Here is a 113819-nt window from a genome sequence, read left to right as displayed (position 1 = left end):
AGGCCAGCTCGCGGCTGCGGTCGCGGGCTGCCTCCAGGGCGGCGATGAGAGCGGCCCGTACGCCGTGGTTCTCCAGTTCGCGGATCGCGTTGATGGTGGTCCCGGCGGGGCTGGTCACCGCCTCGCGGAGTTTCACCGGGTGTTCGCCGCTGTCCCTGAGCATCACGGCCGCGCCGATGGCCGCCTGGACGATCAGGTCGTGGGCCTGGGCGCGGGGAAGACCGAGGAGGATGCCGGCGTCGGTCATCGCCTCGACCAGATAGTAGAAGTACGCCGGGCCGGAGCCGGAGAGTGCGGTGGCCGCGTCCTGCTGGCTCTCCGGGACCCGGACGGTCTTGCCCACCCCGCCGAAGATCTCCTCGGCGTGGGCCAGGTGCGCTTCCGTCGCGTGGCTGCCGGGCGAGATGACGGACATGGCCTCGTCCACCAGGGCCGGGGTGTTCGTCATGACCCGGACCACCGGGGTGCCCGCCGCGAGACGTTCCTCGAAGAAGGAGGTGGGGATGCCCGCCGCGCCGCTGATGACCAGGCGGTCCGCGGGGACGTGGGGGGCGAGTTCACCGAGGAGCTTCCCCATGTCCTGGGGCTTCACGGTGAGGATGAGGATGTCGGCTCGCTCGGCCGCCTGCTGGTTGCTGACCGGTTCCACCCCGTAGCGGGTGCGGAGCTCATCGGCGCGGTCCTGGCGGCGGGTGGTGACCAGGAGGTCGGCGGGCGGCCACCCCGCGCGGAGCATCCCGCTGAGGAGGGCTTCGCCGATCTTGCCGGTGCCTAGGACTGCGACTGTCTGGGCCATGGCTCTGTTCACCTCGCCGGTCGGGGCGGTCTGTCGGGCGGTCTGTCCGTCTCGGGATCATCCTCGCACCGGGGTGGTGCGGCGCGGGTCCCTGTCCGACGGGTGGTACGGGGCGGGCGGCCAGGTGGACGGCGCGGGGCAGGGTGCCGGGGTGCTGGTTCCTCTCGTCACGTCGTGCGGCGGCGCAGGGTCGCCGCGCCCAGGGTCAGGACCAGCAGCGCGCAGCCGCCCACGATCACGGCATCGCGTACGAACACCGCCGTCATGTCGCCGTGGCGGAGCACCTGGTTCATCGCGTCCACGGCGTACGACATCGGCAGGACGTCGGAGAGGCCCTCCAGGAGCGGCTGCATCCGGGCGCGCGGGGTGAACAGTCCGCAGAGCAGCAGTTGGGGGAAGATCACGGCCGGCATGAACTGGACGGCCTGGAACTCCGAGGCCGCGAATGCCGAGACGAACAGGCCGAGTGCCGTGCCCAGCAGCGCGTCGAGGAGCGCCACCAGGAGGAGGAGCCAGGGCGAGCCGGTGACGTCGAGGTCCAGGAGCCAGAGCGAGAGGGCGGTGGCCAGGGCGGACTGGACGATGGCCAGGAGGCCGAAGGCCAGGGCGTAGCCCGCGATGATGTCGGCCTTGCCGATCGGCAGGGACAGCAGGCGCTCCAGGGTGCCCGATGTGCGTTCGCGCAGGGTGGCGATCGATGTCACCAGGAACATCGTGATCAGCGGGAAGACCCCCAGGAGTGACGCGCCGATCGAGTCGAAGGTCTGCGGCGACGCGTCGAACACGTACCGCAGCAGCGTGATCATGACGGCCGGGATCAGCAGCAGGAGCGCGATCGTGCGCGGGTCGTGGCGGAGCTGGCGCAGGACCCGGCTGGTGGTGGCGAGGGTGTGGGTGAGGTTCATCGGCTTGTCTCCCGTGCCGCGTCGACCAGGTGGAGGAAGGCGGCCTCGACGGTCGGGGCCTGGGTGCGGGTGCGCAGTTCGTCCGGGGTGCCCTCGGCCAGGAGCTCGCCTTCGCGCATCAGGAGCAGCCGGTGGCAGCGTTCCGCCTCGTCCATGACGTGGGAGGAGACCAGCAGGGTGGTGCCGCCGTCGGCCAGGGTGTGGAACAGGGCCCAGAGGTCTCTGCGGAGCACCGGGTCGAGGCCCACGGTCGGCTCGTCGAGGACGAGGAGTTCCGGGGCGCCGAGCAGCGCCACCGCCAGCGAGACGCGGCTGCGCTGGCCTCCGGAGAGGTTGCCCGCCAGGGCGGTCGCGTGCGCGGTCAGGTCGACCTGTTCGATGACGCGCGCGACGTTGTCGCGGGCGCCGAGTATCGACGCGAAGTACTCCAGGTTCTGGTGGACGGTGAGGTCGTCGTAGACGGACGGCGCCTGGGTCACGTAGCCGATGCGGTGGCGCAGCGGGGCGGCGCCCGCCGGGTGGTCGAGGACGGTGAGGGCCCCGGTGACCTTGGCCTGGGTGCCGACGACCGCCCGCATCAGGGTGGACTTGCCGCAGCCGGACGGACCGAGCAGTCCGGTGATCCGGCCGCGGGGGACGGTGAAGCCGAGGTCGCGCAGGACGGGGCGCCCGCCCCTGGTCACGGAGAGGCCATGGGCGCGGACTGCTGCCGGGAGGGGCCGGTCCGCGTCGGTGTTCGCGGGGGTGCGGGAGGCCGGTTCCGTGCCGGATCCGGTGGGCTCGGCCCTGGGCCGGTCCCGCGGGGGCGGCGTCGGGCCGGGTGTGGCCCGGTCTCTGGAATTCATCATGTGATGAATAATTCTCCCGGCGGGCGGTCACGTCAAGGAGTGCCGCCCGCCGGTGCGCGCCGCCGTCAGCGGACCGCCACGCAGAGCTCGACCACGTACGCCTCGCGGACCACACCCTGCGGGAAGACCTCCGTGAGGGCGGCGCGCTCCTCGTCGATGAACTTCCCGGTGGTCTCGTCCCCCGCGACCAGGAAGACGGAGTGGCTGGCCAGATTGGCGAGATGCGTGTCGAGCGGGACCTCACGGGTCCAGGGGACCGTGCGGCCGGCGAAATCGAGGTCGCCCGCGTCGCGCGTCCGCCCGGCGGTGCCGTGGGCGCCGAGCGCGATGTCGGCGTGGCCGAAGAAGCGCCGGATGCGGGACGTCTGGTCGGCGACCCACCCCACGTCGCGGTCCGCGACGTTCCACCAGAGGGCGAGCGCGCCGCCGGGCCGCAGGACACGCATCGCCTCGGGCACCGAACGGGCCGGATCCGTCCAGTGCCAGGCCTGGGCGTACGTCACGAAGTCCGCTGACGCGTCGGCGAGCGGCAAGTTGTTCCCGTCGCCGCGCACGACAGGTACGCCGGGCAGTGTGCGGCGGAACTGCTCCGTCATGCCGTCACCCGGCTCGACCGCGACGATCCGGGCGCCTCGCTCGTGGAGAAGGGCTGTGGCTATCCCGGTGCCCGCGCCGACGTCGGCGACCCGGGCGCCGGCCAGCGGCCGGCCCGCGAGCTCCTCCACCGCGTCCAGGAGGGCGGGCGGATAGGAGGGGCGGTTCGCGGCGTAGGCGGCTGCGGCGGCGTTGAAGGAGTGGGCGCGCGAGGTGGTCGTCATAGGGGCCATCCTGCCCACGTCCCGGGGGGTTCGCCCCCGTCCCCGGGGTACGTCGGGGGCGTCTCCGTGGGCGGTGCGGGTGGCGGCGCCCGGCAGGCGACGCGAGTGCGGCGCCCGGCGGGCAGGCGGCGCGGGTCACCAGCGGATCCGGCGGTGGTCCGCCGCACACCCTGGACCCTGGCGGGTCGCGGCCGTGCCCGCGGCGCTGATGGCCGTCTGCGCCCCGGTGGTACGGCAGGCACTCGGGGCGGAGCGCTCTGTCAGCAGTGCGGGGACGCGGAGTGGCGGGGCGCTGTCGTCAGCGCGGTGGCCGGGGTGGTGGCGGGGGCGGAGGACGGGGTGGTGGCGGGGGCGCTTCGGGTGTGGCGGGCGACGGAGGACGGGGCACGACGTTGCGGACACTCCCCGGGCATCGGGCCCGGCCGGTCTGTCCGGACCGCCCGCGCCGCCCCTCCCGCGCCTCCCGCGCCGCCTCCGCCCCCTGTCGTCCTCGACGGTCTTCAGCCGGCCGGGTTCCGTACTGCCGTGAGGTTGATGACGTACTCCTCCCGCACTCTTCCGTCCGGGAAGATCCGCAGCAGCTGCGCCCGCTCGTCGGCCAGGGCCCGGGCGGCCTTCTCCTCCGGCGCAGCCGCCACGTACGAACGGCTGGCCAGCTGGGAGATGTGCGTGCCGATGTCCACCTCGCGGGACCACTGCAGTCGGCGGAAGGCCGGGTTCAGGCCGTCGTACAGAGTCTTGATGATCACCGGCGCCCTGGGGGCGGTCCCGTAGCGGTAGTACTCGGGGAGCCGCTTCTCCAGCCGGGCCTCCTGGTCCGCGGCCCAGCGTACGGAGAGGTCCGGCACGTTCCACCAGAGGGCCAGCACCCCGCCCGGCTTCAGGACCCGCAGGGCTTCGGGGACGGAGCGGGTCGGTTCGGTCCAGTGCCAGGCCTGGGCGTACGTCACGAAGTCGGCGCAGCGGGAGGCGAGCGGGAGCGCGTCGCCCACCCCCTGCACCAGGGGGACGTCCGGAAGCGCGGAACGCAGCTGCGCTGCCATACCGGGACCCGGTTCGACGGCGACGACCTCGGCGCCGCGGTCCCGGAGCAGGCCGCTGGCGATGCCGGTGCCCGCACCGACGTCGACCACGCGTGCCCCTTTGAGCGAGCGGTGCGCCATGGCTTCCACGGCGTCGAAGAGCGCGGGCGGATATCCGGGGCGTGCGGCTGCGTACTGGGCTGCGACCGGGTCCGAGGACAGTGCGAGTTCCCTCATGTCCGACATCTTCGTGGTCGGCGGGCGCCGGGAACAGAGGCAGGGACGGGGGCTCCGCGGACGGGATGGCGGAGTTGGCGGAGATGAGGTGCTTCCGTGGCCCGGGGGCTACGGTCAGCCGCGCCGGGGCTTCGGCTTCCTGCGGGCCGCCGGGTTTCCTGTGCGGGCGCCCCTGCGCTTCTCGTACGCGGCGAGGGCCGTCGTGTACTCGGCACGCCGCAGCTGCTCGCCGGGGGCCTCCGTCAGGGACCGGACGAAGTACGCGAGGAGCGAGCCGGCGAAGCCGATCGCCTTCAGGCTGCGCAGGGATTCCTCGCGGGCCGGGTCGGCGGGTCGGCGGCGGAAGCCGTCCCAGGTGCGGGTGAAGGCGACGGCGCTGCAGACGGCGAAGACGGCCACGAAGAGGACGGTGGCGAAGCTGCCGATGTCGGCGGTCTCCACGCCCTGGTAGGCGAGCCGCAACACGAAGCACGCGGCGACCGTCGTGATCAGCGCGCCGCCCGCGACCGCGGCCCGCCGCAGCCCGTAGCCGCTGTCGTGGCCGACCCAGGTCGTACCGAAGAAGCGGATGGTCTCGGGCTGCGGGCCGCCGGGCGTACGGTCCTGGCCGGTCGTGCCGTTACGGACGGCGCTGCCGCCCGGGGCGGCGGTCTTCGCGGTGCCGTCGCCGTTCTCGCCGTTCTCGCCGTTCTCGCCGTTGTCGCTCACGGGCCCGATTATCCCCCGCCGCCGGTGCGCGGCCGGACGGTGGTGCGCCGGGGCGGCTGCCCTCTGACAGCGGAGTCCGTCGCTTCGCCATCCGATCGAGGCGTTCGACGGCGAACGCAGCCGTTCCGACTCCCCCGACGGGCGTTCTTCGAGTTGTGGGCCGTGCGAGGGGGATCGAAGCCCCCTCGCACGACGGGTCGTGCTGTCAGATACCGAAGGGGGTCGCGTAGCGGATGGTGCCGCTGGGCAGCGGGTGGGCCTCGTCCAGGGTGAGGGCCATCATGGCCTCGTCCGGGACGTCGATGGTCAGGCCGATGCCATGCGCTGAGGCGCGGGTGAAGCCGAAGCGCGGGTAGTACGCCGGGTGTCCGAGGACGGTGACGTGGTACTCGCCCATGTCCTGGGCAGCCTGGAGGGCTGCACGGATGGCGGCTGAGCCGGCGCCGCTCTTCTGATGCTCGGGCCGTACGGCGACGGGCGCCAGGCACAGGGCCGGGGTGTCGCCGATGTGGCAGCGGGTCAGCAGGGCGTGGCCGATGGGGGTGCCGTCCTCGTCGGTGGAGACAAGGGAGAGGCCGTCGATCCAGGAGGTGTCGGCGCGCAGGGAGTCGACGAGGTCGGCCTCCATCGCGGTCTCGAACGCAGCGAGGTCGATTGCGCGGATGGCGGGGATGTCGGCGCCGGTCTCGGCGCGGGTGATCCAGTTGCTGTGGGTACGCATGACGGGATGAATCCGTTTCATGGTGAGGTCCGTGCAGGGAATGCCGCGCGAGCTCACGCTCTCAGCGGGGCAGGGGTGACGGGTCAGACCGTCGCCCGGGACGTGAGGGCGGTCCGGGCGCTGCGCATCGCAGTGGCCTTGGGCGCGGTCATCAGCCCCACCTCCCCTTCATCCTCGACCTGGAGCAACACGAACTCGTCAAATGTACCCCGCCCCGGCACTCGCTCTTCGGACTTCGAATGGAAGGCGGTCCCAGCCCGGCCCCTGCGGCCGGTTCCCGTCGGGCCGGCGTCGTCATCAACCCTGCGTCCGACGACTCGTCGACATCCGATCCAGTCGCCGCAGGTCAGCGAGTTGCACACGGCTCTTCGCCGGCGAAGGACAGCGGCGGCGGGCGCAGAAGAGGCGGCGTAACGCACAGGCCCGGACCCACACACCGAGGAGAAGTGCGGGTCCGGGCCTGAGCGGTGCGTGCGGTGGTCAGCCGAGCTTCGAGACGTCCCTGACCGCGCCGCGGTCGGCGCTGGTCGCCATCGCCGCGTAGGCCTTCAGCGCCTGCGAGACCTTGCGCTCGCGGTTCTTCGGCGCGTACACGCCGTTCAGTGCGGCGCGGCGGGCCGCCAGCTCCTCGTCGGAGACCAGCAGCTCGATGGAGCGGTCCGGGATGGCGATGCGGATGCGGTCGCCGTCCTCGACGAGCGCGATCGTGCCGCCTGCCGCTGCCTCGGGCGAGGCATGGCCGATCGACAGGCCCGATGTGCCGCCGGAGAAGCGGCCGTCGGTGACCAGGGCGCAGACCTTGCCGAGGCCGCGGCCCTTGAGGAAGGACGTCGGGTACAGCATCTCCTGCATACCCGGGCCGCCCTTGGGGCCCTCGTAGCGGATGACGACGACGTCGCCCGCCGCGATCTCCTTGCGGAGGATCTTGTCGACGGCGTCCTCCTGCGACTCGCAGACCACGGCCGGGCCCTCGAAGGTCCAGATGGACTCGTCGACGCCGGCGGTCTTCACCACGCAGCCGTCCACCGCCAGGTTGCCCTTGAGGACAGCGAGGCCGCCGTCCTGGGAGTACGCGTGCTCGGCGTCGCGGATACAGCCGCCCGCCGCGTCCGTGTCGAGGGTGTCCCAGCGCTCGGACTGCGAGAACGCCTCGGCGGAGCGGACGCAGCCGGGGGCCGCGTGCCACAGCTCGACCGCTTCGGCCGACGGGGAGCCGCCGCGCACGTCCCAGGTCTTCAGCCAGTCGGCGAGCGACGGCGAGTGGACCGAGTGCACGTCCTCATTGAGCATGCCGCCCCGGTACAGCTCCCCGAGGATGGCGGGGATACCGCCGGCCCGGTGCACGTCCTCCATGTAGTACGTGCCGCCGGGTGCGACGTTGGGCGCGACCTTGGACAGGCACGGAACGCGGCGTGAGACCTCGTCCATATCCGCAAGACCGTAAGGCAGTTCGGCCTCCTGTGCGGCGGCCAGCAGGTGCAGGATCGTGTTGGTCGAGCCACCCATCGAGATGTCCAGCGCCATCGCGTTGTCGAAGGCGGCCCGGGTGGCGATGGCGCGCGGCAGGACGGTCGCGTCGTCCTGCTCGTAGTGGCGCTTGGTGATCTCGACGACGGTGCGGCCCGCGTTCTCGTACAGCGCCTTGCGGGCGGTGTGGGTGGCGAGCACCGAGCCGTTGCCGGGGAGTGCCAGGCCGAGGGCCTCGGTCAGGCAGTTCATCGAGTTGGCGGTGAACATGCCGGAACAGCTGCCGCACGTGGGGCAGGCGTTCTCCTCGATACGGAGGATGTCCTCGTCCGAGACGCTCTCGTCGACCGCGTCGCTGATGGCGTTGACCAGGTCGAGCTTGCGGACCGTGCCGTCGACCAGCGTCGCCTTGCCGGCCTCCATCGGCCCGCCGGAGACGAAGACCGTGGGGATGTTGAGGCGCAACGCGGCCATCAGCATGCCCGGGGTGATCTTGTCGCAGTTGGAGATGCAGATCAGGGCGTCCGCGCAGTGCGCCTCGACCATGTACTCGACGCTGTCCGCGATGAGGTCGCGCGAGGGGAGGCTGTAGAGCATCCCGCCGTGGCCCATGGCGATGCCGTCGTCCACGGCGATGGTGTTGAACTCCCGGGGCACCGCACCCGCGGCCTTGATCGCGTCGGAGACGATCCGGCCGACCGGCTGGAGGTGGGTGTGGCCCGGCACGAACTCGGTGAACGAGTTCGCGACCGCGATGATCGGCTTGCCGATGTCCCCGCTCGCTACGCCCGAGGCTCGCATGAGGGCACGGGCGCCCGCCATGTTGCGGCCGTGGGTGACTGTGCGGGACCTCAGCTCGGGCATCGTGGCTCGCTCCTTAGGCAGATGTGACTGCCGTCGAGCGTACGCCTGCCCTCCAAGATCCGGACACCGCGTCCGGATGACGGGACGAGCGCGGCCCGCCGCGGAAGGGCGGGGCCGCCGCCCGCAGCGGCCGGGCGGGCCCGCCGCCTCACTCCGTCAGATACCTCTGCAGGGTGGGGGCGACCATCGTCACGATGTCGTCCACCTCCGCCGACGCCATCGGCTCCACCTTGATCACGTACCGCATCATCGCGAGGCCGATCAGATGCGAGGCCGCCAGCTCCGCCCGGAACTGCGGATCGGATACGGACAGCTCCGCCGCCACCCGTTCGAGTACCCGCTGCCACACGAATCCGCGCAGCACCTTCGCCGCCGCCTCATGGGTCAGCGCCGAGCGGATGACCGCCAGCAGCGGGGTGCGGGTCGCCTGGTCCTCCCAGATGCCGAAGAAATAGCGGGCGAGCCGCTCGCCGATGCCCTCGGTCCCCGCGCCGAGCAGCGAGGTGACGAGCTGGACGGGCTCCATCGTGATCTCGACCGCCGCCGCGAAGACCTCGTCCTTCGTTCCGAAGTAGTGGTGGACGAGCGCCGCGTCGACCCCGGCTGCCTTCGCGATGCCGCGTACGGAGGTCTTGTCGTACCCGCGCTCGGAGAACTCCTCGCGGGCGGCCTCCAGGATGCGCTCGCGCGCGCCGCCGCCCTCGGCCGCCCGGTCCCGCGGGGGCCGGCCCCTGCGGCGCCCGGGAGCGGGCGCGGGGCCACCGCCGGGGGCAGTGCCCTCGCGGGTCACGGGCGGGGGGCCCGGGCGGCCAGGTGGAGGCGGGTGAAGGCGAGGGCCTCCGCCAGGTCGGCCTCGCGCTCGGCCGTGGACATCGCGCGGCGGGTGTTGACCTCGATGACGACATGGCCGTCGAAGCCGCTTCCCGCGAGCCCTTCGAGCAGTTCGGCGCAGGGCTGCGTACCGCGTCCGGGCACCAGGTGCTCGTCCTTGCCCGAGCCCCGGCCGTCGGCGAGGTGCACATGGGCCAGCCGCGGCCCCATCCGGCCGATCATCGCCATCGCGTCGGTGCGGGCGGTGGCGGTGTGCGAGAGATCAGCGGTGAAGTGGCGGTAGTCGCTGTTGGTGACGTCCCAGTCGGGGGCGTACGCCAGCATCTCCCGGTCCCGGTAGCGCCACGGGTACATGTTCTCCACGGCGAACCGCACATCGGTCTCGTCCGCCATCCGCCAGATCCCGTCGACGAAGTCACGGGCGTAGGTGCGCTGCCAGCGGAAGGGCGGGTGGACGACGACGGTGGAGGCGCCGAGCCGCTCGGCGGCCGACCTGGCGCGCTGGAGCTTGGTCCAGGGGTCGGTGGACCAGACCCGCTGGGTGATGAGGAGACAGGGCGCGTGCACGGCGAGTACCGGCATCCGGTGGTGATCGGAGAGTCTGCGCAGCGCCTCGATGTCCTGGCTGACGGGGTCAGTCCACACCATCACCTCGACGCCGTCGTAGCCGAGGCGCGCGGCGATCTCGAACGCCGTCGCCGTCGACTCCGGGTACACGGACGCCGTGGACAGCGCGACCTTCGCATCCGGGATGCGCACCACTGGATCTGCCACGGAAGACAGCGTACGGGCCCCGCTCACCTGACCGGGAGGTGGTCGAGGCGGCGCAGGATGACGCCCTCACGCAGCGCCCAGGGGCAGACCTCCAGTTCCTCGACCCCGAGGAGGTCCATCGCCCCCTCCGCGACCAGCGCACCCGCCAGCAGCTGGGGTGCGCGGCCGGCGGAGACCCCGGGCAGCCGGGCCCGCTCCGCCGATGTCATCGCGGCGAGCCTGGGGACCCATTCCTCAAGTGACGTACGGCTCAGCCCGCGGGGCACGTACGGGCCGTCGCCGGAGCGCGCGGCTCCTCCTATGCGGGAGAGCTGTTTGAAGGTCTTGGACGTCGCGACCACCCGGTCAGGTCTGCCGAAGCGGGTGAAGTCGCCGGCGATCCTGGCGATCTCCGCGCGGACATGGCGGCGCAGCGCCCTGACGTCCTGCGGGTCGGGCGGATCGCCCGGCAGCCACGCCTGTGTCAGCCGGCCGGCGCCGAGCGGCAGCGACACCGCGGCGTCGGGGTCCTCGTCGATGCCGTACGCGATCTCCAGCGAGCCGCCGCCGATGTCGAGCAGCAGCACCCGGCCGGCGGACCAGCCGAACCAGCGCCGGGCGGCGAGGAAGGTGAGCCGGGCCTCGTCGGGGCCGGTGAGGACCTGGAGGTCGACGCCGGTCTCGTCGCGCACCCTGGCGAGGACGTGGTCGGCGTTGGTGGCCTCGCGCACGGCGGAGGTGGCGAAGGGCAGGACGCTCTCGGCACCCTTGTCCTCGGCGGCCCGGAGGGCGTCGTTGACGGTGGCGACCAGCCGGTCGACGCCCTGGGAGCCGATCGCGCCGTCACCGTCGAGCAGTTCGGCCAGGCGCAGCCCCACCTTGTGCGAGTGCGCGGGCAGCGGGCGCGCGCCGGGGTGGGCGTCGACCACCAGCAGGTGAACGGTGTTCGAACCGACGTCGAGGACTCCGAGTCTCATGGACGGAACGCTACTGGGCGGGGGCAAGGGGGTGGCCGTTCGGGCTGATGGGGGCGGTGTCCCCGTACGCTGGGTGCGTGCCGAAGACGAAAAAGGCGAAGCCGGGCAAAACTGCCGGGCAGCCGAAGCCGAAGAGTGACGAGCAGGGCCTGGATTTCGCGCGTGCCTGGGTCGAGTTCCCGGACCCCGCCGACGACGAACAGATCTTCCGCTGCGACCTGACCTGGCTCACCTCCCGGTGGACCTGCATCTTCGGCAGCGGCTGCCAGGGCATCGAGGCGGGCCGCGCCGACGACGGCTGCTGCACGCTGGGGGCGCACTTCTCCGACGAGGAGGACGAGGAGCGGGTGGCCGGTCATGTGGAACGGCTCACGCCCGACCTCTGGCAGTTCCACGACGTCGGTACGGACTCGGGATGGGTCCAGCTCGACGAGGACGGGGAGCGCCAGACGCGGCGCTGGAAGGGCTCCTGCATCTTCCAGAACCGGCCCGGGTTCGCGGGCGGCGCGGGGTGTTCGCTGCACATCCTGGCGCTGCGCGAGGGCAAGGAGCCCCTGGAGACGAAGCCGGACGTCTGCTGGCAGCTGCCGGTCCGCCGGACGTACGACTGGATCGAGCGGCCCGACGAGTCGCGGGTGCTCCAGATCTCGATCGGTGAGTACGACCGCCGCGGCTGGGGACCCGGCGGCCATGACCTGCACTGGTGGTGCACGTCGGCGACGTCCGCGCACGGTGCGGGCGATCCCGTCTATGTGACGTACCGGCCGGAGCTGATCGAGTTGATGGGCGCGCCGGCGTACGAGCGCCTGGTGGAGCTGTGCGAGGAGCGCGTCGCCGCGCTGCTGCCGATGGCTCCGCACCCGGCCGACCCGCGGTAACGGCGGCCGGCCTCTCCGGGGCGGGTGCCCGCCCCGGAGAGGCGGCGGGGCGCCCGGAGCCGCCGCCCTGCCCGCTGTCCCTGATTCCCGCCGCCTCGCCTCCGGCTCCGGGCCCCTCCTGTCCGCCACGCCGGTGAGGCGTGCCCGTTCTCCGTCAAGCCGGTGAGGGCGTGCCCGGAGCCGACGGCGAGGGGCTCGCCGGAGGGTCCGATGCGGTCGGAGTAGGGGTCGGCGTCGGATCCGACGGGGTCGGGGTGGGTGTCGGACGGCCCGTCGGTGCCGGGCCCGTCGTCGGACCGCCCGACGGTGTCGGACGGCCGTGGCCGTGGTGACCGTGCCCATGGCCGTGCCCGTGGGTCCCGTCCCTCCACCCGTACCCCCGCATCACGACCACGGCACCCGACGGGTCGAAGGCGATCCGGGCCGACCAGGCGCCGGCCGGTTCGCTGCGGTGGTCGACGTAGACCCGGAGCGTGATCGAGCCGCCCGGCGACAGGACGCCCGACGCGCTGCTGAGGTAGAGCCACGGGGCGCTCCTGGCAGCCGACCAGCTGAGCGGGCGGTCCCCTTCGTTGGTCAGGGTGACCGAGGTACGGCCGCCGGACGCGCGGGCCGCGACGGTGAGGCCTCCCGGCGCCACCGAGCCGCCGCCCGTCTTCTTCTTCCCGGCGTCCGGGCTGATGACCTCGACGGACACATCGGGCGAGCTGCCGTCGTCGGCGAGCGGGGTGCGCGGGGTGCTGGCGCTGCCCGCGTTCTCGTAGTGGTCGTACGGGCTCGCGCCGTCCCTGCCCGGCCCCCCGGCCTCGCTCGCCGTCACCGAACCGCCGTGGCCCTCGCCGGTGGCGGGCGCGTGGCGGTAGGCCACCCACAGGGCCAGGACGGGGGCGGCGACGACCGTCGCGACGACGGTCGTCGTCACCGCGCGGGAGCGCATCCGGTCGCGCCGGGCCGCGCGGTCCTTCGGGTCCAGCGGGAAGCCGGTACGGCCGAAGCGCGGGGTGTGGCCGCGGGGCGCGTGCAGCATCGCCCCGTACGCGGCGGATCGTTCCGCCACGACGAGCGGCAGGGCCGCGGGGGTGGGCGGTGTGACGGTGGAGCCCGGCCAGGGGCCGGTGGCTCCGGCCCGCTCGGCGACCCGGCGGCAGCGCGGGCAGTCGTCCACGTGCCGGACGAGCTCGCGGCGGAGCGCCGTGGAGAGCAGGACCCGGTTGTCGCCCGTGAGCCGGGCGACGCTCGGGCAGTTGCCGGTCTCGACGACCGCCAGGGCGGCTCGCGTCCGCTCGACCTCGCAGGCCCCGGCTGCCAGCAGCTCGCGGGCCGCGGTGTGTTCGAGGCCGAGCACGGCGGCGACCTCGCGTGAGCCCAGGCCGTGGCGTACCGCGAGCTCCAGCGCCTCGCGCTGTTCCGGCGTGGTGCCTGCGGCCTCGGGCCAGGCGAGTGTGGCGAGATCGCGCCGCTGCCGCTCGGCGGTCTCGGCCGCCGCCGGCTGCTCGGGTCCGGGCGCGGGCTCGGGCTCCGGCGCGCGGCCGGCGTGCGCGCCGGGCCGCAGCCGCTTCTGCTCGGCGAGCTTGCGCAGACAGGCCCAGCGCGCGAGGGCGTACAGCCAGGCCCGGCGGCTCTGTTCCCCGGCGGGACAGCGGCTGAACTGCCGTTCCGAGACGGCCAGCACCTCGCCGAGTACGGCGGTGGCCCCCGTGTGGTCGCACAGGACGGAGAGGCAGTAGGTGAAAAGGCCGTCCAGATACGCCTCGTAACGGACCGGCGGCCGCTGTTCCGCCGGCTGAGGGGCGCGCCGGTGCGCCCGGTGTGCGCCGGTGGTGTGTGTGGGGTTCTCCAGCCTGCTGCTCGTCACCCGGCCGACGGTAGGCCGGTAATAGCCGCCTTCTAGCACCTCTTGAGGGCATTTAATCCTTACGGGTGAACGTATCCCTCAAAAGGGGACAGGAATTCCGTATTCCGTCCGGTTCCCGTTCGATCCCCGTCCGCTCGGCACCCTCCGTCCGCCGTCGGCCGTCCGCCGTCGGCCCGGCACCGTCCGCCCGGCCTCCGTCCACCGTCCGCCTCCGCAGGATCCGCTGTCGGTGCGGGCGGTTACGGTGGCGCCATGGCCACCCGCGCGAAGACCAGAGACCGGCCGTCCTACCGCTGCACCGAATGCGGGTACACGACGGCCAAGTGGCTGGGCCGCTGCCCCGAGTGCCAGACCTGGGGGACGGTCGAGGAGCAGGGCGGCGGGCCCGCCGTACGGACGACCGCGGCCGGCCCGGTCAGCAGCGCCGCCATTCCCATCGGCCAGGTCGACAGCCGGACGGCGACGGCGCGTTCGACCGGGGTAGCCGAGCTCGACCGGGTGCTCGGCGGCGGTCTGGTGCCCGGCGCCGTGGTCCTGCTCGCCGGGGAGCCGGGCGTCGGCAAGTCCACGCTGCTGCTCGATGTCGCGGCGAAGGCCGCCGACTCCGACCACCGCACGCTGTATGTGACGGCCGAGGAGTCCGCGAGCCAGGTCAGGCTGCGCGCCGACCGGATCCACGCGATCAACGACCACCTCTATCTGGCGGCGGAGACGGATCTCGCCGCGGTGCTCGGCCACCTCGACGCGGTGAAGCCGTCGCTGCTGGTCCTGGACTCGGTACAGACCGTGGCCTCGTCCGAACTCGACGGCGCGCCGGGCGGCATGGCCCAGGTGCGCGAGGTGGCCGGCGCGCTGATCCGCGCGTCCAAGGAGCGCGGGATGTCCACGCTGCTGGTCGGACACGTCACGAAGGACGGCGCCATCGCGGGGCCCCGGCTCCTCGAACACCTGGTGGACGTCGTGCTGTCCTTCGAGGGCGACCGGCATGCCAGGCTGCGGCTGGTCCGCGGCGTCAAGAACCGTTACGGGGCGACGGACGAGGTCGGCTGCTTCGAGCTGCACGACGAGGGCATCACCGGCCTCACCGACCCGAGCGGGCTGTTCCTGACGCGCCGTGACGAACCGGTGCCGGGGACCTGCCTGACCGTCACCCTGGAGGGCAAGCGCCCGCTGGTGGCGGAGGTCCAGGCGCTCACGGTCGACTCGCAGATCCCCTCGCCCCGGCGCACCACATCCGGTCTGGAGACCTCCCGGGTCTCGATGATGCTCGCCGTCCTGGAGCAGCGCGGCAGGATCAGCTCGCTGGGCAAGCGCGACATCTACACGGCGACGGTCGGCGGTGTGAAGCTCACCGAGCCGGCCGCCGACCTGGCCGTGGCGCTGGCACTGGCCTCCGCGGCCGGCGACATCCCGCTCCCGAAGAACCTGGTCGCGATCGGGGAAGTGGGGCTGGCCGGCGAGGTCAGAAGGGTCACCGGCGTCCAGCGCAGACTCGCCGAGGCCCACCGTCTCGGCTTCACCCACGCCCTCGTGCCGACCGATCCGGGGAAGGTCCCCGCCGGCATGAAGGTCATCGAAGTGGCGGACATGGGGGACGCGCTGCGAGCCCTCCCGCGCCGTCCAAGGGCCCGCGCGCCTCAGGACGAGTGAGCACGCCGGTAGACTTTGCCCTGGTCTCGCCTGTCCGTACGAGCCGGAGGAGCGCAGTGGCAGCCAATGACCGAGCAGCAGCCGGGAGGTCCGGCGGGAGCTCGTCCGGCAATGAAGCGCTGATGCGTGCCACGCTGAGCGCCGTGGCGCCCGGAACCGCACTCCGCGACGGCCTGGAGCGCATCCTCCGGGGGAACACCGGCGGCCTGATCGTCCTGGGCATGGACAAGAGCGTCGAAGCGATGTGCACGGGCGGCTTCGTCATGGACGTCGAGTTCGCCGCGACCCGCCTGCGGGAGCTGTGCAAACTCGACGGCGCGCTGATCCTCGACAAGGATCTGACCAAGATTCTCCGGGCCGGCGTCCAGCTCGTGCCCGACGCGTCGATCCCCACCGAGGAGACCGGCACCCGGCACCGCACAGCCGACCGGGTCTCCAAGCAGTGCGGCTTCCCGGTCGTCTCCGTATCGCAGTCGATGCATCTGATCGCGCTGTACGTGGACGGGGAACGCCGGGTCCTGGAGGAGTCGGCTGCGATCCTGTCCCGCGCCAACCAGGCTCTGGCCACGCTGGAGCGGTACAAGCTGCGTCTTGACGAGGTGGCGGGCACGCTCTCCGCGCTGGAGATCGAGGACCTGGTGACGGTCCGGGACGTGACGGCGGTCGCGCAGCGGCTGGAGATGGTCCGCCGGATCGCCACCGAGATCGCCGAGTACGTCGTGGAGCTGGGCACGGACGGCCGGCTGCTCTCCCTCCAGCTGGACGAGCTGATCGCCGGGGTCGAGCCGGAGCGCGAGCTGGTCGTCAGGGACTACGTGCCGGAGCCGACCTCCCCCAGGGCGGCCTCCGGGAGGGGCCCGCAGCGTCCCCGTACGGTCGCGGACGCACTGGTCGAGCTGAACACGCTCAGCCACACCGAGCTGCTCGAACTGCCTGTGGTGGCCAGGGCACTGGGGTACAGCGGCTCCCCCGAGACGCTCGACTCCGCGGTGTCGCCGCGCGGATACCGGCTGCTGGCGAAGGTGCCGAGGCTGCCCGGAGCGATCATCGAGCGGCTCGTCGAGCACTTCGGCGGCCTGCAGAAGCTGCTCGCGGCGAGCGTGGACGATCTCCAGACGGTGGACGGCGTCGGCGAGGCCCGGGCGCGGAGTGTGCGGGAGGGGCTCTCCCGGCTCGCGGAGTCCTCGATTCTGGAGCGTTACGTATAAGCGTCGGGCCACTGTCCGGTCCCGGACAGTGGCCTGCGGGCGACGGCGGGTCATTCTGGCCGCCGCCCCCGGACTCTCTTCCCGGGTGCCCTTCCCCGGCCGCCCCCCGGGAAGGCGGCCAGGTGCCGCGCCTCAGTCCTTCGTCAGGACCACGGACGCCTGCTTGACGGGCATCCCCGGCGCCTTCGCCTCGACCAGATAGGTCCCGGCCCCCGCCGTCCGCGGCCCCGGCTTCTTGCACTTCGGCGCCGACTTCTTGCGGTCCCACTCCACGGTGTGCGTGATGGTGCTGTGCGCCGGGACCTTGAGGAAGAGGGATCCGCCGTCCTTCGGGCAGTCCTTGGACGACCAGATCACGTCGTCGTCGGTGGCCGATGTGATCGTGAGCACAGTGGCCTTGGGCCCGAAGTCGGCCTTGCACGCGGTGCCCGACGTGTTCTTGGCGACCAGGTCGAACTTCGGCTTCTCACCGGGCGGGTAGCTGTTCTTGGGGTTGTGCAGCGTCAACTGGACAGCGCCCGCCTTGCAGTCGGGGAGCGCGGAGCTCGCGGAGACCTGCTCGCCGGCGCTGTCGGCACCGGCGCCCGCGGCCGAACCGCCGCTTCCGCCGGTCCCGTTGGCGCCGCCGACCGATGCCGCGCCACCCGAGCCGCTGTCCGCACCGCCCTGACCGGCCGAGCCGGAACCCGCCGAGCCCGAACCCGAACCGGAGGACGAGCCCGACCCGCCGGAATCGCCCGACCCGCCTGTCCCGCCCGGCGCTTGACTGATCGCCGGACCCGACCCGGAAGGACCGGGCGTGATGGAGGGCGCGGGATTGGGCCCCTTCGCGCCCGGACTGCCGTGCTTTCCGCCGCTGCCCGAGGTGACGATCCACACCACGAGAAGGGCGAGCAGCGCAACCAGGGTCGCCGCCACTGCCCTCCGTCGCCAGTAGATGGAGGAGGGAAGCGGCCCGACCGGATTGCGCATAGATCCCACGCGCAAACTGTACGAGAGATCAGACCCAACTCAGGCCCCACCCGCCGCCGTCCGTACAACTTTTACGGATCATCATTCCGCAGACCACGGCCGGTGCCCCTGTCCCGGGCCCTCCGGGACAGGCAAGATCGCTCGCGGTCACCGCTCCGGGATGATCCATACTGTCCGTCACCATGGACAGTTCTTCCGAGCTCTACCGAAATATCGTCGAATTCGCGCACTCCACCCCCTCCTGGGTGCAGCAACTCATGGAGTGGTGGACCGAGGGCGGACTGCTGCTCTTCGCTGTGCTCTTCGTCGTCGTCTGGTGGCGGGCGCGTACGGCGTCCGCACAGGCGATGGCGCTGGCGCTGGTCGCACCCCTGGGCACCGCCATCGCGTACGTCCTGAGCGAGGTGCTGAAGTCGGTGATCCACGAGGACCGCCCGTGCCGGGCGGTCGCCGGGGCGATGAGACCGCTGATCGACTGCCCGGCGCCAGGCGACTGGTCCTTCCCCAGCAACCACTCGATCATCGCGGCGGCCGCGGCGGTCGGTCTCTCCCTCGCGCTGGTGCGTCTGGTCTGGCTGACCGTGCCGGTCGCGGTGCTGATGGCCTTCTCACGGGTCTTCGTCGGTGTCCACTACCCGCACGATGTGCTCGTCGGCCTGATCCTCGGCGCGCTGATCGCGCTGCTCGTCTCCGAGGGGCTGACCCGGCCCGTACGGTCGCTGGTGGGGACGGCACGGTCGAGCGACATCAGCGTGGCGGCCTGGTTCATGGGGCCGGGTGCCCGGAGCTGAGAGGATTGGACGTGCCATGACTGCAACCACTGAGACTTCGACGTCCGCCGCCGTCCCCTCTGCCGCCTCCCCTGCCGAGTCCTCAACCGGCCTGCCGGACTCCGCCGCTGCCGCCGCCCTGCACTCCTCCGTCATCACCTGGTTCGGCGCGAACGCCCGTGATCTGCCCTGGCGCCGCCCCGAGGCGGGCGCCTGGGGGGTCATGGTCAGCGAGTTCATGCTCCAGCAGACCCCCGTCGCACGGGTGCTGCCGGTGTACGAGCAGTGGATGGCACGCTGGCCGAACCCGGCAGGCCTCGCGGCCGAGGCCCCCGGTGAGGCGGTCCGCGCCTGGGGCAGGCTGGGATATCCGCGCCGCGCCCTGCGCCTCCACGGAGCAGCCCAGGCCATCACCGAGCGGCACGGCGGCCAGGTGCCGTCCGAGCACGGCCAGTTGATCTCGCTGCCCGGTATCGGCGAGTACACGGCGGCGGCCGTCGCCTCCTTCGCGTACGGCAGGCGCCACGCGGTACTCGACACCAACGTGCGGCGGGTCTTCGCGCGCGCGGTCGCCGGGGTCGAGTACCCGCCGAACGCCACGACGGCCGCCGAGCGCAGGCTGGCCCGCGCGCTGCTCCCCGACGACGAGATCACGGCGGCGCGCTGGGCCGCGGCCTCCATGGAGCTGGGCGCGCTGGTCTGCACGGCAAAGAGCCCCGAGTGCGGGCGCTGCCCCATCGCCGGGAAGTGCGCCTGGCGGCTGGCCGGCAAACCGGCCCACGTGGGGGCGCCGCGGCGCGGACAGACGTACGCAGGTACGGACCGGCAGGTGCGCGGGAAGCTCCTCGCGGTGCTGCGCGACACGTCAGGTCCCGTACCGCAGTCACAGCTCGACGCGGTGTGGCACGAGCCGGTGCAGCGGGCCAGGGCGCTGGACGGCCTGGTCGCCGACGGGCTGGTCGAGCCGCTGGCGGACGGGGTCTACCGGCTCCCGCTCACCTGACCCGGCCGGCGCCGGATCAGGTGGTTCCCGTTTCAAACCTGATCTCCGTTACACAACCGATGGACAGCCGTGCGTCTGCCGACGGCTGGTACGCACGACTCCGTGACAACGCCTCCGTAGCTTCGTGGACAGACCACAGCACAGCATGAACACGGGGAACGACGGAGGCGGTTGGGTATGGCGCACGGTGAGGTGCTCGAATTCGAGGAGTACGTACGCACCAGGCAGGACGCCCTGCTGCGGAGCGCCCGCCGGCTGGTGCCCGACCCCGTCGACGCCCAGGACCTGCTGCAGACCGCCCTGGCACGCACCTACCGCCGCTGGGAGGGCATCGCCGACAAGTCGCTGGCCGACGCCTACCTGCGCCGCGTCATGATCAACACCCGCACCGAGTGGTGGCGCGCCCGCAGGCTCGAAGAGGTCCCCACCGAGCAGCTGCCCGACGCGAGCGTCGAGGACAGCACGGAGCAGCACGCGGACCGGGCCCTGCTGATGGACATCCTGAAGGTGCTGGCTCCCAAGCAGCGCAGTGTCGTCGTCCTGCGACACTGGGAGCAGATGAGCACCGAGGAGACGGCTGCCGCGCTCGGCATGTCGGCCGGTACGGTGAAGAGCACACTGCACCGGGCCCTTGCGCGGCTCCGGCAGGAGCTGGAGAGCCGCGACATCGACGCGCGTGCGCTGGTCCGTGGGGAACAAGAGATGGGGCGGGAGCGGTGCGCGGCCTGACTGAGGGACCGGAGGGCGGTCCGGGCGGCGGTCCCGGCGGCTCCGGGGACGACGACCGGGACAGAGTGGGCAGAACCAGAAGAGGCACGCAGGCGGCGGGTGTCACGGCGGTGGCCGGGCTCGCCGTCATCGGGCTGTTCGTGGCCGGCTGCGACTCGGGCGGTACGGGGACGCGCGACGAGGGGGCGGCCCATTCGGTCCCCGCTGTCGCGCCGACGAAGGACCCGGGATCGGCGGCTGCCACCCGGCCCGGCGAGCGGGTGGACGCGGTGGCCCTGCTGAAGCAGGACGCGGCGGTCAGTACCTCGGTCAAGCGGGATCTGAAGCCGTGTTCGGGCAGCGACTACCCCGTCGACGTCTCGTACGCGCGGCTGACCGGCGGCGATGTCGCCGATGTGGTGGTGAACGTGATGACGTGCCGCAGTGCGGTGGGGGTCGCCACGTACGTCTACCGCGCGCAGGGCGGCTCGTACAAGAACGTCTTCGGGTCGGAGGCCGCGCCCGTCTACTCCGAGATCGACCGGGGCGATCTCGTGGTGACGAAGCAGCAGTACGCGAAGGGCGACTCGATGTCGTACGCGTCGAGCGAGGACGTGATCACGTACCACTGGACGAACAACAAGTTCGCGCAGACCGACGCCGTGCACACCGACTTCAGCCGGGCGGTCGGCGACGGGGACGCCGACGGGGACCCCGCCACCACCAGCCCCACGGGCAACTGAGAGAGCAGCGGGATGGCAGAGACCCATGTCCTCTTCGTCGAGGACGACGATGTGATCCGCGAGGCGACGCAGCTCGCGCTGGAGCGGGACGGCTTCCGGGTCACGGCGATGCCCGACGGGCTCTCCGGGCTTGAGGCGTTCCGGACGAACCAGCCCGACATCGCGCTGCTCGACGTCATGGTGCCGGGGCTGGACGGGGTCTCCCTGTGCCGCCGGATCCGTGACCAGTCGACCGTCCCGGTGATCATGCTGTCGGCACGGGCCGACTCGATCGATGTGGTGCTCGGCCTGGAGGCCGGGGCCGACGACTACGTGACGAAGCCCTTCGACGGTGCGGTCCTGGTGGCCCGCATCCGCGCCGTCCTCCGCCGCTTCGGACACGCGGCGGGCACCGGTGCGGACCCCGGGGCCGAGCCTGACGAGCGCGGGGTCCTGGCCTTCGGCGACATCGAGATCGACACGGAGGGCATGGAGGTACGGAAGGGCGGCTCCCCTGTGGCGCTGACCCCGACCGAGATGCGGCTGCTGCTCGAATTCTCCTCGGCGCCCGGTGCGGTGCTCTCCCGCGACAAGCTGCTGGAGCGGGTCTGGGACTACGGCTGGGGCGGTGACACCCGGGTCGTGGACGTCCATGTGCAGCGGCTGCGGACAAAGATCGGACAGGACCGGATCGAAACGGTCCGCGGCTTCGGATACAAGCTGAAGGCATGAAGCACCTCGCTCCGCCGACCGGCGTCCGGCGGCTGTGTCTCCCGGGGGGCCGGCCCCGCACCCCAGGCCGGAGAAGCCCCGTGGCCGGCCCGCGTCGAACAGGAACGCCGACATGAAGCACCTCGCTCTGCGGACCGGCGTCCGGTGGAAGATCAGCATCGCCATCGCCGCGGTCGGTGCGCTGATCGCCGTCGCGCTCAGCCTCGTCGTGCACAACGCGGCCCGCGTCTCCATGCTCGACAACGCGCGGGACACCCAGGTCGTCCGGCTCCAGTTCGCCCTGCGGCTCTTCGAGTCGAAGAAACAACAGCAGCAGCAACCGCAGCTCGGCTCCAAGGTCAACGACCCCAGCCTGCCCAGGGAGCTGCGGCGCCGGGCCGCGGAGAACCGGATCTCGACGCTGGTCGTCGAGCACGCCAACGGGATCCCCGACGTCTGGGCGGCGGCCCCGCTCTCCGACGGTGATGTGCTCTCGCTGCACAGCCGCTACGGAAGCAGCGCGTCCGTGCTGCAGGACCTGGACCGTGCGCTGATCATCGGTTCGGTCTCGGTGGTGCTCGGGGGCAGTGCACTGGGCGTGCTGATCGGCGGCCAGCTCTCGCGGCGGCTGCGCAAGGCGGCCGCGGCTGCCACCAAGGTCGCTCAGGGCGGTACTGACGTCCGGGTCCAGGCGGCCATCGGCGGTCTGGTCCGGGACGAGACCGACGAGCTGGCCCGCGCCGTGGACGCGATGACCGACACCCTGCAGGAGCGGGTGGAGGCCGAGCGCCGGGTCACCGCGGACATCGCGCACGAGCTGCGTACGCCGGTGACCGGGCTGCTGACGGCCGCGGAGCTGCTGCCGCCCGGCCGGCCCACCGAGCTGGTCCGCAACCGGGCGCAGGCGCTGCGGACCCTGGTCGAGGACGTGCTGGAGGTGGCCAGGCTGGACAGCGCCTCCGAGCGGGCCGAGCTCCAGGAGATCGCACTGGGCGAGTTCGTCAGCCGCCGGGTGACGATCATGGCTCCGGACGCCCAGGTCCGGGTGGTGCACGAGTCCTGGGTCAACACCGATCCACGGCGGCTGGAGCGGATCCTCGGCAATCTGCTGGGGAACGCGGCCAAGCACGGCGGGACACCGGTGGAGGTGACCGTCGAGGGCCGGGTGGTACGGGTGCGCGACCACGGGCCCGGGTTCCCCGACACCCTGCTGCGTGAGGGGCCGAGCCGTTTCCGTACGGGCAGCTCGGACCGGGCGGGTGTCGGGCACGGGCTGGGACTGACCATCGCGTCCGGTCAGGCCAGGGTCCTGGGGGCGCGGCTGACCTTCCGCAACGCGGCACCGGAGGGCGCGAAGGAGACGGGCGGCGCCATCGCGGTGCTCTGGCTCCCGGAGCACGCACCGACCAACACCGGCAGCTTCCACACCCTGACCCGGCCCTCGTAACCGCGGCGCGCACCACGTACCGGAACGAGAGAGGTCCGGACGCGTCGCGCGTCCGGACCCCACTCACCTGCGTACCGCGGGAAGCGGTGCGGGAGTTACAGCTCCTGCACCGGTGCGGGGGCCTCCGCGCCACCGCGCAGCGCCACTTCCTTGACGAAGACCGCCGCCACGATGACCGCGAGACCGGCGAAGGCACCCAGCAGGAATCCGCCGTGGGTACCGGCGGCGACCGCGAACTGGTACGCGTCCCTGGCCTTCTCGGGCAGCTTGGCCAGGCTCGCCGCGTCCAGCTGCGCCGAAGGCAGCGAGGCTCCCTTGCCCATCCGCGCGGTCATCTCGTCCTGCACCTTGTTGGTGAAGAGCGCGCCCATGATCGAGACGCCGAAGGAGGAGCCGAGCGTACGGAAGAGGGTGGTCGAGGACGAGGCGACGCCCATGTCCTTCATCTCCACGCTGTTCTGCGCGACCAGCATGGTGATCTGCATCAGGAAGCCCATACCGGCACCGACCACGGCCATGTACACGCCGGTCGTGAGCCGCGTGGTGTGTACGTCCATCGTCGACAGCAGGTAGAGCCCGACCACCATCAGTGCGCCGCCCGCGATCGGGAAGGCCTTGTACTTGCCGGTGTTGGTGGTGACCCGGCCCGCGACGAGCGAGACGGCCATCATCGCCAGCAGCATGGGCATCAGGAGCAGGCCCGAGTTGGTCGCGGACGCGCCCTGGACCGACTGCTGGAACAGCGGCAGGAAGAGCATCGCGCCGAACATCACGAAGCCGGTCAGGAAGCCGATGACCGACATCAGCGAGAAGTTGCGGTTGCGGAAGATGTGCAGCGGCACGATCGGCTCGGCGGCCTTGGTCTCCCAGAAGACGAACCCGATCAGTGCGGCGACGCCGATGAAGATGAGCTCCATGATGACGGCCGAACCCCAGGCGTACTCCGAACCGCCCCAGGTCGTGACCAGCACGATCGAGACGATGCCGATGGTCAGCAGCACCGTGCCCAGATAGTCGATACGCCCCCTGGCCCGCTTCTTGGGCAGGTGCAGCACGGTCGTGACCATCGCGAGCGCGACGGCGCCCAGCGGGAGGTTGATGTAGAAGGTCCAGCGCCAGCCGAGGTGGTCGGTGATGGCGCCGCCGACGAGCGGTCCGCCGATCATCGCGACCGCCATGACGCCGGCCATCATGCCCTGGTACTTGCCGCGCTCACGCGGCGGAATCAGGTCGCCGATGATCGCCATGACGCCGACCATCAGACCACCGGCGCCGAGGCCCTGGATGGCCCGGAAACCGATCAGCTGGCTCATGTCCTGGGCCATACCGCTCAGCGCGGAGCCGATCAGGAAGATCACGATGGAGGCGAGGAAGGCGCCCTTGCGCCCGTACATGTCCCCGACCTTGCCCCAGATGGGCGTGGACGCCGCCGTTGCCAGCGTGTACGCGGTCACCACCCAGGACAGATGTGCCAGACCGCCCAGCTCCCCCACGATGGTCGGCATCGCCGTGTTCACGATCATGTTGTCGAGCATCGCGAGCAACATGGCGATCATCAGCGCGAACAGCACGACCCGGACGCTGCGAGGCTGTGGCTCGGCTTTGCCTCCTGCCTCTGCTCTCGACAGTTCTGCGGTTTCCGACACGTACCCCACCACTCCCCTGGAACTGCCGGGCCATCCGATACTTACTTGCCGCCCGGCTAGTTGACTACAGTGAGAGAAGGTAGTCTCGTAACTAGCCGGGCGTCAAGTAAGTATCGCGGGAGAGCACCATGAGCAGCAGAGGCAACACCCGCCAGCGCATCCAGGATGTCGCGCTGGAGCTCTTCGTCGAGCAGGGGTACGAGAAGACCTCGCTACGGGAGATCGCCGAGAAGCTGGACGTCACCAAGGCGGCTCTCTACTACCACTTCAAGACCAAGGAAGACATCCTCATCAGTCTCTTCCGGGATCTCTCGGCCCCCATCGACGAGGTGATCGCGTGGGGCCAGACCCAGCCCCGCAGCCTGGAGACGAAGAAAGAGGTCCTGCACCGCTACAGCGAAGCGCTCACCGGCGCGGCCCCGCTCTTCCGCTTCATGCAGGAGAACCAGGGGACAGTGCGCGAGCTGAGCGTCGGGGAGAACTTCAAGGACCGGATGCTGCTCCTGCTCGACCTGGTCAGAGCGCCTGACGCGTCACTGACCGATCAGGTCCGCTGCTTCAGCGCGCTCTTCACCATGCACGCGGGATCGTTCGCGCTGAAAGACGCCGAAGGCGACCCCGAGGACAAGCGCAAGGCTGTCCTGGAGGTCGCCACCGAACTCATGACCCAGGCCCATCTGGACGCGGGCTCGGGGCGGTAGGCCCGCCCCGGCCGGTCAGAACTTGATGCCGTGGGCCTTCAGGAACGGCATCGGGTTGTAGCCCGAGCCGTAGTCCGGACCCGTGCGGATCTCGAAGTGCAGGTGCGGGCCGGTCACATTGCCGGTCGCACCGGACTTCGCGATGACCTCACCGGTCTTCACGGTCTGGCCGATGTGGACGTCGATCTGCGACAGGTGCGCGTACTGCGAGTACGTGTTGTCGCTGTGCTTGATCACGACCGCGTTGCCGTACGCCGGGCCGTCACCGCCACCGTTGGGGCCGGCCTTCACGACGGTGCCGCCGTGCACGGCCATGACCGAGGTACCGGTCGGGACGACGAAGTCCTGGCCCGAGTGCTTGTGGGACCACATGTGGCCGGCCTCGCCGAAGGGCTCACCGATCACGGGGTGCGTGACGGGCGCGATCCACGCGTTGGCGCTCTTCTTCGCCTTGGCGATCTTGGCGGCCTCAGTGGCCTTGGCCGTCTTGGCGGTGTGCTCTGCGGCCTTCGCCTGGGCACCGGCCTGGTGGGCGAGCGCGGTCGCGACGTTGGTGTTCCCGTCGGCCACGGAGGCCGAGTGTGCGTCGGCAGCGCCCGCGACCCCTGCACCCAGCGCGACCGACACTCCGAGCCCGGCGGCTACGACCGCAGCGCGGGTGCGAAGCGGGGACCGGCGGGACACGAGGGACGTGGTGTGCTTCTGCATACGTGAGATCTCCGTACGTAAGGGGACCCAACCGAACAGGTCGGGCTGACCACTCATTGGTAACTCATCCGACGTAGCTCCCAAAACGCCCATCTACGACATCGCACCGTAGGGGCGGCGCCGCAGAAGTCACAGCGGATCGCACGGCCGAGACCCTCCCCGTGCCTCGCCACCGGCCCGCGCGAGGACACATATCCGCAGCTCGGCCCCGCAGGGACCGCTCCGGCGCGGGCCGCTCGCCGCGCGGGCCGAAAGTCCCGGCCACCCCGGCCCGGAAGGCCCGGCCGTCGCCATCGCCGCATCTCCTATTCCGGCTAGTAGGCCAAAACACCCCTGTGGCCCATGTCACCAGCGGGGGACCAACGCCTGTCCGTTTCGGGACCTTCGGCGGCCGGTCCGGGCGGTCACAGACCACGCGAAGCCAGCAGGAAGGAAGGCTGAAAACGGGCTATTACGTGACAGATAGATGCATGGAGGAGCGCATGGATGGGTGCACACCGATGGGTGCGCTGCTGGACGGGGACGGTGGGTCCGGCCGCTGCGGCCACACAGCGGGCGGGACGACCGGGGCCCGGGGCAGAACCAGGCAGAACCAGGCAGGACACACGGCGTGCCCGGGGCGCGGGGCGCGGGCACAGCGGCATGGCGCCACTTGCGGCACGGCGGTACGCGGACACACACCTGCGGCCCGCGGCGCCCAGGCACCCAGGCACCCAGGCACCCAGGCACCCAGGCGCCCAGGCACAGAAAAAGGGCGGCCCCGGAACCGATTCGGTTCCGGGGCCGCCCTCTTCTGCCTGGGCCGCTCAACGCATCAGCGTCAGACGTCCTTCGTCATGTTCGGGCCGGAGCCACCTGCCGCCTGCTCGATCGGAGGAGCGTCGGGCAGCGCCGACTTCTCCTCGCCGCGGAAGGTGAACTTCCTGTCGTCACCCTCGCCCTCGACGCCGACGACCACGATGTGACCGGGGCGCAGCTCACCGAAGAGGATCTTCTCGGAGAGGATGTCCTCGATCTCGCGCTGGATCGTGCGCCGCAGCGGACGCGCGCCCATCACCGGGTCGTAGCCGTGCTTGGCGAGCAGCGACTTGGCGTCCGGGCTGAGCTCAAGGCCCATGTCCCGGTCGCGCAGCCGCTCGTCGACCTTGTCGATCATGAGGTCGACGATCTGGATGATGTCTTCCTCGGTCAGCTGGTGGAAGACCACCGTGTCATCGACACGGTTCAGGAACTCGGGGCGGAAGTGCTGCTTCAGCTCCTCGTTGACCTTGGCCTTCATCCGGTCGTATCCGGTCTTGACGTCACCCTGGGCCGCGAAGCCGAGGTTGAAGCCCTTGGAGATGTCCCGGGTCCCGAGGTTGGTCGTCATGATGATGACCGTGTTCTTGAAGTCCACCACTCGGCCCTGGGAGTCGGTCAGACGACCGTCCTCCAGAATCTGGAGCAGGGAATTGAAGATATCGGGGTGGGCCTTCTCGACCTCGTCGAAGAGAACGACCGAGAACGGCTTCCTGCGCACCTTCTCGGTGAGCTGGCCGCCCTCTTCGTAACCCACGTAACCGGGGGGAGAACCGAAGAGACGGGAAACCGTGTGCTTCTCGCTGAACTCCGACATGTCGAGGGAGATCAGTGCGTCCTCGTCGCCGAAGAGGAATTCGGCGAGCGTCTTGGAGAGCTCGGTCTTACCGACACCGGACGGACCGGCGAAGATGAACGAGCCACCGGGGCGCTTCGGGTCCTTGAGGCCGGCCCGCGTACGGCGGATCGCCTGCGACAGGGCCTTGATGGCGTCCTTCTGCCCGATGACGCGCTTGTGGAGCTCGTCCTCCATGCGGAGCAGCCGCGAGGACTCCTCCTCGGTGAGCTTGAAGACCGGGATACCGGTGGCCGTGGCCAGGACTTCGGCGATCAGCTCGCCGTCGACCTCGGCGACGACGTCCATGTCGCCGGCCTTCCACTCCTTCTCGCGCTTGGTCTTCGCGGCCAGCAGCTGCTTCTCCTTGTCACGGAGTGAAGCTGCCTTCTCGAAGTCCTGGGAGTCGATGGCCGACTCCTTGTCGCGGCGGACGTTCGCGATCTTCTCGTCGAACTCGCGGAGGTCCGGCGGCGCGGTCATCCGGCGGATGCGCATCCGGGAGCCGGCCTCGTCGATCAGGTCGATCGCCTTGTCCGGCAGGAAGCGGTCCGAGATGTACCGGTCCGCCAGCGTGGCGGCCTGCACCAGGGCCTCGTCCGTGATGGAGACACGGTGGTGGGCCTCGTAGCGGTCCCGGAGACCCTTGAGGATCTCGATGGTGTGCGGGAGCGAGGGCTCCGCCACCTGGATCGGCTGGAAGCGGCGTTCGAGCGCCGCGTCCTTCTCCAGGTGCTTGCGGTACTCGTCCAGCGTGGTGGCACCGATGGTCTGGAGCTCTCCACGGGCGAGCATCGGCTTCAGGATCGAAGCCGCGTCGATCGCGCCCTCGGCGGCGCCCGCACCCACCAGGGTGTGGAGCTCGTCGATGAACAGGATGATGTCGCCGCGGGTGCGGATCTCCTTGAGGACCTTCTTCAGCCGCTCCTCGAAGTCACCGCGGTAGCGGGAACCGGCGACGAGCGCACCGAGGTCGAGGGTGTAGAGGTGCTTGTCCTTGAGGGTCTCGGGCACCTCGCCCTTGACGATGGCCTGCGCCAGTCCTTCGACGACCGCCGTCTTTCCGACGCCGGGCTCGCCGATGAGGACCGGGTTGTTCTTGGTGCGGCGCGACAGCACCTGCATGACCCGCTCGATCTCCTTCTCGCGCCCGATGACCGGGTCGAGCTTGGATTCGCGGGCAGCCTGGGTGAGGTTGCGGCCGAACTGGTCCAGGACGAGCGAGGTCGAGGGCGTGCCCTCGGCGGGACCGCCTGCGGCGGCGGTCTCCTTGCCCTGGTAACCGGAGAGCAGCTGGATGACCTGCTGCCTGACCCGGTTCAGATCGGCGCCCAGCTTCACGAGGACCTGGGCTGCGACGCCCTCGCCCTCGCGGATCAGGCCGAGCAGGATGTGCTCCGTACCGATGTAGTTGTGGCCGAGCTGAAGAGCCTCCCGGAGCGACAGCTCCAGGACCTTCTTGGCACGAGGGGTGAAGGGGATGTGGCCGGACGGGGCCTGCTGCCCCTGACCGATGATCTCCTCCACCTGCTGGCGGACCGCCTCGAGCGAAATCCCGAGGCTCTCCAGGGCCTTAGCGGCGACACCCTCACCCTCATGGATAAGGCCCAGGAGAATGTGCTCGGTGCCGATGTAGTTGTGGTTGAGCATCCGGGCTTCTTCCTGAGCCAGGACGACAACCCGCCGCGCGCGGTCGGTGAACCTCTCGAACATCGTTAATCGCTCCTCAGAGCGGTCGGGCAGCGAGGGGTCGGTCCCCTCCCAGTCCTTCCGCATGCTAGTCCCGCGGGGCGGGACAGCTCATTCCAACTGCCGACACCCGTCCTTGGCCTCCGGCCCGAACAGCCGACAACTGCCTCAACCCGATGGTGCGAGACGATGTTCCCGCAGGCCAGGCAGATACCCCTGTCTCCAGTACGCCGATGGCGAACGTGAGACCGCCCGAACCGCGTGTCGCCCCTCCCCACTAGGTATGTCTTACCCGCAGACACTGACAGTCCATGCGGCGTGCGACGGTCCCCATCAGCTACGGGCGAACATCTTCGCGCCGCCGAACACCTCCGCACGCCTCTTGTTCATCGACAGAACGCAATCAAGAGGAAGCTCTCCGTAACTCCGGCGCAGTGCGGGAGTTGCTCAGTCATGGCCTTCATCGTTCCGTCCCCCCGCGAACCGGCCGACCGTACGCACGCCATCACCGGAAGCGGCGACACCACGCTCCGCTGGTACGAATCCCGGCTGGGCTGGGCCGCGCTGGCAGGGCCGCCGGTCCGGCTGCTGACCGGGCTGCGTTTCGACGTACTCGACCTGCCGTCCGATGCCGGATTCGCACTGCTGCGCAGGATGCCCGGTACGGGGCCGGTGGCCCTGGACGGCTCCCGGGTGCGGCTGCTGGTGGCCGCGGGCAGCGCGGACGAGCTGCCGGGGCTGCTCGACTGGCTGGAGTGGGGCGGGATCGCTCTGGATCTGAGCGCCGTCGGTACGGGCGGCACGATCGCGGCCCCCGCGCTTCCCGGCCCGTGCGGCGTACAGGGGGCCGCCCGCTGGTTGCGACCCCCCGAGCCGGGGCGGGATGTGGAGCCGGCCCTGCCCGTGTTCAGCCGGTTCGGGGAGCGGGGCGGCGCTCCCGACCTGGTACGACTCGTGGAAGCGGCGGCGACGGAATGCCACCGGGCCCGGATGGCGCATATCGCTGCTTTCCGGGGGGCGCCCCCCGGGGCTCGCGGTGCGACTGTCCGGGGTGCGAACCCCGGACCTCCCGGGAATCAGCCGTTGGCCTTCTCGTAGGCCTCACGGATGTCCGCGGGCACACGGCCGCGGTCATTCACGTTGTAACCGTTCTCCTTGGCCCACTTGCGAATCTCGGCGGTGTCCTTGTTGCCGCCGACAGCGATACGGGCCTTGCCGCGGCCACTGGTGCCACGGCCGCCGGTGCGCCGGCCGCCCTTGGCGTACGGCTCCAGCAGCGTGCGGAGCTTGTCCGCGTTCGCGGTGGTGAGGTCGATCTCGTACGTCTTGCCATCCAGAGCGAACGTCACTGTCTCGTCCGCCTCGCCGCCGTCGAGGTCATCGACAAGAAGGACCTGAACCTTCTGTGCCACCGGGATTTCCTTTCATCGAAAAATTCAGTACGCGGAAAGGAAACCGCTTTTCCCTGGAAAACACAAACCCCCGGCAGAGGTTCAGGAGTGCAAGAAGACGGGAAACATGCGCGATTCGGACATAGGGTTCCGGCGCGAAGTGACCGTCACAGGTGCAGAAGCATCCGGCTGTTGCCCAAGGTGTTCGGCTTCACCCGTTCGAGACCGAGGAACTCTGCGACTCCCTCGTCATAGGAACGCAGCAGCTCGCTGTAGACATCTCCGTCGACGGGAGTCTCACCGATCTCGGTGAAGCCGTGCTTCGCGAAGAAGTCGACTTCGAAGGTCAGGCAGAATACCCGGCGCACACCGATCCAACGCGCGGTCTGCAAGAGCTTCGCCAGCACCTGGTGGCCCACTCCGGCGCCCTTGAACTCGCGGTCCACCGCGAGAGTGCGTACTTCCGCGAGGTCTTCCCACATCACGTGGAGTGCTCCGCAGCCGACCACCCTCGCGTCGTCGTCGCGTTCCGCGACCCAGAACTCCTGGATGGACTCGTAAAGCGTCACCGTGGCTTTGTCGAGCAGGATCCGTTCGCGCACGTACGCATCGAGGAGACCGCGCACCGCCGCCACATCGCTGGTCCTGGCTCTGCGGACGGTGAGGGCTTTTGCATGCGTACCTGACATGCGCAAGACGTTATCGCCCCGCGTCCCCGTCACGGTCATCGCGGTCCGCATCCCCCTGAACGATGCGCAAAGCATCACGGAGCGCATCGCGTTGCTCGGAGGACATCATGGCGAAGAAGGCGACAAGCGCGGCCGCGGAGTTGTCGTTCGTCGACCAGGCTTCGTTCATCAGTGCGGCCGAGTAGGCGGCGCGGGTGGAGACCGCCGTATATCTATAGGCACGGCCGTCCACTTCCCGGCGTACCCAGCCCTTCTGATGGAGATTGTCCAATACGGTCATCACGGTGGTGTAGGCGATGGTCCGGTCGCGTTCGAGGTCTTCCAGGACTTCCCGGACGGTGACCGGACGGTTCCACTCCCAGACGCGTGACATGACGGCGTCTTCCAGCTCTCCCAATTGACGGGGCACCTCTGCACCATAGTGCGAGATGTCACGAATAGCTGGTTATTCACGCAGAAAACACAGAAAAGGGCGTACGGCGCGAAATGGGCCGTACGCCCTCCGGGCACGTGCGCCGTCAGGCGGCGCTGCCGCCCGTCGGCTGAACCGCGGCCTCGGCGCGGGCGAGCACCTCGTCCACGGCCGCGTCTTCCTTGGCCTTGTTCGGGCCGCCCTGGGTCTTCACGATCGTCCTGACGACGAGGGTGAAGAACACGGCCATCACCACGGGGGGCACAAGCGCGGAAACGTAGTCCATACGGACAGAGTAGCCGGGGGTGTCCGGCGCTTCCCGGCGGGTCGCCGGGAAGCGCCGGACACCTCACTCATCCGGTCATCGAGTGTTCTGCGGGGGGCGCCGCGGGCTTGCGGCGCGGGGGGAAGACCTCGGACGGCTTGGGGGCCGGACGGGGCCGGACAGGCTCCTTGGCCGGCGCCGGGCGCTTCGGCTGCTCCCCTTCGTCCGGTGTGCGGCCGCCGGGCAGCGCGAGCAGCCGGGTGCGCGGGCCCGGTGCCACGGCACGGCCCGCCAGCCGGGCGCGTACCGACTGCTCGGCGAGCGCACGGCAGCGCCTCAGCAGGGCGTCGCCCGACGGCACACCGCGCAGGGTGCGCAGAGCGGCGAGGTCCTCGGGGCGGGGGTCGTATCCGGCCGCCAGGGCGTCCTGGAGCAGTTCCGTGTAGCTGCGGGCCGCGCCGGGCAGCGCGCCGCGGTACCGGGCGAGGTCCGCCAGGAGGAAGGCGCGCAGCCGGCCGGCCTCCGCGATGGTCTCGTCCACGGACTCGGCGAGACGCAGACAGTCCTGGACGTCCTCTTCTGCGACGGGGGTCGGGTTGAGGGCGATGGCAAGGGCGCGTCGGAGCACACGCAGCTCGTCCGCACTGAAAGCCATGCCGCCTCGGGATCCGTAGGGCGTGGGCATGGAACGACGATACGTACTAAAGGGGCAATATCTGCTTAATGGACCGGTGGCGGCGCGGCGGGGGACGGGTCGCTCCGCCGCGCCGCCCCCGGTCCCTGCGGCTGTACGGCTACCGGCTCACAGCCGGGCGATGTTGCGCTCGTACACCAGGCGAAGGCCGATCAGTGTCAGCCACGGCTCGTGCTCGTCGATGACGGTGGCCTCGCTGAGCACCATCGGCGCGAGACCGCCGGTGGCGATGACCGTGACGTCCGCCGGATCGTCGGCGAGCTCGCGGGCCATCCGGTTCACCACGCCGTCGACCTGCCCGGCGAAGCCGTAGATGATGCCGGACTGCATGGCCTCCACGGTGTTCTTGCCGATCACGCTGCGCGGGCGGGCCAGCTCGATCTTGCGGAGCTGGGCGCCCTTCACACCGAGCGCCTCGACCGAGATCTCGATGCCCGGGGCGATGACACCGCCGGTGTACTCGCCGCGCGCCGACACCGCGTCGAAGGTCGTCGCCGTACCGAAGTCGACGACGACGGCCGGGCCGCCGTAGAGCTCGACGGCGGCGACCGCGTTGATGATGCGGTCCGCGCCGACCTCCTTCGGGTTGTCGACCAGGATCGGGACGCCCGTCCTGATGCCGGGCTCGACCAGCACGGCCGGGACGTCGCCGTAGTAGCGGCGGGTCACCTCGCGCAGCTCGTGCAGGACGGAGGGGACGGTCGAGCAGACCGCGATCCCCTCGATGCCGTCGCCGAGCCCGCGGCCCAGCAGCGGATGCATCCCCATCAGACCCTGGAGGAGCACGGCGAGTTCGTCGGCGGTGCGGCGGGCGTCGGTGGAGATGCGCCAGTGCTCGACGATCTCGTCCCCGTCGAACAGGCCGAGGACGGTGTGGGTGTTGCCGACGTCGATGGTGAGCAGCATGGTTACTCCGCCTCGCGCAGGTCGAGACCGATGTCGAGGATCGGCGACGAGTGCGTGAGCCCGCCGACCGCCAGGTGGTCCACGCCCGTCTCGGCGTAGGCCCGGGCCGTCTCCAGGGTGAGCCGGCCCGAGGACTCCAGGAGCGCGCGCCCGGCGACGAGCGCGACGGCCTCCGCGGTCTGCGCCGGGGTGAAGTTGTCCAGCAGGATCAGGTCGGCGCCCGCGTCCAGCACCTCGGTGACCTGGGCGAGCGTGTCCACCTCGACCTCGATGGCCAGCTCGGGGAACTCGGCGCGGACGAGCTTGAACGCCTCGGCGACCCCGCCCGCCGCGACCACGTGGTTGTCCTTGACCAGGGCCGCGTCGGAGAGGGACATCCGGTGGTTGACGCCGCCGCCGCAGCGCACCGCGTACTTCTCCAGGGCGCGCAGCCCCGGAGTGGTCTTGCGGGTGTCACGCACCTGCGCCTTGGTGCCTTCCAGCACGTCGGCCCAGGCGCGGGTGGCGGTCGCGATGCCGGAGAGCCGGCACAGCAGGTTGAGCGCGCTGCGCTCGGCGGTCAGCAGGTCGCGGGTGCGGGTGGTGACCGAGAGCAGCTTCTGGCCGGCGGCGACGCGTGCGCCGTCCTCGACGTGCCGCTCGACCTCGAAGGCCTCGGTGCAGACGATGGAGAGCACCGCCTCGGCGACCCGCAGGCCCGCGACCGTACCGGCCTCGCGCGCGGTGAAGTCGCCGGTGGCGACGGCGTCGGCGGGGACGGTCGCGACGCTCGTCACGTCGACTCCCCCGTCGAGGTCCTCGTCGATGGCGAGGTGCGCGATGTCCTCGACCAGGACCGGGTCGAGGCCCGAAGCGGCCAGGAGTCCGGCGAGTGCGGGGTCGAGACCGCACTCCATGGGGTCGGCGTCGTCGTAGCCGTCGCTGCCACAGGCGCAGGCGTCACCGCAGCCGCCAGCGGACCCGGCGCTCGCGGCGTCGTCGCCGATCCGGTGGAGGGGAAGGTCGGGGGTGGTCACGGTCACTGCTCCTGGGGACGCTGAGGGAGGGTCGGGGGGAAGTCGGCGCTGTCCGTGGTGTGCACGGCGAGCGAACGGTCGGGGCGCAGCCGTACGACGAGGTGACGGCGCCAGCCGGTGTCGTCACGGTCCGCGTGGTCCTCGCGCCAGTGGCAGCCGCGGGTCTCCTCGCGGCGCTGCGCCGCGGCGGTGAGGACGCGGGCGACACAGAGGAGGTTGGTCGCCTCCCAGGCCTCGACGCCGGCTTCGGCGGGCTTCAGCGCGATGGCGGGCAGCGCTTCGGGGGCTCCGGCCGCCGCCGCGTCCATCGCGGCGCCCGCCGCCGCTTCGGCCACGGCCTCGGCTGCTGCCTCGGCCTCCGCTTCGGCGCGGATCGCCTCCAGGCCGTCCGCCGCCCCGGCGAGGCTCTGCGCCGAGCGGAGCACTCCGGCGCCGGCCGTCATGATGCGCTGGATACGGATCCGGGCCTCGGGGGCGAGGAGCGGGAGCGTGCCCGGCGCGGCGGGCGGGACGGGCTCCGGGGTGTGCACCGTGGACGGCACGGGCGCCTCTGTCGCTGCGGCTGCGGCTGCGGCTGCGGCTGCGATGTCGTCGGCGATGCGCTCGGCGAAGACCAGGCCCTCCAGGAGGGAGTTGGACGCGAGCCGGTTCGCCCCGTGCACGCCGGTGCAGGCGACCTCGCCGCAGGCGTACAGACCGGGGACGGTGGTGCGGCCGTGCAGGTCGGTGCGGACGCCGCCCGACGCGTAGTGCGCGGCAGGGGCGACGGGGACCGGCTCGGTCACCGGGTCGATGCCGTGGCTGCGGCAGGCGGCCAGGATGGTCGGGAAGCGCTGCTCCCACATCTCGGCGCCGAAGTGCCGGGCGTCGAGGTACATGTGCTCGGTGCCGTGCTCCTGCATGCGGCGGGTGATGGCCTTCGCCACGATGTCGCGGGGGGCCAGCTCGGCCAGCTCGTGCTGCCCTGTCATGAAGCGGACCCCGTCGGCGTCGACGAGATGGGCGCCCTCGCCCCGTACCGCTTCGGAGACGAGCGGCTGCTGGCCCTCGGCGCCCGCGCCGAGGAAGAGCACCGTCGGGTGGAACTGCACGAACTCCAGGTCGGAGACCTCGGCGCCCGCCCGGAGCGCGAGGGCCACGCCGTCGCCCGTGGAGACGGCCGGGTTGGTCGTCGCGGAGAAGATCTGGCCCATGCCGCCGGTGGCCAGCACGACGGCGGGTGCGCGGACCGCGCCGACGCCGTCGTGCTGGCCCTCTCCCATGACGTGCAGCGTGACGCCCGCAGTGCGGCCGCCGGCGTCCGTGAGGAGGTCCAGGACCAGGGCGTTCTCCACGGTGCGCAGCGCGGCGGCGCGGACCGCGCCGACCAGGGCGCGGGAGATCTCCGCGCCGGTGGCGTCGCCGCCCGCGTGGGCGATGCGGCGGCGGTGGTGGCCGCCCTCCCGGGTGAGCGCGATGCCGCCGGTCTCGTCCTTGTCGAAGTGCGCGCCGGTCGCGATGAGCCTGCGTACGGCGTCGGGGCCCTCGGTGACCAGGGTGCGGACCGCCGCCTCGTCGCAGAGCCCGGCCCCGGCGACCAGCGTGTCGTCGAGGTGCTGCTGGGGGGTGTCGCCCTCGCCGAGCGCCGCCGCGATGCCGCCCTGCGCCCAGCGGGTCGAGCCGTCGTCGAGACGGGCCTTGGTCACGACGACGGTGCGCAGCCCTGCCGCGGTGCAGCGCAGCGCGGTGGTCAGGCCGGCCACGCCGGATCCGACGATGACGACGTCGGCCTCGATCTCCCAGCCGGGGGCTGGGGCGTGCAGGCGTATTCCGGTTCCGGTCACTGTGGTTCCCCGAAGGTCAGCGGGATGTTGTCGATGAGGCGTGTCGTACCGACCCGGGCGGCGACCGCGAGGACGGCCTCGCCCCGGTGCTCCCCGGCGGCCTCGGTGAAGTCGGACGGGTCGATCAGGGACAGGTAGTCGGGGGAGAGCGCCGCCGCGTCGAGGACGGCCATCGCGGCGGCGCGCACGGCCGCGGGGGTGGCGTGGCCGGAGGCGGCGAGGGCGTCGCGGCCCGCGAACAGCGCACGGGAGAGGGCCAGCGCGGTGGTGCGGTCCCCGGCGGAGAGGAAGCGGTTGCGGCTGGACATCGCCAGCCCGTCCGGCTCGCGGACGGTGGGGACGCCGACGATTCCGACCGGGAAGTCGAGGTCGCGCGCCATCCGCCGTACCAGCGCGAGCTGTTGGGCGTCCTTCTGGCCGAACAGCGCGACATCGGGGCGGGTGAGGTGCAGGAGCTTGGCGACGACGGTGAGCATGCCGTCGAAGTGGCCGGGGCGTGCCGCGCCTTCGAAGCGCTCCCCCATCGGGCCCGCGGCGATCCGGACCTGGGGCTCACCGCCCGGGTAGACCTCGTCGGCCGCGGGGGCGAAGACGATGTCCGCTCCGGCCAGTTCGGCGACGGCGAGGTCCGCCTCCAGCGTGCGCGGGTAGCGGTCGATGTCTTCACCCGCGCCGAACTGCAGCGGGTTGACGAAGACCGTCACGACGACCTGGCCGGCCGCGCCCACCTGCTCCCTGGCCGCGCGGACGAGCGTGGCGTGGCCCTCGTGCAGGGCGCCCATCGTCATCACGACGGCCCGGGGCGTGGCGGACTGCGGCACGGCCGCGCCCGTCCGTCCGCCCGGCAGGGCGTTCAGCTCCGCGGCCGTGTGCAGCATTGCGGTCGTGGTCATCGCGTCTCCCCGTCAGCGAGGACACCCAGCAGGTCCTCGGCCAGCTCCGGCTTGAGCAGTCCGTGCGCGAGGGCGCGGTCCGCGGTCGTACGGGCCATCGCCAGGTAACCGGCGACCGCCTGCGGTGCGTGCCGGCGCAACTCCTCGATGTGCGCGGCGACCGTGCCCGCGTCACCGCGGGCGACCGGGCCGGTCAGAGCGGCGTCGCCGGACCTGAGAGCGTTGTCGAGCGCGGCGCCGAGGAGCGGTCCTAGCATCCGGTCGGGGGCCGCGACCCCTGCCGTGCTCAGCAGCTCCATCGACTGGGCGACCAGGGTGACCAGGTGGTTCGCCCCGAGGGCGAGCGCCGCGTGGTAGAGCGGGCGGGCCTCCTCCGCGATCCACTCGGGCTCGCCGCCCATCTCGATGACCAGCGCCTCGGCGGCCAGCCGCAGCTCTTCGGGGGCCGTCACGCCGAAGGAGCAGCCTGCCAGCCGCTGGACGTCCACCGAGGTGCCGGTGAAGGTCATCGCCGGGTGCAGTGCGAGCGGCAGGGCTCCGGCGCGCAGCGCGGGGGCGAGCACTCCGGTGCCGAACCGCCCCGACGTATGGACCAGGAGCTGTCCCGGCCGGACGGCGCCGGTCTCGGCCAGGCCCTCCACCAGGGCGGGGAGCGCGTCGTCGGGCACGGTCAGCAGGACCAGCTCGGCGCGGGCCAGCACCTCGGCCGGGGGGACGAGGGGGACATCGGGGAGCAGGACCGCGGCCCTGCGCACGGACGCGTCGGACACACCGGACGCGGCGACCGGGCGGTGCCCGGCGAGCTGGAGCGCCGCGGCGAGCGCGGGGCCCACCCGGCCCGCCCCGACCACGCCGACGGTGAGCCGCGCCGGGCGGGATTCTGCTGATGGGGTCACGAGAGAGGCCTTCCGTTCCAGTCCGCGAGGGGTACCGGACGATTTCCCCGTCATGCTACGCCCAGGATTCGGGGGGCCTCCTGACTGTCCACAGGCTGTGGGTGATGATCGGACGATGACGAACGAGGCAGACACCACCGGGGCGGGACCGGGCGACCGGTCGGCGGACGAGCAGCACGGGGGCGAGCGCGACGGGGACGAGCAGGCCCGGCGGCAGCGCAGGATCGCCGCGATGCGGGGCGCGGACCGGGTGCTGGCGTGGCCGTCCGCCATGGCCACGCTGGGCGAACGGCTGGCCGCGCTGGCTGCCGGCGCGGGCGCGGTGTACGACATGGACGCGCCGGTGGACATCTACGGCGACGGGGTCGTCGCCGAGCTGGAGCAGCGGGTGGCCGGGCTGCTCGGATTCCCGGCCGCGGCCTTCTTCCCGACCGGCACGATGGCGCAGCAGGTCGCGCTGCGCTGCTGGGCCGGGCGTACCGGAGACCCGGTGGTGGCACTGCATCCGATGGCCCACCCGGAGCTGCACGAGCGGGGGGCGTTCGGAGCGGTCAGCGGGCTGCGCACCGTCCATCCGACGTCCGCCCCCCGGTTGCCGACGGCCGCCGAGGTGCGCGACTTCGAGGAGCCGTTCGGCACCCTCATGCTGGAACTGCCGCTGCGCGACGCCGGCTTCCTCCTCCCGTCCTGGGACGAGCTGGTCGCGGTCGTCGGGGCCGCCAGGGAACGTGATGCGGTGGTGCATATCGACGGCGCGCGGCTCTGGGAGTGCGCCCCTCACTTCGGCCGCGGCCTGGCGGAGATCGCGGGGCTCGCGGACAGCGTGTACGTCTCCTTCTACAAGTCCCTCGACGGCCTCTCGGGCGCCGTTCTCGCGGGCCCGGCCTCGCTGATCGACGAGGCGAGGACCTGGCGCCACCGGTACGGCGGCCAGCTGTTCCAGCAGTACCCCGCCGCCCTGTCGGCCCTGCTGGGCCTGGAGCGTGAACTGCCCAGGCTGGCCTCGTACGTCGCACACGCGAAGGTGGTCGCCGCGGGGCTGGCGGACGGGTTCCGGGCGGCGGGCGTGCCCTGGTTCCGGGTCAACCCCGAGGCGCCGCACACCCACCAGTTCCAGGTGTGGCTGCCGTACGAGGCGGATGTGCTGTCGGAGGCGGCGCTCGTCCAGGCGGAGGAGACGGGCGTGGTGCTGTTCAGCCGCTTCCATCCCGCGCCGGGCGGGGTGCCGGGAGTGTCGCTGACCGAGGTGACGGTCGCGGAGCCCGGGCTGGCGTGGAGCGCGGAGGATGTGACGGAGGCGGTGGGGGAGTTCGTCCGCAGGCTGAGCTGACGGCGGGGTGGGGCACGGGTCGTGGGTCCGGCCGGGGCCGGACCCGGCCCCGGTCTCAGCGGCCCCCGGCCCTGACCAGCCCCGTCTCGTACGCCATCACGACCACCTGCACGCGGTCACGCAGCTCCAGCTTGGTGAGGATGCGGCCCACGTGGGTCTTCACCGTGGCCTCCGACAGCACCAGCCGCGCGGCGATCTCGCCGTTCGACAGACCCTGCGCGACCAGCAGCATCACTTCGCGCTCCCGGTCCGTGAGCCGCTCGACCTCCTTGTGCTGCGGATCGGCGACCGTGCTCGGCAGCATCGGTGAGAAGCGGTCGAGCAGCCGCCGCGTCGTCGACGGCGCGACCACCGCGTCACCGCTGTGGACCGACCGGATCGCGCCCAGCAGCTCGGCCGGGGGCACGTCCTTGAGCATGAAGCCGCTGGCCCCCGCCTTCAGCCCGGAGAAGGCGTACTCGTCCAGGTCGAAGGTGGTCAGGATCAGCACCTTCGGCGCGTCCGGTCGCGCACAGATCTGCCGGGTCGCCTCGACACCGTCCAGCTTGGGCATACGCACGTCCATCAGCACCACGTCGACCGCCGCGGACCGCAGAGTGGCGATCGCCTCCGCGCCGTCGCCCGCCTCCGCGACGACCTCCATGTCCGGCTGGGCGGCGAGCACCATCCGGAAGCCGGTGCGCAGCAGCACCTGGTCGTCGACGAGCATCACGCGGATCGCCATCTCGTAAGAATCCCTTCTCGTTGGAACAGGTGGAACGTGCGGCGGACCGGCGGGACCGGGCCTAGTGGGCGGGCCTGAGCGGCAGCAGCGCGCTGATCCGGAATCCGCCGCCCGGCCGCGGGCCCGCGTCCAGGGTGCCCCCGACCATGCCGATGCGCTCCCGCATGCCGATCAGACCGTGCCCCTGCCCGTCCGCTCCGCCGTCCTGGTACAGCTCGTGCGCCGCGCCCCGGCCGTCGTCCTCGACCAGCAGGCCCAGCCCGTCGTCGAAGTAGACGAGACGCACGCTGGCGCCCACGTCAGGACCGCCGTGCTTGCGGGTGTTGGTGAGCGCCTCCTGCACAATGCGGTACGCGGTGAGCTCCACACCGCTGGGCAGCGGCCGCGGTGTCCCCTCGATACGGAAGTCCACGGTCAGACCGGCGATCCGCACCTGCTCGACCAGGTCCCCGATCTGCTGCACATCGGGCTGCGGGACGTACTCGCCGCTCTCCTGCGCGTCGCCCGTCCGCAGCACGCCCAGCAGCCTGCGCATCTCCGCGAGCGCCTGACGGCCGGTGGACGAGATGGTCTCCAGCGCCTGTTTGGCCTGGTCGGGCGAGGCGTCCAGGACATAGGCGGCGCCGTCCGCCTGGACCACCATCACCGAGACGTTGTGCGCCACGACGTCGTGGAGTTCGCGGGCGATCCGGGCGCGCTCCCCCGCGACCGCCACCTTCGACTGCGCCTCGCGCTCCCGCTCAAGACGCGCGGCCCGCTCCTCCAGCTGCGCGAAGTACGCCCGGCGGGTGCGCATCGAGTCGCCCATCACCCAGGCCAGGATGAACGGAACCGTGAGCACCATCGTGAGGAACGCCTGCTGCACCCAGCTGGTGACCGTCTCCTCGGGCCAGCGCAGCTGCGCGAGTGCCCCCGCGCACACGCCCCCGATCAGCCCGAACCGGGAGGCCCAGCGCTTCCCGTCGGCGGCGACGGTGTAGATCAGCACCAGCATCGCGAAGTCGGCGGGCAGCGAGCTGACGTCGAAGACCAGCTGCGCCACCCCCAGCAGCGTGACGAGGAGCAGCATCTTCTCGGGGGCCCTGCGCCGCAGGGCGACTGCCGCGGAGAGCCCGAGGAAGATCGGCACCGCCTTGGCGTCGTGCCCGTTCCCGGTATCGGCCGCCTCCCACTGCATCGCGGAGAACCCGAGGAGGATGACGGCCCAGAAGCCGTCGACCAGAGTCGGGTGTCTGCGGATGAAGGCGTAGAGACGCTGCACGTAACCCAGCGTAGGGAAGCCCGACAGGTGCACGTGTCAACCGAAGGGCCGATCCGGTCGCCCGGGGAGTACTCCCCAAGGTGGAGACTTGACGTCGTGACTGATGAGTGGCGCGGGTGGCGTGAGGCGACGGAGACCGCGCTGTACGGGCCGGATGGCTTCTATCTGCGGCCGGAGGGGCCCGCCGGCCACTTCCGTACCTCGGTGCACGCCTCCCCCCTCTTCGCGTCGGCCGTCGCCCGGCTGCTGACGGAGCTGGACATCGCGGAGCCGGCCCTGGTCGACATGGCGGCGGGCCGCGGTGAGCTGGTGGCGGGGGTGCTGGCCGCGCTGCCCGCGCACTTCCCGGTACGGGCGTACGCGGTCGAGCGCGCGCCCCGTCCGGCCGGGCTCGACGCACGCGTCGTCTGGTGCGCCGAGCCGCCGGCCCGGGTACGCGGGCTGCTCTTCGCGAACGAGTGGCTGGACAACGTGCCGGTCGACGTGGCGGAGGCCGATCCGGCCGGAACGCCGCGCTATGTGCAGGTCCGCACGTCGGACGGCGCGGAGCGGCTCGGCGCGCCGGTGACCGGCGCGGACGCCCGGTGGCTTGAGCGGTGGTGGCCGCTGGACGGGCCGGGCACCCGTGCCGAGATCGGCCGCCCGCGCGACGCGGCGTGGGCCGCGGCGGCCGGAACACTGCGGGCGGGCCTCGCGGTGGCCGTCGACTACGCCCACCCGCGCACGGCCCGCCCGCCCTTCGGCACGCTCACCGGCTTCCGGGAGGGCCGCGAGGTGCGCCCGGTGCCGGACGGGAGCTGCGACATCACCGCCCACGTGGCGCTGGACGCGTGCGCGCTGCCGGGGGCCGGGCTGCGGACCCAGCGGGAGGCCCTGCACGCCCTGGGGGTCAGCGGCGGACGCCCGCCCCTGGCACTGGCGTCGACGGACCCCGCCGCGTACGTCAGGGGCCTGACAACGGCGGGCGAGGCCGCCGAGCTGACGGCCGTCGGCGGGCTGGGGGACTTCGGGTGGCTGATGCAGCCGGTGGCCCCGGACGGGGGCCGGAAGGGCGGGCACCGCGGGCAGGGAGAGGGCGGCCACCGGGAAGGGGGCAGGTGAGGGGGCGGCCTTCCGCCGGGGATACTGGCCCGTATGACGGAGACGACGGTCGGCATCGGCGGCGCCGCGGAGAGCACCGACATGGTGCTCAACATCGGCCCCCAGCACCCTTCCACCCACGGAGTGCTCCGCCTCCGCCTGGTCCTGGACGGCGAACGCATCCAGCAGGCCGAGCCGGTCATCGGCTACATGCACCGGGGCGCCGAGAAGCTCTTCGAGGCCCGCGACTACCGCCAGATCATCATGCTCGCCAACCGGCACGACTGGCTCTCCGCCTTCTCGAACGAGCTGGGCGTCGTGATGGCCGTGGAGCGCATGCTCGGCATGGAGGTCCCCGAACGCGCGGTCTGGACGCGTACGCTCCTCGCCGAGCTGAACCGGGTCCTGAACCACCTGATGTTCCTCGGCTCGTACCCCCTCGAACTGGGCGGCATCACCCCGGTGTTCCACGCCTTCCGCGAGCGCGAAGTGATCCAGACGGTCATGGAGGAGGTCTCCGGCGGCCGGATGCACTACATGTTCAACCGGGTCGGCGGCCTCAAGGAGGACCTTCCCGCGGGCTGGGCCGGCCGCGCGCGCGACGCCGTCGCCGACGTGCGCTCGCGCATGGACGTCTACGACGACCTGGTCCTCGGCAACGAGATCTTCCGGGGCCGCACCCGCGGGGTGGGTGTCCTCTCCAGCGCCGCCGTGCACGCCTACGGGGTGAGCGGACCGATCGCGCGCGGCTCGGGCGTCGACTTCGATCTGCGCCGCGACGAGCCGTATCTCGCGTACGGCGATCTCCAGGACACCCTGAAGGTCGTCACCCGCGAGGAGGGCGACTGCCTGGCGCGCTTCGAGGTGCTGCTGGCGCAGACGCACAACGCGCTCGACCTGGCCGACGCCTGTCTTGACCGGCTGGCCGCGCTGGCCCCAGGACCGGTCAACCAGCGGCTCCCGAAGGTGCTGAAGGCCCCCGAGGGCGAGACGTACGCCTGGACCGAGAACCCGCTCGGCATCAACGGCTACTACCTGGTGTCCAGGGGCGAGAAGACCCCGTACCGCCTCAAGCTCCGGTCGGCGTCCTTCAACAACATCCAGGCGCTGACCGAACTGCTCCCCGGCACCCTGGTCGCCGACATGGTGGCGATCCTGGGCTCGCTCTTCTTCGTGGTCGGCGACATCGACAAGTAGGCGGCACGCGGGCGTAGATCCGCGGGCGGCCCCCCGGCGTGCTTTGGCCTCCCGGTACGCCGTGGCCTCCTGGCACCCCGTGGCCCGTCCGGCGTGCCGTGGCCCCGTCCGGCACGCCTCGCACAACGCCGCAGAACGCACAGCGGCCCGGACCCCAGCGGGGCCCGGGCCGGGTGCTGCCGGACGTCCGTTACGAGATCGCGGTGCGCAGCACTCCCACGTCGATCTGCTCCGTCTCGTCGTGCTCGGTCAGGTCGATGACCTGGCCGACACCGCGCTCGGCGTCGTTCCCGATGTCCTCGCCGGGGCCACCGCCGGAACCGGCCGGGGAGAGCCCCGTCTCGGCGCGGTGCGCGGCGATGGCCTCCGCCCCCACCACATCGGCCAGATCCTCGTTCTGCACGGCGGCCAGCTGCGCGGGCTCCAGCGCCGGAACAGCCTTCTGGATCTGCGTGTTCTGCATGCCGAAGAAGTCGAAGCCGCCGACGGGCCGGGGCGCGCGGCCCTGCTGCGGGGTGTACGGGGCGACGGCGGTCGCCGGAACGCGACGCGGAGCAGGCAGAGCTGACGGCGGGCGCGTGTGCTCGGCGGCGGCCGCCGTCGGCTTCCCCTCCGGCTTCGCCGCCTCCCGCTGCTCACGCCGGTCCTGCTGCTCACGCCGGCCCTGCTGCTCACGCCGGCCCTGCTGGGTCCGCTGCTCGCGCTCGGCCCGCTGGGCCGCCGCGTTGTGGCTCAGCGCGCCGAGGGCCCGCGCCGCCTGCGCGTAAGCGGCCGGGGTGGGCGTGGAGCGCGCGGCCGGCAGGGCGACCCTGGCGGCGGCCGGGGCCGCCGCCTCGATGGCCAGGAGCCTGCGGCCTTCCAGCGCGCCCGCCCGCTCGGTCTCGGCGGTCGCGTACCGGCGCAGCAGGGCGGCGTGCTCACCGCGCAGCCCTGCCAGCTCGGCCCGCTTGGAGCGCAGCTTCCCCTCCAGCTTGACGCGCAGCGCGCGCGACTCCTCCAGATCGCCCTCCAGCTCGGCGGTGCGCTCCTCGGCCCGCCACTCCCCGGCAGCCCGTGAACGGGTCAGCTCGGCGACTCTGCGGCCCGCCACCCGGTCCCAGCTCCGCATGAGGACCGCACCGGTCACCGCTGCGGCGGCGGTCGCCGCGACCAGACAGCGGAGCACGAGAGGATCCGCGAACAGCCAGGCGCCGGCGGCGAGAAGAAGCGAAGCACCGGCTACGGCCGAAGGCTGGAGCAGCCGGTGCAGGGGTGGGGAATGGCGGTGGCGTCCACGTGGCATGGCTCGAAATTTACCGTGCGTGTGAGCCGAATGGACGACCGCACCGGGATTTGTTCCTCAGCAGTTACCTCGAACAGCCGGACCTGCTTCCCGCCATTCCCCGGGACCCGGCTAGTTGATCAAGCTCTTCGCCTTCAGATAGTCCTTCGCGACATCGTCGGGCTTCGCCCGCTCGGAGTCGACCTTGCGGTTCAGCCGGACCAGATCGGCCGTCGTCAGCGCCGAAGTGAGCTTGGCGAGAGCCGCCGCGATCTCCGGGCTGCCCGCGTCCTTGGCATTCACGACGGGCAGCAGATTGTCCGCGTTCTGGAGCTTCTTGTCGTCCTGGAGCAGGACCAGACCATAGGTGTCCAGCGTGGCGTCGGTCGTGGTGGTGAGCACCAGCTGATCGGTGCCGTCCTTGACCGCCTGCTTGGCCTGCGGGGTGCCGACACCCTTGGGATCGATGCCGGTGACGTCAATGCCGTACGCCGACTTCAGCCCCGGTGCGCAGAACGGCCGCACGGTGCATTCGTCCCCTGCCGCGATCTTGACCTTCGCCTTCGACCTCCCCAGATCCGAAAGGGTCTTGAGCTTGTTCTTCGCGGCGAATTCCTTCGTCACGGCGAAGGCGTTCTGGTCGACGGCGCCGCCGGCCGGAAGCACCTTCAGACCGCGCGGTCCTGCGAGCTTCTGCAGCGCTGCCACGGTCGCCGCGACATCGCCGGAGGCGACGGGCTTCTTCTCGGCCTCCTTGGCGCCGTTGGTCTTGGCGTTGAGGAATTCGGCGAGGGTGGCCGCGTATTCCGGTACGACGTCGATCTGGCCCTTCTCCAGTGAGGGTTCGTAGAGTTCGCGGTTGTTCACCGAGGTGACCGATGTCTTGTATCCGGCGTGGGCGAGCACCTGGCTGTACAGCGCGGCAAGCACCTTCGACTCGGTGAAACCGGCCGCGCCGACGACGAGCGAGCCCTTCTTGCCGGAACCGGCCGACGCACTCGAACCGCCGCCGTCCTTGCCCTTCTCCAGGCTGTCGCCGCCGCACGCCGCGAGGGAGCCGGTCAGAGCCACCACGCCGAGCACGGCGCCGGCTATCCGCGAGGTTTTGATCATGAGGTCCACTCCAAGTGACAGGTGAGAGAAGAACATTGAGGGAGAGGGCGTCGGCGGCAGGCCGCCCTCAGGCCGCCTTGCGCCGCGGGTCGAGCAGCCGGTCCGCCACCACCAGCAGTCCCTCGACGACCAGGGCCAGCGCGGCGACGAGGAGCGCTCCTGCCACCACCTGCGCGGTGTCGTACGTGTTGAACCCGGCGGTGATGATCCGGCCAAGACCGCCGCCGCCCGTCATCGCGGCCAGGGTCGCCGTGGCGATCACCTGGACCGCCGCCGACCTGAGCCCGGTCATGATCAGCGGGTACGCGAGCGGGAGTTCCACCCGCAGGAACAGCTGCCGCCCCGACATCCCCATCCCCCGCGCCGCCTCCACCACGGACCGGTCCACCTCGCGCATCCCGGTGTACGCGTTGGTCAGCAGCGGCGGTACGGCGAAGAGCACCAGGGCGATCACGGTCGGCAGATCCCCGTGCGAGCGCAGCGGGGTGAGCAGCAGCAGCGCGAGCACCGCGAACGTGGGGATCGCGCGACCCGCGTTGGAGACGTTCACCGCCAGCGCGCCGCCCCGGCCGAGGTGGCCGAGGCGGAGGGCGACCGGCAGCGCGATGAGGCACGCCAGCGCGAACGCGATCCCGCTGACCGTCAGATGCTCGGCCAGCCGGTGCTCCGCCCCGCTCTCCCCCGACCAGTTCGACCCCGTCGTCAGCCATGTCCAGGCACCGGTCAACTCGCCCATGATCAGACCGCCTCAGCCGTCCGGACAGCTCTCGGCGTCCGTATTCGGGTCCAGGGCGTGAGCAGCCGCTCGACGCCGAGCAGCAACAGATCGGCCAGGACGGCCAGCAGGACGCAGAGCACGGACGCGGTCAGCACCTGCGCCTTGAAGAGGGTCGGCAGCGCGTCCGAGATGAGATTGCCGAGGCCGCCCTTGCCGACGATCGAGCCGACCGTCGTCAGTGCCACCGTCGAGACCGTGGCGATCCGCACCCCGGCGAACAGCGCGGGCAGCGCCAGCGGCAGCTCGACCTCCCAGAGCAGCCTGGCCGCTCCGTACCCCATCCCCCGCGCCGCCTCCCGGGCGTCCTCGGGGACGGCGGCCAGACCGGCCAGGATGTTCCGTACGAGGACGGTCAGCGAGTAGAGCACGAGACCGGTGATCACCAGCGCCGCCGACAGCCCGAACCACGGCAGCAGCAGCGAGAACATCGCCAGCGAGGGAACGGTGTAGAGCACGGTCGTCAGCCCGAGCACCGGACCGGCGAACACCCGCCCGCGGCGGGCGAGCAGCGCCAGCGGGAAGGCCACCACCAGGCCGATCAGCACCGACACCGCGGTGATCCAGATGTGCTGGACGGTCGCGTCGGTCAGCTCCTGGCTGCGGGATGTGACGTAGTCCCAGCAGAGCCAGTCGTTCCTCGCCAGGCAGTTCTGCCCGCTCATCCCGCCCCACCTCCCGGCTCGCGCCGCACTCCGGACGCTCCGGCCCCCGTCGGTTTCGTCAACTCAGTGGCGACCCTATCCCCGGCCACTGACAATGCCGGGATCCGTCGCACTGCAGCAACATGGCCTTCACAACCGGCCCGTCACAATGGGGAATCATGATCCGATTCGAAAACGTCACCAAGCGGTACGCCGACGGCACGACCGCCGTCGACAACCTCTCCTTCGAGGTCGCCGAAGGTGAACTGGTCACCCTGGTCGGGCCGTCCGGCTGCGGGAAGACCACGACGATGAAGATGGTCAACCGGCTGATCGAGCCGACCGGTGGCCGGATATACGTCGACGGGGACGACATATCCGCCACCGACCCCGTCGAACTCCGCCGCCGCATCGGCTATGTGATCCAGCAGGTCGGCCTCTTCCCGCACAAGACGGTGCTGGACAACACCGCGACCGTCCCGCACCTGCTGGGCGTCAGGCGGGCCACCGCCCGCGCCAGGGCCGCCGAACTCCTCGACCTGGTGGGGCTCGACCCGTCCGTGTACGGCGGCCGCTACCCCGAGCAGCTCTCCGGCGGTCAGCGCCAGCGGGTCGGGGTGGCGAGGGCGCTGGCCGCGGACCCGCCCGTCCTGCTGATGGACGAGCCGTTCGGCGCGGTCGACCCGGTCGTGCGCGAACGCCTCCAGAACGAGTTCCTCGCGCTCCAGAAGTCCGTGCGCAAGACCGTCCTCTTCGTCACCCACGACATCGAGGAGGCCGTACGGCTGGGGGACCGCATCGCGGTCTACGGGCAGGGCACGATCGAGCAGTTCGACGCCCCGGCCGCGGTGCTCGGCGCGCCCGCCACGCCCTCCGTGGCGGACTTCGTCGGCGCCGACCGCGGGCTCAGGCGGCTCTCGGTGACCCCGGTCGAGCCGGGCGATCTGGAGCAGCCCCCGGTGGTGCACCTCGACGATCCGCTGCCCGCCACCCTGCCGGGCTGGGCGGTCGTCCTCGACCGTGAGGGGAATCCGCACGGCTGGATCTCCGCCGGGCAGGCCGCCACGGCAAGGGGGGCGGTGCGTGAGCACGCCCGCCGCATGGAGGCCCGGCTGCCTGTCGGGGCCTCGCTCAAGCAGGCCTTCGCCACCATGCTCCAGTACGACGCCGGGTGGATCGCGGTGACCGACGAGGAGAACGGCGGCCGGTTCCTGGGCGTACTGACCCCGGCCGGGCTGCACGAGGCGCTGCGCCGCTCCACCGCTGCCGACGCCCGGGACATCCCGCGCGACGAGGTGGAGCTGGAGACCGTCAGCGGCCGGTGAGCCGCTGGCTCAGCCACACGAGGCCGGCGGGTATCTCACGCCGCCAGGTGTTGAAGTTGTGCCCCCCGCTCGTCAGCGTGATCGACGACAGCCGGGTGGGCGGCTTCACCTTGTCGATGAACCGCATCGTGTTGCGGTAGTTCCCCTCGCCCTTCCTGCTCGTGGTGACGAGCAACGAGGTGCGAGGGGCGGGCCGGTGGTCCAGGCTCCACATCAGGTCCGCGCGCCGCCGCTCCGCCCCGTCGCCCTGGAACAGGTCGCCCGTCGTCGGGTCCTCGGCCGCCCGGTAGTACGCGGAGAGCCCCGCCCCCGCCCCGTACACGTCCGGGTGATGCACCGCCATTTTCAACGCGCAGTACCCGCCCGTCGAGTCCCCTATGGAGCCCCAGTTGCCCGGCCCTCCGCCGACGCGGTACGCGGTCCTGACGGCCCCCGGCAGGTCCTTCGCGAAGAACGTCTCGCTCTGCGGCCCGCCCTTTATGTTCACGCACTCGGTGTCCCGGGGCGGAGCCACCGTGGGCCGCAGCATCACCAGCACCAGGGGCTGCATCTTCCCGGCCTGTATCGCGTCGAGCTCGGTGCGCGGATAGTGCAGACCGTGCAGCAGGTTCTCCGCGGTGCCCGGATAGCCGGTGAGGACCACCGCCGCCGGGAACGTTCTTCTCATGTACGCCCGCTGGAAATACTGAGGAGGCAGATAAACGTAGGCGGAACTGGCTATCTTCGACGTCCGGCCCTGGATCACGACCTTCTGTATCTGCCCGGCGACGGCCGGCGTGGTGCCACCGCGTACGTCCAGGCCCTGCCTTCCCACGACCCGGACGTCACGGCTGCCCGCGTCGTGGTCGACGACCACACCAGGCGTCTGCTCCTGACCGAACAGATCGGCCCACGAGCCGTAGAAGAGGAAGGAGTTGTTGGCCATGAGCCCTATCGCGGCGAAGACCGCCACCTGGGTCGCGAGGAACAGACCGACGCGCCCGGCCACGGCGCGGCCGCTGCGGCGTGCCAGGCGCGGCCAGAGCCAGATCGTCGCGGCGAAGAGGACGATGGCCAGCAGCGCGGCGAGCGCCAGAACCTTGTGGCTGGTGAGACCCATGGGAAGCCGAGCTTTCTGCGGAGAGATTTTTCCGGGTGAGGGATGAACCCGCGCCCCGTAATTGCCGTCCTAGAGGACACAAAATGTCCGGATGCTGCGCCGATTTCGGCGATCGGCGGACACAGAACCTCTTGTGGAGCCGTGGGAAGCGATGTCTGTGCCGGTAGATGGGGAAAAGTCGGTAATGGTTCCGAAGAGTGTCCGGCGGATCTTCCGGGGCCCTCGCCCCGAGACCGTCCCCTCCCTGGTAGGGACGGCCTGTGCGGTCGTAGGCCTGCTCGACATCGCCGGCGGGGCCTTCCCCCGGTTCCGGCACAGCCGGATGCACACCGTGGCCGAGGTGCTGCCCGGCGCGCTGGGGCCGTTCACCGCGGCTCTCGCGCTCTGCGTGGGGGTGCTGCTGCTCCTCCTCGCCCACGGCCTCAAACGCCGTAAGCGCAGGGCCTGGCGGGCCTCCGTCGTGCTGCTCCCCGTCGGCGCCGTGGCGCAGTTCGGCTACCGGCACTCGATCGTCGGGGTACTGATCTCGCTGGTGCTGCTGACCCTGGTCGTACGCCACCGCACCGAGTTCGAGGCGCTGCCCGATCCGCGCAGCCGGTGGAAGGCGCTCGCCAACTTCGTGGTGCTCGGCGCGGGCTCGCTCGGCCTCGGGCTGGTCATCGTGTCCGTCCACCCGGGGCGGGTCGTCGGCAGCCCGAGCATCGCCGACCGCCTCCAGCACGTCCTGTACGGACTGTTCGGCTTCGAGGGCCCGGTCGAGTACCAGGGCAACACCTCCTGGACCGTGGCCTACTCGCTCGGTGCCCTGGGCCTGCTGACCGCCGTCACCACCATCTATCTGGCCTTCCGCCCCGAACACCCGGCGGCGCGCCTCACCGACGAGGACGAGAAACAGCTGCGGGCCCTGCTGGCGAAACACGGCGGACGCGATTCACTCGGCCACTTCGCGCTCCGCCGTGACAAGGGCGTCGTCTTCTCCCCGAGCGGCAAGGCGGCCGTCTGCTACCGGGTCGTCTCCGGGGTGATGCTGGCCAGCGGCGACCCCATCGGCGACGTCGAGGCGTGGCCAGGTGCGATCGAGCGCTTCATGGACGAGGCCAAGCTGCACTCCTGGACCCCCGCGGTGATGGGGTGCAGCGAGACCGGCGGCGAGGTCTGGACCCGCGAGACCGGTCTCGACGCGCTGGAGCTCGGGGACGAGGCGGTGGTGGATGTCGTGGATTTCTCCCTCGCCGGGCGGGCGATGCGCAACGTACGCCAGATGGTGAAGCGCATCGAGCGCGGTGGCTACGAGACGCGGGTCCGGCGCGTCCGTGATGTGGGCGATACCGAGCTTGAGCGGATCAGGGCGGCGGCCGCCGCCTGGCGCGGTACCGACACCGAACGCGGTTTCTCGATGGCGCTGGGCCGGATCGGCGACCCTGGCGACGGGGACTGCGTCATCGCCACCGCCCACAAGGCCGACGACGCCGACTCCCCGTACGGCGATCTGAAGGCGATCATCCACTTCGTACCGTGGGGCAGGGACGGCATGTCGCTGGAGCTGATGCGCCGCGACCGGGCCGCCGACCCCGGGATGAACGAGCTGCTGATCGTCGCGGCCCTCCAGGCCTCCCCCGGGCTCGGCGTCGCGCGGGTCTCCCTCAACTTCGCGATGTTCCGCTCGGCCCTGGCCCGCGGCGAGAAGATCGGCGCGGGCCCGGTCCTGCGGGGGTGGCGGGGGCTGCTGGTGTTCCTGTCCCGGTGGTTCCAGATCGAGTCGCTGTACAAGTTCAACGCGAAGTTCCAGCCCCGCTGGGAGCCCCGCTTCGTGGTCTTCCGCAACACCGGCGACCTGCCGCGCATCGGCTTCGCGGCCATGCAGGCCGAGGGCTTCGTCAATCTGGGGCTGCCGTGGCCCTTCTCACGGCGCGAGCGGGTCGCGAAGCGGCCGTGCACCCACCTCACAGGGACGGGCAGCGAGAGCGGGGCACGGGCGGCGTAACGCGCCCCGGGGGCCGGTGGCGGGCCGGGACCCGTGGCCGGACACCGGATGCCGCCCCGGCCGCGCGGCGTCCGGTGTCCGGCCCCGTCCTGATGCGGAAAAAAGGCCCTAGGCTGGGGGTATGAGTACGTTGCACGGGCGGGGCCGGGTGGCAGGGCTGCCGGAGTGGGACCGCTGCGCGGTCATGGGAGTCGTCAATGTGACGCCCGACTCCTTCTCCGACGGCGGACGCTGGTTCGACACCAACGCAGCCGTCAAGCACGGCCTCGACCTGGTGGCCCAGGGCGCCGACCTCGTCGACGTGGGCGGTGAGTCCACCCGCCCGGGTGCCAGCCGGGTCGACGCCCGTGAGGAGCTGCGCCGGGTGGTCCCCGTCGTGCGGGGGCTGGTCTCCGAGGGCGTCACGGTCTCCGTCGACACCATGCGGGCCACCGTGGCCGAGCAGTCGGTCGAGGCCGGCGCCGTCCTGGTCAACGACGTCAGCGGCGGGCTCGCCGACCCGGCCATGGTCCCGGTGGTGGCCGCCGCGGGGGTCCCGTTCGTGGTGATGCACTGGCGCGGCTTCAGCGAGTCGATGGCCGGACGCGCGGTCTACGCCGACGTCGTCGCGGAGGTCGTCGCCGAGCTGCGCGCCCGGGTGGACGCGGCGGTCGACGGGGGGATCACGCCCGAGCGGATCGTCGTCGACCCGGGCCTCGGCTTCGCCAAGGACGCCGAGCACGACCTGGCGCTCGTCGCCCACCTGGCGGAGCTGCGCACACTCGGCCACCCGCTGCTGGTCGCCGCGTCCCGCAAACGCTTCCTGGGCCGGGTGCTGGCCCACGGGGGTGCCGCTCCGCCCCCCGCCCGCGAGCGGGACGCCGCCACCGCCGCCGTGTCCGCGCTCGCCGCGCACGCGGGCGCCTGGGCCGTCCGGGTCCACGAGGTACGGGCCACGGCCGACGCGGTCCGGGTGGCCCGCGCGGTCGAGGGTGCCGCATGACGGCGGCCACCGACGTGGAAGAGGTCGAGCTCGCCAACACGGCCTTCTACGAGACGATGGAGCGGGGCGACTTCGACGCGCTGTCCACGCTCTGGCTGCACGACGAGATCTCCTGCGTCCACCCCGGCTGGCCGGTGCTCTCCGGCCGCGGCGACGTACTCAGGTCCTACGCGCTGATCATGGCGAACACCGAGTACATCCAGTTCTTCCTGACGGATGTGGTGGTCACCGTGGCCGACGACACCGCTCTGGTCACCTGCACCGAGAACATCCTCAGCGGGGGCCCCGCCGAGGAGGCCGGTGAGCTGGGCCCGCTGGTCGGGCAGCTCGTGGTCGCCACCAACGCGTTCCGCAGGACGCCCGAGGGCTGGAAGCTCTGGTCCCACCACGGCTCCCCCGTGCTCGCCGAGACGGGTGAGAGCGGCGAGAGCGACGACGGACCCGACGACGTCGACCAGGCACCCGCCTGAGTGAGCTGCCCGCTCCGGAGGGTTCATCTCCGCGGCCCTGGGTAGGGGCGAATATCACCTGCCGATCCCGGCCCCCGTGGCCGGGGGCTGTCGGTGGCCGCAGGTAGATTCGAAGGTGTGGGCTGCGCCGACCGCATTCGGCTCCGGCCCGCATACCGACGAACAGCAGGAGTGATTCGCGTGGATCGTGTCGCGCTGCGCGGCCTCAAGGCCCGTGGGAACCATGGCGTCTTCCCGAAGGAACGCGCGGAGGGCCAGACCTTCATCGTGGATCTGGTGCTCGGCCTCGACACCCGCCCCGCGGCGGCCGACGACGACCTGACGAAGACCGTGCACTACGGCGTGGTGGCGGAGGAGGTCGTCGACGTCGTCCGGGGCGAACCGGTCGACCTGATCGAGACCCTCGCCGAGCGGATCGCCCAGCAGTGCCTCAAGCACGAAGGCGTCGAGGAGGTCGAGGTGGTCGTGCACAAGCCGGATGCCCCGATCACCGTCCCCTTCGACGACGTGACCATCACCATCATCCGGAGCCGAGTATGACCGTGTTTCCCAGCGGGGCGCAGAGCGACCCGACCGTACAGCCGGTACCGGCATCCGTGGTCGCCCAGGTCGACGCGGCCGATGTGACGCTGTCCAATCCCAAACGCGCCGTGATCTCCCTCGGCGCCAACCTGGGGAACCGCCTGGAGACCCTCCAGGGCGCCATCGACGCGCTGGAGGACACCCCGGGCCTGCGGGTCAAGGCCGTCTCCCCGGTCTACGAGACGGAGCCCTGGGGCGTCGACCCCGGCTCGCAGCCCTCGTACTTCAACGCGGTGGTCGTCGTGAGGACGACACTGCCCCCGGACTCGCTCCTGGAGCGCGGCCAGGCCATCGAGGAGGCCTTCGACCGGGTGCGCGACGAGCGCTGGGGCCCGCGCACCATCGACGTGGACATCCTCTCGTACGCGGACGTGGTCTCCGACGACCCGGTGCTGACGCTCCCGCACCCCCGCGCACACCAGCGGGCCTTCGTCCTGGTGCCGTGGCACGACGTGGACCCGGCTGCCGAGGTGCCGGGCCGGGGACCGGTCGCCGAGCTGCTGGCCGCGGTCGGCAGCGAAGGCGTGCTGCCCCGCGCCGATCTGGAACTCTGCCTGCCCGAGTAGCCGTTAGCCTCTGGGGGATCGCGCCGGGAGCATCCGGGCGCGACCGAGGGACGGGCCTGCGGGCAAGGCGGACAAGGAAGAGCAGAGTCACGTGAAGCAACTACGGCTCGGTGTACTGGCCGGCCTGTTCGTCGTCGCCGGAGTGCTCTCCTGGGCGGGCGCCCGGCTCTGGAACGCGGTGGGCACCCTGCCGAGCGTGCCGCTCGCCGCGCCCATCGTGCTGGCCGCGATCGCGGTGGTCCTGCTCGCCACGGCGCTCTCGCTCCGCGCCCGGCTGCGGGCCCAGCGGGAGCGCCGCCCCGGCGCGAAGGGCGTGGACCCGCTGATGGCGGCCCGCGCGGTGGTCTTCGCCCAGGCCAGTGCCCTGGTGGCGTCGCTGGTCTGCGGGATGTACGGCGGCACGGGTGTCTACCTGCTCGGCCACCTCGACGACCCGGCCCGCAGGGACCAGGCGATCTACGCGGCATCCTCGCTGGTGGCGGGGGTCGCGGTGGTCGCCGCCGCGTTCTTCCTCGAACGGGTCTGCAAGCTCCCGGACGACGAGGACCACGACGGCCGCACCACGGCCGCCTGACCGCCGGGAGGGGAATCCGGCCCCGTGAGCGGCCGGCCGCCTCCGGCACGCCGCCCGGGATCGCCACGCGGCGCACGGCGCGGCGGGCGCGTGCGGCTCAGCGGGCCATGATCAGGCTCATCGCCTCGGCCCGGGTCGCCGGGTCGCGCAGCTGACCGCGGACCGCCGAGGTGATCGTCTTCGCTCCCGGCTTCCGGACGCCGCGCATGGTCATGCACATGTGTTCGCACTCAATGACCACGATCACCCCGCGCGGCTCCAGTATCTTCATCAGCGACTCCGCCACCTGTGTGGTCAGCCGCTCCTGCACCTGCGGGCGCCGGGCGAAGACGTCGACGAGCCGGGCGAGTTTCGACAGGCCGGTGATCTTCCCGTCGGACGACGGGATGTAGCCCACGTGCGCGACCCCGGTGAACGGCACCAGATGGTGCTCGCAGTGGCTCTGTACTTCGATGTCCTTGACCAGGACCATCTCGTCGTGGCCGAGGTCGAACGTCGTCGTCAGGACGTCCTCGGGCCGCTGCCGCAGACCGGCGAATATCTCCCGGTACGCGCGCGCCACCCGGGCCGGCGTCTCCAGCAGCCCCTCGCGGTCCGGGTCCTCCCCGACGGCGATGAGCAGCTCCCGTACGGCATTCTCGGCCCGCTTCTCGTCGAACTCGCGGATCTGGCTCGCGCCGTCCAGCGTTATCGGGTCGGTCATCTGTTCCTCGCTCCTGAAAGAAAATGCCGCGCCCCCCAGGCTAGAACCTGGGGGACGCGGCATGCATTCCGGGCTGCCCGTACGGAAGGGCCGCCGATCAGCTCTCCGGCCGGTCCTCGGGGACGGACTCGATGCCGCCGCCCTCCGGAGGGGTGGTGCCGTTGGTACCCGCGGTGACCGCGGGCACGGCGCCATTGGTGAGTGCCAGCTCCCTCGGAGAGAGCACCGGCGGGCGCGTCGAAGGCGTACGCCGGTTGGAACCGGTCCACGCAGGGCGGGCCGGACGCTTCACAATGCCGGAGAAGACCTCGGCGATCTGCTCCTTGTTCAGCGTCTCCTTCTCAAGGAGCTGGAGGACCAGGTTGTCGAGAACGTCGCGGTTCTCGACGAGGATCTCCCAGGCCTCGTTGTGCGCGGTCTCGATGAGCTTCTTGACCTCTTCGTCGACCAGCGCCGCGACCTCTTCCGAGTAGTCGCGCTGATGACCCATCTCCCGGCCGACGAACGGCTCGGTGTTGTCCCCACCGAACTTGATCGCGCCCAGGCGCTCGGTCATGCCGTACTGCGTGACCATCGCGCGAGCGGTGGCCGTCGCCTTCTCGATGTCGTTCGCCGCGCCCGTGGTCGGGTCGTGGAAAACGAGCTCCTCGGCCGCACGCCCGCCCAGCATGTACGCCAGCTGGTCGAGCATCTCGTTGCGTGTGGTCGAGTACTTGTCCTCGTCAGGCAGGACCATCGTGTAACCGAGGGCACGGCCTCTGGAGAGGATCGTGATCTTGTGGACCGGGTCCGAGTTGGGAGAAGCTGCCGCGACCAGGGCGTGTCCGCCCTCGTGGTACGCGGTGATCTTCTTCTCCTTGTCGGACATGATCCGGGTCCGCTTCTGCGGGCCCGCCACGACACGGTCGATCGCCTCGTCCAGCGCCTCGTTGTCCACGAGCTTCCGGTTGCCGCGCGCCGTGAGGAGCGCCGCTTCGTTCAGCACGTTGGCCAGGTCGGCGCCGGTGAAGCCGGGCGTACGACGGGCGACGGCGCCCAGATCGACGTCCGTGGCGACCGGCTTGCCCTTCTGGTGAACCTTGAGGATCTCCAGACGGCCCTGCATGTCCGGACGGTCGACCGCGATCTGCCGGTCGAAACGGCCGGGACGCAGCAGCGCCGGGTCGAGGATGTCCGGCCGGTTCGTGGCGGCGATCAGGATGACCCCGCCCTTCACGTCGAAGCCGTCCATCTCCACGAGCAGCTGGTTGAGCGTCTGCTCGCGCTCGTCGTGGCCACCGCCGAGACCCGCACCGCGGTGCCGGCCGACAGCGTCGATCTCGTCGACGAAGACGATCGCCGGGGCGTTCGCCTTGGCCTGCTCGAAGAGGTCGCGCACTCGGGAGGCACCGACACCGACGAACATCTCGACGAAGTCGGAACCCGAGATCGAGTAGAACGGAACGCCCGCCTCGCCCGCGACAGCGCGTGCGAGAAGCGTCTTGCCCGTTCCGGGCGGCCCGTACAGCAGGACGCCCTTGGGAATCTTGGCGCCGACGGCCTGGAACTTCGCCGGCTCCTGCAGGAACTCCTTGATCTCATGGAGCTCTTCGACAGCCTCGTCGGACCCCGCCACATCGGAGAAGGTCGTCTTGGGGGTGTCCTTGGTGATCAGTTTGGCCTTTGACTTGCCGAACTGCATGACCTTGGAGCCGCCGCCCTGCATCTGATTCATCAGAAACAGGAAGACCACGACGATGAGTACGAAGGGCAGCAGCGAGAGCAGGATCCCGACGAAGGGGTTCTGCTTCGACGGCGAGACCGTGTAGCCCTTCGCGATATCGCCACTGTCGACCTTGCTCTGCAGCTTGGCGGCGAGGGCGGTGCCCTGTGCGTCGCCGATGTAGTTCGCCTGGAACTTGCCGCCCGACTCGCCGTCCAGCTTCTGGCCGTGCTTCAGCTCGACCTTGATGACGTTCTCGTCACCCGTCGTGACCTTGGCCTGCTCGACCTGGTTCTTGTCGATCGCCTGGACGACCTTGGAGGTGTCCACTGACTTGTAGCCGCCCGACGAGCCGACGACCTGCATCAACACGACCACGGCGAGGACGGCCAGCACGATCCACATGACCGGCCCACGGAAGTATCGCTTCACGTCCATCCATACGGGGCGGAACTACGCCCCGTCCCTCCTGCCCGTAGGTAAATGCTGCTGTGAGTAAAGAGTGTTCTTCGGACGGTACCCCAGCATTGCCGCCCGCGACCTCACGGGAGTGCCGATGAACCTGTCTTCCCCTGCTCCAACGGCGGGAAATAGGTGAGGGTTCCCGTTCGGCTCACGGCTGAATGCCGGGTCGCCCGGCAGGGCCGGACGGGGTGTCAGCCGCCGTACACGTGCGGAGCCAGTGTGCCGACAAAGGGGAGATTGCGGTACTTCTCGGCGTAATCCAGTCCGTAACCGACGACAAACTCATTCGGAATATCGAACCCGGCCCACTTCACATCGAGGGAGACCTTTGCCGCATCCGGCTTACGGAGCAGCGTGCAGACCTCCAGCGAGGCGGGCTCGCGGGATCCGAGGTTCGACAGCAGCCAGGAGAGAGTCAGACCCGAGTCGATGATGTCCTCGACGATCAGGACGTGCTTGCCCTTGATGTCGGTGTCCAGGTCCTTGAGGATCCGGACGACGCCCGACGACTGGGTGCCCGCGCCGTACGACGACACCGCCATCCAGTCCATCGTGACCGACGAGGACAGTGCACGGGCCAGGTCGGCCATCACCATCACGGCGCCCTTGAGAACACCGACGAGCAGCAGATCCTTGCCCGCGTACTCCGCATCGATCTTCGCGGCCAGCTCCGCGAGCTTGGCGTCGATCTCTTCCTTGGTGATGAGCACCGACGCGAGGTCGGTGCCCATGTCTTTCTCGTTCACCCGGGCCACTTTCAGTTGCTTGTGCTTCGGCTTGCGGCGCAGCTCTGCGTCAGCCTTGCCGGATAACCAGTCTGCCACCCTGCCGTTGGGCCTCGACGCGGCCGGGGAGGTTGATGGCGCCCTGCCCGCGCCAGCCGGTGATCAGCCGGTCGATCTCCTCGATGTGGCGGGCGAAGAGAGAACCGGCCGGCGAGCCGGCCGCGATGGCCGAGCGCCGCAGCACCCGGGTACGGACGGCGGGCGGCAGGGCGTAGAGCTTGGCGCACTCCAGCTGCCCGGCCTCGTCCCTGGCAGCCTCCTCCGCGGTCACCGCCCAGGCGTCCAGTGCGTCGGCGTCGTCGCGGGAGAGACGGGCGGTCCGGGCCAGGGCCTCGACGACCCCTTTGCCGAGCGACTTCTCCAGGGCCGGCAGCCCTTCGTGGCGCAGCCGGGAGCGGGTGTACGAGGGGTCCGTGTTGTGCGGGTCGTCCCAGACGGGCAGGTGCTGGACGAGACAGGCCTTGCGGGCCGTCTGGCGGTCGAGCTGGAGGAAGGGCCTGCGGTACCGGCCGGCCGCCCCCGAGACGGCCGCCATGCCGGACAGGGACCGGATGCCGGAGCCGCGGGCGAGACCGAGGAGGACGGTCTCCGCCTGGTCGTCCCGGGTGTGGCCGAGGAGCACGGCGGCGGCGCCGCGGCGCTCGGCAACGGCGTCGAGCGCGGCGTACCGGGCGTCCCTGGCCGCGGCCTCGGGCCCGCCGGTCCTGCCGACCGTCACCGCGACGGAGTCCACGGGGTCGAGCCCGAGCGCCTGGAGCCTGGAGACGACTTCGGCGGCGCGGGCGTCCGAGCCGTCCTGCAGTCCGTGGTCGATGGTGACGCCGCCTGCGCGGACGGCCAGCTTGCGGGCCTCGAAGGCCAGGGCCGATGCGAGCGCCATGGAGTCGGCGCCACCGGAGCACGCGACCAGCACCAGGGGCCGGTGCGGCTCGCACGGGGCGCCTCCGGGGTGTGCACCCGGGGCCTGCGGGGCCGCCGCAGGGCGGCCGGGCCCTTCGGAGGTGGCCGGGTTTCCTTCGGTGGCTGTCTGTTCGGTTAGTACGTCGTGGAGTACGCGGCGGACCGCCAGGCGTATCGCTGCGACCGCAGGATGGGGACCCATATCCGGTGCCCTTCGGTGGAGTTGGGGGGTGCCTCGGGGGAGGACTGCTACGTCACACAGAGTGCATAGATGGTGACAGAACCAGGCCGATACCCGAGCATCGCACGCCAACTCCTCGCCGACGGTCCCTCGGATGGGTGATTACGACGGCGTACTTCTGCCATGGGACGGGTCAGAGCGCGGCATCGCCCTTACCGTGCACCCGCGTGATCCAGTCCGCGGGTTCGGCGATCTCCGCCTTGGTGGGCAGCGTGTTCGGCGAGGTCCAGACGCGGTTGAAACCGTCCATGCCCACTTCTTCGACCACGGTCCGCACGAATCGCTCGCCGTCGCGGTACTGCCGGAGCTTGGCGTCCAGGCCGAGGAGCTTGCGCAGCGCCTGGTCGAGCCGGCCCGCGCCCTGTGCCCTGCGCTTCTGGAACTTCTCACGGATGTCGCCGACCGACGGCACGACCTGCGGGCCCACGCCGTCCATCACGAAGTCCGCGTGCCCTTCGAGCAGCGACATCACCGCGGTGAGCCGGCCCAGGATGTCCCGCTGGGCGGGGGTCTGGACCAGCTCGACGAGGGAGCTGCCGTTGTCCCCGCCGCCTCCGTCCCCGTCATCGGATTCGGCGCCGCGGCCGCCGGCGAAGGACTGGGCGGCCTCGCGCAGCCGCTCCAGGACGGTCATCGGGTCGATCTCGGTCTCCGCGAGGAACGACTGGATTTCGCCCTCCAGGTGGTCGCGCAGCCACGGCACACCGGTGAACTGCGTGCGGTGGGTCTCCTCGTGCAGGCAGACCCAGAGCCGGAAGTCGTGCGGGTCGACCTCCAGCTCGCGCTCCACATGGACGATGTTCGGTGCGACCAGGAGCAGCCGGCCACCGCCGCGGCCGGCCCCCGACGGCAGGTCGCGGCCCGCGGGGGCGAACGTCTCGTACTGCCCGAGCACCCGCGAGGAGAGGAACGACAGCAGCATGCCCAGCTCGACGCCGGTGACCTTGCCGCCCACGGCGCCGAGCACGGCCCCGCCCGGCGAACTGCCGCGCCGGTCCTGCATCTTCTCCAGCAGGGGTTTGAGGATCTCGCGGAATCCCGCGACGTTGGCCTTGACCCACCCCGCGCGGTCCACCACGAGGACAGGCGTGTCCTCCAGCTCCGTGCCTTCGGGGATCATCCGGGTGAAGGCGCGGACGTGTTCCTCGGCGGACTTGGCGTGCCTGCGCAGCTCCGCCACCACCGCTCGCGCCTCTTCCCTGCTGACGTCCGGACCCTGCTTCGCGAAGCGGGTCGCAGTCGCCATGGCGAGGTTCCAGTCGACCATCTCGGCACCACCGATGCGCGTCATGCGTCAACCGTACGTTCTCGGCTCGGCGGACGGTGAGGTGTTGCACCGGCTGCCCGTGGGGCCAGGGGCCGTTCACGGGCGGCGCCGTACGGCCGGGGCGGCCGGACCTATCCGGCGCAGCCGCAGGCCGCCACGGCGTTGCCCAGGCGGTCGAGCGCCGACTGGGCCCCGTCCGGGGAGGCGGTGTCCGAGGCCATGAACGCGAAGGCCAGCAGCCTGCCCCGGGCGTCCACCACGGTCCCGGCCAGGGTGTTCACACCGGTCAGGGTGCCGGTCTTGGCGTGGATCAGGCCGCCCGCGCCCGACGGATCCGTGTAGCGCCCGTCGAGAGTGCCGGTGAATCCGGCGACCGGAAGGCCGGTGAGGATCGCGCGCAGTTCGGGGTGGGCCGGGTCGCCCGCCCGGGTGAGGAGCGTGGCGAGAAGCGTGGGCGAGACCTTGTCCTGCCTGTTCAGCCCGCTGCCGTCGGCGAAGTGGGCCCCGCCGAGCGGCAGGCCGAGCTTCTTCAGCCGGGCCTGGACCGCCCGCCCCGCTCCTGCGAAGCTCGCCGGTTCGTGCGCGGCGAGCGCGGTCTGCCGGGCGACGGCCTCCGCGATGTCGTTGTCGCTGTTGGTGAGTGCCCGCTCGACCAGCGCCGCCAGTGGCGCGGAGTACGTCCTGGCCACCGGTTTCGCGCCCTTGGGCGACCTGCCGGGCGCCGGAGCGCCCTTGGTGTGGACGGACCGGTCCGCCAGCATCGAGGCGAACGCACGGGCCGTGTCCCCCGCCGGGTCACCGGTGCGCGGAGCCGGTCCGTGGTCCCCCTCCTCGCCCTGGTCCGCGGAACCCTTCGGGTCGCTCTCCTCACCGGAGCCGCCCGGCAGCCGCCCCTCGTCCGTCATGAGGGCGCTCACGGGGGCGAGGTTGTCGTTGGGGCCGATGGGGTGCAGCAGGGGCCCGGAGTAGAGCGAGGTGTCGTAGGAGATACGGACGGAGCCCACCCCCCTGTCGCGCAGCACCTTGACCGTCGCGTCGGCGAGCGCCCGCAGGCGTGCGCGGTCCAGGGTCGGGTCGCCGCCGCCCCTGAGCGTCAGCCGCTTGCCGTCGGCGCTCGCGGTGACGGTGGTGGCGATGCGGTGGCCTGGGCCGAGTGCGGAGAGCCCGGCGGCCATCGTCGCGAGCTTCACCGTGGAGGCGGGTGTCATGGGCCGGTCGGCGTCCGACCCGTACAGCGTCCGGCCGGTGGCCGCGTCGATCACCACCCCGCCGGTGGTCCGGCCGAGCGCGGGGGCGTCCATCAGGTGACCGAGCGCCTGGCCGAGCCCTTTGCCGGTCGGTGCGGCCCCGCCGCCGAGCGCGGCCAGCACGCCGGGCGCGCTGGGCGCGGGTGCCGGGCCGGCGGCGTGCGCGGGCCGCCCGTGATCTGCGCCACCTGTCCGCACCCTGGCGGCGGCCCAGTCCCGCTCGGCCTTACGCTGACCTGAGTCCCAGGGTCCGGACGCCGCGATCAGCCCGGCCGCGAGCGCGAGACCGATCACGGCGGAGCCCGCCGAGAGTTGCCATGTCGTCACCTTCGGCACCGGCACCTCGGAGCAGCCCCTTTCGCGATCACACATCGTCGTGGGGGACACTTAACCACTGCGTTTGCCGTGTTCGCGGCATCCGGCCGGTCCGGCAGGACGCAGCACCACCCGAAGTTCGTGTTGATCATGGAGGAGCCACCCGTGGAGTTCGACGTCACCATCGAGATTCCGAAGGGTTCGCGGAACAAGTACGAGGTGGACCACGAGACCGGCCGGATCCGTCTGGACCGTCGCCTCTTCACCTCGACCAGTTACCCCGCGGACTACGGATTCGTCGAGAACACCCTCGGCGAGGACGGCGACCCGCTGGACGCCCTCGTCCTGCTGGACGAGCCGACCTTCCCCGGCTGTGTCATCAAGTGCCGCACGATCGGCATGTTCCGGATGACCGACGAGGCGGGCGGCGACGACAAGCTGCTCTGCGTCCCGGCCTCCGACCCCCGGGTGGAGCACCTGCGCGACATCCACCACGTGTCGGAGTTCGACCGCCTGGAGATCCAGCACTTCTTCGAGGTCTACAAGGACCTGGAGCCCGGCAAGTCCGTCGAGGGCGCCGACTGGGTCGGCCGCGCCGACGCCGAGGCCGAGGTCGAGAACTCGTACAAGCGCCTCCAGGCGCAGGGCGACGCTCACTGAGCGACCGCTGACGCGGGGGCGGGCCACTCCGGCCCGCCCGTGCCGAGACTGCTCCTGCGGGCGGTGTGTCCTTCCCGGACGCACCGCCCGCAGTGCGTCCGGAGGCGGGACAGGCCGTATCCGTGCGCATACTGGGCAGGCGCTGATCAGGTACGGGAGAGGTGGGAGCTGAGCGAGTGGTGGCTGAGACGGACGGTCCCGAAGACCGCAAGCCGCAGTCCGACGAGGTACGGAGCGCGTTCGTACCCCCGACGGGCACCGGGGCCCCGCCCCCCGAGGACTCCTCCACCACATCGGAATTCGCCGTACCGGCCGGGCTCGCCGCGGAGACGCCCGCCGAGCCCGAAGGTTCCGCCTTCACTCCCCCGGAGACGTACAGCGCCCAGAGTTCGCCGCCCGCCTTCACCCCGGCCCATGGCTTCCCCATGGTCAGGCTGGCCAAGGAGGCGCCCTGGCAGGACCGGATGCGCACCATGCTGCGGATGCCGGTCCACGAGCGGCCGACGCTGGAGGCCGCGCAGAAGCACGACGACGACTCGGGTCCCGCGGTACCGCGCGTGCTCGACCTGACGCTGCGTATCGGCGAGCTGCTGCTCGCGGGCGGCGAGGGCGCCGAGGACGTGGAGGCGGCGATGTTCGCCGTCACCCAGGCGTACGGGCTCGAACGCTGCGAGCCGACCGTCACCTTCACGCTGTTGTCCATCTCCCACCAGCCCTCCCTGGTGGACGACCCGGTGACCGCGAGCCGCACCGTACGCCGCCGCGGCACCGACTACACCCGTCTGGCGGCCGTCTACCACCTCATCGACGACATCACGTCCGAGGACGTGGACGTCTCGCTCGAGGAGGCGTACCGCGGACTCGCCGGAATCCGCCGTAACCGCCACCCCTATCCGGGGTGGGCGCTGACGACGGCCAACGGGCTGCTGGCCGGTGCGGCCTCCGTGCTCGTCGGCGGTGGCGCGCTGGTCTTCGTGGCGGCGATGGTGGGCGCGATGATGGGCGACCGGCTGGCCTGGGTGCTCGCCGGGCGCGGGCTGCCGGAGTTCTACCAGTTCTCGGTGGCGGCGATGCCGCCGGCCGCGGTGGGGGTGGCCCTCACCCTCGCGGACGTGCCCGATCTGCGTGCCTCAGCGGTGATCACCGGTGGGCTCTTCGCCCTGCTGCCGGGGCGTGCGCTGGTCGCGGGTGTCCAGGACGGTCTGACCGGTTACTACATCACCGCGTCGGCGCGCCTGCTCGAAGTGGTCTACTTCTTCATCTCGATCGTCATCGGCGTGCTGATCGTGATCTCGCTGGGGCTCCAGCTGGGCGCCGACCAGCTCGACGCGGAGGCGGCGCTGACGGGCGTCAACCGGCCGGTCGTGCAGATCCTCGCGGCGATGCTGCTGACCTTCGCCTTCGCGATCCTGCTCCAGCAGGACAGGTCCACGGTGCTGATGGTCACGCTGAACGGCGGTGTGGCCTGGATCGTCTACGGGGCCCTGCACTACGCGGGAGGCATCTCGCCTGTGCCGTCCACGGCCATCGCGGCCGGTCTCGTGGGACTGTTCGGGCAGCTGTTCTCGCGCTACCGGTACGCCTCGGCCCTGCCCTATGTCACCGCGGCGATCGGGCCGCTGCTGCCCGGTTCCGCGACGTACTTCGGCATGCTCTACATCGCGCACAGCGACCTGAACAAGGGGCTGGCCTCGCTCACCAAGGCGGCCGCCCTGGCACTGGCCATCGCGGTCGGGGTGAACCTCGGTGGGGAGATCTCCCGGCTCTTCATGCGGGCACCGGGCGTGGTCGGCGGCCAGCGCCGCGCGGCGAAGCGCACGCGCGGCTTCTGACGCTGCCGCGCCGCTCCCGGCGGACCGGGGCGGGCTTCCACGGATTCGGGCCGTCCGGCCCCACCGCCGCCGGCGCCGGACGGCCGTCCCGTACGCCCTCCCGGCCTACCGCTTGGCGTGCCGGCGGCGCTGGGTCCCCGGGGTGCGGCCCTCCGGCGCGTCGCCCGCCGCGTCCTCCCGGGCCGCCTTGCCGCGGGAGCGCAGGTACTCGATCGCGATCGGCACCACCGACACCAGCACGATGCCGACGAGGATCAGTTCGATGTGGGCGTTGACGAACGCGATCTTGCCGAGCCCGGCACCGAGCAGCGTGACGCCCACGCCCCAGAGCGTGCCGCCGATGACGTTGAAGATCACGAACGAGCGGTAGTTCATCCGGCTCACGCCGGCGATGATCGGCGTGAACGTCCGCACGATGGGCACGAAGCGGGCCAGCACCAGCGACTTCGGGCCGTACTTCTCGAAGAAGTCGTGCGCCTTCTCGACGTTCTCCTGTTTGAAGAGCTTGGAGTCGGGGCGCCGGAAGAGCGAGGGCCCGACCTTGCGGCCGAACAGATAGCCGACCTGATCGCCCGCGATGGCGGCCACGGCCACCAGCACGCAGAGCAGCCAGAGCGGGGTGCCGAGCTTGCCGGTGGTGACCAGCAGACCGCTGGTGAACAGCAGGGAGTCGCCCGGCAGGAAGAAGCCGATCAGCAGCCCGGACTCGGCAAAGACGATCACCAGCAGGCCGGCCACGCCGAACGTGCTGATCAGATAGTCCGGGTCCATCCAGCTCGGTCCGAGCGCGAGAGTTGTCACGGGTTCCGGGCTCCTGGGGTCAGTCGGCATGGATGCCATGCAGGTAATGGCTGGCCAAAGTTATCAACGCCTGCGGGGGGTTCCTGGTTCCACTGTCCCCCTCCGGGTGCGATATACGAATTTTCGGGCAAGGTGACCACCAGGAGGTGGTGCCGGATGAGCATCGAGGATTATGGCGGCGGCCAGTCGCCCCAGGCCGACGTTCTGGTCGTCACGACGAACGACGTCCCCGGTTACACGGTTCAGCAGGTGATCGGCGAGGTGTTCGGCCTCACGGTCCGCTCCCGCCATCTCGGGAGCCAGATCGGCGCCGGGCTGAAGTCGATGATCGGCGGCGAGCTCAAGGGGCTGACGAAGACCCTGGTGGAGACCCGGAACCAGGCGATGGAGCGGCTGATCGAGCAGGCCCGCGCCCGGGGCGCCAACGGTGTGCTCGCGATGCGGTTCGACGTCACCGAGGCGGCCGACATCGGCACCGAGGTCTGCGCGTACGGCACGGCGGTCGTGATCGCCAAGGTGTGAGGGCGGGGGGGGCGGTACGGGCCCGGGCACCCCGTCCCGTACCGCCCCCGCAGTCCGCGGTTCGGCGGGCCCTCTGGTCGATTTGTCCGTATGGTCGCGACAGGGGCCCTGCGGGGGACAGGGCCGCGCGGCAGGCCGGCAGGCCGCCGGACGGCCAGAGGAAGGCGGACGCGAACCATGGCACTGCACCGAGGCGCGAGCGGGTCCGGGCACTCCGCCGAACAGCCCACCGTCGCCGTCAACCCCTTCTTCGGCGAGGCCAACCCGGTCGGCGGCATGGACACGGCGCCGCCCAAGCACCGGCTCCCCGAGAGCCCGCTCCCGCCGATGAGCGCGTACCAGCTGGTCCATGACGAGCTGATGCTGGACGGAAACTCCCGGCTCAATCTCGCCACGTTCGTCACGACGTGGATGGAGCCGCAGGCCGGGGTCCTCCTCGCGGAGTGCCGCGACAAGAACATGATCGACAAGGACGAGTACCCGCGCACCGCCGAGCTGGAGCGGCGCTGCGTCGCCATGCTCGCCGACCTGTGGAACGCACCGGACCCGGCCGCCACCGTGGGGTGCTCCACCACCGGTTCCAGCGAGGCGTGCATGCTCGCGGGGATGGCGTTCAAGCGGCGCTGGGCCAAGCGGAACGCGGACCGCTATCCGGCCACCGCGCGGCCGAACCTCGTCATGGGCGTCAACGTCCAGGTCTGCTGGGAGAAGTTCTGCAACTTCTGGGAGGTCGAGGCGCGGCAGGTCCCCATGGAGGGCGACCGGTACCACCTGGACCCGCAGGCCGCCGCCGACCTCTGCGACGAGAACACCATCGGGGTGGTCGCCGTGCTCGGCTCCACCTTCGACGGGTCGTACGAGCCGGTGGCCGAGCTCTGCGCGGCCCTGGACGCCCTCCAGGAGCGCACCGGCCTGGACATCCCCGTCCACGTCGACGGGGCGTCGGGGGCGATGGTCGCCCCCTTCCTCGACGAGGAGCTGGTCTGGGACTTCCGGCTGCCGAGGGTCTCGTCCATCAACACCTCGGGCCACAAGTACGGGCTGGTCTACCCGGGCGTCGGCTGGGCGCTGTGGCGCTCCTCCGCCGAACTGCCCGACGAGCTCGTCTTCCGGGTCAACTACCTGGGCGGCGACATGCCGACCTTCGCCCTCAACTTCTCCCGGCCCGGCGCCCAGGTGGTGGCGCAGTACTACACGTTCCTGCGGCTCGGCCGCGAGGGCTACCGCGCCGTCCAGCAGACGACGCGCGACGTGGCGCGGGGACTGGCCGACCGGATCGGGGCGATGGGCGACTTCCGCCTGCTGACCCGGGGCAACGAGCTGCCGGTGTTCGCCTTCACGACCGCGCCCGGCACCACGAGCTTCGACGTGTTCGACGTGTCACGGCGGCTCCGTGAGCGGGGGTGGCTGGTGCCCGCGTACACCTTCCCCGAGAACCGGCAGGACCTCTCGGTGCTGCGGGTGGTCTGCCGCAACGGCTTCTCCGAGGACCTGGCCGATCTGCTGATGGGCGACCTGGAAACGCTGCTGCCCGACCTGCGGCGCCAGTCCGGGCCGCTGGAGCGGAGCAAGGCCGAGGCCACGGCCTTCCACCACTGACCCGGGCACCGCGGCGGTCCGCACCCGTCAGGCACTGTCCCCCGGGTGCGGCCGGCCGCTCGCGTACGGGTTCTCCTCGCCATCGGCGAGGACACCGGCGAACGGTTCGCCCTCGCCCGCGAAGACGTACGCGCCGCCCTCGATCCGCTCGATGAGACCGCGCGTCCACGCGGCCCCGCCGTCCGCCGTGTGCACCCAGAAGTCCATGATCTCCCCGATGTGGCCCAGCTGTTGCGGGCCGCCCCCGGGGATGTAGTGCGCGGTCACGGAGGCCCGCCAGGCTTCCATCGCCGCCACCCGTTCCCTGAGGAGCTCCACCGCCTCGGTGCGCTCCAGGTCGACGATGCAGCCGAGCGCCGCCGCCATCACGTCCACCTTCTGGTCATGGGTGACCAGCGCCTCGCGGAGCAGTCCGAGGTACTCGTCCCGGCCGGCCGGCGTCATCTCGTACTCGGTGCGCGGAGGCCCGCCCGCCGTGCTCGGGGCTGTCTCGTGCGCCAGCAGCATGCCTTGCTTCGCGAGCTGCTTCAGTGCGTGGTAGATCGACCCCGGCTTGGCGTTGGACCACTCATGGGCCCCCCAGTACTCCAGGTCGTTGCGGACCTGGTAGCCGTGTGCCCGCCCGTGCTGGCGGATCGCTCCGAGGACGAGCAGACGGATCGCTGACATGGGGCCAGCCTAAGGGCTGTCCCCGAGGCGGCGCCGGGCCTCAGAACGGGAAGCGGCTCCGGCCGTGCTGGATCGAGACCCACTGCTGCGTGGTGAACGCGTCCACCGTGGAGTCGCCGTTCAGCCGCCCGAGCCCGGAGCGCTTCTCGCCACCGAAGGGGACGATCGGCTCGTCGTGCACGGTGCCGTCGTTGATGTGGATCATTCCGGTACGGACCCGCCGGGCGAGCCGGACCCCGCGCTCCACGTCCCCGGTGTGCACCGCGCCGCTCAGCCCGTACGGGGTGTCGTTGGCGATGCGTACCGCCTCGTCCTCCCCGTCGAACGGGACGAGCAGCGCAACCGGGCCGAAGATCTCCTGCTGGAGCGCGGGAGAGTCGGGGGCCAGACCGGTCAGGACCGAGGGCGAGACCAGGCTGCCCTCGGTGCGGCCGTGCACCAGCGCCGTCGCGCCGGCGGCAACCGCCTGCTCCACGACCGAGGTGACCGCCTCGGCCTGCGAGGTGTTGATGAGCGGGCCGATGTGGGTGGCCGGGTCGGCCGGGTCGCCGGTCCTGAGCGTCTTCACCTTGGCGACGAACTTCTCCGTGAACTCCTGCTCCACGCTGCGGTCCACCAGGATGCGGTTGGCTGCCATACAGACCTGGCCCTGGTGCACGTACCGGCTGAAGACCGCCGCGTCGACGGCGTAGTCGATGTCGGCGTCGTCGAGCACGATGAGCGCGCTGTTGCCGCCGAGTTCGAGTACGGCGTGCTTGAAGTGGGCCGCGCAGACCGTGGCGACATGGCGGCCGACCGTGTCGGAGCCGGTGAAGGAGATGACCTTGGGCACCGGGTGGGTCAGCAGCGCGTCGCCGATCTCGGCGATGTCGGTGACCACCACGTTCAGCAGGCCCGCGGGCAGCCCCGCCTCCTCGAACACCTTCGCCAGCAGGGTGCCGCCGCAGACCGGGGTGGACTGGTGGGGCTTGAGGACGACGGCGTTGCCGAGGGCCAGCGCGGGGGCGACCGATTTCATGGAGAGCAGGAAGGGGAAGTTGAACGGGCTGATGACACCCACGACGCCGACCGGTACCCGGTAGACGCGGTTCTCCTTGCCGTCGGCCGGCGAGGGGAGGATGCGGCCCTCGGGGCGCAGCGCCAGCTGCACGGCCTCGCGCAGGAACTCCTTGGTGAGGTGCAGCTCGAAGGCGGCTTTCAGCCGGGTGCCGCCGAGCTCGGTGACGATCGCACCGGCGATCTCGTCCTCGCGCTCCTCGACGATGCGCAGGGCGCGTTCGAACACGGTGCGGCGGGTGTAGGGGTTCGTCGCGGCCCAGGTCTCCTGGGCGCGTTCGGCGGCGCGGTAGGCCTGGTCCACCTCGGCGGCGGTGGCCACCGTGACCGCGGCGAGCTTCGTCCCGTCGTACGGGTTGAAGTCGATGATGTCCCAGGAGCCGCTGCCCGGCTTCCACTCGCCGTCGATGTACTGAAGAGCCAGCTCGCTGAAGAAGGACATGGAATCCCTAACTGCCGCTGCCGCGCGCGCAGATGCTCGTGACGCCTGAGGCCTGATGGCATCTCATCGTACGTGCGTTTCAGAGGCTGCGGAGGATGTCCCCGATGATGAGGCGGGCATCTTCCGGGGACGGGCTGTCCTGCTGAAGCCGGCCCATCGCCCGGTCGTACTGGGCGACTTCCTCGGCCTTGTCGAGGTACAGCGACCCGGTCAGCTGCTCCAGATAGACCAGGTCCGACAGGTCGGACTCGGGGAAACGGAGCATGGCGAAGGAGCCGCTCTCCCCGGCGTGCCCGCCGAAGCTGAACGGCATCACCTGGAGCGTGACGTTCGGCATCTCGGAGATCTCGATCAGGTGCTCCAACTGGCCGCGCATCACACCCGGTTCACCGTACGGACGGCGCAGCGCCGACTCGTCGAGCACCGCATGCAACTGCGGCGCGTGCTCGGCGAAGAGGACCTTCTGCCGTTCGAGACGCAGCGCGACCCGGCGGTCGATGTCGGCCGGCGCGGCGGTGGGGTTGCCCCTGCTGACGACGGCGTGGGCGTACGCCTCGGTCTGCAACAGGCCGTGTACGAACTGGACTTCGTACGCCCTGATCAGCGAGGCGGCGCCTTCGAGACCGATGTAGGTCTGGAACCAGCCCGGCAGCACATCCCCGTAACTGTGCCACCATCCCGCGAGGTTGGCTTCCTTCGCGAGCCCCAGCAGCGCCTCGCGCTCGGTCGTGTCGAGTACTCCGTAGAGCGTGAGGAGATCCTCGACGTCCCTGGACTTGAAGCTCACCCGTCCCAACTCCATGCGGCTGATCTTGGATTCGGAGGCCCGGATCGAGTACCCGGCGGCCTCACGGGTGATCCCGAGTGAATCGCGCAGCCGTCGGAGCTGTGAGCCCAGGAGGATGCGCCGTACGACGGACCCTCCTCCAGTGCTCAGCGTCTGGGAAGAACCCCAGGACTCGCCTGCTGACACTTTCCAACCCTCCCGGTGGTGATGTGGAGGGCAGTCTGCCACTAAAACGCTCCGCCCTGTACTCGATCGATTACAGAAAGAGCAAAGCCCTTTGAGCCGACGGGAGATGAGTTCGGGAAGAAAAGCGCAAGAACCGGGACGGGTCACCCAAGCCCGGCGCGTGCACGTGCATCTGCCCTTGCATCTGCTGTGCGCATTCGGAACCATGGGCCCCGCGCACCTGCGTTCTCGTACCACCGCCCGCTGGCCACGGCCGCGAATCCGGGGAGTGCCTCGCATGGGGACGAATGGATCGACCATGCTCGAGCCGTTAAGGCAGGGGCTTCCTCCCATCGATCCCTCGGCCGTGTCCAGTTCCGCGTCCTGCGCTCTGCCGCCACGCTTCGAAGCAGTGGGCGGAGCACGGCACTTCACCAAGGCGACACTCACGTCGTGGGACCTCGGCGAGCGTTTCGACGACGTCGCGCTGGTCGTCTCGGAGCTGGTGACCAACGCCCTGCGGCACGCCCTGCCGGCCGACGCGCCGCGCGACTCGGACGCCCCGGTGCGGCTGCACCTGATGCGGTGGACATCCCGCCTGGTGTGCGCGGTGCGCGACCCCAGCGACGGCGCTCCCACCGCCCGCCCTTCGGACGACTTCGCGGCCGAGTCGGGGCGGGGACTCTTCCTGGTCGACTCCTTCGCCGACAGCTGGGGCTGGCACCCGCTGGCGGGGACCCTGAGCGGGAAGGTGGTCTGGGCGCTGTTCCGGCTGCAGAGCGAGTAGCGCGAGGCATCAAGGGGTGTACGGCCCCGGAGCCCGGCCGGACACCCGGGCACGGCGCCGTACGCCCCCGATGCCTCGCGGCGCCCCGGAGGGCCCCATGGCACAGGCCCGCATCCCGCATGCCCGCGAAGCGCCCACGCCGCGCACCCAGGACCCGCGGCCACATGGCCGGACTCCGCCGCGCCCCTCGCCCCTCCCGCGCCCGACCCGCACCGCGACAGCCGGACTCGTCGCGGGGGTGAATCCTCCGCTCGGCAAGTTCCGTGCGGGTCAGCCCTGTTCCGCGACCAGGTGGTCGAACTCCCCCGCCTTCACGCCGTCGAGCATCGCCGCGATCTCCGCCGGGGTGTAGACGAGCGCCGGGCCGTCGGGGTGGCGTGAATTGCGTACCGCGATGTCCCCGCCGGGCAGCCGCGCGAACTCCACGCACGCGCCCTGCGAGTTGCTCTGCTCGCTCTTCTGCCAGACGACCCCGTGAAGTGCTGTGGCCGCCATGCCGTTGTACGCGTGGTGCACAGGTCGCTCCCGGGAAGTGCAGAAGTACGGAGTACCGGAGTACGGACGCACAGAAGTACAGGTCTCAACTGTGCTGGATCATAGCTTTGTTCACGTGCCGATGCATGAGCAAATGCACGTGCACACGGGGTGGTCGGTCCACTACAGCCCGACTGCTGAAACGTTCCTCACGCCTGCACAGCTTGACTGCTGAAACGTTCCTCACGCACTGGGACGCGCCGTACGGCCATCCGGCTCCCTGGTAGCTTGGCGCGTTCCGTCATCCATGCCAGGGGGAGAAGAAGTGAACAGGTTCGTACGTGCCACCGGCGTCGCCGCCGCCGGGTTCGCGGCCGCGCTCGTGATCAGCGGCTGTTCCAGCGACAGCAAGAGCTCCGACACCTCCCAGGACCAGGGGAAGGGCGGGAACACCGCCGCCCCGGCCCCTTCCTCGTCCAGCGACGACGTCGGCGGTGCGAAGGCCGCCGACATCGAGGGGAGCTGGCTCGCCACGACCGGCGGCAAGTCCACCGCGCTGGTCATCCAGGGCAAGCAGGCCGCTATCGCCGGGCAGCACGTCTGCACGGGAACGGTCGCCGCCATGGGCAAGCCGATGCTCGCCCTCAAGTGCCCCGACGGCAACAACGACCGCACCATGGGGTCGATCGAGTCCGCGGACGGCAAGACCATGACGGTGTCGTGGGAAGCGGGAATCAAGGACACCTTCAAGAAGACGGACGGGGCGAAGCTCCCGGACGGGCTGCAGATGCCGAAGTCCTGAGACCCGTGCGCGCCGTCGCGCCCGGCCCGCCGGCCGGACGGCGCGGGGCCCCGGGCGCCGTCCGGAGCCCCGGATCGCCGGGCCGCCCCGCAGGGCGGGGCGGTCCCGCGCACGGCCGCCCGGCGGCCGGAACGCGGGGGTAGCGGCGGCCAGTTGACCGGCGGTAGGCTGCGACCCCGCACTGAAACGTTTCATGCCCGGCGTCCACCGCACGGCCGACAGGGGCTATCGATGTCGCTTCGCAGATGGGCACAGCGTCCGGCCTGGTCCACCGCCGTGGTCCCGGCCGTCGTGGCCGCGCTGGTCTGGGGCGGCGCGCCGTTCGCTCCCCCGGCGCGGGCCGCCGTCGGCGGGCCCCTCTCCGTGACCCGTCCGACCGTCGACGGCGCCACCGACCCGCTCGGCACCGGCGACCCCGCGCCCGGCTTCGGCTGGCAGCTGCGCTCGGCTGCCAACGGCGCGCGCCAGAGCGCCTACCGGATCCTGGTGTCCGACGACACCCGCGAACCGGCCCCCGGGCACGCGAACGTCTGGGACAGCGGCAAGGTCGCTACGGACGACTCCACCGCCGTGCCCTACGGCGGACCCAAGCTCCTCTCATCGCACGCCTACTCCTGGAAGGTCCGGGTGTGGGACGCGCACGGCACGGCCTCCGCGTGGAGCCCCACCGCCCACTGGGAGACCGGTCTGCTCGCCGCAGGTGACTGGCGGGGCGCCCGCTGGATCAGCCCCGGCGCCGGCCCCGGCCGCGCCTCGTCGCACCTCCCCCAGGACGAGCCCGCCGCCGCGGGGACGGCGCAGCCGGAGGCCGGAGAGACCACGGACGGCCGGCCGGCCGCGCCGATGCTGCGGAAGAGCTTCGCGCTGGCCGGCAAGAGGATCGTCTCGGCGCGCGCCTACGTCTACGGCCTCGGCTTCTACGAACTGCACCTCAACGGCGCCAAGGTCGGCGATCATGTCCTCGCCCCCGCCGCCACCCCGTACGACCGGCGCAACGCGTATGCGACCTACGACGTGACGGACGGCCTGCGGCACGGGGCGAACACCGTGGGGCTGTGGCTCGGGAACGGCTACGGGCCGCGGTTCAGCCCGTACGGCTTCCGCTGGACGGGACCCGAGCAGGCGGTGATGCTGCTCAGGGTCCGCTACGGCGACGGGACCGAGCAGGACGTCACCACCGACTCCTCCTGGCGCTGGTCGTCGGGGGCGATCACCACCGACGACCTGTACGCCGGGGAGAGTTACGACGCCCGCCTGGACCGGACGGGCTGGGACCGGCCGGGATACGGCGCGGCCGGCTGGCAGCCGGTGCGTACGGTCGCGGCGCCTTCGGACCGGCTGACCGCCGACACCACGCCCCCGCTGCGGGTGACCGGAACCCTCCGCGCGGTGAAGCTGACCGAGCCGCGACCGGGCGTGTACGTCTACGACTTCGGCCAGGACATCGCGGGCTGGGAACGGCTGCGGGTGAGGGGCCCGGCGGGCACGCGGGTGCGGATGCGGACCGCCGAGGAGGTGGGCGCCGACGGCATGCTCGACACGGCGACCAACCGCGCGGCTGCGGCCACCGACACGTACACCCTGGCGGGTACCGGCGCGACGGAGAGCTACGAGCCCCGCTTCACCTATCACGGCTTCCGCTATCTGGAAGTGACCGGTTTCCCGGGGAAGCCTCCGGCCGACGCAGTCGAAGCGCGCGTCGTGCACGCGGACGTGGCATCCACCGGCAGCTTCTCCTCGTCCGATCCCCTGCTCGACCGGATCTGGCAGAACAACCGCTGGAGCATCCTCAACAACTCGATGAGCCTGCCCACCGACAACCCGGTCCGTGACGAGCGGACGCCGCCCGGGATGGATGTGCAGGCCTACCGTGACGCGTCCACCCGGGAGTTCGGGATGGACTCCTTCTACGCCGCGTACCTCCAGGACATGCCGCCGGGCACTGCGCTGCCGAACGACGCGGGCAACGCCCAGCAGCCCGACATGGGCGGCGACCAGATCGGCCTGGCGTGGACGCTGTACGAGCAGTACGGCGACCGGGCCGCGCTGGCCGCCGCGTATCCGGCGATGAAGACCTTCGCCGACACCAACGCGGCGGACGTGCCCGGCCACATCTGGCCGGCCGATCGCGGCTTCGGTGACTGGTGCCCGCCGGACCGCAGTGCCGCCGCCGACGGCGGGCAGGGCGGCCCGGACGCGGGCGACTGCACCAGCGAGGTGTCGCTGGTCAACACCGCGCTGTCGTATCTGCAGGCACGCGACGTGGCCAGGTCGGCGCGCGCGCTGGGACACGGCTCGGACGCCGCGCGCTACTGGGCGCTGGCCGCGGACATCAAGGACGCGTTCAACGCCGCGTTCCTCAACGCGGCCGGCGACACCTACGGGGACGGCCGGCAGACGACGAGCGTGCTCCCGCTGGCCTTCGGCATGGTGCCGGCGGCCGATGCGGACAAGGTCGGCCGCCGGCTGGTGGACACCGTCCTCACCGCGGACGGCGGCCATCTGGACACCGGGATCTTCGGCACCCGCTACCTGATGGACGCGCTGGCCGCCGTCGGCCGCACGGATGTGGCGATGACGGTTCTGGACCAGCGCGACTACCCCGGTTTCGGATACGAGATCGGCCGGGGCGCGACGAGTTCGTGGGAGCAGTGGACGTACAGCTCCGCCATGGAGACCCACGACCACGCCATGTTCGCCGGGATCAACGCGTCGCTCTACACGGAGCTGGGCGGAATCGAGCCCACCGGTCCCGGCTACCGCACCCTGAAGGTCGATCCGCGGATCCCCGCCGGGCTGCGGCACGCGGCCGTCTCCCAGGACACGGTGCGCGGACGGGTCGCCACCTCGTGGACCGTGACGGGCGGACGGCTCTCCCTGGACGTCACGGTCCCCGTCGGGAGCACGGCCACGGTCGTGGTGCCGCACTCCGGTTCCCGCGGCGCGCACGCCCCGGAGGGCGCGAAGCTGCGGCGTGACGAGGGCGGCAGGGCGGCCTACACGGTCGGTTCGGGCCGCTGGCACTTCACCGGGACCGGGCCTGCGACCCCTCCTCGTCCAGCGCGGCGGTGAGCCCGTCGAGGGTGTCGAGCAGCAGACCCGCCCCGCTCCGTACGACCTGGTCGGGCACGCCTTCGCCGTCCCACGCGGCGAGCGTCCCGCGCACTTCGTCCCAGTGCGGCACGCGCCGCTGCCGGATGTCCTTGGCGCCCCGCTCGACCGCGTGGAGCAGCGCGTCCGCGACCTCGCGGGCCGCAGGTACCGGGGTGGTGGAGCGGCTCGGCAGATGGGCCTCCATCAGCATGGCCGCGCGGCCCAGTTGTGCCATCGCCTCCTGGGCGCCGGCTGCGGCCGACCGGGAGAGCCCGCGGTGGCGCACCGGTTCGTGGGCGGCCCGCTCCAGCGCCTCCTGCCAGGCGATACGGGCGGTGCGCGCGGCCAGCACCGCCGTGCGGACATCGGTCCTGCGGGCACCGGCCGGATCGGCGTAGTGCGCGACGACCGCCGCCGCGTAACGGCCGTCGGCGAGCAGCCAGTCGGCGAGGCGGTTGCGCAGCCGGGGCGTCTCCCAGGCCGGGTAGACGGCGTACGCGGCCATCGCGAGGATCCCGCCGATCAGGGTGAGCAGCACCCGGTCCCGGATGGTCTGGCCGACGGCGAGCCCGCTCATGTCGAGGAGGAAGACGACGTACGCGGAGACGCAGGCCGAGGCGGCGGTGTAGCCCGTGCGCATCAGGAGGAACATCAGCCCCGCGCTGACCACCGCGAGCGCTCCTGAGAGGTACGGCCCCGGATGCGCGAGCTGGACGACGGCGGTGGCGATCGTCACTCCGACGAGCGTGCCGCCGAACCGGGCGACCGCGCGCCCGTACGTCTGGGAGAAGTCGGGGCGCATCACCATCACGGCGGCCAGCGGCACCCAGTATCCGTGCCCGTAGGGCAGCGCGACACCGATGAGATAACCGACGGCCGCGACCACGGCGGTGCGGATCGCGTGGCGCAGGACCGGGGAGTCGTGGCCACGCGTCTCCTTGCGCATGGTGCGCAGGGCGACCGGGGCCATGCGCATCAGTGTGGGGCGCACCAGCGTCTCGGTGTCGGCGGACGTACCCTCGCCCTGCGCCGTCTCCACGACGTCGCGGAGCAGCGCCGACAGCCGGGCGGCGGCGCGGAGGGCGGGCCCGGTGAGCACGTCGGTGGTGTCGGGGGCTTCCAGGACGGCGAAGGCCTGGGAGGCGATGACGACCGGTTCGCCGTGCCGGACGGCCCGGGCCGCGGTGTCCAGTACGGAGCCCGCGGCGGCCAGGAGTTCCCGTACCCGTTCGCGCTCGGGCCCCTCCGCCGCCGCCCCGACGGCCGGGTCGGCGAGGGAGGCGAGCACGGGTCTGACCCGCTCGGCGACACCGCGGGTGCCGCGCAGTTCGGCGGGGCGCCTGCGGGCCTCCCTGCGGGTGACCGTGGCGGCGCTGCGGGCCGTCACGAACGGCTCGGGGTCGAAGGGCGCGAGCGGGTCCTCGCGCAGCCGGCGGGCGTAGTCGGCCTCGGCGGCCAGGGCGTCCGCGAGGGCGTCGCGCTGGGCCCCCCACCTGCGGACGGGGAAGAGGACGATCAGTCCGGCCTGGACGACCGCGCCGCAGGCGATCATCGCGGCGTGGCCGGCCGCGGTGAGCACCGAGGTGGGGAGAGTGACGGTCACCAGCATCATGGCCACGTTGGATGCGGCGATGACGCCCGCGGCGGGTCCGATGGCCCAGAACAGCCCCGCGAGGAACGCCCAGAGCGCGATCAGCGTCATGAACACCGCGGTGTGCACGGCGGAGACGTAGCCGAGGAAGGTCGACACGGCCAGCGTGCCCCCGGAGAGCAGCGCCAGGACGGGCCTGGCCCGCCAGCTGCGCTGGAAGCTGGCGATGGCGGCCTGGTAGGCGCCGAAGGCGGAGCTCGCCGCGACGGCGGGGCCGAAGATGCCGAGGCTGAGCAGGACGACCAGGGCGAGTCCGGCGGCGCCGCGGAAGGCGATGAGCGGTTCCAGGCGCCGCCGTTCGATCGTCAGCCCGGAGCGGGCGGTCGCGTTCAGGGCCCGGAGCCAGCTCATGGATCCGAGAGTAGCGGGACATCGGGATATATCCGGCGTATGGGGCGGCGGCGGCCGTCGGAGTCAGCGCCGGTATCCGGACTCTCCGCACCCCGCCGCGTCAGGCCCCCGTGCCCAGGCCCGCCGCGTCCGCTGCCGCCGTGCCGTCCAGCCAGCCCGCCTCGTCCGCGACACCCCGCACCCGGCTCACGGTCGTCCTGGGGAACATCCGGTCCGCCTCCGACACCACGGCCACGTCGCGCTCGGCGAGCACCGGGAGGAGCCGGCCCCCCGCGCCCTCGGCCTGCGCGGTCTCCGCCGTCACCTGGTCCGCGGTACGGGCGAGCCGGTGGCCGAGCCTGCTGGCGTACGCGGTCAGGAACGACTGCCGGAAGGTCTTCGTCCGTTTGCGCCCGCCGGCGCGCTGCGCCGCCTCCGCGCGGGTCATCGCGACCGACCCCTGGACCAGGAGCGAGGTGTGGAGCAGCTCGACGACCTCCAGGTCGGGTGCGAAGCCGACGACCGTGGAGAAGCCGAATGCGCTGTTCCAGACGGCGCGGCAGCGGTTCGCGGTGGCGACCGCGTCGAGGAGGACCGCCTTGGCCGTCTCGTACGGGGCGTCGACACCGATACGGCAGGCCGCCGGGGTGTCCGTACCGCGCCCCTCGGCCACGAGCCGCGCCTCGTCGATACTGTGCCGCGCCATCAGCTCCTGCGCCTTCCCGCTGAGCGCCTCGGCCTCCGCCGCGTAGTCCGTCGCCTCGGCCTTGGCGAGCAGCGCGCGGATCCGGGTGAGCATCCGCGGTTCGGCGTGGTGGTGCGGCGGGAGCAGCGACTCCGTACCGGGCACCGGGCCCACGGGCTCGATGGCCGGAAGACGCAGGAGCAGCCGGTACAGCTCCAGGAGTGCCGTCGCGTACGAGAAGCGGTCCGCCTGCCAGGGCGGTGCGGTCAGTTCGTCGAGCTGGGCCTGCCAGCGGGGCGGCAGCTGCCGGTACGCCCGCACCTCAGCCGTGATCAGCTCGGTGAGCAGCCGGACATGGTGGTCCGAGAGATCGCGCCGGACCAGTCGTACGACGTCGGCGGGCTGCCATCCCCGCTGCCAGGCCCGGCGCAGGAACTCCTCGCCGCGGCGGCCCAGCCCGGCATCGGCCGCCGGGTCGGCGGCGAGCAGGGAAGCTCCGGTGTCCAGGCCCGCGTCACTGTCGCTGTAGAGCGCCGCCGCGAAGGCCGTGTCGATCACCGATGCCATACGTTCTCCATGCGCCAAGGGTAGGTCCGGCCCTCCCGGGCCCGGCCCCCGCGTCCTCCGTCCACAGCCTGTGGACGGAGAGCCGCCGCGCGGACTCCGGGGCGGCCCACAGGCCGGGGCGGAGGGGGGACGGGACCAGGGCCGGAGCCGGAGCCGGGGGCCTGAGCCGGGGGGCCTGAGCCGGGGGGCTCCCGCCGCCTCACACCTTCAGCACCAGCTTCCCCCGTACATGCCCTTCCTCGCTCAGCGTCTGTGCCCGCGCCGCCTGCTCCAGCGGGAGCACCATCGCCACCTCGACCCGCAGCGTGCCGTCCGCCGCCAGCCGGGCCTGCTCCGCCAGGATCGCCACCGCGTCTTCGGCCATGGCGCCTCCGCTGAAGGTCACGCCCAGCTCGGCCGCCGCCGGGTCGGCGATCGTGACGATGCGGTCCGTCGTACCGCCGCGGAGCTCGATCGCGTCCGGGAGCGCCCCCTTGCCCGCGACGTCGAAGACCGCGTCCACCCCCTGCGGGGCCACCTCGCGGACCCGCTCCACGAGCCCCTCGCCGTAGGTCACGGGCGTCGCACCGAGCACGCGCAGGTAGTCGTGGTTGGCCTCGGACGCGGTGGCGACGACGGTCGCGCCACGGGCCGCGGCGAGCTGGACCGCGAGCGAACCGACCGCGCCGGCGCCGCCGTTGATCAGCAGCGTCTCACCGTTCCCCACGCCCAGCAGGTTCAGGACGCGCGCCGAGGTCTCCCCTGCGACCGGCAGGGCGACCGCCGTCTCCCAGGCGAGCGCGTCCGGCTTGGGCGCGACGGACTCGGCGAGGGCGTACGGCGCGTACGAACCGGTGACGCTCCAGCCCACCACCTCGTCGCCGACCGCGATGCCGGTGACGCCGTCGCCGATCTCGTCCACGGTCCCGGCCACCTCCACACCGGGGACCGCGGGCAGCGGGGTCGGGAACATCTTCTCGGCCCAGCCGCGGCGGATCTTGTAGTCGAGGGCGTTGACCCCGGCGGCGGCCACCCTCAGCCGGACCTGGCCGGGTCCCGGGTGCGGTTCGGCGGTCTCCTGGAGCCGGAGCACCTCGGGGCCGCCGAACTCCTCGAAAACGATCGCTTCCATGGTGTCTCCTCCATCTGTCGCGTACTCGCTGCTCATCGGCCGCGTACTCGCTGCCGGAAACAGCCGGTGCGGAAGCAGTGGCAGTCAGCAGTGGCACACCGGCGGATCCCGGGAAGGGGCCGGTGCCGCTTCCGTGCTCCAGAATCGATCGTGACTGCTCCGCGCCCCGCCCGCCTTTCGGACGGTTCCGCCTGTCCGAAAGGACAGGGGCCGGCCGGGGCGCCGCCCGTACGCTGAGGGGCATGGAGCTGACCGGATCCGCCGCGCCCGTACTGGCCGCCGCCACCGAAGTACTGCGGGCGCCGATGCCCGAGATCCTCTTCCGGCTCTCCGCCGCGCTCGCTCCTCTCGCCCCGCACCGGGCGGCCGCCCAGCTCTCCGCGCACTGCGGGCACACCCCCCTCAAGACGTGCGGTGAGCCCGGGCTGACCTCCCGGATCACCGACTCCGAGCTGGCCCGGCTGTCCGGGGTGGTGGCCGCGGGGCAGGCCTGGCAGGGGCGGGCCCGGATCGCCGGGGAGGAGCGGGCCGTACTGGCGGTGGCGAGCGGGGTCACCGCGACTCCGTCGGTGCTGGTGCTGGTCCTCGCCCCCGCCGGCCCCCGGGCCGGTGCGGATCCGGAGCCGCTGTCCGGCGACGCACTCGCGACCGTGCTCGCCCTCTGGGACCTGGTGTCCAGTCACACCGACCGGATGGCCGTCGAGGCGGTGCCCGGTCCGACGGCGCAGTCACGGGCCACCGCCGCCGAGCGCTCCCGGATCATCGCCGAGCTGGGTGACGCCCACGAGGCGGCGCTCACCGGCCTGCTCGGGGTCCTGCGCAGCCGCAGTCTCGACGACGCCGGCGCCCGCGCCCGCGCCACCGAGCTCGCCGTCACCGCGCTGCTCGACCAGCGGGCGGAGGCGGAGCGCGACCAGGCGCTGACGCGAGAGCCCGCGGAAGCGGCCTTCACGACGCTCGCCGGCTCGCTGGCGCCGATGTTCCGGCACGGACCTGTGCGGCTTGAGCTGTCCCCGCCGGGCGAGAACCGGGACAGACCGCTGCCCTCACCCGTCGTGCACGCCATGCGGGCGGCCGTCCGCGCGGTGGTCCTCTCGGTACTGGAGCAGGACCCGCTGCGCCGCGTCCAGGTCGGCTGGCAGGTGACCGGGGGCGAACTGCGCGGCACGGTACGGGACGACGGCCCCGGCGAGCTGTCGAAGTGCTCGCTCGCGGTGCACCGGGTGGACGAGAGACTGGGCGCGGTGGGCGGCGACGTGGTGATCGACGCGGTACCCGGCTGGGGCACGACGGTCACCGCCACCGTGCCCCTCGGGCCGCCCGGGGCACCGGCGGCGGATCCGCTGAGCGCGCTCGGCTCCCGGGAGCTGGAGGTGCTCGGCCATCTCGCGCAGGGGCGCCGCAACCGCGCCATCGCCGCGCAGCTGCACATCAGCGAGTCGACGGTGAAGTTCCACGTCACCAACATCCTGACGAAGCTGGAGGTCGGTTCGCGCGGCGAGGCGGCGGCCCGCTTCCGCGCGGTCGCCGCCTGACCACCCACAACCGCTCCCCCCTCTTCCTTTCTCCCCCTCTTCTCCTTCCTCCCCCTCTTCTCACCGCTCCTGCCTCACGTCCTACTGCCCTCCCGTGCTCCCCTCCCGTCCTTGGCTTCCGGCTTCCGGCTTCCGGCTTCCGGCTTCCGGCTTCCGGCTTCCGGCTTCCGGCTTCCGGCTTCCGGCTTCCGGCTTCCGGCTTCCGGCTTCCGGCTTCCGGCTTCCGGCTTCCGGCTTCCGGCTTCCGGCGGATTGTCAGTGGTGGCTGCGAAACTCGATCGCATGACCGAACGGTGGGCGGTGGCGGCAGCGGAGGGCGGCGGGGCACACCTCGCGCCGCTCGGCGAGGACGGGCTGCCCGCCGGGGAGGTGCGGTACGAGCCGGATCTGGCCGAGGCGGTGAGATCCCGGCCGGAGGCCGGCCGGTGGGTGTGGCGCTCGACCGCCGAGATCTACCCACGGCTGCTCGCCGCCGGGGTGCGGGTCGAGCGGTGTTACGACATCGAGGACGCGGAGCTGCTGCTCCTCGGCCACGACGGGCGGTACGGCGAGCCCCGCTCCGCCGCGGCGGCCTGGGCCCGGCTGCACCGCGCGCCGGTACCACCGGACCCGCGCCCCCGGTCCGCCGAGCCGGGCGCCCAGTCCTCCCTCTTCGAACCGTCCCCCGTCCCCATGGAGTTCGGCGCGCTCCTGGAGGTGTACGCGGACCAGCTCGTCCGGTACGGGACCACCGCCCACCCGGACCGGATGCGGCTGCTGACCGCTTCGGAGTCGGCGGGCATGCTGGTGGCGGCCGAGATGCACCGGGACGGTCTGCCCTGGCGAGCGGACGTGCACCGGGCCGTCCTGGACGAGTTGCTCGGCGAGCGGTATGCGGGCGGCGGCGAGCCGCGCAGGATGGCGGAGCTGGCGGACGAGGTGTCGGCGGCCTTCGGACGCCGGGTCAGACCGGAGCTGCCCGCCGACGTGGTGAGGGCGTTCGCCCAGGCCGGGATCCGGGTGAAGTCGACACGCCGCTGGGAGATCGAGGGAATCTCCCATCCCGCGGTGAAGCCCCTGCTCCAGTACAAGAAGCTCTACCGGATCTGGACGGCGCACGGCTGGAGCTGGCTCCAGGCCTGGGTGCGGGACGGGCGCTTCCGCCCCGAGTACCAGCCGGGCGGCACGGTCTCCGGACGCTGGACCACCAACGGCGGCGGGGCGCTGCAGATCCCGAAGGTGATCCGGCGGGCGGTCGTCGCGGACGAGGGCTGGTGCCTGGTGGTGGCCGACGCCGCCCAGATGGAGCCCAGGGTGCTGGCGGCGGTCTCCCGCGACCGGGGGCTGATGGAGGTGGCGGGGCACGAGGGGGATCTCTACGCGGCCCTCTCGGACCGGGCGTTCAGCGGCGACCGCGCCCACGCCAAACTCGCGCTGCTGGGCGCGGTCTACGGCCAGACGTCAGGCGACGGGCTGAAGAATCTGGCCGCGCTGCGGAGACGGTTCCCGGCAGCCGTGGCCTATGTCGACGACGCGGCGAAGGCGGGTGAGGAAGGACGGCTCGTACGGACCTGGCTGGGGCGGACCAGCCCGCCGGCGGCCGGCGCCGAGGACGGCGACGAAGCGGGCATCCCCCAGGAGGACCCGCCGGACGGCCGGTTCCCGGAGGCCGGGCCCCGCTCGCCGGACGCCCGCGCCTGGGGCCGCTTCACCCGGAACTTCGTGGTGCAGGGCAGCGCCGCCGACTGGGCGCTCCTGATGCTGGCCGCGCTGCGCCGCGCGCTCCACACCGCGGGGCTGCGGGCCCAGCTGGTCTTCTTCCAGCACGACGAGGTGATCGTGCACTGTCCGCGTGACGAGGCGCCCCAGGTGACCGAGGCGATCCGCGCGGCAGGTGAGCTGGCCGGGCGGATCGCCTTCGGGGAGACACCGGTGCGGTTCCCGTTCACGACCGCGGTGGTGGAGTGCTACGCCGACGCGAAATGACCGGTGGCCGGGGCCGGCCGTCGCCCGGGGCCGGCCGGCCCGCCCGGCCCGGTGCTACGTCGCGCTTCTTCCCTCGCGGATCCGGGACGCAAGGACCGCGATGTCGTCCGTCGCGTCGTGGCCGAACCGGTCGAGCACCTCGTCCAGCAGGCCCTCCAGAGTCCCGCCGACCGACATCCGCAGATCGGCCAGACGGCCGACGGACACATCGATGTCCTCGTCGCGGCGCTCCACCAGCCCGTCGGTGTACATGAACAGGACGGTCCCCGGGCCGCACGGCAGTGAGACCGACTCATAACCGCCGAGCCCGGTGCCGAGCGGCGGTCCGACCGGGATGTCGGCGATCACGGCGCCGGTACCGCGGTCGATGAACACCGGCGGCAGATGGCCCGCGCTGGCGACCTGGCAGACCCCGCGGAAGCGGTCCACCACCGCCAGGAGACAGGTGGCGGCCCGCTCGATACCCGCCCGCTCCACCATCAGGTCGAGCCGTTCGAGGATCACGTGCGGCGGGGTGTCGTTCTGTGCGAGCAGCCGCACCATGGAGCGGTAGTGGCTCATCGCCACGGCCGCCTCCACCCCATGGCCCATCACATCGCCCATGACCTTCAGATGGCGGGCGTCCGAGAGGGGCACCACGTCGAACCAGTCGCCGCCGACCTCCGCCCCCTGCCCTACCGGCAGATAGCGGGTGGCGACCTCGATGTGCGGGTGCGGTCTGCGCGGCTCGGAGAGCAGGGCGCGCTGGAGTTCCAGGGCGATACCGTGCTCACGCGTGTAGCGGCGGGCGTGGTCGAGGTCGACGGCGGCGCGGACCGCCAGCTCTCTGGCGACCATCACGTCCTGGTCGGTGAAGGCGGGCGAGTCCCCGGCCCGCACGAGCGCCAGGCAGCCCAGCGGGCGAGCCCGGGAGGTGAGCGGTACGACGCAGACCGAGTGGAAGCCGAGCGCGCGGTAGACGGCCACGCGCTCGGGATCCGGGGCGGAGCGGCTCAGCTCGGCGTCGGTGGAGAGGTTCTGCAGGACCGGCTGGTTCGTGGCCAGACAGCGCGGAATGGTCCCGCCCTCCTGGTAGTCGGCGTACTGCCCCGGCTCCCCGAACTGCCAGACCGCCTCCGCGAAACCCGGTACCGCGGCGAGGCCGGCCCTCCGCAGCCGGACCACCCCGGTGGGCGGGGGCCGCACGGACATGCCGACCTCAGGGGCGAACACCTCGACGCTCGCGACGTCGGCGAGCTCAGGGACCACGAAGTCGGCCAGCTCACCGCAGGTGGTGTTCATGTCCAGCGTGGTGCCGATCAGGGTGGCCGCCGTGTCCAGCATCGTCAGATGCCGGCTGACGCGCTCGTACTCCACGTGACGGCGGCGCGGTGCCCTGACCTCCAGGAGGATCAGGACGATCCCCTGGACCTCGCCGTCCCGCTCGACGCGGTGGCAGGCGCCCTGCCAGAACCGCACCCCGGGACGGTCCGACGCGGGAGTACGGCCGCTGGACTCCACCTCACGGGGCCGGCCGTCGGCGAGCACCTCGCGCAGCAGATCCATGGGGACGTTCAGCTCCGGGAGGATTTCCCCCGCCGTACGGCCGAGATGTTCGGCGGCGGAAACGCCGTTCATCCGTTCCAGGGCCGCGTTGACGTAGAGGAAGCGCAGTTCCGTATCGAGCACGCCCACACCCGCTGCGGTCCCCCCGAGCAGCGACGCCAGGCCTTCCAGGCCGGGCGGGGGCGGAACGGGCGCGTCGGCGCACACGGGACCTCCTGGGGCGGGACGGTGAACCCCTCACCCCATGGTCGGCCGCCATGGCGCCGCGCGCATCCGCCCAGCCGTTCGGGACCGCCGGGCACGGCCTCAGGGCCGGCCGGCCGGCTCCACGGCGAACAGCGCCGCGCGCACCGCCCGCACCGCTCCGTCGTCCGGGACGTCCCAGCCGCGCACACCGATGGTGGCGCGCTCGCCCGGCAGCAGCGTCAGCAGCCCCTGGTCCGCGGCGGCCGACGGGGCCAGCCGGTCGGCCTGGAGCAGGAGGTCGCGCAGCAGGGTCCTGGCGGTCACCAGTACGGCGACACCACCCTTCCCGTCCCGCACCAGCTCCACGTCGAACTCCGGCACCGGAAAGGCGAAAGCCCGGTCGCGTACCGGGAAGTGCAGCGCCCGCGAACCGTCCGCGTCGGCGACCAGGAACTCCTCGGCCGATTCCGGGGCGGGTACGAGCGCGGCGGGCACCGCGGTGCGCCCGACCGCGCGGGCCGGGGCGGACAGCTCCAGGACAGCCTCTGCCAGCGTCTTCCCGGCCGCCGTCATCCGGCGTACCCGCACATCGGTGCGCCACGGCCGGGCCGACTGGTTGACGGCGGCGAGCGTGAGGCCGCCGTCCCCGGCCTGCACGGTCAGCAGCCGGTCGGCGTAGACCCGGCGCAGCTCGTGGAAGAGCGGCTTGCGGCGCCCGTCGCCGTCGATGGCGGACCAGGATGTCACCGGCCAGCAGTCGTTGAGCTGCCAGACGACCGTGCCCGCGCAGACCGGCCACTGGGCGCGCCAGTGCTCGATCCCGGTGGCGATGGCGCGGGCCTGGTTGACCTGCGTCAGGTAGTGCCAGCGGTCGAAGTCCGCGGGGACGGCGAAGTGCCGGGCGAGGCCGCGCTCCAGCTTGCCGTTGCCGTCGGCGGCCTTCTGGTGGTGGAGCATGCCGGGCGAGTCCGCCGCGAGCTCCTCGCCGGGCAGTGCCCGGCGCAGTGTCGCGTACGCGGGCGGGGCCTGCCAGCCGAACTCGGCCGCGAACCGGGGCGACTGGCCGAGGTACTCGGTGTAGTCGGTGCGGTTCCAGACCTCCCAGGAGTGCGACGTCCCGTGCGCGGGGTCGTTGGGATGGTGGTCCCACGATCCCGACCAGGGGCTGCCCGCCGTGTACGGGCGGGTCGGGTCGGTCTCGGCGACGATGCGCGGCAGCAGCCCCAGGTAGTACCCCTCGCCCCAGGAGTCTCCCGCCAGCTCCTCCTCCCACTGCCAGTCGCGGAAGCCCCAGAGGTTCTCGTTGTTGCCGTTCCACAGGACCAGTGACGCGTGCGGCATCAGCCGGGTGACGTTCTCCCTGGCCTCGGCCTCCACCTCGGAGCGCAGCGGCTGCTCCTCCGGGTAGGCGGCGCAGGCGAAGAGGAAGTCCTGCCAGACCATCAGGCCCAGCTCGTCGCAGATGTCGTAGAAGGCGTCCGACTCGTAGATGCCACCGCCCCAGACCCTGACCAGGTCGACGCCCGCCTCGGTGGCCTGCGTGAGACGGCTGCGGTACCGCTCGGGGCTGATGCGGGACGGGAACACGTCGTCGGGGATCCAGTTGACGCCGCGCGCGAAGATCCGTTCCCCGTTGACGACCAGGGTGAATCCGGTGCCGTGCTCGTCGGCCGCGGTGTCGAGGGCGACGGTGCGGAAACCGATCCGCCGCGACCAGCTGTCGAGTACGGCGCCACTCCCGTCGCGGAGCACCACCTCACAGTCGTACAGCGGCTGTTCGCCGTACCCGCGGGGCCACCAGAGAGCCGCGTCGGACACGTCGGCGGTGACCGTGGCGTGTGTGCCGTCGAAGCTCACGGACGCCCCGGCGCTCCCGGGCACGGCCGCAGTCGTGCCGCCTGCGGCCGTCGCGCCGCCGATGAGCAGTTCCGCGGTGAGGGGGCGTCCGGCGCCCGGCCCCGTGCGCTCCACCTCGACCCGCGCCTCGACCCGGCCGGTCGTCCCGGCCACGGTGACGAGCGGCCGGACGTCCGAGATCCGGGCCGTCGACCAGTGTTCGAGGCGCACCGGCTTCCAGATGCCGGCGGTGACCAGTGTCGGCCCCCAGTCCCAGCCGAAGGAGCAGGCCATCTTGCGGATGTACTGGAAGGGCTCCGGGTACGAGTTGGGGCGCTCCCCCACCTGGGCACGGACCGCTTCGGCCTCGGTGTAGGCGGAGGTGAAGAGCACCGAGAGCGGCACGGGGGAACCGCTTCCCCCGGTCGCGCCTGTGACATCGAAGCGGTAGCCGCGGTGCATGTTGCGGGTCCGGCCGGCGACCTCGCCGCCGACGGTGACCGTGGCCGCCGTGTCGAGCCCGTCGAAGACCAGATCGGTGCGTTCGTGGGCGCTGTCGCGGGGCGGGAGCACTGTGTCGTACTGCCAGTCGGCCCGGCCGACCCAGGCCACCTCCGTCTCGTTGCGGGAGAGGAACGGGTCGGGGATCACCCCTGCGGCCAGCAGATCCGTGTGTACGCAGCCGGGTATCCGGGCCGGGAGCGCGGCTGACTCGTGCCGCAGGGTCCAGCCTGCGGTCAGGGGGGCGACGTCCTTCATACGGCAGCTCCGTTCACGGCGGTCCATGGCAGGGCCCGGCCTGCCCCGGCTCCGGCTTCCGCACGGCGAGTACACGCTGGACAACGTTGTCGAGCCTATGCGGAGCCACCCGTGACCACGCCGGTGGGAAGGAGCTTGCGCTGGAGCGCCCTCCAGCTCATAGCGTCGGGGACCACAGCCGTACCCACCGCCCGGACGAAGGGACCACCGTGCGCTACACACTGTTCGGCAGGACCGGCCTGCGCGTCAGCGAGCTCAGCCTCGGCGCCATGACGATCGGCGACGACTGGGGCTGGGGAGCCTCCAAGGAGACGAGCGGACGCATCGTCAATGCCTACGCGGAAGCGGGCGGCAACTTCGTCGACACCGCCGACAAGTACACCGACGGCAGCTCGGAGCGCATTCTCGGCGAGCTGCTGGAGGGGCGCAGGGACCGGTTCGTCCTGGCGACCAAGTACACCTGCGCGACCGACCCCGGCGACGTCAACTCGGCGGGCAACCACCGCAAGAACCTCGTGCAGTCGGTGGAGGCCAGCCTCGCCCGGCTGCGCACCGACCGCGTGGACGTGCTGTGGGTGCACGCCCGCGACAACTTCACCCCGGTCGACGAGGTGATGCGCGCCCTGGACGATCTGGTCAGGGCCGGGAAGGTGCAGTACATCGGGGTGTCCGACTGGCCCGCCTGGGAGATCGCGCAGGCGAACACCCTGGCCGAGCTGCGCGGCTGGACGTCCTTCGCGGGCTCGCAACTGCGCTACAACCTGCTGGACCGCACGGCGGAGCGTGACCTCCTGCCGCAGGCACGCGCCTTCGACCTGGCCGTACTGGCCTGGGCGCCGCTCGCAGCGGGCAGGCTCACCGGCAAGTACCGCCGGGGCGAGTCCGGACGCCTGGACGGCGCGGACCTGGACGGCCGCGACCGGAACGAGGACGCGGTGATCACCGCCGTCATCGACATCGCCGAACAGGGCGGCTGGTCCCCGGCCCAGGTGGCACTGGCCTGGCTGCGCAGCCGGCCGGGCAATGTCATCCCCATCATCGCGGCCACGAAGGAGAGCCAGCTGGCCGACAACCTCGCGTCGGCCGGCGTCCGGCTGGACGACGCGGCCCTCGCCCGCCTGGACGAGGTGAGCGCCGTCCCGCACGGCTTCCCGCACGACTTCCTGCGGGAGCCCGGCACCACGCGCACGGTGTACGGGGACCGCTGGGCCGAGATCGAGGAGCGGCGCTCGACCTACCGGCGGGCCACCGGCGGGGTCCTCTGAGGAGAGAGGCGAGGAGGGAGGCGAGGAGCCCAGCCGCCGGGGGCCGCCGGGGCCCCGGCGGCAGGCGCTGCCGTCCGGCGCCCGCCCTCAGGTGTCGCCGGCGCCCGGACGGGCCCGGGGTCGCATGCGCCCCGCCGCAGGGGTCAGTCGCCCGCGGCCCCCTCGTCCGGGAGGCCCGTGACGATCCGGCGGATCGCCTCCAGCGGCAGCTTGGGGGTGCCGTCCGGGAAGAGCAGGCCGTTGGTCTCCTGCGCGGTGTCCATGAACTGGGTGTAGCAGAAGCCCGCTACCAGCGGGCTCCTGCGCAGCTCGCCGAAGAGGGCGCCGAGCAGCTCCGCGTACTGGGTGGCGGAGCCGGTCTGCGTGTAGAAGAAGTCGTCGTCGCCCCCGGCCAGCGAGAGGCCCCCGAACTCGGTGATCATCAGGGGTGCTTCACCTGCCCCGAACCGCTCGTCCTGCCGCTCCGTGAGGGAGACCGCCCGGCCCTGGGGCCCCCCGCCGGCGAGCACCGCAGCGAACCCGGCCGCGTCCCCGTAACGCTCCTTCAGCAGTGCCGTGTCGCTCGTGTAGTCGTGTACGCCGAGGATGTCGCTGTCGGTGTGCTCCCAGCCCTCGTTGGACATGACCGGGCGCGTCGGGTCCAGGGCGCGGGTCAGCGCGGCCAGGGCCACCGAGTACTGCTGTTGCGCGGGGTCGTGCGCGATGTCGGAGAGGCCCCAGCTCTCGTTGATGGGCACCCAGGTCACGATCGACGGGTGGCTGCGGTCGCGCCGCACCAGGTCCAGCCACTCACGGGTGAGCAGCTCGACGGCCTCCGTGCCGAATTCGTACGCGGCGCCGGTCTCGCCCCAGACGAGCAGGCCCAGGCGGTCGGCCCAGTACAGGAACCTCGGATCCTCCGCCTTCTGGTGGACCCGGACCGCGTTGAAGCCCATCGCCTTGATCAGCTCGACCTCGCGGCGCAGCTCGCCGGTGCCGGACGCCGCGAGCAGGGTGCGCGGCCTGTACCCCTGGTTCAGTACGGAACGCACGTAGCAGGGGCGGTCGTTGAGCAGGAAGGAACCGCTCCCCACGCCCACGCTGCGCAGCCCGATGTAGCTGTCCACGGTGTCGGCCGACGCGGGTGAACCGGGGTCGCGCACGGTGACCCGGGCGTCCACCAGAGTGGGGCTGTCGGGGGTCCACCACAGGTCTTCGCGGTCGATGCCGTTGCGCAGGGCCGCGATCGCGATGTCGATCCTGGTGCGCCGGCCGGTGGTCACGGTGGAGGTCTCGGCCAGTACACGGTCGCCGGCGCGGAGCACGATGTCGACCGTGAGCGGGCGGGTCAGCGGCCTGGCGAGCGCGATCTCGGCCACGACGCCGTACGTGGGGTCGGGGATCCAGGCGAGGTCGGTGATGTGCTGGCCGGGGACGGTCTCCGTCCACACGCTCTGCCAGATGCCGGTGGTCCGCTCGTACCAGACGGCGTGCGGGCGCTCCTGCCAGTCCTGCTTGCCGCGCGGGACGCAGAGGTCGGCCGGGTCGTCCTCGGCGCGTACGACGAGGACGTGCTCGGCGGCGTCCGGGCGCAGTGCGTCCGTCACGTCGGCGGTGAACGGTGTCTGCCCGCCGATGTGTTCGGCCACCAGCCTGCCGTCCAGCCAGACCTTCGCGCGGTGGTCGACCGCCCCGAAGTGGATCAGCGTCCGCCCGCCGGAAGAGGGAGGCGCGAGGGTGCCGTGGGCGATCCGGCGGCGGTACCAGACAACCGGGTGCGGCCCGGTCTCGCCTATGCCGGAAGCGGGCGCCTCGGGCGGGAAGGGGACAGTGATCTCCCGGTCGAAGCCGCCCGCCGCGGAGCCGGAGAACCAGGAATCGCGCTCGCCCGCATCGGCGTCGTCGTATCCGAACTCCCACGTGCCGTCCAGGCTGTTCCACTGCTCACGGCACATGAGCGGCCTCGGATACGCCCCCTCCTGTTCACTCGCCCTCACGGCTCCTCCTTCTGCCTCAGCGGCCATCAGGTTTCGTACAATCGAATTCCGCTCATCATGAGTGAAGCTTTGCAACGATGCAAGGAATGCAGAACGCACCCACGCCGGCCGCCGCCGGCGGGGACCGACCGAGGGGGACGCGCCGGTGGGCAGGGTACGGATGCGGGACGTGGCCGAGCACGCCGGTGTATCGGTGCGGACCGTGTCCAACGTGGTCAGCGGCTATACGCACGTCAGCCCGGAGATGCGCGCCCGGGTGCAGCACTCGCTGGACGCGCTGGGCTACAAGATGGACTTCCTCGCCCGGGGCCTGCGCTCGGGCCGCACCGGCTTCGTCGCGCTCGCCGTGCCCTTCCTCGCCGAGCCCTACTTCGCCGAGCTCGCGCAGGCCGTCATCCGGGCGGCGGCCCGGCGGGGCATCACCGTGCTCGTCGAGTCGACGGAGGGCGACAGTGAGACCGAACGGCGCATCCTCGCGGGGGGTCTGACCAATGTGGCCGACGGTGTGCTGTTCAGCGCCCTGACCGTGCCGGCCGCCGACGTCACCGCCACCGCCCCGGACTTCCCGCTGGTCATGCTCGGTGAGCACGATGTCGGCGACCGCTTCCCGCGCGTCGGGATCGACAACGTGGCCGCCGCCCGCACCGCCGTGGAACACCTCATCGACCAGGGCTGCCGCCGCATCGTCGCGCTCGGCCGGAACGGCAGCGAGAACGGCCGCCAGCGCGCCGAGGGCTACCAGCAGGCCCTGTCGGCGGCCGGCGTGCGGCGGGTGAACTGGCTGGTGACGCCGGTGAAGGACTGGAACAGGGCGCAGGGGTACGAGGCCGTGCGCCGGCTCCTGGAAGGCAGCGGCCCACTGCCGGACGCGATCTTCGCCTTCAACGACGCGCTGGCCGTCGGCGCCCTGCGCGCGCTCAACGCCTCCGGGGTCCGGGTGCCCGGCGACGTCGCCCTGGCGGGCATCGACGACGTCCCGGAGTCGGCGTACACGCATCCGCCGCTCACCTCGGTGGCGCCCGATCTGGACGTGATCGCGGAACGCGCCCTCACCCTGCTCGACGAGCAGATCAACCGGCAGCCGGACGCCGGGCGCGCCGGTGCGGGCGCCGGGCTGCGGGAGTCGACGCCCTTCCGGCTCGTCGTCCGGGAGTCCTCGCGGCGACAGCACCCCGCCTGACCCGGAGCCGTCGCACCCGCCGTCCGCCGCGCAGCCGGCCCACCGCAGCGGCTCGTCCCGCCGCCCTCCACCGCGGACCGCGATCGCCGACCTATTGCAACGATGCAAATCGTGTGCCAAGGTCTCCGCCATCGAGTTCACATCGAATTAACGAGGTGAATACCCCCATGAGCGGAGCGATGGCGCGCCGGCGCTTCCTGGCTCTCGGCGGCGGTCTGGCCCTGACCGGCGGGCTGACCGCGTGCTCATCCCCGCTGGCCTCCGGCCTCACGGGTTCTCAGCCCGACACCGCGGACGTCATCTTCTGGAACCTGTTCACCGGCGGCGACGGCGCCAACATGGCGCTGATGGAGGACGCGTTCCGGAAGCAGCACCCCGGGACCTCGGTCGAAGCGACCATCCTGGGCTGGGGGAATCCGTACTACACGAAGCTGGCCCTGGCCACGGCGAGCGGCACCCCGCCCGACGTCGGCATCTCCCATCTGTCGCGGCTCCCGCTGCTGGCGGCCTCGGGCCTGCTGGAGCCGGTGTCCGAAACCGGTGTCACCGAGCTGGGTGTCACCCCGGACCGCTTCACGCCGGCGGCCTGGAAGAAGGCCACCGTGAACGGCACCCCCTACGCGGTGCCGCTGGACACCCACCCGTTCGTGCTCTTCTACAACGTCGACCTGGCGAAGAAGGCGGGCCTGCTCAACGCCGCAGGTGACGGGCTGAAGCCGATGAAGGGCAGGGCGGCCTTCACCGACGCGGTGAAGGCGATGAAGGAGGCGGGCGCCCGGTACGGCGCCGCGATGTCCATCACCGCCGACCCGTCCACCGCCTGGCGCTGGTTCAGCATGATCTACTCCGGCCTCGCGGGCCCCGTCGTCACCGGGTCGGGCACCACGATCGACATCGACGCCGAGGCGATGCAGGAGACATTCGACTTCATGCAGAGCCTGACCGGGCCCGGCCTCATGCCGAAAAGCCTCAACGGGTCAGGTGCGAACGCGCTGTTCAGCACGGGCAGGGCAGGCTTCCTCTTCGACGGCGAGTGGCAGATCCCCTCGTACCGGCTGGTCAAGGACCTCCGTTTCAACGTGGTGCCGTTCCCGGCGCTGCTCGGACCGGAGCCGGTGGCGTACGCGGACTCGCACGCGCTCGTCGTCCCGCGCAACCCGAAGCGCTCCGCCGCGCGCACCGCGCACGCGGCGCAGTTCATCAAGAGCCTGCTCGACTCCAGTGCCACCTGGGCACACGGCGGCCATGTGCCGGCCTGGCTCCCCAGCCAGCGCAGCAAGGCGTTCCTCGGACAATCCCCGCAGCGCAACTACGTGCAGGCGGCGTTCAACGCCCAGTACGACCCGGTCGCCTGGTACACCGGCGCAGGATCGGACTTCCAGAACACCGTGGGCGCGACCATCATCGAGGTCCTCGCGGGGCGGCTGGGACCGAAACAGGCCGTCGCCGGTATGCGTGCGGATCTGAAGCGCTACACCACGGCCCGCCCACCGGTCACGATGAAGTAGGAGGCAGCTCCCATGACGACCGTCGCCCCGACGCGGCCGGCCCGGCGCCCCGCGCCCGTACGGACGGCGCGCGCCCGGCCGCCCCGCTCCGACCGGCGGGCGGGGCTGCTGCTCAGCGCCCCGTTCCTGGTGGTCTACCTGGTGTTCCTGGCCGGCCCGCTGCTCATGGGCATCGTGCTGAGCTTCTTCAACACGACCACGGTCAAGGACGGCCTCGGCGACTGGGTGGGGGTGTCCAACTACACCAAGGTCCTGCGGGACTCCCTCTTCTGGGACGCCATGTGGCACTCGGTGCTGTTCACCCTGATCACCACCCCGCTCATGGTGGTCCTCGCCCTGCTCTTCGCCGTCCTGGCGTCCCGGATCCCGCGCGGCCGGGTCTTCTACCGCCTGGCGTTCTTCGCCCCGTACGTGGTGCCGTCGTCCGTGGTCGCCCTGATCTTCCTGTGGATCTACACCCCGCAAGTCGGCCTGGCGCCCAAGCTGTTCGGCGCGGTGGGCCTGCCGGTGCCCGACTTCATCGGCAGCACGTCGGGCGGCTGGACCGCGGTGGTCCTGATGACGCTGTGGTGGACGTTCGGCTTCAACTTCGTCCTCTACACCGCCGCGATCCAGGACGTCCCGCCGGATGTGTACGAGGCGGCCGCCATCGACGGTGCGAGCCCCTGGCAGCAGATCCGGCTGATCACCGTGCCGCTGCTGCGGCCTGCCACCGGGCTGGTGCTGATCCTCCAGATCCTGGCCTCGCTGAAGGTCTTCGACCAGATCTACCTGCTGCTGGGCGGCGGCCCCGCCCAGTCGACACGGCCCGTCATCGAGTACATCTACGACACCGGATTCACCTCCTACCGGGGTGGCTACGGCGCCGCGGCCACCCTCGTCTATTTCGTCATCATCGTCGCGATCTCGGCAGCCTGGTACGCGCTGCGCCGCCGGTCCGCGACCACGGCCGCGACCCGCGCCGCGGCCTGAGCGGAGGACACCTTGAGCAGCATCACCCAGCCGCCGCGGACCCGCACGGGGGGTCCGCCCGCCGTCAACGGCGCGCAACTCTTCAACCGGCTCTGCGCCGTCTGCCTCACCCTGTTCGCGCTGATCTGGCTCGTCCCGTTCGTCTGGGCTCTCATCACCTCGCTCCGCCCGGACGGCTCGATCACCGAGAACCCGACGTCGCCCTTCGCGGGCGGGTGGTCCCTGCACGCGTACGCGTACGCCTGGGACACCTATCCGATCGGCTCCTGGTACCTCAACAGCCTGGTCATCGGGGTCCTCGCGGTGGTCTTCACGGTGGCCTTCTGCTCGATGGCGGGCTTCGCCCTGGCCTTCCTGCGCTTCCCCGGCAGGTCCGCGGTCATGGCGCTGGTGACAGCGGGTCTGATGCTGCCCACCGAGGCGCTGATCCTGCCCCAGTTCATCGAGTACCGGGCGCTGCATCTGCTCGGCACCTACTGGGCGCTGGTCCTGCCTTCGGTCGCGGCGCCGGTGTCGGTCTTCATCTTCCAGGCGTTCTTCAAGGGCATCCCGGTCCCGCTGATCGAGGCCGCGCGCATCGACGGGGCGAGCTGGTGGCGGGTCTACTGGACCATCTGCATGCCGATCTGCCGCCCGGCGGTCTCCACGGTGTCGATCCTGACGTTCATCAACTCGTGGAACGCCTTCCTCTGGCCGCTGCTGGTGCTGAACCAGACCAAGTCGCAGACGATCCCGGTGGGTCTGGCCTCCCTGGTGAACAACAGCAACATCCAGTACGCGGAGGTCATGGCGTCCTCCGTGCTCGGATTCCTTCCGCTGGTCGCGGTGTTCCTCGTCTTCCAGCGGCGGATCGTGCAGGGCGTGGCGACGACCGGCATCAAGTAGCGGACCGGCCACGGCCGGACGAGCGGGCAGGGCGCGCGTCCGGCCTGGCCCGTGGCTGCCTGCGGGTCAGCGGACGATGTCACCCTGGCGCGTAGGGACGGCGTCCAGGGCGGCGAGTGTCGCCGCGTCGAGCACGACCGACCCCGCGGCGGCGTTCGCCTCCAGGTGCCCGGCGTCCGCGGTACCCGGGATGAGCAGGACGTTCGGCGCGTGGTGCAGCAGCCAGGCGAGGCCGACCTGCGCGGGGGTGCTGCCCAGGGCCTGTGCCGCCGCCACTACGGCCGGCTCGTCGGCCACCTTCGGCATACCGGGGAAGGCGCTGCCGAGCGGGAAGTACGGCACCCAGGCGATGTTCTCGGCGGCGCAGAGGTCGAGCATGTCCTCGTTGTCGCGTGCCACCAGGCTGTAGGCGTTCTGCACACAGGCGATCCCCGCGGGGATGCCCCGGCGCAGGACGTCCAGGCTCACGCTGCTGAGACCGATCGCGCCGATCTTGCCCTCGTCGCGCATCGCCACCATGACCGCGAGCTGGTCGTCGAGGCCGACCACCTGGTCGCCCTCGGCCTTCAGGCCGGGCCCGGAGTCCGCGCGGCGCAGGTTCACCAGCGGGATCTGGTCGAGTCCGAGGCTCGCCAGGTTGTCATCGACGCTCGCCCGCAGCTCCTCGGGGCGCTGCGCGAGCCGCAGCGGCAGCGGCCCGCCGGAGTCGGGGGTGGCACCGACCTTGCTGACGACCAGCACGTCGTCCTCGTCACGGATCGCCTCACGGATGACCTCGTTGGCGAACCCGTGGCCGTAGAACTGGGCCGTGTCGATGTGGTCGATGCCGAGCTCGACCACCCGGCGCAGAAGAGCGACGGCTGCGGCGCGGTCGCCCTGCAGACGCTCCAGCTGCATCGCTCCGTAGCCGATACGGGAGACGGTGCGCCCGACGAGCCGGCCGGGGCCTCCGGGGCGCGGGGCACCGGTGGCGGTGGTGGCGGAAGAGGAGGCGCCGGAAGCGGGGGTGCGGGGAGAAGGGCTGCCTGTGGGGGTCATGGAATCCCGTCCTCATGCGATGATGGAGAAAGCGGAGGAGTCTCCGTTATTCGACTGTAGCACTAACGGAGGGTCCTCCGCTTTGCCTCCTCCCGAACCGCAGCCCCCGACCGGCGCCCCGACCGACCGGCCGGCCGCCCCGGGCCGCCCCACCCGCTCCGACGCGCGGCGCAACCGCGAGAAGCTCCTCACCGCCGCGCGGGCCGCCTTCACGGCCGCCGACGACACGGTCGCGCTCGAAGCCATCGCCCGCGAGGCCGGAGTCGGCATCGGCACGCTCTATCGCCACTTCCCGACCCGCGAGGCGCTCGTCGAAGCCGTCTACGCCGCCGAACTCGACGACGTCACGGCAGACGCCACCGCGCTGCTCGCCGGGCTGCCGCCCGAGGCCGCCCTCCGCGCGTGGATGGACCGGTACGCGGCGTTCGTCGCGACGAAGCGCGGAATGATCGACACGCTCCGCGCCGGGTGGGCGTCGGGAAGCATGGCCACACCGACCACGCGCGAGCGCATCACCGCCGCGATCGCGGGGCTGCTCACCGCGGGGGTACGGGCAGGGTCGTTCCGCGCGGACGTCGAACCGGAGGACATCACCGCCCTGCTCTTCGGCGTCTTCCTCTCCACGGCGGCCAGCAACAGCCCGGACAGGACCGCCCGCCTCCTCGACCTCGTCGTCGACTCACTGCGCCCGCTCGCCGACTGAGGGGCCGGACGGCCCGCCGCACCCGGGGCCATCACGCCGACCGTGGCCGGGGCCGTCACGCCGGCCGGTGGCCGGGGCCCGCCCCCTGCGGCAACAATCCCGCTCCGGCGCGCCGGAACCGGGCCCTCACCCCGTGCCCGGCCGCTCGTCCTCGTCAGGACGTCCGCGCCCGCGCGACCGGGGCAGCCGCGGGATGGTGGGGACCTTGGAGCGGCGGCTCTTGGGCGCGAAGGCCGGCCGGGGCGACGCGGCGGCGGGCGCCTCCGGGGCGGGCGGCCGGCGCCGGGGGCCGCGGGCAGTACGGGGTTCGGGCACGGCGGCGCAGACCGCTCCGGCCGGGGCTGCCGCGCCCGTCTCCGCGGCGTCGGCGGGAGAGGCCTCACCGGGAAGCGGCTCAGCGCCGTACGGGCCGCCGTATGTGTCGTCGTACGTCTCGCCGTACGCGTCAGTGAGCCCCGAATCCTCTGAGCGCGGCCGGAGTTGGGGCTGCTCCGGACGTTCGTACCGCTCTCTTCGGCGGAACGGGATGACGGCGGCCTGCCCGGGGACACGGTCGCCGGCCTCCCCCGCCCGGACGGCGTCGGCCCCCTCGGCCGACTGGTGGTACTGGGCCGCCGCGTCCCGCCAGCCCCGCCCGTACGCCACGAACTCGCGCCGCTCCAGCTCCTCGCGCACCAGGACCACCAGATCCTCCGCCGCGTGACTGCCCAGCAGCGCGCCGACCGAGGCGAGCAGCTGTGCGAGATCGCCGGGAGGCTGCCCTGCGTCCTCCCCTGCGGCCGGCGCCGCCGGCCGCCGCTGACGCGGCGCACCCCCCGATGAGCCGTTCGCGTGCCGGGAGCCCTTCTCGCCCTCGACCATGCGTGGCTCTTCCTGACGTCCCCTTCGTCACCGCCCCCGTGACCGGTGACCCGACGCCCCGCCCCTATCCGGCGGCCGTCGCACTCACCACCGGCACTTACTTCCGGCGATTACCGGCAACTCCCCCCGAGGAACGGACCGGATACAGCTTAGCCTTCCCTCTCTTCGCCGCCACGTCCTGAGGCAGCCGGACAGCGGGCGTACGGCCGCGACACAGCGGGAGGCGTCGGCACGGGACCGGAACGCGGCCCGCACGCAGGGGATGTGCGCGGGCCCCGGACGGAACGAGGGCCGACTCGGCGTGCGGCGCGGGCGGGGGCGACTCCCGCGGTGGGTCAGGTACGGAATCGCGGGGGAGGTACGGACGTGGGCCGGGGAGGCCTCAGCCTCTCCGCGCCCGACGGGCGGGAAGGTCGCGCTCCACCGGATCGCCGGGCAGGAACTGCCCCGCCACCCGCAGGAACATCTCCCGCTGCTCGGCCGGGACCCCGAGAGCGGCTGCGGCCTCCTCCAGGGTGAGCTGCCTGGTACCGGCGGCCCGGTGCTCCGGATCGTCATGGGCCGGCGGCAGGGGCAGCTCGTCCTCGGTGAGCCTGCCGGAGCGGATCAGCATCTCCCGCACCGGGACGTCCAGCGCATGCGCGAGGCGGCGCATCGTCTCCAGATCAGGCATGCTCTGCCGCTGCAACAGCCGCGTGATGGCGGCCCGGTGCACCCCCGCCTCATCGGCGAGGCGCGATTTGCCGCCGCCGCGCGGACTGTCGATGTCATATCCACGCTGCCGGATCACGTCCTCGATCCAGGCCGTGAACTGGTCCAGTTCATTGACGGTCACGGGCCCTCGCCTCCCTCCGAAGCGATCTCCACGTTACCGCGCTTGCGCGCACGGAATTATGAGCTTTTGCGTGCGCAATGTGGATGTTCTGTCGAGAAGGAGCCGCCTTCGCACGCGGGGCGATCCCTGGATCACGCTCCGTGGCCGCCCGCGGAAGGCCGGGCTCTCTATTTCGTTGCGCGCTCGCACGCAATCTGTCAGTCTGCGGCGACGCCGATTCCCTTGCGCCCGTCCGTCACCCCTTGTCCCGTTCCACCGCTCGCGTCCCAGGAGCACTCATGGATCTGTCCCTGCTCGCCCTCCCCTCCGACACCTGGACCCGCTCGGCCGCCTGTCTGGGCCTGCCCCCGGAGGCGGTCTTCGCCCGCCGCCCGGCCGAGGCGGCGCCCGCCCTCACGGCCTGCGCCCGCTGCCCGGTCGCCCGGCAGTGCGAGCAGACGGTGGCGCCGGCGTCCAGCTGGTTCGACGGGGTGTGCGCGGGACGCCTCTGGCACAACGGCCGGGCCGTCGCCCTGACCCGCCGTCCACGACGACGCGCCGCCACCTGAGCAGGCGCCCAGCGCACCGGACCCCGAACCGCAGCACGTCCGCACCCCACCACGCGACTGAACCGCAGCACGTCGGCACAGCGCGACAGAAGCAGAGACCACGGAGCAGAAAGGCCCCGCGATGAGTGAGAAGAAGGCCTCCGGAGCCGGTGCGCCGCACGGCGGCCCTCAGGCACCCCATGACGGCCCGACCGGCGGGGACGGTGCGGGCCACGCCCGGGACGCCGCCCTCTGGGCCGCCCTGCTGATCCGCCAGTTCCCCGACCTGCTGGACGAGTTGGCGCCCTCGGCCGGCAGCCGCCCGTCCTCCGTACGGCACACACCCGGGCCCGCGGAACGCGCGGCACGCTCAGCCGTGACCGCCGCCGAGCGCGCCGAGGCGCTGCGCAACGAGCAGCACCACGGACTCGCCGTCCCCGGTCACTCGGCCGCCCCTGTGCGGCTGCACATCTCGGACGCCCTGCGGGACATCAACGACGGCGTGGTGGAGCTCGAAGAGGCGCTGCTGGACCGGCTCGGACTCGGCCGCCCGCGCCGGGCCCCCGCCCCCGAACGGCTCCTGCGGGTCGCCGCGCTCGTCGGGCGCACCGCCACCGACCCCACCCTGGCCCGGCATGTGCGCGACGAACTGCGCCGGATGGCGCGACGCTGCTCCCGGGCGCTGGGCGAGACGGAGGTGATGGTCCGGCTGTCCGGGCGCTGCCCGTGGTGCGACTCCGTCTCGCTGCGCGCGTTCCCCGACCGGGACGCCGTGCTCTGCGTGAACCCTGGCTGCCGCTGCGGCGACGAGACCTGCGACTGCGCGAGCGACCCGGCCTTCCGTCACCTCTGGGAACGGGACGCCTGGGCGGCCCGCACCGGCACTGCGGGCTCCGCCGCGCCGTCCGGGACCGAGGCCCGATGAGCCCCCGTCCGTACGCCGGAACCGCAGGCGCCACCCTGGTGACCAGCGCTCTGGCCGCCCAGGAGGCCGGGGTGGTGCCGGCGACCGTCAGGAAGTGGGTACAGCTCGGGCACCTGCAGCCGTCCGGGCAGCAGGGCAGACGCCATCTCTACCGCCTGGAGCACGTGTTCGCCGCCGAACGCGCCGCCCGGCGCGCCCCCGGGCGCCGCCCGGTGGACGCCGCCCCTGCGCCGGAGCCCACCCTCACCCAGCGGCCCGGCCCCGGCACGGAGAGCGCCCCCGCAGCACATGGCTGACAGCGGAAACGGCTGAGGCCCGCCCGCGCACAGCACCGCCCCCGGTCCCGCCAAGGGAACCGGGGGCGTTCGCATATCCGCTCCCCGTCGACCGGGGCGGCCGGGGCGACCGGAGGGACGCACTCAGGGTGCGCGCGTACGGGAGGGCCGCCGGCGATCGGAGCGCGCGGACCGTGAGGAGGGCCTGAAACCCCGTCAGACGGGGGCCTCGACGGGGCGGCGAGGTCGCGCCCGTCCGGGTCTCGTCGCCATCGCCTCCTGCCAGCCGCTGGAGAAGCCGCGCAGTTCGGCGTCCCCGGCGATGCGGGCCCCCACCTCGCCCACGACGGCGGCCAGAGTACGGCCCACCTCTCCGGTGTACCGGCCGGCCTGCGCCGATTCCACGGCGACCGCGACGGCCGCTGCCGTCACATCGGCCAGCCGCTCCTTCGGCCCTCCGGTCACCACGACTGCTCTCCGCTGTACGTCGTCACGGCCCCACCGTCCTTACAGAGGTGGCGATTCACGCCACCCTCGGCCTGATCGAATCCACGTTCGAATTGCCGCCCAGAGTAACGCAGCACCCACCCGGACGCCCGGCATATGCCGAACCGGAATACGCATCCGGGCGACGGAATCACAGTTGGTTGCGCGCACGCAATTTATCGATCACTATGGCTGCAGCGGCGGAGCTGTGCCCCTTCCCTCCAGGTGGCGCGGCTCCGCCGCTCTCGTGTCCGGCGTGCGTACGGGCCGTACGCACGGACGTCCATCCCTGCCCCGTACAAAGGAGTGACTCCCATGCCCTCATCCGCGCCGGGCACGTTCCCGGACGTGCAGGCCATCGTCCGGGACCTGCTCAAGGCCCGCCCGGAGCTGGCCGGTGCGTACGTCGACGACGCACCACCGGCCGGTTTCGACGGCACGCAGCAGGCCGTGCTGATCTCCCGGATGGGCGGGGCCTGGGTCGACGACCTGCATGTGGACCAGCCGCTCATCCAACTGGAGGTCTACGGGCCGCAGAAGTCGGTGGCCCACACGCTGGCCAACGCGGCCCGTGCCGCACTGCTGGCCGCCACCGGCACGGTCTTCGGCACCTCGTTCGTCAGCGATGTGACCGAGGCGGACGGGCCGCGCTGGCTGCCCGACTACATCTACGCGGGCGCCAACCGCTACCTCTGCGTCCTCCGTCTCACCGTCCGCACGGACTGACACCGCACCGCCTCAGGCGCCCGGCCCCCGCGACGGGGCCGCGTTCGCGCCCCTCCCCTGAACCGGGCCCCGCCGTACCGAACGGCGGGGCCCTCGTCATATCCGCCCCGGATACGACGGCCCCGACCCGGGGCACCTCCCTGAAAGGAAGCCACCTTCATGGCTGGTAACAACTCGTCCGAGATCCGCATCGCAGGAACGGGCCGCATCCTCGTGGCCCCGGCCGGCACCCCGGCGCCGACCCAGTTCTCCGCCGACCCGGCGGTCGACTGGGACAGTACGGTGTGGCGGGACCTCGGATACACCTCCACCGACGGCGTGACCTTCTCCAAGAAGGACAAGCTCGACCCGGTGGAGACGTGGCAGGCGGTCAGCCCGGCCCGCTTCATCTACGCGGACCGCGACCTGACGCTGAAGTTCGCCATGCTCCAGTTCAACGAGGACACCCTGCCGTTCTTCATGGGCGGTGACACGGTGACGGCGGTCAACGCGACCACCAACCCGGGCGTCTACTCCTACAACGTGCCGGACGGCCCGCAGTTCGACGAGCGGGCCCTCGGCCTGGAGTTCCACGACGGTGCGGACGTCACGTACCGGTTCGTCATCCCGCGCGGCCAGGTCACCGCCTCGGACGACATCAAGCTGGCCCGCAAGGCCGCGGCCTCTCTCGGCGTGACCTTCACGGCACTGTCCTCGGGCGAGACCCAGCCGCTGGCGACCTTCGTCATGAAGGACCCGTCGTACCTGACGACCAGCGCCTGACCCCCTGCCCCCTCTCCGGGGGCACCCGGGGTGCCGGGCCACCGGCCCCGCCCGGCCCCGGCACCCCGTATCCCGGCAACGCGGCGCGCACCGCGGCCCCGCCGCATGGGCGCCGCGTACCGCCCTGTGTGCTCCACGCGGACACCTCACGCCCCCGCGCCCAGCACCTGACACGCCCCCGCCTCGCACCCTCGCGAGTCATGACGACCGCCGCACGGCCGGCGTCCACCCCCGGGCCGCACCGCGCGGCCCCTTCCGAAACGGAGTGCCCATGGCCACCTTCGACGTGAACACCGCCCGCGCCCAGCGCATGGAGGCGCTCGGCCGCACCTGGTCGTTCGAACTCGACGGCGACACCTACGAGCTGCCGACCGAACTGACCCGGGCCACCGCCGGGGCGCTGCGCCGCCTGGACGACAACGACGTCGACGGCCTCCTCGAACTCCTGCTCGGCAAGAAGCAGTTCGCCCGCTTCGCCCAGCTCGACGTCACCATGCAGGACATCGCCGCCATCCTGGAGGCGTACGGCAAGGAGACCGGGCTCGGCCTGGGGGAAGACTGAGCCTCGTCGCGTTCACCGAAGAACACGCCGAGGCTCTGGAAGCAGACCTGCTCCGTCACTACGGGGTGGACCTGCTCGACTGGCACCGCGGCCGGCTCTCCTCCCGCCGGCTGGCGATCCTGATCAAGCACCTGCCGCGGGACAGCGCCACCATCCGCGACACGGACGGCGAGACGGCCGACTGGGGAGTCACCGACTACCTGCTGGCGGCGGTCGTGGACCATCTCGCCGCCGCCAACTGGATGTTCTCCGTCGTGAACGGCGACGGCGAGTCCGATCCGCCGGAACAGCCAGTCCCGGTACCGCGCCCGGGCGACCGGGCGGCGCAGGACGGAACGGCGGCCGACGACACCACGCCGGCGGCCACCGACGCCCAGCCCGCCCTCAGCCCATCGGAACTGGCGCGCTTCTTCAGCTGACGCCACCGCCGGCCGCCCCGTGCCGCGGGGCGGCCGGCGGGCACGACCGGGGGCTCACATCAGCGCGCTCACACACCCCAGGACAAGCAGCACAGCGGCAACGACGAGCACGCAGAGGAGATAGACGCGCTTCCCCTTCACGTTCCTCGGCATGCCGGAAGCGAACGCGGAGCGCTTCGGATTCTCGGGGCCGTGCATGACCGGTTGCGTTCCCTGAGGCTCCATGGTGAGGCCGCGCGCATCCACTTGGTGCGCTGCGGTTCTCACATGGGGGATCCCAGAATAAAGAAACATCAGGAAAGCGATGATGAAAACTGTCGCACAGGAATCAAGCGCTAAAATCCCCCCACGCTATGCATCACCCCTGATCCAACCGGAATGATTTCGCAGTTACCGGAACGCGCACACCGCACTTGCGCAAGGGCGCTTGGCAAAAAAATGGGACGCCAAGAATGAGCAGCGCCAGGAAAGAAACCACAAAGAGGAGCACACAAAAACCGGCCACGGAGGACTGCATTCCCATATTTCGCTCATCGTTACTGCCCGGATGACGCCGGTGGATTCCAGTGCGCCAAGGGACAGGTCTAAGGCCGGCGACTTACTTCGCAGATCTCGGCCCGGGATCCTCTTCTCCCGAAGATCCGCCGGACCGGGACTCGACAGCCCTCAGACTCACATCAACGTGCTCACACAGCCGAGGACGAGCGAGGCGAGTGCCACCGCCATCAGGGCTATGAGGAGATTCCGCCTCCTGCCCACGTTTTCCGGCATAAGGGAAACGAATTCAGCGCGCTTCGGGTTCTCTGGGTCGTACACAACCTCCTGAGAACCCGAGGGCACGGTCGTAAGACCGACCCTGGCAATGCTGTGCAATCCGCCATCGCGCCCGTCGTACCCGTACCTCACGGTTATTTTCCCGTCCTGGGGCACCGACTTGGAAGCCTCCCAAGCCCATGTTTTCACACCCCTTTTTCGCAGCGGAGCCTGCTTGAGGTAAGGGAATCCGAAACCAATAAGGCCCAGGACCGCGACAGCGAACACAACTCCACAGACTTCGATCTCCACAGACCCTCCACATTTCCTTTCGTGGATGATGACACAGCGTCACCTCTGGTGGCAACAAGCCGAGGGCGTCACAGGAATGGGACCATCCGATGCAAATTCCTCTTATGGTGACATTCCAGGCGTCACCTGAGAGCAGCTGCAGTCCCGATAAGCACAGAAGGGCTGACCGATGACAACGAACGAAGAACTCCTCACCAAGGACACCGAAATTCTGCAGGCCGTAAAAGGTGTTCAGGACTCGATCCCGGGGAAGGGCCCGAGCCGGCTGGCCACCGAGGAGTACATCGCCAAACAGATCAGCGAACTGAAGAAGTCCTCCGCGGTAAAGGGAACAGCGGCACCCCCAGCCGAGAAGAAGGATGAGCCCGGGACGATCGAGACCCTTTTGCAGGGCCTCGTCGGCAAGGAAATCGTGGAGAGCGTCAAAAGCCTCGCCACGTCGTCGTTCTCCATGACGACGGCCGTGACGCTGGGTTTCGCACTGGTAAGTGCTCTCGGCCTGAAGCTCTTCCAATTCGATCACGCGCTGACTAAATTCCTGGAGGGCAAGGGAAAGAAGGTCGGCGTCACCAAGGCGGGGCTCCCCAAGCTCGAAAGCGCCGAGGTGACGCAGATGACGGCCCCCGACACCGAGTGGACCAATCGCTCGGTCGCAAGGATCGAAGCGGCGACGCGGAAGCTCGACACCGCGATCGGCAGCCTGCACACCAAAGTCGACGGACTCCTCGCCGAGTTCGCCTGACCGTTCCGTACACCCCCTCCTCCACCCTCCGGCCGCCAGCCGGTCGGCTGACCAGGCCGATGAACGATCGGACATGGAATGGCGTTCACAGCCACACTCAAGAAAGCCTCCGACAGCCTCCGCGGCTTCAAGACCAACCTCGACCAGGCCGGCCGGTCGGCGAGTGGCCTGAAGCAGAGTGCTCAGAGCAGCAACAGCGGAATCACCAGCATCAAGTCCTCGTCCCAGCAGTCCGCCAAGGAACTCAAGTCCCTTCAACTGGCGGCCGACAAGGCGGACAAGTCCGTCACCAAGGCCGGCAAGTCCGGGCAGACCGGCGGGACCGGCCTGGGCAAGTTCCAGACCGGCGCGGCCAAGGCCGACAAGGGTATGCAGGGGCTCAACAAGTCGATGAAGGGAAACCTCATCGGCGTTCTCATGGCGCTGCTCGCCCCGCTGATCGCCAAGATCGTGGACATGGCGATGCAGTCCAAGACCATGCAGAAGATCCTCAATACCGCCTTCAGCGTCATCAAGAGCGTCATCACCAGCGTGATGAAGGCCGTCGGGCCGGTCATGCAGGCCGCCGGGGCGCTGATGAAGAAGGTGTGGGACGGGATCAAGACAGCGGTCTCGGTGGTCGTCAAGGCCGTCGCGACCGTCATCAAGACCTATTTCAACCTCTGGAAGACGATCATCACCACGGCCATGGACGCCGTGAAGAAGGTCGTCACCACGGTCTGGAACGGCATCAAGTCCGTCATCTCGCCCGTGGTCAACTGGATCAAGAGCGTCGTACCGGCGGCCTTCACCGCCGTCAAGAGCAAGCTGTCCAGCGCCTGGAACGGACTGAAGTCCATCGCCGGCAGCGCGTTCGGCGCCATCAAGGGTGCCGTCACCGGGCCGATCAACGCCGTCATCGGCCTGATCAACTCCGCGATCGGCAAGCTCAACGGCATCCGGGTATCGGTGCCCGGCTGGGTGCCGGTCGTCGGCGGGAAGTCCTTCGGCATCCACCTGCCGACCATCCCCCGCCTCGCCCAGGGCGGCATCGTCCAGCCCCGGAACGGCGGCGTGCACACCATCGTCGCCGAGGCCGGTGAGGCCGAAGCCGTCCTGCCGCTCTCCAAGCTGAGCCGGCTGCTCGGCCACACCACCCGCGCGGGCCAGGCCGGCACCGGGGCCGCCGCGACCGACGGCGGCTTCTACATCGAGCAGTACTACGAGGCGACCAGCAGCAGCCTCCAGGACACCGCCTCCGCCCTGCTGTTCCTGTCCAAGGCCCGGGGATGACACGTACCCGGCGGGATCCCACGTCCGGCGGGGCGCGTCCCGCCGCCTCGCTGAACACTTTCCGGACCGTGGCCCTCCAGACGGGCACCGCCGTCCAGACCATGCGGCGCGGGCTCGTCGGGGTCCAGGCCCCCGTCCGTACGATGGCCGCGCGGGCTGCCGCCGCCGCACCAGCACTGCGCCAGTTGCGTACGGCAACGACGCAGGCCGGCCGCTCCGTCCGCAGGACCGGCACATCCGCCGCCACCGCCGCCACCCGCATCCGCGCCGGTGCCACCAGGATCCGGGGTCCGCTCGGTGTGCTCGGGGCCCTCGCCGCCGGAGCCGGGGTCTTCGGGTCCGTGACGGATCTGCTCGGCAGCGCCACCCCGAAGGTCACCAAGTTCATGACCCTCTTCGGGACCGCCATGACGCTCGGGTCCATCGCCATGACCGCCGTCAACACGGCCATGAAGGCCAACCCGCTCGGCCTCGTCCTCGCCGTCGTCACCCCGCTGGTCGCCTACCTCGTCGACTACGCGGTGAACTCGTCCACCGGCCAGAAGGTCATCCAGCAGGTCTTCCAGGCCGCGCTGGACGGCTTCAAGGCCGCCTGGGCGTTCATGGCGCCGGTCATCGAGGGGTGGGCGAAGACCGTCTCCGCGGTGTTCGACGGCGTACAGAAGACCGTCGGCTCCGTACTGAAGACGCTCGGCTCCGCCATCGGTTCGGGATTCCAGGGCGCCGGCAGTGCGATCTCCACGGCGACCCACGCGGTCACCTCGATCGTCAAGGGCGCCTGGAACGGCTTCAAGGGTGTCATCCAGCCCGCCCTGAACTGGCTGACGGGGAAGCTCCCTTCGGCCTTCACCCGGGTGCGCGACGCCATGTCGAAGTCGCTGCACGGCATGGGGTCGTTCCTGTCCACCGGCATCCAGACCGTCGCCGGGGTCATCACCGGGCCCGTGAAGGGCCTGATCGCCTTCGCCAACTGGATCATCGACGGGCTCAACCACCTGAGCTTCAGCTTCTTCGGCAAGAAGTTCGGCGTGCACCTGTCGAAGATCCCGCAGCTCGCCGAGGGCGGTGTCGTGCTGCCGGCCGCCGTGCCGGGCGCATCAACCGTCCAGCCGCTCTCCTCGCTCGGCCGTTTCCTCCCCGCGCCGTCCGGCGCGTCCGCCACCACCGGGCCCGCCTTCTTCGCCGGCCGCCCCGGGGTCCGGGTCTACGCGGAGCGCGAAGGAAACAGCCCGCTGACCATCGCGGACGACCTGCTCTTCCTGTACCGCACCGCCGCCTGACGCTCGCCGAGCCCGCCCCACGCCTCATCTGCGGGCCGCGCCCTCACCGGTGCAGGGCCCCCGCGTGCCCCAGCAGCAACCGCCTTACGCCGCCCGCCGGTTCCGCATGCCCCGGCGCCACCGCACCCCGGCACTCCCGGCCGTCCGCCACGGCGTTCCCGCCCGTACCCCAGCCCGAAGCGAGGTGACGGCCCGACATGGCCGATACCGTCTCCACCCTCCCGCCCACCACCGCCCTCTCCGACGACACCGCACCCGGCTCCCTGATCAGCCTCGACGGGCAGATCCAGTGGGGCGGGCTCCTCATGGGCACCGGTACGCCCTACCCGGTGGACCGCACCGGCATCACCGGCTGGGACGACCTGCCCGAGCTGGACCTCGGCGACGTGCTCAGGCCCGACCAGCACGGGGCCTGGCCCGGTGACCGCTGGGCCCAGCCCCGGCTGATCGGCGCGACCGTCTGGCTGGCACCGCCGGCCGGCACCGATCCGCTCGCCACCGCCACGGCGTTCCGCTCCGCCACCGGCCCCGGCGGCCAGGAACGCTGGCTCGCCGTAAGGCTGTTGGGCGAGACCCTGGCGGTCCGCGCCCGGGTCAGCCGCAGGGTCGTACCGCAGGACCGCGCGTACGCCCTCCAGGGGTTCGCCAAGGTCAGCCTCCAGTGGACGGCAACCGACCCGCGCCGCTACGGCCCCGTGCTGCACGACGCGATCACCGGCCTGCCGGTCGGTGAGACCGGTCTGGCCTGGGACGACACCGCAGGCTCCGGTCTGCGGTGGCCGCTCGGCTGGGGCGCGGCCGGCAACGCCGGATCGATCGCAGCGGCCAACGCCGGGGGCGCCTCGGTACGGCCCGTGGTGGAATTCCGCGGCCCGGTGCAGCGGCCGTCGCTGACCCGGCTCTCCGACGGCCGTCAGCTCCAGTACGACCTGGCGCTGGGCGCCGGGGACGTCCTCACGGTGGATACCGAGACCGGCACCGTGCTGCTCAACGACACCGCGTCCCGCATCTACACCGCCACCCCGGACTCCTCGCCCGAGCAGCTGTTCCAGCTGGAGCCCGGCACCACCGACCTGGCCTTCCGCTCGGACGACACGACGCCGTCCCCGGCCGCGTCCGTCACCGTCCGCTGGCGCGACGGGCACTGGTGACCGGGACGTCCCGCCTCGCCCCGCCCCACTCGCCGCTCGCCGGTTCCCGTTCTTCTTCCGCCCCATCCCGCAGCCCCCTCCAGGAGGACCTCATGCCCGTGCGCAGCGCATGGCTCGTCAACCGCACCGACACCGAGTCCGGCCAGTCCCGCGCCGACACCAGGCTCGCCCCTACCGGCACCATGACCCCGACGAGCGGTCTCACCAGCCGCGGCGGCATCATCCCGGGATCGCCCGACGGCAAGTCCCTGATGTCCGCGTTCTACGTCTTCAGCTCGACCGCCGGGATGACCGCGACCGTCGCCCCGGGCCGGGCCGTCGTCCAGGGCAGCGCGGCGGCCGGCGCCTACCCGGTCGTCCTCACCGACTACACCACCGTGGTCTTCGCCGACGGTGACGCCAACAACCCGCGTACCGACCTGGTGGTGCTGCGGATCTACGACGCCCAGTACGACAACACCGGCCGCACCGAAGCCGTTCTGGAGATCATCCAGGGCACCCCGGCCGGTACACCGCAGGCCCCGGCCGCCCCCGACGCGGCCCTTCCTCTGGCGACGGTGCAGATCCCGGCGGGCGCCTCGGTCGGCACCGGCGGCGTCGCCTGGGCGAGCGCCGTGGCCAACCTGCGCACCAGCACCGTCGCCGTCGGCGGCATCCTGCCGCTCTACGGGAACACCACCGAGGCCGGCAGCTACCCGGGCCAGTACCGCGACATCAACAGCCAGTTCCAGCGCTGGGACGGCTCGCAGTGGGCGGGCTACCCCAGCCAGATCGGCGGGATCGCCCCGACCGGGCAGCTCGCCGCCGGCGGTTACGTCGGCCAGTACCGCGACAACAACGGCCGCCTGGAGCGCTGGAGCGGCACGGCCTGGATGCTCGCGGTGCCGAGCCCGGCCTTCGCCTTCAACAACGACGGCGGTTACTGCAAGACCACCACCTGGTCCGAGGCGGTGACGGGGACCACCGGCCCGACGGTGACCACCACCTTCACCGCGCCCGTATCGGGGAAGGTCCTGGTCACCGTGGGCTTCCAGGGCCAGCCGTCCATCGAGGGCGGCTGGGGCCGGATGTCCGCGAACATCCGCAAGGACGGCGTCCTGGTCACCGGGATGGGAGCCGACGAGACCCGTTCGGCCATCGACACCGGCCGGGGCAGCCAGTCGGTGAGCACGGTCTTCCCGGTCACCGGGCTGGTGGCCGGCGCCCAGTACACGGCCGTCTCGGCGTACTCCTCCGGCGCCACCACCAACAACCACTGGTTCGACAACCGGTTCGTCCGCGTCGACCCGATGCTCTGAGGAGGGCGGCGTGACGAGTTCGCCCCGCACCGCGTACACCCCGCTCACCCCCGTCTACCGGGCGGTCTTCTGCGACCTGCGCACTGACCGCGTCCTGGACGTACTGCCCCTGACGGACACCAAGTTCGACGACTACATCGGCAAGGCGGGATCGCTGTCGGCGACGGTCCCGCTGCCGGACGCGGCGCTGGCCGGCCGGGCCCGCGCCGCGCTGGTGCCCGGCCGTACCGCGGTGTGGCTGGAGCGCGACGGCGACATCTGGTGGGGCGGTGTGCTGTGGACATGCACCCCGTCCTGCGACGAACGCGGGCGCGTACAGGTGGAGTTCCAGGCCGGCACCTTCGACTCGTACCTGGACCACCGCATTCTCGCGCGGGGGCTCTCCGCCACGGCGCTGGACCAGTTCGAGATCGCCCGGATGCTGGTGGAGCACGCCCAGGAGCAGCCGGGCGGTGACATCGGGATCCAGCTCGGGCACGAGATGTCCGGGGTGGCCCGGGACTGCGCGTTCGCCTACTCCTCGCTCACCCGGATCCGTGAACTGCTGGACCAGCAGGCCCAGCTGGCCGATGGCTTCGAGTGGCGGGTGCACTGCTACCGGGACGCCGAGGGCCGCCGCGCCAAGCGGCTGCAGCTCGGGCACCCGATCATCACCAGCAGCTCCTTCGACATCGTCCTGGACCACCCGGGCCAGGTCATCACGTACAGCCTGCCGGCCGACTCGACCGTGCAGGCCGATGTGTGGGTGGCGCGCGGCGACTCGCCCAACACGGACCAGTCGGAGGAGTCCCAGCCGCTCACCGTGTCCGTGGAGTCGCCCGGGGACCTGGCGGACGGCTGGCCGCGCCTGGAGTCCACATCCGACCACAGCGGTGTCACCGACGAAGCAACACTGCGCTCGCTCGCGGAGGCCGAACTGGCCCGCCAGCGCATGCCGGAGGTGATCCCGGAGATCACCGTGCGGCTGGACGGCCGGATCAGCCCGGCGCTGCTGGGCGCGGGTATCCGGGTGCGGCTGCGCGACCTGTGGCACCAGGAGCCGCAGGACGAGCGGTACCGGATCGTCGGCATCGCGGTGGAGCCGCCGCAGCGCACCAAGGCCGAGACGGCGACCCTCTATCTGGAAGGGGTCTGAGATGGCCACCATCCCCACCGATCTCCTGGACCGCATCCGGGAGATCGAGCGCCGTATCCGCGGGCTGATGGCGAGCGCGAACAGCAGTCCGCCGATGAACCAGGTCGGCGACGGCGACATCGTGGTCGGCGACCAGGGCCGTATCCGCGTCCGCACCTCGCTGGGTGAGGACCTGCTGCTGGCCGGGCGGGTGCAGCCGGACCGGGACAGCGCGACCCAGCAGTACCAGCAGGGGCTCGAACTGCGGCGCGACGACGGGTCGCTTGCGCTGTCCCTGGTCACGGCCGACCCGGCGAACTCCCCGGTGCAGGCGCTGCGGGTCCTCGACCACAAGGGCGACACGGTCCTGGCCACCGATTCGGTCGGGGGCGGCCTGGCCCGCCCCTACCTGCCGTTTCCCACCCCGGTGCCGGTGGGAACGGCCGGGTGGGAGTCCACCGCCGCCACCGACTGGACCACGCTCTACGCGGGCCCCGGCTTCGCGCAGCACCCCAGGGTGTACTGCGCGATCGCCGTCTCCGGCAGCGCGGGAGCGGCCGTCCGGCTGCTCGTCAACGGCGAGGCGGTGGGCGAGGAACAGACTCTCGCCGGGACCGCAGGACAGACCGTGGCGCTGACCGTGACCCTGGTGGAGGAGATCCCCGCCTCCTTCGGCGACGCGGTCTCCTTCGAGATCCAGGCGAAGGCCCCGGCCACCGGCGGCACCGTCGCGTGCCGGCCGAGCGGGCTGTACGGGGTCCAGTCGTAGCTCCGCCCGTCGGTCCGCCTCTTCCGGGCCGCCGCCCCTCCCCGTACGCCCCTGCGTCCCCTCTTTCCCGTAGCACCCGCTCTTTCCGTACGCCCCCCACTTCCCGTACGCCCGCTCTACCCGTACGCCCGCTCCCCCCGTGCGTCCCCTCTTCCCGTACGCCCCCGACCCACCGGAGTCTCCGTGCTGCCCGAATCCATTCCGACCGTCCGGCTCACCGCCCAGTACCTCTCTCTCGACGGCCACCCGCTGAGCGGAACCGTCGAGTTCCAGCCACCTGCCCTGCTCACCCACTCCGCGGCCGACCTGTTCGTCGGCGGACCGGCCACCGCCGGTCTGGACTCCGACGGCCGTATCGATGTGGTGCTGCCGGCCACCGACACCGAGGGCTGGAACCCGTTCGGCTGGACGTACACCGTCACCGAACGGCTCAACGGGGTCGGCAGGAACCGGACTTACCACATCGCCCTGTCGGCCACCGTTCCTGTGGTCGACCTCGCCGACATCGCCCCCGCCGACCCCGCCGGGGCCCAGTACGT

Annotated in this window: 105 protein-coding genes and 1 pseudogene (2 of these 106 running past the window's edge); 51 read left to right on the top strand and 55 right to left on the bottom strand. The window is 71.6% G+C overall.

Going from position 1 to position 113819, the window contains the following annotated elements:
* From proC to OG917_RS19695, 11 genes are all read right to left on the bottom strand, one after another.
* Positions 1-796, bottom strand: the 5' portion of a protein-coding gene (gene proC / locus OG917_RS19745) for a pyrroline-5-carboxylate reductase (protein WP_328318939.1). 14 nt of this gene lie to the left of the window's left edge; only the first 796 of its 810 coding nucleotides appear in the window; the start codon lies at positions 794-796; the stop codon falls past the left edge of the window.
* 167 nt (positions 797-963) lie between these two features.
* A complete protein-coding gene (locus tag OG917_RS19740; protein WP_328318938.1) occupies positions 964-1701 on the bottom strand; it encodes an ABC transporter permease in 738 nt (245 codons plus the stop codon).
* Entirely contained in the window at positions 1698-2549 is an 852-nt protein-coding gene (locus tag OG917_RS19735) for an ABC transporter ATP-binding protein (protein ID WP_328318937.1), read from the bottom strand. The genes OG917_RS19740 and OG917_RS19735 overlap by 4 nt, the downstream gene beginning before the upstream one ends.
* Before the next feature lie 65 nt (positions 2550-2614).
* Entirely contained in the window at positions 2615-3376 is a 762-nt protein-coding gene (locus OG917_RS19730) for a class I SAM-dependent methyltransferase (protein WP_443058988.1), read from the bottom strand.
* Positions 3377-3867: 491 nt separating this feature from the next.
* Complete coding sequence (locus OG917_RS19725; protein ID WP_328318935.1) at positions 3868-4626, bottom strand: class I SAM-dependent methyltransferase; 759 nt, start codon at positions 4624-4626, stop codon at positions 3868-3870.
* Positions 4627-4740: 114 nt separating this feature from the next.
* Positions 4741-5334, bottom strand: a complete 594-nt coding sequence (locus OG917_RS19720) for a hypothetical protein (RefSeq protein ID WP_443058987.1) — start codon at positions 5332-5334, stop codon at positions 4741-4743.
* 205 nt (positions 5335-5539) lie between these two features.
* Positions 5540-6055, bottom strand: a complete 516-nt coding sequence (locus OG917_RS19715; protein ID WP_328318934.1) for a GNAT family N-acetyltransferase — start codon at positions 6053-6055, stop codon at positions 5540-5542.
* A gap of 480 nt (positions 6056-6535) precedes the next feature.
* Positions 6536-8386 carry a dihydroxy-acid dehydratase gene (ilvD, locus tag OG917_RS19710; protein WP_328318933.1) on the bottom strand — a complete coding sequence of 617 codons (1851 nt, stop codon included), beginning with the start codon at positions 8384-8386 and terminating at the stop codon, positions 6536-6538.
* 148 nt (positions 8387-8534) lie between these two features.
* Positions 8535-9176 (bottom strand): TetR/AcrR family transcriptional regulator, encoded by a 642-nt coding sequence (locus OG917_RS19705; RefSeq protein WP_328318932.1) that lies wholly within the window; start codon positions 9174-9176, stop codon positions 8535-8537.
* Positions 9173-9991 carry a sugar phosphate isomerase/epimerase family protein gene (locus tag OG917_RS19700; protein WP_328318931.1) on the bottom strand — a complete coding sequence of 273 codons (819 nt, stop codon included), beginning with the start codon at positions 9989-9991 and terminating at the stop codon, positions 9173-9175. The genes OG917_RS19705 and OG917_RS19700 overlap by 4 nt, the downstream gene beginning before the upstream one ends.
* Positions 9992-10014: 23 nt before the next feature.
* Entirely contained in the window at positions 10015-10947 is a 933-nt protein-coding gene (locus OG917_RS19695; RefSeq protein ID WP_328318930.1) for a Ppx/GppA phosphatase family protein, read from the bottom strand.
* Between the two features lie 47 nt (positions 10948-10994).
* Between OG917_RS19695 and OG917_RS19690 the strand changes: the two genes are divergently transcribed.
* The gene (locus tag OG917_RS19690) at positions 10995-11825 is read left to right on the top strand and encodes a hypothetical protein (RefSeq protein WP_443058986.1); all 831 of its coding nucleotides are present in this window, start codon (positions 10995-10997) and stop codon (positions 11823-11825) included.
* A 154-nt stretch (positions 11826-11979) separates the two neighbouring features.
* On the opposite strand, the gene OG917_RS19685 is transcribed toward OG917_RS19690, so the two are convergent.
* A complete protein-coding gene (locus tag OG917_RS19685; RefSeq protein ID WP_328318928.1) occupies positions 11980-13680 on the bottom strand; it encodes a BACON domain-containing protein in 1701 nt (566 codons plus the stop codon).
* Between the two features lie 252 nt (positions 13681-13932).
* On the opposite strand from OG917_RS19685, the gene radA reads away from it, so the two are divergent.
* Both radA and disA read left to right on the top strand, forming a co-directional pair.
* Positions 13933-15330 carry a DNA repair protein RadA gene (radA, locus tag OG917_RS19680; protein WP_328318927.1) on the top strand — a complete coding sequence of 466 codons (1398 nt, stop codon included), beginning with the start codon at positions 13933-13935 and terminating at the stop codon, positions 15328-15330.
* Positions 15331-15386: 56 nt separating this feature from the next.
* The gene (gene disA / locus OG917_RS19675; RefSeq protein WP_328318926.1) at positions 15387-16538 is read left to right on the top strand and encodes a DNA integrity scanning diadenylate cyclase DisA; all 1152 of its coding nucleotides are present in this window, start codon (positions 15387-15389) and stop codon (positions 16536-16538) included.
* A 132-nt stretch (positions 16539-16670) separates the two neighbouring features.
* On the opposite strand, the gene OG917_RS19670 is transcribed toward disA, so the two are convergent.
* On the bottom strand, positions 16671-17510 hold the full coding sequence (locus OG917_RS19670; protein WP_328322023.1) for a hypothetical protein: 840 nt from the start codon (positions 17508-17510) through the stop codon (positions 16671-16673).
* Between the two features lie 182 nt (positions 17511-17692).
* Between OG917_RS19670 and OG917_RS19665 the strand changes: the two genes are divergently transcribed.
* The 6 genes from OG917_RS19665 to cseC all read left to right on the top strand — a co-directional run bounded on the left by OG917_RS19665 (position 17693) and on the right by cseC (position 22871).
* Positions 17693-18301, top strand: coding sequence for a phosphatase PAP2 family protein (locus OG917_RS19665; protein WP_328318925.1), 609 nt, complete (start codon positions 17693-17695; stop codon positions 18299-18301).
* 16 nt (positions 18302-18317) lie between these two features.
* Positions 18318-19283, top strand: coding sequence for an A/G-specific adenine glycosylase (locus OG917_RS19660; protein ID WP_328318924.1), 966 nt, complete (start codon positions 18318-18320; stop codon positions 19281-19283).
* 177 nt (positions 19284-19460) lie between these two features.
* Positions 19461-20012, top strand: coding sequence for a SigE family RNA polymerase sigma factor (locus OG917_RS19655; RefSeq protein ID WP_328318923.1), 552 nt, complete (start codon positions 19461-19463; stop codon positions 20010-20012).
* On the top strand, positions 20000-20734 hold the full coding sequence (locus tag OG917_RS19650; protein ID WP_328318922.1) for a hypothetical protein: 735 nt from the start codon (positions 20000-20002) through the stop codon (positions 20732-20734). Before OG917_RS19655 ends, OG917_RS19650 begins: the two co-directional genes overlap by 13 nt.
* Before the next feature lie 12 nt (positions 20735-20746).
* Positions 20747-21445 carry a two-component system response regulator CseB gene (gene cseB / locus OG917_RS19645; RefSeq protein WP_328318921.1) on the top strand — a complete coding sequence of 233 codons (699 nt, stop codon included), beginning with the start codon at positions 20747-20749 and terminating at the stop codon, positions 21443-21445.
* 112 nt (positions 21446-21557) lie between these two features.
* Positions 21558-22871 carry a two-component system sensor histidine kinase CseC gene (gene cseC, locus OG917_RS19640; RefSeq protein ID WP_328318920.1) on the top strand — a complete coding sequence of 438 codons (1314 nt, stop codon included), beginning with the start codon at positions 21558-21560 and terminating at the stop codon, positions 22869-22871.
* A gap of 95 nt (positions 22872-22966) precedes the next feature.
* On the opposite strand, the gene OG917_RS19635 is transcribed toward cseC, so the two are convergent.
* Complete coding sequence (locus OG917_RS19635) at positions 22967-24517, bottom strand: MDR family MFS transporter (protein ID WP_328318919.1); 1551 nt, start codon at positions 24515-24517, stop codon at positions 22967-22969.
* Between the two features lie 128 nt (positions 24518-24645).
* Between OG917_RS19635 and OG917_RS19630 the strand changes: the two genes are divergently transcribed.
* Positions 24646-25218 (top strand): TetR/AcrR family transcriptional regulator, encoded by a 573-nt coding sequence (locus tag OG917_RS19630; protein WP_328318918.1) that lies wholly within the window; start codon positions 24646-24648, stop codon positions 25216-25218.
* Between the two features lie 15 nt (positions 25219-25233).
* Here OG917_RS19630 and OG917_RS19625 read toward each other — a convergent pair whose 3' ends face one another.
* Positions 25234-25926: a M23 family metallopeptidase gene (locus OG917_RS19625; RefSeq protein ID WP_328318917.1), complete on the bottom strand. Its 693-nt coding sequence runs from the start codon at positions 25924-25926 to the stop codon at positions 25234-25236.
* Positions 25927-26746: 820 nt separating this feature from the next.
* Complete coding sequence (locus OG917_RS19620) at positions 26747-29272, bottom strand: ATP-dependent Clp protease ATP-binding subunit (protein WP_328318916.1); 2526 nt, start codon at positions 29270-29272, stop codon at positions 26747-26749.
* 429 nt (positions 29273-29701) lie between these two features.
* Here OG917_RS19620 and OG917_RS19615 point away from each other — a divergent pair, with 429 nt between their 5' ends.
* Positions 29702-30346, top strand: coding sequence for an SCO3374 family protein (locus tag OG917_RS19615; RefSeq protein ID WP_328318915.1), 645 nt, complete (start codon positions 29702-29704; stop codon positions 30344-30346).
* On the opposite strand, the gene OG917_RS19610 is transcribed toward OG917_RS19615, so the two are convergent.
* The 10 genes from OG917_RS19610 to OG917_RS19565 form a co-directional block, all read right to left on the bottom strand.
* A complete protein-coding gene (locus OG917_RS19610) occupies positions 30325-30660 on the bottom strand; it encodes a histone-like nucleoid-structuring protein Lsr2 (RefSeq protein ID WP_164264099.1) in 336 nt (111 codons plus the stop codon). The genes OG917_RS19615 and OG917_RS19610 overlap by 22 nt on opposite strands.
* Before the next feature lie 146 nt (positions 30661-30806).
* On the bottom strand, positions 30807-31328 hold the full coding sequence (locus OG917_RS19605) for an amino-acid N-acetyltransferase (protein ID WP_328318914.1): 522 nt from the start codon (positions 31326-31328) through the stop codon (positions 30807-30809).
* Between the two features lie 10 nt (positions 31329-31338).
* Positions 31339-31737 carry a BlaI/MecI/CopY family transcriptional regulator gene (locus OG917_RS19600; RefSeq protein WP_328318913.1) on the bottom strand — a complete coding sequence of 133 codons (399 nt, stop codon included), beginning with the start codon at positions 31735-31737 and terminating at the stop codon, positions 31339-31341.
* Between the two features lie 109 nt (positions 31738-31846).
* Positions 31847-32026 (bottom strand): hypothetical protein, encoded by a 180-nt coding sequence (locus tag OG917_RS19595; protein WP_328318912.1) that lies wholly within the window; start codon positions 32024-32026, stop codon positions 31847-31849.
* 67 nt (positions 32027-32093) lie between these two features.
* Positions 32094-32660, bottom strand: coding sequence for a hypothetical protein (locus tag OG917_RS19590; protein ID WP_328322021.1), 567 nt, complete (start codon positions 32658-32660; stop codon positions 32094-32096).
* A 147-nt stretch (positions 32661-32807) separates the two neighbouring features.
* Positions 32808-33605: a type III pantothenate kinase gene (locus OG917_RS19585; protein WP_328318911.1), complete on the bottom strand. Its 798-nt coding sequence runs from the start codon at positions 33603-33605 to the stop codon at positions 32808-32810.
* 2 nt (positions 33606-33607) lie between these two features.
* Positions 33608-34621, bottom strand: coding sequence for a carboxylating nicotinate-nucleotide diphosphorylase (gene nadC, locus OG917_RS19580; protein ID WP_328318910.1), 1014 nt, complete (start codon positions 34619-34621; stop codon positions 33608-33610).
* A 2-nt stretch (positions 34622-34623) separates the two neighbouring features.
* Entirely contained in the window at positions 34624-36444 is a 1821-nt protein-coding gene (locus OG917_RS19575; protein ID WP_328318909.1) for an L-aspartate oxidase, read from the bottom strand.
* Positions 36441-37337: a pantoate--beta-alanine ligase gene (gene panC / locus OG917_RS19570; protein WP_328318908.1), complete on the bottom strand. Its 897-nt coding sequence runs from the start codon at positions 37335-37337 to the stop codon at positions 36441-36443. The genes OG917_RS19575 and panC overlap by 4 nt, the downstream gene beginning before the upstream one ends.
* A complete protein-coding gene (locus tag OG917_RS19565) occupies positions 37334-38233 on the bottom strand; it encodes a Rossmann-like and DUF2520 domain-containing protein (protein ID WP_328318907.1) in 900 nt (299 codons plus the stop codon). The genes panC and OG917_RS19565 overlap by 4 nt, the downstream gene beginning before the upstream one ends.
* Positions 38234-38348: 115 nt before the next feature.
* Here OG917_RS19565 and OG917_RS19560 point away from each other — a divergent pair, with 115 nt between their 5' ends.
* A complete protein-coding gene (locus OG917_RS19560) occupies positions 38349-39563 on the top strand; it encodes a threonine aldolase family protein (RefSeq protein ID WP_443058985.1) in 1215 nt (404 codons plus the stop codon).
* 55 nt (positions 39564-39618) lie between these two features.
* Here OG917_RS19560 and OG917_RS19555 read toward each other — a convergent pair whose 3' ends face one another.
* Together OG917_RS19555 and OG917_RS19550 are read right to left on the bottom strand one after the other, a co-directional pair.
* A complete protein-coding gene (locus OG917_RS19555) occupies positions 39619-40287 on the bottom strand; it encodes a response regulator transcription factor (RefSeq protein ID WP_328318906.1) in 669 nt (222 codons plus the stop codon).
* Positions 40288-40348: 61 nt separating this feature from the next.
* On the bottom strand, positions 40349-41548 hold the full coding sequence (locus OG917_RS19550) for a sensor histidine kinase (RefSeq protein WP_328318905.1): 1200 nt from the start codon (positions 41546-41548) through the stop codon (positions 40349-40351).
* 96 nt (positions 41549-41644) lie between these two features.
* Between OG917_RS19550 and OG917_RS19545 the strand changes: the two genes are divergently transcribed.
* Together OG917_RS19545 and OG917_RS19540 are read left to right on the top strand one after the other, a co-directional pair.
* Positions 41645-42649 (top strand): SAM-dependent methyltransferase, encoded by a 1005-nt coding sequence (locus tag OG917_RS19545; protein WP_328318904.1) that lies wholly within the window; start codon positions 41645-41647, stop codon positions 42647-42649.
* Positions 42650-42682: 33 nt separating this feature from the next.
* On the top strand, positions 42683-43825 hold the full coding sequence (locus OG917_RS19540; RefSeq protein WP_328318903.1) for an NADH-quinone oxidoreductase subunit D: 1143 nt from the start codon (positions 42683-42685) through the stop codon (positions 43823-43825).
* A 190-nt stretch (positions 43826-44015) separates the two neighbouring features.
* On the opposite strand, the gene OG917_RS19535 is transcribed toward OG917_RS19540, so the two are convergent.
* The 4 genes from OG917_RS19535 to OG917_RS19520 all read right to left on the bottom strand — a co-directional run bounded on the left by OG917_RS19535 (position 44016) and on the right by OG917_RS19520 (position 47639).
* Entirely contained in the window at positions 44016-45107 is a 1092-nt protein-coding gene (locus OG917_RS19535; RefSeq protein ID WP_328318902.1) for a hypothetical protein, read from the bottom strand.
* Positions 45108-45218: 111 nt separating this feature from the next.
* Positions 45219-46199, bottom strand: a complete 981-nt coding sequence (locus OG917_RS19530; protein WP_328318901.1) for an ABC transporter substrate-binding protein — start codon at positions 46197-46199, stop codon at positions 45219-45221.
* A gap of 67 nt (positions 46200-46266) precedes the next feature.
* Entirely contained in the window at positions 46267-46935 is a 669-nt protein-coding gene (locus OG917_RS19525) for an ABC transporter permease (protein ID WP_328318900.1), read from the bottom strand.
* A gap of 2 nt (positions 46936-46937) precedes the next feature.
* Positions 46938-47639 (bottom strand): ABC transporter permease, encoded by a 702-nt coding sequence (locus tag OG917_RS19520; RefSeq protein WP_328318899.1) that lies wholly within the window; start codon positions 47637-47639, stop codon positions 46938-46940.
* A 158-nt stretch (positions 47640-47797) separates the two neighbouring features.
* On the opposite strand from OG917_RS19520, the gene OG917_RS19515 reads away from it, so the two are divergent.
* Complete coding sequence (locus tag OG917_RS19515) at positions 47798-48943, top strand: ABC transporter ATP-binding protein (protein WP_328318898.1); 1146 nt, start codon at positions 47798-47800, stop codon at positions 48941-48943.
* On the opposite strand, the gene OG917_RS19510 is transcribed toward OG917_RS19515, so the two are convergent.
* Complete coding sequence (locus tag OG917_RS19510) at positions 48930-50042, bottom strand: alpha/beta hydrolase (RefSeq protein ID WP_328318897.1); 1113 nt, start codon at positions 50040-50042, stop codon at positions 48930-48932. The genes OG917_RS19515 and OG917_RS19510 overlap by 14 nt on opposite strands.
* Positions 50043-50193: 151 nt before the next feature.
* Between OG917_RS19510 and OG917_RS19505 the strand changes: the two genes are divergently transcribed.
* From OG917_RS19505 to OG917_RS19480, 6 genes are all read left to right on the top strand, one after another.
* Positions 50194-52026 carry a phosphatidylglycerol lysyltransferase domain-containing protein gene (locus OG917_RS19505; protein WP_328318896.1) on the top strand — a complete coding sequence of 611 codons (1833 nt, stop codon included), beginning with the start codon at positions 50194-50196 and terminating at the stop codon, positions 52024-52026.
* A gap of 121 nt (positions 52027-52147) precedes the next feature.
* Positions 52148-53008 (top strand): dihydropteroate synthase, encoded by an 861-nt coding sequence (folP, locus tag OG917_RS19500; RefSeq protein ID WP_328318895.1) that lies wholly within the window; start codon positions 52148-52150, stop codon positions 53006-53008.
* Positions 53005-53478: a nuclear transport factor 2 family protein gene (locus OG917_RS19495; RefSeq protein ID WP_328318894.1), complete on the top strand. Its 474-nt coding sequence runs from the start codon at positions 53005-53007 to the stop codon at positions 53476-53478. The genes folP and OG917_RS19495 overlap by 4 nt, the downstream gene beginning before the upstream one ends.
* Positions 53479-53658: 180 nt before the next feature.
* Positions 53659-54018 (top strand): dihydroneopterin aldolase, encoded by a 360-nt coding sequence (gene folB, locus OG917_RS19490; RefSeq protein ID WP_328318893.1) that lies wholly within the window; start codon positions 53659-53661, stop codon positions 54016-54018.
* Positions 54015-54626 (top strand): 2-amino-4-hydroxy-6-hydroxymethyldihydropteridine diphosphokinase, encoded by a 612-nt coding sequence (gene folK, locus OG917_RS19485; protein WP_328318892.1) that lies wholly within the window; start codon positions 54015-54017, stop codon positions 54624-54626. Before folB ends, folK begins: the two co-directional genes overlap by 4 nt.
* A gap of 91 nt (positions 54627-54717) precedes the next feature.
* Positions 54718-55200, top strand: coding sequence for a DUF3180 domain-containing protein (locus OG917_RS19480; RefSeq protein ID WP_328318891.1), 483 nt, complete (start codon positions 54718-54720; stop codon positions 55198-55200).
* A 97-nt stretch (positions 55201-55297) separates the two neighbouring features.
* Here OG917_RS19480 and folE read toward each other — a convergent pair whose 3' ends face one another.
* The 6 genes from folE to dacB all read right to left on the bottom strand — a co-directional run bounded on the left by folE (position 55298) and on the right by dacB (position 62882).
* Positions 55298-55903 (bottom strand): GTP cyclohydrolase I FolE, encoded by a 606-nt coding sequence (gene folE, locus OG917_RS19475; RefSeq protein ID WP_328318890.1) that lies wholly within the window; start codon positions 55901-55903, stop codon positions 55298-55300.
* Positions 55904-56000: 97 nt separating this feature from the next.
* Entirely contained in the window at positions 56001-58043 is a 2043-nt protein-coding gene (gene ftsH / locus OG917_RS19470; RefSeq protein WP_328318889.1) for an ATP-dependent zinc metalloprotease FtsH, read from the bottom strand.
* Between the two features lie 218 nt (positions 58044-58261).
* Positions 58262-58801 carry a hypoxanthine phosphoribosyltransferase gene (gene hpt, locus OG917_RS19465; protein WP_328322017.1) on the bottom strand — a complete coding sequence of 180 codons (540 nt, stop codon included), beginning with the start codon at positions 58799-58801 and terminating at the stop codon, positions 58262-58264.
* A 64-nt stretch (positions 58802-58865) separates the two neighbouring features.
* On the bottom strand, positions 58866-59957 hold the full coding sequence (gene tilS / locus OG917_RS19460) for a tRNA lysidine(34) synthetase TilS (protein WP_328318888.1): 1092 nt from the start codon (positions 59955-59957) through the stop codon (positions 58866-58868).
* 172 nt (positions 59958-60129) lie between these two features.
* Positions 60130-61287 (bottom strand): zinc-dependent metalloprotease, encoded by a 1158-nt coding sequence (locus tag OG917_RS19455; RefSeq protein ID WP_328318887.1) that lies wholly within the window; start codon positions 61285-61287, stop codon positions 60130-60132.
* 107 nt (positions 61288-61394) lie between these two features.
* Positions 61395-62882 carry a D-alanyl-D-alanine carboxypeptidase/D-alanyl-D-alanine endopeptidase gene (gene dacB, locus OG917_RS19450; RefSeq protein ID WP_328318886.1) on the bottom strand — a complete coding sequence of 496 codons (1488 nt, stop codon included), beginning with the start codon at positions 62880-62882 and terminating at the stop codon, positions 61395-61397.
* 108 nt (positions 62883-62990) lie between these two features.
* On the opposite strand from dacB, the gene OG917_RS19445 reads away from it, so the two are divergent.
* Positions 62991-63485, top strand: a complete 495-nt coding sequence (locus OG917_RS19445) for an inorganic diphosphatase (protein ID WP_328318885.1) — start codon at positions 62991-62993, stop codon at positions 63483-63485.
* A gap of 176 nt (positions 63486-63661) precedes the next feature.
* A complete protein-coding gene (locus OG917_RS19440) occupies positions 63662-65317 on the top strand; it encodes a threonine/serine ThrE exporter family protein (protein ID WP_328318884.1) in 1656 nt (551 codons plus the stop codon).
* Between the two features lie 105 nt (positions 65318-65422).
* Here OG917_RS19440 and OG917_RS19435 read toward each other — a convergent pair whose 3' ends face one another.
* Positions 65423-66118 carry a DedA family protein gene (locus OG917_RS19435; RefSeq protein WP_328318883.1) on the bottom strand — a complete coding sequence of 232 codons (696 nt, stop codon included), beginning with the start codon at positions 66116-66118 and terminating at the stop codon, positions 65423-65425.
* Positions 66119-66274: 156 nt separating this feature from the next.
* Here OG917_RS19435 and OG917_RS19430 point away from each other — a divergent pair, with 156 nt between their 5' ends.
* Complete coding sequence (locus tag OG917_RS19430) at positions 66275-66640, top strand: YbjQ family protein (RefSeq protein WP_328318882.1); 366 nt, start codon at positions 66275-66277, stop codon at positions 66638-66640.
* A 177-nt stretch (positions 66641-66817) separates the two neighbouring features.
* The gene (locus OG917_RS19425; protein ID WP_328318881.1) at positions 66818-68239 is read left to right on the top strand and encodes a glutamate decarboxylase; all 1422 of its coding nucleotides are present in this window, start codon (positions 66818-66820) and stop codon (positions 68237-68239) included.
* Between the two features lie 27 nt (positions 68240-68266).
* Here the strand turns inward: OG917_RS19425 and OG917_RS19420 are convergent, their stop codons facing one another.
* The 3 genes from OG917_RS19420 to OG917_RS19410 form a co-directional block, all read right to left on the bottom strand.
* Positions 68267-68908: a PadR family transcriptional regulator gene (locus OG917_RS19420; RefSeq protein WP_328318880.1), complete on the bottom strand. Its 642-nt coding sequence runs from the start codon at positions 68906-68908 to the stop codon at positions 68267-68269.
* A 40-nt stretch (positions 68909-68948) separates the two neighbouring features.
* A complete protein-coding gene (locus OG917_RS19415; protein ID WP_328318879.1) occupies positions 68949-70406 on the bottom strand; it encodes an aldehyde dehydrogenase family protein in 1458 nt (485 codons plus the stop codon).
* Positions 70407-70485: 79 nt separating this feature from the next.
* Complete coding sequence (locus tag OG917_RS19410) at positions 70486-71379, bottom strand: helix-turn-helix domain-containing protein (RefSeq protein ID WP_328318878.1); 894 nt, start codon at positions 71377-71379, stop codon at positions 70486-70488.
* A 277-nt stretch (positions 71380-71656) separates the two neighbouring features.
* Between OG917_RS19410 and OG917_RS19405 the strand changes: the two genes are divergently transcribed.
* Positions 71657-72145 carry an ATP-binding protein gene (locus tag OG917_RS19405; protein ID WP_328318877.1) on the top strand — a complete coding sequence of 163 codons (489 nt, stop codon included), beginning with the start codon at positions 71657-71659 and terminating at the stop codon, positions 72143-72145.
* Positions 72146-72415: 270 nt separating this feature from the next.
* Here the strand turns inward: OG917_RS19405 and OG917_RS19400 are convergent, their stop codons facing one another.
* A complete protein-coding gene (locus OG917_RS19400; protein WP_328318876.1) occupies positions 72416-72661 on the bottom strand; it encodes a DUF397 domain-containing protein in 246 nt (81 codons plus the stop codon).
* 283 nt (positions 72662-72944) lie between these two features.
* On the opposite strand from OG917_RS19400, the gene OG917_RS19395 reads away from it, so the two are divergent.
* On the top strand, positions 72945-73421 hold the full coding sequence (locus tag OG917_RS19395; protein WP_328318875.1) for a hypothetical protein: 477 nt from the start codon (positions 72945-72947) through the stop codon (positions 73419-73421).
* 231 nt (positions 73422-73652) lie between these two features.
* Positions 73653-76493: a family 78 glycoside hydrolase catalytic domain gene (locus OG917_RS19390; RefSeq protein WP_328318874.1), complete on the top strand. Its 2841-nt coding sequence runs from the start codon at positions 73653-73655 to the stop codon at positions 76491-76493.
* Here OG917_RS19390 and OG917_RS19385 read toward each other — a convergent pair.
* The 3 genes from OG917_RS19385 to OG917_RS19375 all read right to left on the bottom strand — a co-directional run bounded on the left by OG917_RS19385 (position 76447) and on the right by OG917_RS19375 (position 80858).
* Positions 76447-78516 carry an FUSC family protein gene (locus OG917_RS19385; RefSeq protein WP_328318873.1) on the bottom strand — a complete coding sequence of 690 codons (2070 nt, stop codon included), beginning with the start codon at positions 78514-78516 and terminating at the stop codon, positions 76447-76449. The two genes, OG917_RS19390 and OG917_RS19385, sit on opposite strands and share 47 nt — an antisense overlap.
* A 100-nt stretch (positions 78517-78616) precedes the next feature.
* On the bottom strand, positions 78617-79747 hold the full coding sequence (locus tag OG917_RS19380; protein ID WP_328318872.1) for a DUF2786 domain-containing protein: 1131 nt from the start codon (positions 79745-79747) through the stop codon (positions 78617-78619).
* A 199-nt stretch (positions 79748-79946) separates the two neighbouring features.
* The gene (locus OG917_RS19375; RefSeq protein WP_328318871.1) at positions 79947-80858 is read right to left on the bottom strand and encodes an NADP-dependent oxidoreductase; all 912 of its coding nucleotides are present in this window, start codon (positions 80856-80858) and stop codon (positions 79947-79949) included.
* A gap of 242 nt (positions 80859-81100) precedes the next feature.
* On the opposite strand from OG917_RS19375, the gene OG917_RS19370 reads away from it, so the two are divergent.
* The gene (locus OG917_RS19370; protein ID WP_328318870.1) at positions 81101-82393 is read left to right on the top strand and encodes a helix-turn-helix transcriptional regulator; all 1293 of its coding nucleotides are present in this window, start codon (positions 81101-81103) and stop codon (positions 82391-82393) included.
* 282 nt (positions 82394-82675) lie between these two features.
* Positions 82676-84358, top strand: a complete 1683-nt coding sequence (locus OG917_RS19365; protein WP_328318869.1) for a bifunctional 3'-5' exonuclease/DNA polymerase — start codon at positions 82676-82678, stop codon at positions 84356-84358.
* Positions 84359-84412: 54 nt separating this feature from the next.
* On the opposite strand, the gene OG917_RS19360 is transcribed toward OG917_RS19365, so the two are convergent.
* Complete coding sequence (locus OG917_RS19360; protein WP_328318868.1) at positions 84413-86110, bottom strand: SpoIIE family protein phosphatase; 1698 nt, start codon at positions 86108-86110, stop codon at positions 84413-84415.
* 99 nt (positions 86111-86209) lie between these two features.
* On the bottom strand, positions 86210-88684 hold the full coding sequence (locus tag OG917_RS19355; protein ID WP_328318867.1) for a glycoside hydrolase family 2 protein: 2475 nt from the start codon (positions 88682-88684) through the stop codon (positions 86210-86212).
* Between the two features lie 209 nt (positions 88685-88893).
* Here OG917_RS19355 and OG917_RS19350 point away from each other — a divergent pair, with 209 nt between their 5' ends.
* Positions 88894-89949 (top strand): aldo/keto reductase, encoded by a 1056-nt coding sequence (locus tag OG917_RS19350; RefSeq protein WP_328318866.1) that lies wholly within the window; start codon positions 88894-88896, stop codon positions 89947-89949.
* Positions 89950-90092: 143 nt separating this feature from the next.
* Here the strand turns inward: OG917_RS19350 and OG917_RS19345 are convergent, their stop codons facing one another.
* Complete coding sequence (locus OG917_RS19345) at positions 90093-91925, bottom strand: glycoside hydrolase family 2 protein (protein ID WP_328318865.1); 1833 nt, start codon at positions 91923-91925, stop codon at positions 90093-90095.
* A 160-nt stretch (positions 91926-92085) separates the two neighbouring features.
* On the opposite strand from OG917_RS19345, the gene OG917_RS19340 reads away from it, so the two are divergent.
* The 4 genes from OG917_RS19340 to OG917_RS19325 all read left to right on the top strand — a co-directional run bounded on the left by OG917_RS19340 (position 92086) and on the right by OG917_RS19325 (position 96470).
* On the top strand, positions 92086-93105 hold the full coding sequence (locus OG917_RS19340) for a LacI family DNA-binding transcriptional regulator (RefSeq protein ID WP_328322015.1): 1020 nt from the start codon (positions 92086-92088) through the stop codon (positions 93103-93105).
* Between the two features lie 167 nt (positions 93106-93272).
* Positions 93273-94613: an extracellular solute-binding protein gene (locus tag OG917_RS19335; protein WP_328318864.1), complete on the top strand. Its 1341-nt coding sequence runs from the start codon at positions 93273-93275 to the stop codon at positions 94611-94613.
* 12 nt (positions 94614-94625) lie between these two features.
* On the top strand, positions 94626-95585 hold the full coding sequence (locus tag OG917_RS19330) for a carbohydrate ABC transporter permease (RefSeq protein ID WP_328318863.1): 960 nt from the start codon (positions 94626-94628) through the stop codon (positions 95583-95585).
* Positions 95586-95597: 12 nt separating this feature from the next.
* Entirely contained in the window at positions 95598-96470 is an 873-nt protein-coding gene (locus OG917_RS19325; RefSeq protein ID WP_328318862.1) for a carbohydrate ABC transporter permease, read from the top strand.
* A 66-nt stretch (positions 96471-96536) separates the two neighbouring features.
* Here OG917_RS19325 and OG917_RS19320 read toward each other — a convergent pair whose 3' ends face one another.
* Entirely contained in the window at positions 96537-97508 is a 972-nt protein-coding gene (locus tag OG917_RS19320; protein ID WP_328318861.1) for an aldo/keto reductase, read from the bottom strand.
* Positions 97509-97590: 82 nt separating this feature from the next.
* Here OG917_RS19320 and OG917_RS19315 point away from each other — a divergent pair, with 82 nt between their 5' ends.
* Positions 97591-98211 carry a TetR/AcrR family transcriptional regulator gene (locus OG917_RS19315; protein ID WP_328318860.1) on the top strand — a complete coding sequence of 207 codons (621 nt, stop codon included), beginning with the start codon at positions 97591-97593 and terminating at the stop codon, positions 98209-98211.
* A gap of 126 nt (positions 98212-98337) precedes the next feature.
* On the opposite strand, the gene OG917_RS19310 is transcribed toward OG917_RS19315, so the two are convergent.
* On the bottom strand, positions 98338-99072 hold the full coding sequence (locus OG917_RS19310) for a hypothetical protein (RefSeq protein ID WP_328318859.1): 735 nt from the start codon (positions 99070-99072) through the stop codon (positions 98338-98340).
* Positions 99073-99454: 382 nt separating this feature from the next.
* Positions 99455-99907, bottom strand: a complete 453-nt coding sequence (locus OG917_RS19305; RefSeq protein ID WP_328318858.1) for a helix-turn-helix transcriptional regulator — start codon at positions 99905-99907, stop codon at positions 99455-99457.
* Positions 99908-100185: 278 nt separating this feature from the next.
* Between OG917_RS19305 and OG917_RS19300 the strand changes: the two genes are divergently transcribed.
* From OG917_RS19300 to OG917_RS19290, 3 genes and pseudogenes are all read left to right on the top strand, one after another.
* Positions 100186-100455 carry a WhiB family transcriptional regulator gene (locus OG917_RS19300; protein WP_328318857.1) on the top strand — a complete coding sequence of 90 codons (270 nt, stop codon included), beginning with the start codon at positions 100186-100188 and terminating at the stop codon, positions 100453-100455.
* Between the two features lie 121 nt (positions 100456-100576).
* Positions 100577-101359, top strand: coding sequence for a hypothetical protein (locus OG917_RS19295; RefSeq protein ID WP_328318856.1), 783 nt, complete (start codon positions 100577-100579; stop codon positions 101357-101359).
* Positions 101356-101568: pseudogene (locus OG917_RS19290) on the top strand (hypothetical protein); the annotation flags it as partial. The gene OG917_RS19295 and the pseudogene OG917_RS19290, both read left to right, overlap by 4 nt.
* 282 nt (positions 101569-101850) lie before the next feature.
* Here the strand turns inward: OG917_RS19290 and OG917_RS19285 are convergent.
* Positions 101851-102102, bottom strand: coding sequence for a hypothetical protein (locus OG917_RS19285; RefSeq protein WP_328318855.1), 252 nt, complete (start codon positions 102100-102102; stop codon positions 101851-101853).
* A gap of 333 nt (positions 102103-102435) precedes the next feature.
* On the opposite strand from OG917_RS19285, the gene OG917_RS19280 reads away from it, so the two are divergent.
* The 4 genes from OG917_RS19280 to OG917_RS19265 all read left to right on the top strand — a co-directional run bounded on the left by OG917_RS19280 (position 102436) and on the right by OG917_RS19265 (position 104589).
* Positions 102436-102846, top strand: coding sequence for a hypothetical protein (locus OG917_RS19280; RefSeq protein ID WP_328318854.1), 411 nt, complete (start codon positions 102436-102438; stop codon positions 102844-102846).
* A 159-nt stretch (positions 102847-103005) separates the two neighbouring features.
* Positions 103006-103608 (top strand): phage tail tube protein, encoded by a 603-nt coding sequence (locus OG917_RS19275; RefSeq protein WP_328318853.1) that lies wholly within the window; start codon positions 103006-103008, stop codon positions 103606-103608.
* A 271-nt stretch (positions 103609-103879) separates the two neighbouring features.
* Positions 103880-104170, top strand: a complete 291-nt coding sequence (locus OG917_RS19270) for a hypothetical protein (RefSeq protein ID WP_328318852.1) — start codon at positions 103880-103882, stop codon at positions 104168-104170.
* 65 nt (positions 104171-104235) lie between these two features.
* On the top strand, positions 104236-104589 hold the full coding sequence (locus OG917_RS19265) for a hypothetical protein (RefSeq protein WP_328318851.1): 354 nt from the start codon (positions 104236-104238) through the stop codon (positions 104587-104589).
* Positions 104590-105261: 672 nt separating this feature from the next.
* On the opposite strand, the gene OG917_RS19260 is transcribed toward OG917_RS19265, so the two are convergent.
* Complete coding sequence (locus OG917_RS19260) at positions 105262-105654, bottom strand: hypothetical protein (protein ID WP_328318850.1); 393 nt, start codon at positions 105652-105654, stop codon at positions 105262-105264.
* A gap of 169 nt (positions 105655-105823) precedes the next feature.
* Here OG917_RS19260 and OG917_RS19255 point away from each other — a divergent pair, with 169 nt between their 5' ends.
* The 8 genes from OG917_RS19255 to OG917_RS19220 form a co-directional block, all read left to right on the top strand.
* Positions 105824-106396, top strand: a complete 573-nt coding sequence (locus OG917_RS19255) for a hypothetical protein (RefSeq protein ID WP_328318848.1) — start codon at positions 105824-105826, stop codon at positions 106394-106396.
* A gap of 78 nt (positions 106397-106474) precedes the next feature.
* The gene (locus OG917_RS19250; RefSeq protein ID WP_328318847.1) at positions 106475-107668 is read left to right on the top strand and encodes a phage tail protein; all 1194 of its coding nucleotides are present in this window, start codon (positions 106475-106477) and stop codon (positions 107666-107668) included.
* Positions 107669-107736: 68 nt separating this feature from the next.
* Positions 107737-108948: a hypothetical protein gene (locus tag OG917_RS19245; protein ID WP_328318846.1), complete on the top strand. Its 1212-nt coding sequence runs from the start codon at positions 107737-107739 to the stop codon at positions 108946-108948.
* A 197-nt stretch (positions 108949-109145) separates the two neighbouring features.
* Positions 109146-110099 (top strand): phage distal tail protein, encoded by a 954-nt coding sequence (locus OG917_RS19240; protein WP_328318845.1) that lies wholly within the window; start codon positions 109146-109148, stop codon positions 110097-110099.
* A gap of 92 nt (positions 110100-110191) precedes the next feature.
* The gene (locus OG917_RS19235; RefSeq protein WP_328318844.1) at positions 110192-111397 is read left to right on the top strand and encodes a hypothetical protein; all 1206 of its coding nucleotides are present in this window, start codon (positions 110192-110194) and stop codon (positions 111395-111397) included.
* Between the two features lie 10 nt (positions 111398-111407).
* On the top strand, positions 111408-112532 hold the full coding sequence (locus tag OG917_RS19230; protein ID WP_328318843.1) for a hypothetical protein: 1125 nt from the start codon (positions 111408-111410) through the stop codon (positions 112530-112532).
* A gap of 1 nt (position 112533) precedes the next feature.
* Positions 112534-113280: a hypothetical protein gene (locus tag OG917_RS19225; protein ID WP_328318842.1), complete on the top strand. Its 747-nt coding sequence runs from the start codon at positions 112534-112536 to the stop codon at positions 113278-113280.
* Positions 113281-113463: 183 nt separating this feature from the next.
* A protein-coding gene (locus tag OG917_RS19220) for a phage tail protein (RefSeq protein ID WP_328318841.1) crosses the window boundary here: on the top strand, positions 113464-113819 show its start. It continues 1093 nt past the right edge of the window; 356 of the gene's 1449 nt are visible here — the first part of the coding sequence; its start codon is at positions 113464-113466; the stop codon falls past the right edge of the window.

This window comes from Streptomyces sp. NBC_00388 (genome assembly GCF_036061255.1).
Classification (GTDB): Bacteria; Actinomycetota; Actinomycetes; order Streptomycetales; family Streptomycetaceae; genus Streptomyces.
The sequence above is the reverse complement of the archived record's forward strand: the minus strand, read 5'-3'. Positions and strand labels throughout refer to the sequence as shown.

Excerpts from the sequence above, each read along its gene's own strand:
- OG917_RS19425 (WP_328318881.1), top strand. The coding sequence starts at position 66,818 with ATGGCACTGCACCGAGGCGCGAGCGGGTCCGGGCACTCCGCCGAACAG.
- OG917_RS19280 (WP_328318854.1), top strand. The coding sequence starts at position 102,436 with ATGCCCTCATCCGCGCCGGGCACGTTCCCGGACGTGCAGGCCATCGTC.
- OG917_RS19670 (WP_328322023.1), bottom strand. The coding sequence starts at position 17,510 with ATGCGCAATCCGGTCGGGCCGCTTCCCTCCTCCATCTACTGGCGACGG.
- OG917_RS19415 (WP_328318879.1), bottom strand. The coding sequence starts at position 70,406 with ATGTCCTTCTTCAGCGAGCTGGCTCTTCAGTACATCGACGGCGAGTGG.
- OG917_RS19505 (WP_328318896.1), top strand. The coding sequence starts at position 50,194 with ATGTCTGTGCCGGTAGATGGGGAAAAGTCGGTAATGGTTCCGAAGAGT.
- OG917_RS19310 (WP_328318859.1), bottom strand. The coding sequence starts at position 99,072 with ATGGTCGAGGGCGAGAAGGGCTCCCGGCACGCGAACGGCTCATCGGGG.
- OG917_RS19695 (WP_328318930.1), bottom strand. The coding sequence starts at position 10,947 with ATGAGACTCGGAGTCCTCGACGTCGGTTCGAACACCGTTCACCTGCTG.
- OG917_RS19715 (WP_328318934.1), bottom strand. The coding sequence starts at position 6,055 with ATGCGTACCCACAGCAACTGGATCACCCGCGCCGAGACCGGCGCCGAC.
- OG917_RS19430 (WP_328318882.1), top strand. The coding sequence starts at position 66,275 with ATGAGCATCGAGGATTATGGCGGCGGCCAGTCGCCCCAGGCCGACGTT.
- OG917_RS19585 (WP_328318911.1), bottom strand. The coding sequence starts at position 33,605 with ATGCTGCTCACCATCGACGTCGGCAACACCCACACCGTCCTCGGCCTG.
- OG917_RS19560 (WP_443058985.1), top strand. The coding sequence starts at position 38,349 with ATGACGAACGAGGCAGACACCACCGGGGCGGGACCGGGCGACCGGTCG.
- OG917_RS19275 (WP_328318853.1), top strand. The coding sequence starts at position 103,006 with ATGGCTGGTAACAACTCGTCCGAGATCCGCATCGCAGGAACGGGCCGC.
- radA (WP_328318927.1), top strand. The coding sequence starts at position 13,933 with ATGGCCACCCGCGCGAAGACCAGAGACCGGCCGTCCTACCGCTGCACC.
- OG917_RS19595 (WP_328318912.1), bottom strand. The coding sequence starts at position 32,026 with ATGGACTACGTTTCCGCGCTTGTGCCCCCCGTGGTGATGGCCGTGTTC.
- OG917_RS19725 (WP_328318935.1), bottom strand. The coding sequence starts at position 4,626 with ATGAGGGAACTCGCACTGTCCTCGGACCCGGTCGCAGCCCAGTACGCA.
- ilvD (WP_328318933.1), bottom strand. The coding sequence starts at position 8,386 with ATGCCCGAGCTGAGGTCCCGCACAGTCACCCACGGCCGCAACATGGCG.
- OG917_RS19540 (WP_328318903.1), top strand. The coding sequence starts at position 42,683 with ATGACGGAGACGACGGTCGGCATCGGCGGCGCCGCGGAGAGCACCGAC.
- OG917_RS19300 (WP_328318857.1), top strand. The coding sequence starts at position 100,186 with ATGGATCTGTCCCTGCTCGCCCTCCCCTCCGACACCTGGACCCGCTCG.
- OG917_RS19620 (WP_328318916.1), bottom strand. The coding sequence starts at position 29,272 with ATGTTCGAGAGGTTCACCGACCGCGCGCGGCGGGTTGTCGTCCTGGCT.
- OG917_RS19405 (WP_328318877.1), top strand. The coding sequence starts at position 71,657 with ATGGGGACGAATGGATCGACCATGCTCGAGCCGTTAAGGCAGGGGCTT.
- OG917_RS19365 (WP_328318869.1), top strand. The coding sequence starts at position 82,676 with ATGACCGAACGGTGGGCGGTGGCGGCAGCGGAGGGCGGCGGGGCACAC.
- OG917_RS19370 (WP_328318870.1), top strand. The coding sequence starts at position 81,101 with ATGGAGCTGACCGGATCCGCCGCGCCCGTACTGGCCGCCGCCACCGAA.
- OG917_RS19515 (WP_328318898.1), top strand. The coding sequence starts at position 47,798 with ATGATCCGATTCGAAAACGTCACCAAGCGGTACGCCGACGGCACGACC.
- hpt (WP_328322017.1), bottom strand. The coding sequence starts at position 58,801 with ATGGGCACCGACCTCGCGTCGGTGCTCATCACCAAGGAAGAGATCGAC.
- OG917_RS19355 (WP_328318867.1), bottom strand. The coding sequence starts at position 88,684 with ATGAAGGACGTCGCCCCCCTGACCGCAGGCTGGACCCTGCGGCACGAG.
- OG917_RS19335 (WP_328318864.1), top strand. The coding sequence starts at position 93,273 with ATGAGCGGAGCGATGGCGCGCCGGCGCTTCCTGGCTCTCGGCGGCGGT.
- OG917_RS19385 (WP_328318873.1), bottom strand. The coding sequence starts at position 78,516 with ATGAGCTGGCTCCGGGCCCTGAACGCGACCGCCCGCTCCGGGCTGACG.
- OG917_RS19525 (WP_328318900.1), bottom strand. The coding sequence starts at position 46,935 with ATGGGCGAGTTGACCGGTGCCTGGACATGGCTGACGACGGGGTCGAAC.
- OG917_RS19625 (WP_328318917.1), bottom strand. The coding sequence starts at position 25,926 with ATGCAGAAGCACACCACGTCCCTCGTGTCCCGCCGGTCCCCGCTTCGC.
- cseC (WP_328318920.1), top strand. The coding sequence starts at position 21,558 with ATGAAGCACCTCGCTCTGCGGACCGGCGTCCGGTGGAAGATCAGCATC.
- OG917_RS19380 (WP_328318872.1), bottom strand. The coding sequence starts at position 79,747 with ATGGCATCGGTGATCGACACGGCCTTCGCGGCGGCGCTCTACAGCGAC.
- OG917_RS19390 (WP_328318874.1), top strand. The coding sequence starts at position 73,653 with ATGTCGCTTCGCAGATGGGCACAGCGTCCGGCCTGGTCCACCGCCGTG.
- ftsH (WP_328318889.1), bottom strand. The coding sequence starts at position 58,043 with ATGGACGTGAAGCGATACTTCCGTGGGCCGGTCATGTGGATCGTGCTG.
- OG917_RS19330 (WP_328318863.1), top strand. The coding sequence starts at position 94,626 with ATGACGACCGTCGCCCCGACGCGGCCGGCCCGGCGCCCCGCGCCCGTA.
- OG917_RS19535 (WP_328318902.1), bottom strand. The coding sequence starts at position 45,107 with ATGCCACGTGGACGCCACCGCCATTCCCCACCCCTGCACCGGCTGCTC.
- OG917_RS19690 (WP_443058986.1), top strand. The coding sequence starts at position 10,995 with ATGGGGGCGGTGTCCCCGTACGCTGGGTGCGTGCCGAAGACGAAAAAG.
- OG917_RS19340 (WP_328322015.1), top strand. The coding sequence starts at position 92,086 with ATGCGGGACGTGGCCGAGCACGCCGGTGTATCGGTGCGGACCGTGTCC.
- OG917_RS19235 (WP_328318844.1), top strand. The coding sequence starts at position 110,192 with ATGCCCGTGCGCAGCGCATGGCTCGTCAACCGCACCGACACCGAGTCC.
- OG917_RS19590 (WP_328322021.1), bottom strand. The coding sequence starts at position 32,660 with ATGGCTTTCAGTGCGGACGAGCTGCGTGTGCTCCGACGCGCCCTTGCC.
- folK (WP_328318892.1), top strand. The coding sequence starts at position 54,015 with ATGACCGTGTTTCCCAGCGGGGCGCAGAGCGACCCGACCGTACAGCCG.
- OG917_RS19375 (WP_328318871.1), bottom strand. The coding sequence starts at position 80,858 with ATGGAAGCGATCGTTTTCGAGGAGTTCGGCGGCCCCGAGGTGCTCCGG.
- OG917_RS19730 (WP_443058988.1), bottom strand. The coding sequence starts at position 3,376 with ATGGCCCCTATGACGACCACCTCGCGCGCCCACTCCTTCAACGCCGCC.
- tilS (WP_328318888.1), bottom strand. The coding sequence starts at position 59,957 with ATGGGTCCCCATCCTGCGGTCGCAGCGATACGCCTGGCGGTCCGCCGC.
- OG917_RS19320 (WP_328318861.1), bottom strand. The coding sequence starts at position 97,508 with ATGACCCCCACAGGCAGCCCTTCTCCCCGCACCCCCGCTTCCGGCGCC.
- OG917_RS19665 (WP_328318925.1), top strand. The coding sequence starts at position 17,693 with ATGGACAGTTCTTCCGAGCTCTACCGAAATATCGTCGAATTCGCGCAC.
- OG917_RS19270 (WP_328318852.1), top strand. The coding sequence starts at position 103,880 with ATGGCCACCTTCGACGTGAACACCGCCCGCGCCCAGCGCATGGAGGCG.
- OG917_RS19510 (WP_328318897.1), bottom strand. The coding sequence starts at position 50,042 with ATGGGTCTCACCAGCCACAAGGTTCTGGCGCTCGCCGCGCTGCTGGCC.
- OG917_RS19295 (WP_328318856.1), top strand. The coding sequence starts at position 100,577 with ATGAGTGAGAAGAAGGCCTCCGGAGCCGGTGCGCCGCACGGCGGCCCT.
- OG917_RS19605 (WP_328318914.1), bottom strand. The coding sequence starts at position 31,328 with ATGTCAGGTACGCATGCAAAAGCCCTCACCGTCCGCAGAGCCAGGACC.
- OG917_RS19455 (WP_328318887.1), bottom strand. The coding sequence starts at position 61,287 with ATGACGCGCATCGGTGGTGCCGAGATGGTCGACTGGAACCTCGCCATG.
- panC (WP_328318908.1), bottom strand. The coding sequence starts at position 37,337 with ATGACCACGACCGCAATGCTGCACACGGCCGCGGAGCTGAACGCCCTG.
- OG917_RS19495 (WP_328318894.1), top strand. The coding sequence starts at position 53,005 with ATGACGGCGGCCACCGACGTGGAAGAGGTCGAGCTCGCCAACACGGCC.
- OG917_RS19520 (WP_328318899.1), bottom strand. The coding sequence starts at position 47,639 with ATGAGCGGGCAGAACTGCCTGGCGAGGAACGACTGGCTCTGCTGGGAC.
- OG917_RS19660 (WP_328318924.1), top strand. The coding sequence starts at position 18,318 with ATGACTGCAACCACTGAGACTTCGACGTCCGCCGCCGTCCCCTCTGCC.
- OG917_RS19250 (WP_328318847.1), top strand. The coding sequence starts at position 106,475 with ATGGCGTTCACAGCCACACTCAAGAAAGCCTCCGACAGCCTCCGCGGC.
- OG917_RS19255 (WP_328318848.1), top strand. The coding sequence starts at position 105,824 with ATGACAACGAACGAAGAACTCCTCACCAAGGACACCGAAATTCTGCAG.
- OG917_RS19420 (WP_328318880.1), bottom strand. The coding sequence starts at position 68,908 with ATGTCAGCGATCCGTCTGCTCGTCCTCGGAGCGATCCGCCAGCACGGG.
- OG917_RS19615 (WP_328318915.1), top strand. The coding sequence starts at position 29,702 with ATGGCCTTCATCGTTCCGTCCCCCCGCGAACCGGCCGACCGTACGCAC.
- dacB (WP_328318886.1), bottom strand. The coding sequence starts at position 62,882 with ATGTGTGATCGCGAAAGGGGCTGCTCCGAGGTGCCGGTGCCGAAGGTG.
- cseB (WP_328318921.1), top strand. The coding sequence starts at position 20,747 with ATGGCAGAGACCCATGTCCTCTTCGTCGAGGACGACGATGTGATCCGC.
- OG917_RS19530 (WP_328318901.1), bottom strand. The coding sequence starts at position 46,199 with ATGATCAAAACCTCGCGGATAGCCGGCGCCGTGCTCGGCGTGGTGGCT.
- OG917_RS19240 (WP_328318845.1), top strand. The coding sequence starts at position 109,146 with ATGGCCGATACCGTCTCCACCCTCCCGCCCACCACCGCCCTCTCCGAC.
- OG917_RS19740 (WP_328318938.1), bottom strand. The coding sequence starts at position 1,701 with ATGAACCTCACCCACACCCTCGCCACCACCAGCCGGGTCCTGCGCCAG.
- OG917_RS19630 (WP_328318918.1), top strand. The coding sequence starts at position 24,646 with ATGAGCAGCAGAGGCAACACCCGCCAGCGCATCCAGGATGTCGCGCTG.
- OG917_RS19655 (WP_328318923.1), top strand. The coding sequence starts at position 19,461 with ATGGCGCACGGTGAGGTGCTCGAATTCGAGGAGTACGTACGCACCAGG.
- OG917_RS19735 (WP_328318937.1), bottom strand. The coding sequence starts at position 2,549 with ATGATGAATTCCAGAGACCGGGCCACACCCGGCCCGACGCCGCCCCCG.
- OG917_RS19555 (WP_328318906.1), bottom strand. The coding sequence starts at position 40,287 with ATGGCGATCCGCGTGATGCTCGTCGACGACCAGGTGCTGCTGCGCACC.
- OG917_RS19225 (WP_328318842.1), top strand. The coding sequence starts at position 112,534 with ATGGCCACCATCCCCACCGATCTCCTGGACCGCATCCGGGAGATCGAG.
- folP (WP_328318895.1), top strand. The coding sequence starts at position 52,148 with ATGAGTACGTTGCACGGGCGGGGCCGGGTGGCAGGGCTGCCGGAGTGG.
- folE (WP_328318890.1), bottom strand. The coding sequence starts at position 55,903 with ATGACCGACCCGATAACGCTGGACGGCGCGAGCCAGATCCGCGAGTTC.